The sequence below is a fragment of the Pseudomonas sp. 210_17 TE3656 genome (assembly GCF_054821965.1).
Map to the genome: position 1 here is coordinate 4,036,089 of NZ_JBTRBC010000001.1, position 112,163 is coordinate 4,148,251.

108 protein-coding genes, 1 tRNA gene and 2 pseudogenes (1 of these 111 only partly in view) are annotated in these 112,163 nt (G+C 58.8%); 72 read left to right on the forward strand and 39 right to left on the reverse strand.

The window, feature by feature from the left end; translation table 11 throughout:
- The 7 genes from ACVI9W_RS18930 to minC all read right to left on the reverse strand — a co-directional run.
- Positions 1-494 carry the start of a mechanosensitive ion channel domain-containing protein gene (locus tag ACVI9W_RS18930; protein WP_461530810.1) on the reverse strand. Its footprint begins 1,663 nt before the window's first position, so the window shows 494 of its 2,157 coding nt (coding positions 1-494); the start codon lies at positions 492-494; the stop codon falls past the left edge of the window.
- Between the two features lie 48 nt (positions 495-542).
- A complete protein-coding gene (locus tag ACVI9W_RS18935) occupies positions 543-707 on the reverse strand; it encodes a hypothetical protein (protein WP_191832886.1) in 165 nt (54 codons plus the stop codon).
- Between the two features lie 175 nt (positions 708-882).
- The gene (locus ACVI9W_RS18940) at positions 883-2,172 is read right to left on the reverse strand and encodes a M18 family aminopeptidase (protein WP_461530811.1); all 1,290 of its coding nucleotides are present in this window, start codon (positions 2,170-2,172) and stop codon (positions 883-885) included.
- Between the two features lie 137 nt (positions 2,173-2,309).
- Complete coding sequence (locus tag ACVI9W_RS18945; RefSeq protein ID WP_038608228.1) at positions 2,310-2,945, reverse strand: RluA family pseudouridine synthase; 636 nt, start codon at positions 2,943-2,945, stop codon at positions 2,310-2,312.
- A gap of 95 nt (positions 2,946-3,040) precedes the next feature.
- Positions 3,041-3,295: a cell division topological specificity factor MinE gene (gene minE, locus ACVI9W_RS18950; RefSeq protein WP_010224188.1), complete on the reverse strand. Its 255-nt coding sequence runs from the start codon at positions 3,293-3,295 to the stop codon at positions 3,041-3,043.
- A 3-nt stretch (positions 3,296-3,298) separates the two neighbouring features.
- Complete coding sequence (minD, locus tag ACVI9W_RS18955) at positions 3,299-4,111, reverse strand: septum site-determining protein MinD (RefSeq protein ID WP_038608231.1); 813 nt, start codon at positions 4,109-4,111, stop codon at positions 3,299-3,301.
- Between the two features lie 98 nt (positions 4,112-4,209).
- Positions 4,210-4,968: a septum site-determining protein MinC gene (gene minC / locus ACVI9W_RS18960; protein ID WP_410457966.1), complete on the reverse strand. Its 759-nt coding sequence runs from the start codon at positions 4,966-4,968 to the stop codon at positions 4,210-4,212.
- A gap of 111 nt (positions 4,969-5,079) precedes the next feature.
- Here minC and ACVI9W_RS18965 point away from each other — a divergent pair, with 111 nt between their 5' ends.
- A complete protein-coding gene (locus tag ACVI9W_RS18965) occupies positions 5,080-6,012 on the forward strand; it encodes a lipid A biosynthesis lauroyl acyltransferase (RefSeq protein ID WP_461530812.1) in 933 nt (310 codons plus the stop codon).
- A gap of 99 nt (positions 6,013-6,111) precedes the next feature.
- Entirely contained in the window at positions 6,112-7,272 is a 1,161-nt protein-coding gene (locus ACVI9W_RS18970) for a patatin-like phospholipase family protein (protein ID WP_461530813.1), read from the forward strand.
- 6 nt (positions 7,273-7,278) lie between these two features.
- Here ACVI9W_RS18970 and ACVI9W_RS18975 read toward each other — a convergent pair whose 3' ends face one another.
- Positions 7,279-8,064: an MlaA family lipoprotein gene (locus tag ACVI9W_RS18975; RefSeq protein WP_461530814.1), complete on the reverse strand. Its 786-nt coding sequence runs from the start codon at positions 8,062-8,064 to the stop codon at positions 7,279-7,281.
- Positions 8,057-9,355 (reverse strand): serine/threonine protein kinase, encoded by a 1,299-nt coding sequence (locus tag ACVI9W_RS18980; protein WP_461530815.1) that lies wholly within the window; start codon positions 9,353-9,355, stop codon positions 8,057-8,059. Before ACVI9W_RS18980 ends, ACVI9W_RS18975 begins: the two co-directional genes overlap by 8 nt.
- A gap of 242 nt (positions 9,356-9,597) precedes the next feature.
- Here ACVI9W_RS18980 and ACVI9W_RS18985 point away from each other — a divergent pair, with 242 nt between their 5' ends.
- Positions 9,598-9,960 (forward strand): hypothetical protein, encoded by a 363-nt coding sequence (locus ACVI9W_RS18985; RefSeq protein ID WP_461530816.1) that lies wholly within the window; start codon positions 9,598-9,600, stop codon positions 9,958-9,960.
- 85 nt (positions 9,961-10,045) lie between these two features.
- Here ACVI9W_RS18985 and ACVI9W_RS18990 read toward each other — a convergent pair whose 3' ends face one another.
- The gene (locus tag ACVI9W_RS18990; RefSeq protein WP_461530817.1) at positions 10,046-11,602 is read right to left on the reverse strand and encodes a glycoside hydrolase family 17 protein; all 1,557 of its coding nucleotides are present in this window, start codon (positions 11,600-11,602) and stop codon (positions 10,046-10,048) included.
- Positions 11,603-11,826: 224 nt separating this feature from the next.
- On the opposite strand from ACVI9W_RS18990, the gene ACVI9W_RS18995 reads away from it, so the two are divergent.
- From ACVI9W_RS18995 to ACVI9W_RS19035, 9 genes are all read left to right on the forward strand, one after another.
- Positions 11,827-12,675 (forward strand): glycine betaine ABC transporter substrate-binding protein, encoded by an 849-nt coding sequence (locus tag ACVI9W_RS18995; protein ID WP_461530818.1) that lies wholly within the window; start codon positions 11,827-11,829, stop codon positions 12,673-12,675.
- 192 nt (positions 12,676-12,867) lie between these two features.
- A complete protein-coding gene (locus ACVI9W_RS19000; RefSeq protein WP_038608249.1) occupies positions 12,868-13,179 on the forward strand; it encodes a DUF485 domain-containing protein in 312 nt (103 codons plus the stop codon).
- On the forward strand, positions 13,176-14,834 hold the full coding sequence (locus ACVI9W_RS19005; protein WP_461530819.1) for a cation acetate symporter: 1,659 nt from the start codon (positions 13,176-13,178) through the stop codon (positions 14,832-14,834). Before ACVI9W_RS19000 ends, ACVI9W_RS19005 begins: the two co-directional genes overlap by 4 nt.
- Before the next feature lie 236 nt (positions 14,835-15,070).
- Positions 15,071-15,547, forward strand: coding sequence for a CS1 type fimbrial major subunit (locus ACVI9W_RS19010; RefSeq protein WP_038608253.1), 477 nt, complete (start codon positions 15,071-15,073; stop codon positions 15,545-15,547).
- Positions 15,548-15,640: 93 nt separating this feature from the next.
- The gene (locus ACVI9W_RS19015; RefSeq protein ID WP_461530820.1) at positions 15,641-18,139 is read left to right on the forward strand and encodes a CS1-pili formation C-terminal domain-containing protein; all 2,499 of its coding nucleotides are present in this window, start codon (positions 15,641-15,643) and stop codon (positions 18,137-18,139) included.
- Positions 18,140-18,266: 127 nt separating this feature from the next.
- The gene (locus ACVI9W_RS19020) at positions 18,267-19,001 is read left to right on the forward strand and encodes a fimbrial biogenesis chaperone (protein WP_461530821.1); all 735 of its coding nucleotides are present in this window, start codon (positions 18,267-18,269) and stop codon (positions 18,999-19,001) included.
- Between the two features lie 5 nt (positions 19,002-19,006).
- Positions 19,007-20,188, forward strand: a complete 1,182-nt coding sequence (locus ACVI9W_RS19025) for a hypothetical protein (protein WP_461530822.1) — start codon at positions 19,007-19,009, stop codon at positions 20,186-20,188.
- Positions 20,189-20,205: 17 nt separating this feature from the next.
- On the forward strand, positions 20,206-20,832 hold the full coding sequence (locus ACVI9W_RS19030) for a response regulator (RefSeq protein ID WP_461530823.1): 627 nt from the start codon (positions 20,206-20,208) through the stop codon (positions 20,830-20,832).
- Positions 20,833-20,845: 13 nt separating this feature from the next.
- Positions 20,846-24,055: a transporter substrate-binding domain-containing protein gene (locus ACVI9W_RS19035; protein ID WP_461530824.1), complete on the forward strand. Its 3,210-nt coding sequence runs from the start codon at positions 20,846-20,848 to the stop codon at positions 24,053-24,055.
- Here ACVI9W_RS19035 and ACVI9W_RS19040 read toward each other — a convergent pair.
- Complete coding sequence (locus ACVI9W_RS19040; protein WP_038608265.1) at positions 24,041-24,193, reverse strand: DUF3309 family protein; 153 nt, start codon at positions 24,191-24,193, stop codon at positions 24,041-24,043. The two genes, ACVI9W_RS19035 and ACVI9W_RS19040, sit on opposite strands and share 15 nt — an antisense overlap.
- A 311-nt stretch (positions 24,194-24,504) precedes the next feature.
- Between ACVI9W_RS19040 and ACVI9W_RS19045 the strand changes: the two genes are divergently transcribed.
- The 3 genes from ACVI9W_RS19045 (at position 24,505) to csrA (ending at position 26,037) form a co-directional block, all read left to right on the forward strand.
- Entirely contained in the window at positions 24,505-25,320 is an 816-nt protein-coding gene (locus ACVI9W_RS19045) for an SDR family oxidoreductase (protein ID WP_038608267.1), read from the forward strand.
- Positions 25,321-25,386: 66 nt separating this feature from the next.
- Positions 25,387-25,719, forward strand: a complete 333-nt coding sequence (locus tag ACVI9W_RS19050; protein ID WP_038608269.1) for a YnfA family protein — start codon at positions 25,387-25,389, stop codon at positions 25,717-25,719.
- 135 nt (positions 25,720-25,854) lie between these two features.
- Entirely contained in the window at positions 25,855-26,037 is a 183-nt protein-coding gene (gene csrA / locus ACVI9W_RS19055) for a carbon storage regulator CsrA (protein WP_038608271.1), read from the forward strand.
- Here the strand turns inward: csrA and ACVI9W_RS19060 are convergent, their stop codons facing one another.
- Together ACVI9W_RS19060 and mnmC are read right to left on the reverse strand one after the other, a co-directional pair.
- Positions 26,038-26,265: a YheU family protein gene (locus tag ACVI9W_RS19060; protein ID WP_028943652.1), complete on the reverse strand. Its 228-nt coding sequence runs from the start codon at positions 26,263-26,265 to the stop codon at positions 26,038-26,040.
- Positions 26,266-26,339: 74 nt separating this feature from the next.
- Positions 26,340-28,331 (reverse strand): bifunctional tRNA (5-methylaminomethyl-2-thiouridine)(34)-methyltransferase MnmC2/FAD-dependent 5-carboxymethylaminomethyl-2-thiouridine(34) oxidoreductase MnmC1, encoded by a 1,992-nt coding sequence (gene mnmC / locus ACVI9W_RS19065; protein ID WP_461530825.1) that lies wholly within the window; start codon positions 28,329-28,331, stop codon positions 26,340-26,342.
- Between the two features lie 95 nt (positions 28,332-28,426).
- Between mnmC and pap the strand changes: the two genes are divergently transcribed.
- On the forward strand, positions 28,427-29,920 hold the full coding sequence (pap, locus tag ACVI9W_RS19070) for a polyphosphate:AMP phosphotransferase (RefSeq protein WP_461530826.1): 1,494 nt from the start codon (positions 28,427-28,429) through the stop codon (positions 29,918-29,920).
- A 177-nt stretch (positions 29,921-30,097) separates the two neighbouring features.
- Positions 30,098-31,054, forward strand: a complete 957-nt coding sequence (locus ACVI9W_RS19075) for a DMT family transporter (RefSeq protein WP_461530827.1) — start codon at positions 30,098-30,100, stop codon at positions 31,052-31,054.
- Between the two features lies 1 nt (position 31,055).
- Here the strand turns inward: ACVI9W_RS19075 and ACVI9W_RS19080 are convergent, their stop codons facing one another.
- On the reverse strand, positions 31,056-32,450 hold the full coding sequence (locus ACVI9W_RS19080; protein ID WP_038608279.1) for a class II fumarate hydratase: 1,395 nt from the start codon (positions 32,448-32,450) through the stop codon (positions 31,056-31,058).
- A 156-nt stretch (positions 32,451-32,606) separates the two neighbouring features.
- Between ACVI9W_RS19080 and ACVI9W_RS19085 the strand changes: the two genes are divergently transcribed.
- The 7 genes from ACVI9W_RS19085 (at position 32,607) to ACVI9W_RS19115 (ending at position 40,345) form a co-directional block, all read left to right on the forward strand.
- Complete coding sequence (locus ACVI9W_RS19085; protein ID WP_128325869.1) at positions 32,607-33,131, forward strand: DUF2059 domain-containing protein; 525 nt, start codon at positions 32,607-32,609, stop codon at positions 33,129-33,131.
- A gap of 15 nt (positions 33,132-33,146) precedes the next feature.
- Positions 33,147-33,446: a BolA family protein gene (locus tag ACVI9W_RS19090; protein ID WP_038608283.1), complete on the forward strand. Its 300-nt coding sequence runs from the start codon at positions 33,147-33,149 to the stop codon at positions 33,444-33,446.
- 108 nt (positions 33,447-33,554) lie between these two features.
- Entirely contained in the window at positions 33,555-34,493 is a 939-nt protein-coding gene (gene trhO, locus ACVI9W_RS19095) for an oxygen-dependent tRNA uridine(34) hydroxylase TrhO (RefSeq protein WP_461530828.1), read from the forward strand.
- A gap of 3 nt (positions 34,494-34,496) precedes the next feature.
- Positions 34,497-35,129: a DsbA family protein gene (locus ACVI9W_RS19100; protein ID WP_461530829.1), complete on the forward strand. Its 633-nt coding sequence runs from the start codon at positions 34,497-34,499 to the stop codon at positions 35,127-35,129.
- Positions 35,122-36,954 carry an ABC transporter ATP-binding protein gene (locus tag ACVI9W_RS19105; protein ID WP_461530830.1) on the forward strand — a complete coding sequence of 611 codons (1,833 nt, stop codon included), beginning with the start codon at positions 35,122-35,124 and terminating at the stop codon, positions 36,952-36,954. The genes ACVI9W_RS19100 and ACVI9W_RS19105 overlap by 8 nt, the downstream gene beginning before the upstream one ends.
- A 110-nt stretch (positions 36,955-37,064) precedes the next feature.
- A complete protein-coding gene (locus tag ACVI9W_RS19110) occupies positions 37,065-39,521 on the forward strand; it encodes an EAL domain-containing protein (RefSeq protein WP_461530831.1) in 2,457 nt (818 codons plus the stop codon).
- 71 nt (positions 39,522-39,592) lie between these two features.
- The gene (locus tag ACVI9W_RS19115; RefSeq protein WP_408635420.1) at positions 39,593-40,345 is read left to right on the forward strand and encodes a TenA family transcriptional regulator; all 753 of its coding nucleotides are present in this window, start codon (positions 39,593-39,595) and stop codon (positions 40,343-40,345) included.
- A gap of 2 nt (positions 40,346-40,347) precedes the next feature.
- Here the strand turns inward: ACVI9W_RS19115 and ACVI9W_RS19120 are convergent, their stop codons facing one another.
- The 4 genes from ACVI9W_RS19120 to ACVI9W_RS19135 all read right to left on the reverse strand — a co-directional run bounded on the left by ACVI9W_RS19120 (position 40,348) and on the right by ACVI9W_RS19135 (position 43,964).
- Entirely contained in the window at positions 40,348-41,088 is a 741-nt protein-coding gene (locus ACVI9W_RS19120; protein WP_461530832.1) for a YciK family oxidoreductase, read from the reverse strand.
- Between the two features lie 108 nt (positions 41,089-41,196).
- Positions 41,197-41,868: an N-acetylmuramic acid 6-phosphate phosphatase MupP gene (gene mupP, locus ACVI9W_RS19125; RefSeq protein WP_038608295.1), complete on the reverse strand. Its 672-nt coding sequence runs from the start codon at positions 41,866-41,868 to the stop codon at positions 41,197-41,199.
- Between the two features lie 2 nt (positions 41,869-41,870).
- Entirely contained in the window at positions 41,871-42,569 is a 699-nt protein-coding gene (gene ubiG / locus ACVI9W_RS19130) for a bifunctional 2-polyprenyl-6-hydroxyphenol methylase/3-demethylubiquinol 3-O-methyltransferase UbiG (RefSeq protein ID WP_038608297.1), read from the reverse strand.
- A 63-nt stretch (positions 42,570-42,632) separates the two neighbouring features.
- Positions 42,633-43,964, reverse strand: coding sequence for a TRZ/ATZ family hydrolase (locus ACVI9W_RS19135; protein WP_461530833.1), 1,332 nt, complete (start codon positions 43,962-43,964; stop codon positions 42,633-42,635).
- 109 nt (positions 43,965-44,073) lie between these two features.
- Between ACVI9W_RS19135 and mtnA the strand changes: the two genes are divergently transcribed.
- The 25 genes and pseudogenes from mtnA to ACVI9W_RS19260 all read left to right on the forward strand — a co-directional run bounded on the left by mtnA (position 44,074) and on the right by ACVI9W_RS19260 (position 74,201).
- A complete protein-coding gene (gene mtnA / locus ACVI9W_RS19140; protein WP_461530834.1) occupies positions 44,074-45,150 on the forward strand; it encodes an S-methyl-5-thioribose-1-phosphate isomerase in 1,077 nt (358 codons plus the stop codon).
- A gap of 279 nt (positions 45,151-45,429) precedes the next feature.
- Positions 45,430-48,057, forward strand: a complete 2,628-nt coding sequence (gene gyrA, locus ACVI9W_RS19145; RefSeq protein WP_038608303.1) for a DNA gyrase subunit A — start codon at positions 45,430-45,432, stop codon at positions 48,055-48,057.
- Between the two features lie 99 nt (positions 48,058-48,156).
- A complete protein-coding gene (gene serC / locus ACVI9W_RS19150) occupies positions 48,157-49,242 on the forward strand; it encodes a 3-phosphoserine/phosphohydroxythreonine transaminase (protein WP_461530835.1) in 1,086 nt (361 codons plus the stop codon).
- On the forward strand, positions 49,242-50,336 hold the full coding sequence (gene pheA, locus ACVI9W_RS19155; RefSeq protein WP_038608305.1) for a prephenate dehydratase: 1,095 nt from the start codon (positions 49,242-49,244) through the stop codon (positions 50,334-50,336). The genes serC and pheA overlap by 1 nt, the downstream gene beginning before the upstream one ends.
- A gap of 44 nt (positions 50,337-50,380) precedes the next feature.
- On the forward strand, positions 50,381-52,621 hold the full coding sequence (locus ACVI9W_RS19160; RefSeq protein ID WP_461530836.1) for a bifunctional prephenate dehydrogenase/3-phosphoshikimate 1-carboxyvinyltransferase: 2,241 nt from the start codon (positions 50,381-50,383) through the stop codon (positions 52,619-52,621).
- Complete coding sequence (gene cmk, locus ACVI9W_RS19165; RefSeq protein WP_461530837.1) at positions 52,618-53,304, forward strand: (d)CMP kinase; 687 nt, start codon at positions 52,618-52,620, stop codon at positions 53,302-53,304. Before ACVI9W_RS19160 ends, cmk begins: the two co-directional genes overlap by 4 nt.
- Positions 53,305-53,429: 125 nt before the next feature.
- Positions 53,430-55,106, forward strand: a complete 1,677-nt coding sequence (rpsA, locus tag ACVI9W_RS19170; protein ID WP_045180061.1) for a 30S ribosomal protein S1 — start codon at positions 53,430-53,432, stop codon at positions 55,104-55,106.
- A gap of 261 nt (positions 55,107-55,367) precedes the next feature.
- Entirely contained in the window at positions 55,368-55,670 is a 303-nt protein-coding gene (ihfB, locus tag ACVI9W_RS19175; RefSeq protein WP_461530838.1) for an integration host factor subunit beta, read from the forward strand.
- A 20-nt stretch (positions 55,671-55,690) separates the two neighbouring features.
- A complete protein-coding gene (locus ACVI9W_RS19180; RefSeq protein WP_461530839.1) occupies positions 55,691-55,933 on the forward strand; it encodes a lipopolysaccharide assembly protein LapA domain-containing protein in 243 nt (80 codons plus the stop codon).
- A gap of 135 nt (positions 55,934-56,068) precedes the next feature.
- Positions 56,069-57,505 carry an MBL fold metallo-hydrolase RNA specificity domain-containing protein gene (locus ACVI9W_RS19185; RefSeq protein ID WP_461530840.1) on the forward strand — a complete coding sequence of 479 codons (1,437 nt, stop codon included), beginning with the start codon at positions 56,069-56,071 and terminating at the stop codon, positions 57,503-57,505.
- 63 nt (positions 57,506-57,568) lie between these two features.
- Positions 57,569-57,715: pseudogene (locus tag ACVI9W_RS19190) on the forward strand (glucose-1-phosphate thymidylyltransferase); the annotation flags it as partial.
- 56 nt (positions 57,716-57,771) lie between these two features.
- Positions 57,772-58,695, forward strand: coding sequence for a glycosyltransferase (locus ACVI9W_RS19195; RefSeq protein WP_461530841.1), 924 nt, complete (start codon positions 57,772-57,774; stop codon positions 58,693-58,695).
- A gap of 238 nt (positions 58,696-58,933) precedes the next feature.
- On the forward strand, positions 58,934-59,926 hold the full coding sequence (locus tag ACVI9W_RS19200) for a glycosyltransferase family 2 protein (protein WP_461530842.1): 993 nt from the start codon (positions 58,934-58,936) through the stop codon (positions 59,924-59,926).
- A 247-nt stretch (positions 59,927-60,173) separates the two neighbouring features.
- Complete coding sequence (locus ACVI9W_RS19205) at positions 60,174-61,046, forward strand: ABC transporter permease (RefSeq protein ID WP_461530843.1); 873 nt, start codon at positions 60,174-60,176, stop codon at positions 61,044-61,046.
- Positions 61,036-62,448, forward strand: a complete 1,413-nt coding sequence (locus ACVI9W_RS19210) for an ABC transporter ATP-binding protein (protein ID WP_461530844.1) — start codon at positions 61,036-61,038, stop codon at positions 62,446-62,448. Before ACVI9W_RS19205 ends, ACVI9W_RS19210 begins: the two co-directional genes overlap by 11 nt.
- Complete coding sequence (locus ACVI9W_RS19215; protein ID WP_461530845.1) at positions 62,442-64,859, forward strand: methyltransferase domain-containing protein; 2,418 nt, start codon at positions 62,442-62,444, stop codon at positions 64,857-64,859. The genes ACVI9W_RS19210 and ACVI9W_RS19215 overlap by 7 nt, the downstream gene beginning before the upstream one ends.
- Positions 64,860-64,942: 83 nt before the next feature.
- The gene (locus ACVI9W_RS19220; protein ID WP_461530846.1) at positions 64,943-65,878 is read left to right on the forward strand and encodes a GDP-L-fucose synthase family protein; all 936 of its coding nucleotides are present in this window, start codon (positions 64,943-64,945) and stop codon (positions 65,876-65,878) included.
- Entirely contained in the window at positions 65,875-67,902 is a 2,028-nt protein-coding gene (locus ACVI9W_RS19225) for a glycosyltransferase family protein (protein WP_461530847.1), read from the forward strand. Before ACVI9W_RS19220 ends, ACVI9W_RS19225 begins: the two co-directional genes overlap by 4 nt.
- Entirely contained in the window at positions 67,902-69,011 is a 1,110-nt protein-coding gene (locus ACVI9W_RS19230) for an acyltransferase family protein (protein ID WP_461530848.1), read from the forward strand. Before ACVI9W_RS19225 ends, ACVI9W_RS19230 begins: the two co-directional genes overlap by 1 nt.
- Positions 69,008-70,141 (forward strand): glycosyltransferase family 4 protein, encoded by a 1,134-nt coding sequence (locus ACVI9W_RS19235; RefSeq protein WP_461530849.1) that lies wholly within the window; start codon positions 69,008-69,010, stop codon positions 70,139-70,141. The genes ACVI9W_RS19230 and ACVI9W_RS19235 overlap by 4 nt, the downstream gene beginning before the upstream one ends.
- Positions 70,142-70,217: 76 nt before the next feature.
- Positions 70,218-71,249 (forward strand): GDP-mannose 4,6-dehydratase, encoded by a 1,032-nt coding sequence (locus tag ACVI9W_RS19240; RefSeq protein ID WP_461530850.1) that lies wholly within the window; start codon positions 70,218-70,220, stop codon positions 71,247-71,249.
- A gap of 72 nt (positions 71,250-71,321) precedes the next feature.
- Positions 71,322-72,326, forward strand: a complete 1,005-nt coding sequence (locus tag ACVI9W_RS19245; RefSeq protein ID WP_461530851.1) for a GHMP family kinase ATP-binding protein — start codon at positions 71,322-71,324, stop codon at positions 72,324-72,326.
- Between the two features lie 38 nt (positions 72,327-72,364).
- Positions 72,365-72,949 carry a D-sedoheptulose 7-phosphate isomerase gene (locus ACVI9W_RS19250; RefSeq protein WP_461530852.1) on the forward strand — a complete coding sequence of 195 codons (585 nt, stop codon included), beginning with the start codon at positions 72,365-72,367 and terminating at the stop codon, positions 72,947-72,949.
- Complete coding sequence (locus ACVI9W_RS19255) at positions 72,949-73,635, forward strand: nucleotidyltransferase family protein (protein ID WP_461530853.1); 687 nt, start codon at positions 72,949-72,951, stop codon at positions 73,633-73,635. Before ACVI9W_RS19250 ends, ACVI9W_RS19255 begins: the two co-directional genes overlap by 1 nt.
- Before the next feature lie 2 nt (positions 73,636-73,637).
- Entirely contained in the window at positions 73,638-74,201 is a 564-nt protein-coding gene (locus ACVI9W_RS19260; RefSeq protein ID WP_461530854.1) for a D-glycero-alpha-D-manno-heptose-1,7-bisphosphate 7-phosphatase, read from the forward strand.
- A 111-nt stretch (positions 74,202-74,312) separates the two neighbouring features.
- On the opposite strand, the gene ACVI9W_RS19265 is transcribed toward ACVI9W_RS19260, so the two are convergent.
- Complete coding sequence (locus ACVI9W_RS19265) at positions 74,313-75,287, reverse strand: NAD-dependent epimerase/dehydratase family protein (RefSeq protein WP_461530855.1); 975 nt, start codon at positions 75,285-75,287, stop codon at positions 74,313-74,315.
- A gap of 544 nt (positions 75,288-75,831) precedes the next feature.
- Here ACVI9W_RS19265 and ACVI9W_RS19270 point away from each other — a divergent pair.
- From ACVI9W_RS19270 to ACVI9W_RS19285, 4 genes are all read left to right on the forward strand, one after another.
- On the forward strand, positions 75,832-76,845 hold the full coding sequence (locus ACVI9W_RS19270) for an MraY family glycosyltransferase (RefSeq protein WP_461530856.1): 1,014 nt from the start codon (positions 75,832-75,834) through the stop codon (positions 76,843-76,845).
- A 111-nt stretch (positions 76,846-76,956) separates the two neighbouring features.
- Positions 76,957-78,951, forward strand: coding sequence for a polysaccharide biosynthesis protein (locus ACVI9W_RS19275; protein ID WP_461530857.1), 1,995 nt, complete (start codon positions 76,957-76,959; stop codon positions 78,949-78,951).
- A gap of 185 nt (positions 78,952-79,136) precedes the next feature.
- Entirely contained in the window at positions 79,137-79,463 is a 327-nt protein-coding gene (locus ACVI9W_RS19280) for a ComEA family DNA-binding protein (protein ID WP_461530858.1), read from the forward strand.
- 142 nt (positions 79,464-79,605) lie between these two features.
- Positions 79,606-80,400 carry an SDR family NAD(P)-dependent oxidoreductase gene (locus ACVI9W_RS19285; RefSeq protein ID WP_461530859.1) on the forward strand — a complete coding sequence of 265 codons (795 nt, stop codon included), beginning with the start codon at positions 79,606-79,608 and terminating at the stop codon, positions 80,398-80,400.
- 30 nt (positions 80,401-80,430) lie between these two features.
- Here the strand turns inward: ACVI9W_RS19285 and ACVI9W_RS19290 are convergent, their stop codons facing one another.
- Positions 80,431-80,598 (reverse strand): DUF2897 family protein, encoded by a 168-nt coding sequence (locus ACVI9W_RS19290; RefSeq protein ID WP_010224101.1) that lies wholly within the window; start codon positions 80,596-80,598, stop codon positions 80,431-80,433.
- 179 nt (positions 80,599-80,777) lie between these two features.
- Here ACVI9W_RS19290 and pyrF point away from each other — a divergent pair, with 179 nt between their 5' ends.
- Complete coding sequence (gene pyrF / locus ACVI9W_RS19295) at positions 80,778-81,479, forward strand: orotidine-5'-phosphate decarboxylase (RefSeq protein WP_038608358.1); 702 nt, start codon at positions 80,778-80,780, stop codon at positions 81,477-81,479.
- Here pyrF and ACVI9W_RS19300 read toward each other — a convergent pair.
- Positions 81,469-82,473 (reverse strand): NADP-dependent oxidoreductase, encoded by a 1,005-nt coding sequence (locus tag ACVI9W_RS19300; protein WP_461530860.1) that lies wholly within the window; start codon positions 82,471-82,473, stop codon positions 81,469-81,471. The genes pyrF and ACVI9W_RS19300 overlap by 11 nt on opposite strands.
- A gap of 229 nt (positions 82,474-82,702) precedes the next feature.
- Here ACVI9W_RS19300 and ACVI9W_RS19305 point away from each other — a divergent pair, with 229 nt between their 5' ends.
- Complete coding sequence (locus tag ACVI9W_RS19305; RefSeq protein ID WP_038608364.1) at positions 82,703-83,464, forward strand: SDR family oxidoreductase; 762 nt, start codon at positions 82,703-82,705, stop codon at positions 83,462-83,464.
- 4 nt (positions 83,465-83,468) lie between these two features.
- Here ACVI9W_RS19305 and ACVI9W_RS19310 read toward each other — a convergent pair whose 3' ends face one another.
- Positions 83,469-84,308, reverse strand: a complete 840-nt coding sequence (locus ACVI9W_RS19310) for a lipopolysaccharide kinase InaA family protein (RefSeq protein ID WP_461530861.1) — start codon at positions 84,306-84,308, stop codon at positions 83,469-83,471.
- A 106-nt stretch (positions 84,309-84,414) separates the two neighbouring features.
- On the reverse strand, positions 84,415-85,578 hold the full coding sequence (locus ACVI9W_RS19315) for an MFS transporter (RefSeq protein WP_461530862.1): 1,164 nt from the start codon (positions 85,576-85,578) through the stop codon (positions 84,415-84,417).
- 113 nt (positions 85,579-85,691) lie between these two features.
- Between ACVI9W_RS19315 and ACVI9W_RS19320 the strand changes: the two genes are divergently transcribed.
- Entirely contained in the window at positions 85,692-87,092 is a 1,401-nt protein-coding gene (locus tag ACVI9W_RS19320; RefSeq protein WP_461530863.1) for an aminotransferase-like domain-containing protein, read from the forward strand.
- Here the strand turns inward: ACVI9W_RS19320 and ACVI9W_RS19325 are convergent.
- Positions 87,089-88,282, reverse strand: a complete 1,194-nt coding sequence (locus ACVI9W_RS19325; protein ID WP_461530864.1) for a benzoate/H(+) symporter BenE family transporter — start codon at positions 88,280-88,282, stop codon at positions 87,089-87,091. The two genes, ACVI9W_RS19320 and ACVI9W_RS19325, sit on opposite strands and share 4 nt — an antisense overlap.
- 145 nt (positions 88,283-88,427) lie before the next feature.
- Between ACVI9W_RS19325 and ACVI9W_RS19330 the strand changes: the two genes are divergently transcribed.
- The gene (locus ACVI9W_RS19330; protein ID WP_038608379.1) at positions 88,428-89,030 is read left to right on the forward strand and encodes a glutathione S-transferase family protein; all 603 of its coding nucleotides are present in this window, start codon (positions 88,428-88,430) and stop codon (positions 89,028-89,030) included.
- Positions 89,031-89,034: 4 nt separating this feature from the next.
- Here ACVI9W_RS19330 and ACVI9W_RS19335 read toward each other — a convergent pair whose 3' ends face one another.
- Complete coding sequence (locus ACVI9W_RS19335) at positions 89,035-89,403, reverse strand: glutathione S-transferase N-terminal domain-containing protein (protein ID WP_461530865.1); 369 nt, start codon at positions 89,401-89,403, stop codon at positions 89,035-89,037.
- A gap of 59 nt (positions 89,404-89,462) precedes the next feature.
- Positions 89,463-90,008 (reverse strand): GTP cyclohydrolase I FolE, encoded by a 546-nt coding sequence (gene folE, locus ACVI9W_RS19340; protein WP_400173584.1) that lies wholly within the window; start codon positions 90,006-90,008, stop codon positions 89,463-89,465.
- Between the two features lie 379 nt (positions 90,009-90,387).
- On the opposite strand from folE, the gene ACVI9W_RS19345 reads away from it, so the two are divergent.
- A complete protein-coding gene (locus ACVI9W_RS19345; RefSeq protein WP_461530866.1) occupies positions 90,388-90,894 on the forward strand; it encodes a hypothetical protein in 507 nt (168 codons plus the stop codon).
- Between the two features lie 154 nt (positions 90,895-91,048).
- On the opposite strand, the gene ACVI9W_RS19350 is transcribed toward ACVI9W_RS19345, so the two are convergent.
- Positions 91,049-92,212, reverse strand: a complete 1,164-nt coding sequence (locus ACVI9W_RS19350; RefSeq protein WP_461530867.1) for an acyltransferase family protein — start codon at positions 92,210-92,212, stop codon at positions 91,049-91,051.
- An 89-nt stretch (positions 92,213-92,301) separates the two neighbouring features.
- On the opposite strand from ACVI9W_RS19350, the pseudogene ACVI9W_RS19355 reads away from it, so the two are divergent.
- A pseudogene (locus ACVI9W_RS19355) lies at positions 92,302-92,532 on the forward strand (glycoside hydrolase family 19 protein); the annotation flags it as partial.
- A gap of 112 nt (positions 92,533-92,644) precedes the next feature.
- Here the strand turns inward: ACVI9W_RS19355 and ACVI9W_RS19360 are convergent.
- The 3 genes from ACVI9W_RS19360 to ACVI9W_RS19370 all read right to left on the reverse strand — a co-directional run bounded on the left by ACVI9W_RS19360 (position 92,645) and on the right by ACVI9W_RS19370 (position 94,242).
- Positions 92,645-93,202 (reverse strand): Smr/MutS family protein, encoded by a 558-nt coding sequence (locus ACVI9W_RS19360; RefSeq protein ID WP_461530868.1) that lies wholly within the window; start codon positions 93,200-93,202, stop codon positions 92,645-92,647.
- A 52-nt stretch (positions 93,203-93,254) separates the two neighbouring features.
- Complete coding sequence (locus ACVI9W_RS19365) at positions 93,255-93,575, reverse strand: hypothetical protein (protein ID WP_038608388.1); 321 nt, start codon at positions 93,573-93,575, stop codon at positions 93,255-93,257.
- A 76-nt stretch (positions 93,576-93,651) separates the two neighbouring features.
- Positions 93,652-94,242, reverse strand: coding sequence for a cysteine hydrolase family protein (locus ACVI9W_RS19370; protein WP_461530869.1), 591 nt, complete (start codon positions 94,240-94,242; stop codon positions 93,652-93,654).
- A 190-nt stretch (positions 94,243-94,432) separates the two neighbouring features.
- On the opposite strand from ACVI9W_RS19370, the gene prmB reads away from it, so the two are divergent.
- Positions 94,433-95,341, forward strand: a complete 909-nt coding sequence (prmB, locus tag ACVI9W_RS19375; protein WP_461530870.1) for a 50S ribosomal protein L3 N(5)-glutamine methyltransferase — start codon at positions 94,433-94,435, stop codon at positions 95,339-95,341.
- Positions 95,342-95,422: 81 nt separating this feature from the next.
- On the opposite strand, the gene ACVI9W_RS19380 is transcribed toward prmB, so the two are convergent.
- Positions 95,423-96,211, reverse strand: a complete 789-nt coding sequence (locus tag ACVI9W_RS19380) for a hypothetical protein (protein ID WP_461530871.1) — start codon at positions 96,209-96,211, stop codon at positions 95,423-95,425.
- A gap of 106 nt (positions 96,212-96,317) precedes the next feature.
- Positions 96,318-97,280 carry an alpha/beta hydrolase gene (locus ACVI9W_RS19385; protein WP_461530872.1) on the reverse strand — a complete coding sequence of 321 codons (963 nt, stop codon included), beginning with the start codon at positions 97,278-97,280 and terminating at the stop codon, positions 96,318-96,320.
- A gap of 133 nt (positions 97,281-97,413) precedes the next feature.
- Between ACVI9W_RS19385 and aroC the strand changes: the two genes are divergently transcribed.
- Genes aroC through ACVI9W_RS19400 form a run of 3 tightly spaced genes read left to right on the forward strand, consistent with a single transcriptional unit; the run spans position 97,414 to position 100,229 of the window.
- A complete protein-coding gene (aroC, locus tag ACVI9W_RS19390; protein ID WP_461530873.1) occupies positions 97,414-98,505 on the forward strand; it encodes a chorismate synthase in 1,092 nt (363 codons plus the stop codon).
- A 38-nt stretch (positions 98,506-98,543) separates the two neighbouring features.
- The gene (locus tag ACVI9W_RS19395) at positions 98,544-99,689 is read left to right on the forward strand and encodes an MFS transporter (RefSeq protein ID WP_461530874.1); all 1,146 of its coding nucleotides are present in this window, start codon (positions 98,544-98,546) and stop codon (positions 99,687-99,689) included.
- Between the two features lie 12 nt (positions 99,690-99,701).
- Positions 99,702-100,229, forward strand: coding sequence for an acireductone dioxygenase (locus ACVI9W_RS19400; RefSeq protein ID WP_461530875.1), 528 nt, complete (start codon positions 99,702-99,704; stop codon positions 100,227-100,229).
- 66 nt (positions 100,230-100,295) lie between these two features.
- Here ACVI9W_RS19400 and ACVI9W_RS19405 read toward each other — a convergent pair whose 3' ends face one another.
- Positions 100,296-100,568 (reverse strand): DUF3509 domain-containing protein, encoded by a 273-nt coding sequence (locus ACVI9W_RS19405; RefSeq protein ID WP_038608413.1) that lies wholly within the window; start codon positions 100,566-100,568, stop codon positions 100,296-100,298.
- Between the two features lie 273 nt (positions 100,569-100,841).
- Here ACVI9W_RS19405 and ACVI9W_RS19410 point away from each other — a divergent pair, with 273 nt between their 5' ends.
- Positions 100,842-101,366, forward strand: a complete 525-nt coding sequence (locus ACVI9W_RS19410) for an ankyrin repeat domain-containing protein (RefSeq protein ID WP_461530876.1) — start codon at positions 100,842-100,844, stop codon at positions 101,364-101,366.
- A gap of 60 nt (positions 101,367-101,426) precedes the next feature.
- A complete protein-coding gene (locus tag ACVI9W_RS19415) occupies positions 101,427-101,957 on the forward strand; it encodes a hypothetical protein (RefSeq protein WP_461530877.1) in 531 nt (176 codons plus the stop codon).
- Here ACVI9W_RS19415 and ACVI9W_RS19420 read toward each other — a convergent pair.
- Entirely contained in the window at positions 101,954-102,895 is a 942-nt protein-coding gene (locus ACVI9W_RS19420; protein ID WP_461530878.1) for a ZIP family metal transporter, read from the reverse strand. The genes ACVI9W_RS19415 and ACVI9W_RS19420 overlap by 4 nt on opposite strands.
- 128 nt (positions 102,896-103,023) lie before the next feature.
- Here ACVI9W_RS19420 and ACVI9W_RS19425 point away from each other — a divergent pair, with 128 nt between their 5' ends.
- The gene (locus ACVI9W_RS19425; RefSeq protein WP_038608424.1) at positions 103,024-103,227 is read left to right on the forward strand and encodes a PLDc N-terminal domain-containing protein; all 204 of its coding nucleotides are present in this window, start codon (positions 103,024-103,026) and stop codon (positions 103,225-103,227) included.
- A 10-nt stretch (positions 103,228-103,237) separates the two neighbouring features.
- Here the strand turns inward: ACVI9W_RS19425 and ACVI9W_RS19430 are convergent, their stop codons facing one another.
- Positions 103,238-103,711 (reverse strand): methylated-DNA--[protein]-cysteine S-methyltransferase, encoded by a 474-nt coding sequence (locus ACVI9W_RS19430; RefSeq protein ID WP_461530879.1) that lies wholly within the window; start codon positions 103,709-103,711, stop codon positions 103,238-103,240.
- Here ACVI9W_RS19430 and ACVI9W_RS19435 point away from each other — a divergent pair.
- The 4 genes from ACVI9W_RS19435 to ACVI9W_RS19450 all read left to right on the forward strand — a co-directional run bounded on the left by ACVI9W_RS19435 (position 103,710) and on the right by ACVI9W_RS19450 (position 106,905).
- Positions 103,710-103,910, forward strand: a complete 201-nt coding sequence (locus ACVI9W_RS19435; protein WP_157687007.1) for a hypothetical protein — start codon at positions 103,710-103,712, stop codon at positions 103,908-103,910. The two genes, ACVI9W_RS19430 and ACVI9W_RS19435, sit on opposite strands and share 2 nt — an antisense overlap.
- Positions 103,911-103,924: 14 nt before the next feature.
- Entirely contained in the window at positions 103,925-106,009 is a 2,085-nt protein-coding gene (locus ACVI9W_RS19440; protein ID WP_461530880.1) for an LTA synthase family protein, read from the forward strand.
- A gap of 140 nt (positions 106,010-106,149) precedes the next feature.
- Entirely contained in the window at positions 106,150-106,386 is a 237-nt protein-coding gene (locus ACVI9W_RS19445; protein ID WP_461530881.1) for a hypothetical protein, read from the forward strand.
- A 186-nt stretch (positions 106,387-106,572) separates the two neighbouring features.
- On the forward strand, positions 106,573-106,905 hold the full coding sequence (locus ACVI9W_RS19450) for a ribonuclease E inhibitor RraB (RefSeq protein ID WP_461530882.1): 333 nt from the start codon (positions 106,573-106,575) through the stop codon (positions 106,903-106,905).
- 110 nt (positions 106,906-107,015) lie between these two features.
- On the opposite strand, the gene ACVI9W_RS19455 is transcribed toward ACVI9W_RS19450, so the two are convergent.
- Entirely contained in the window at positions 107,016-107,819 is an 804-nt protein-coding gene (locus ACVI9W_RS19455) for a c-type cytochrome (protein WP_461530883.1), read from the reverse strand.
- A 528-nt stretch (positions 107,820-108,347) separates the two neighbouring features.
- On the opposite strand from ACVI9W_RS19455, the gene ACVI9W_RS19460 reads away from it, so the two are divergent.
- On the forward strand, positions 108,348-109,076 hold the full coding sequence (locus ACVI9W_RS19460) for an amidotransferase (protein ID WP_038608442.1): 729 nt from the start codon (positions 108,348-108,350) through the stop codon (positions 109,074-109,076).
- A gap of 9 nt (positions 109,077-109,085) precedes the next feature.
- On the opposite strand, the gene ACVI9W_RS19465 is transcribed toward ACVI9W_RS19460, so the two are convergent.
- The 3 genes from ACVI9W_RS19465 to ACVI9W_RS19475 all read right to left on the reverse strand — a co-directional run bounded on the left by ACVI9W_RS19465 (position 109,086) and on the right by ACVI9W_RS19475 (position 111,655).
- Positions 109,086-110,057 carry a magnesium and cobalt transport protein CorA gene (locus ACVI9W_RS19465; RefSeq protein WP_461530884.1) on the reverse strand — a complete coding sequence of 324 codons (972 nt, stop codon included), beginning with the start codon at positions 110,055-110,057 and terminating at the stop codon, positions 109,086-109,088.
- Positions 110,058-110,122: 65 nt separating this feature from the next.
- A complete protein-coding gene (locus ACVI9W_RS19470; protein WP_038616303.1) occupies positions 110,123-110,845 on the reverse strand; it encodes a lysophospholipid acyltransferase family protein in 723 nt (240 codons plus the stop codon).
- 120 nt (positions 110,846-110,965) lie between these two features.
- Positions 110,966-111,655 carry a crotonase/enoyl-CoA hydratase family protein gene (locus ACVI9W_RS19475; RefSeq protein ID WP_038608447.1) on the reverse strand — a complete coding sequence of 230 codons (690 nt, stop codon included), beginning with the start codon at positions 111,653-111,655 and terminating at the stop codon, positions 110,966-110,968.
- Between the two features lie 289 nt (positions 111,656-111,944).
- Between ACVI9W_RS19475 and ACVI9W_RS19480 the strand changes: the two genes are divergently transcribed.
- A tRNA-Ser gene (locus ACVI9W_RS19480) sits at positions 111,945-112,034 on the forward strand.
- Positions 112,035-112,163: the final 129 nt, after the last annotated feature.

Sequence of the window (112,163 nt, forward strand, 5' to 3'; positions counted from 1 at the left end):
GTCAGACCGAAGCGCAGGCGCAGCCGATGGCTGACCCAGTTCAGGGCATAGGCCAGCAGGCTCCAGAGCGCAATGATGGTGGCGAAGCCAAACAGGATGGGGGGCCATTCCTGGAGTGGAACCAGGCGAGCGTTGAATTCGATCTGGGCCAGTTCCAGCTCGCGGGTCCAGCGCGTGAGCGGGCTGGCGTCTCCACTGAACTGCTTTTCCAGCTCGGCGAACGTGCTGCCGATCAGGCCCAGTACGCCTTGCTCGGCAGCCGGTTGCGCCTGCTTGGTGCTGTCGCGCAGCTTCTTCAGGTCGGCCAGCAGCTTGCTGCGTTGCTGATCGTTTTCCAGGTTCTTGATGACTTCGTCCAGGGACTGGGCCAGCGGCTCGCTGGCCTCGGGCTGGGCTTTACTACCGCCAAGCAGGCTCGGCAGGCCGGCAGCGTGGGCCGGGGCCAGGAAGAATAACGCCAGGAATACAGCTAGAACGCGGAAAAAAGCGGGCACCGGACAATCAACCTCAAAACGATCAATCGCCCGAGTGTAGTGTATTTGTCAGTTGAGTTTCTCGAGGATCTTCCAGCACATGATGCCGATCATGCCGAGGGTGCCGATCCACATCATGAACACACCGATGTTGCGTTCGCGCATGCTGAAGCCAATCGTCAACAAGAGCAGGCCGGCAATGACCGGGAGGAACAGGGATTGGAAAGCTGACATGCGGCAAGGTCCTTGGGTTCGGATTTATGCTGCAAGGATAGCGGGTAACGCTGGAAGGGGGTGTGATCGAGGTCAGGCTGTCTGCTTATCCTGGCCTCATCGCCGGCAAGGCCGGCTCCCACAAAGTGATCCTGTGGGAGCTGGCCTTGCCAGCGATGCAGGCGCCGCCGCGCAGTTACGGCAGATCGCGACTGCGATAGAACGCTGTCAGCACCTTGACCAGATGCGCCAGGTCGTGGCTGCCGCACAGCTCGCGGATCGAGTGCATGGCGAAGGTCGGCAGGCCGATGTCCACGGTACGCACACCCAGGTGGCTGGCGGTGATCGGGCCGATGGTCGAGCCGCAACCCATGTCGCTGCGCACCACGAAGCTTTGCACCGGCACTTCCTCGGCCATGCACAGATGGCGGAAGAACCCGGCCGTCTCGCTGTTGGTGGCATAGCGCTGGTTGTTGTTGACCTTGATCACCGGGCCGGCATTGAGCTTGGGACCATGGTTGCCGTCATGCTTGTCGGCATAGTTGGGGTGCACGCCATGGGCGTTGTCCGCCGAGACCAGCAGCGAGCGCTGGATCACGCGGACGAAGTCGTCACCCTCGGGCATCAGGCGGCGCAGGGTCTGTTCGAGCATCGGGCCATCGGCGCCGCAGGCCGAGCAGGAGCCGACTTCTTCGTGGTCGTTGCACACCAGTACACAGGTTTCTTCGCTGTCGGCAGTCAGCAAGGCCTGCAGGCCGGCGTAACAGGACAGCAGATTGTCCAGGCGTGCACCGGCAATGAACTCACCGTTAAGGCCGATCAGCGCGGCGCTTTGGGTATCGTAGAAGCTCAGTTCGTAGTCCAGCACCACATCGGCGTTCAGGCCATGCTCGCGCGCCAGCTGGTCGGTGAGCAGGGCACGGAAATCGACACGCTCGTCACCGGCGACCTGGGCCAGGATCGGTGGCAGTTCGGTCTGCGGGTTGATCGTCCAGCCTTCGTTGGCGGTGCGGTTGAGATGGATCGCCAGGTTGGGGATGACCGCGATCGGCAGCTTGAAGTCGACCAGCTGGCTTTCGACCTTGCCGTCACGGCGGAAGGTCACCCGTCCGGCCAGCGACAGGTCACGGTCGAACCACGGGGCGAGCAGGGCGCCGCCGTAGACTTCAACGCCCAGTTGCCAGAAGCCCTGGCGCTGCAGCTCCGGTTGCGGCTTGACCCGCAGGCACGGGCTGTCGGTATGCGCACCGACCAGGCGGATGCCGTCGAGCAGCGGTGAATGACGACCGAGCTTGAAGGCGATGATCGAGGAGTCGTTGCGGGTCAGGTAATAGCGACCGCCGGCCACGGTGGCCCAGCTGTCGCGCTCGTCCAGGCGCTGGTAACCGGCGGCTTCCAGGCGTTGGGCCAGGGCAGCGGTGGCGTGGAACGGCGTGGGGGAAGCCTTGAGAAAGTCGATCAGGCCTTGGTTCAGTGCATCGCGCATAGGTCACTCCAGACAGCAGTGGCGCGAGTTTAGCGTACTTGGCGGGGGATTTGTGGCGTGCCTATCGCGGGGCAAGTCCGCTCCCACAGGCTACTTTTGATCTCGGTGGGAGCGGGCTTGCCCCGCGATGCGGTGAATCAGAACGGCGCCGGACACTCAAAGCGCAGCCGCTCCCCGGACACCGGGTGAGTAAAGCTGAGCATGCTCGCATGCAGGCACAGGCGCTCATGGGCGGCGAGGGCTTCAGGGTAGGCATACAAACGATCACCCAGCAGTGGATGGCCGATCGACAGCATATGCACGCGCAACTGGTGCGAGCGCCCGGTAATCGGCGTCAGCTCCACCCGGCAGTGATCGCCACAGCGCTCCAGAATGCGCCAGAAGGTCAGCGCATGCTTGCCCTGCTCGTGGTCGACGACATGACGCGGCTTGGTCGGCGGATCGTAGCGCAGGGGCAGGTCAATGCTGCCGCTGTCGAGTTCCGGCTGGCCCCAGCACAGGGCGGTGTAGGCCTTCTCGGTTTCACGGTCATGGAACTGTCGGGACAGCTCGCGGTGACTGTCGGCATCGCGGGCCAGCAGGATAATCCCCGAGGTTTCCCAGTCCAGGCGATGGACGATCAGGGCGTCGGGATAGCCGTTTTCCTGCAGGCGGGTAATCAGGCAATCCTTGTTGTCGTCGGCGCGCCCGGGCACAGACAGCAGCAGAGTCGGTTTGTTGATCACCAGGATCGCGTCATCCTCATAGAGGACGTGAACATTGGACAGCGGCATTACGTGTTCTCTGCAAACGCCAACGGCGACGGCCGGTCCCAGGCTGTAAAGCCCGGGCCCGGCCGTCGCCGTGGCAGGTTACCCGTAGGCGCCGATCAACGATCGGGCAGGGTGATGTTGAGTTCCAGGATCGAGCAGCTGCCCTGGTTTTCCAGAGCGACCTGCACATCATCGGAGCCGATGTTGACGTACTTGCGGATCACCTCCACCAGTTCCTTCTGCAGGGCTGGCAGGTAGTCCGGAGTACTGCGCTGACCGCGCTCGTGCGCCACGATGATCTGTAGACGCTCTTTCGCGACCGAGGCGGTGCTTACTTTTTTGCTGGCACGAAAGAAGTCAAAAAGGTTCATTGGTTAGTTGCCTCCAAACAGGCGCTCGAAGAATCCCTTCTTCTTCACATCAAGGAACCGATGTTCCACATTTTTGCCCAACAGGCGATCGACGGTGTCGCTGTAGGCCTGACCGGCATCGCTCTGGTCGTCGAGAATCACCGGTACGCCCTGGTTCGATGCCTTGAGCACCGCCTGGGATTCCGGGATCACGCCCAGCAGGGCGACCGAGAGGATTTCCTTGACGTCTTCGACGCCAAGCATTTCGCCCTGGCTCACGCGCTCTGGATGGTAGCGGGTGATCAGCAGGTGTTCTTTGATCGGGTCTTCGTTGCGTTCGGCGCGGCGCGATTTGCTTGCCAGCAGGCCGAGCATGCGGTCCGAGTCACGTACCGAGGAGACTTCCGGGTTGGTCACGACGATGGCCTCGTCGGCGAAGTACATCGCCAGGTGGGCACCTTTCTCGATACCGGCCGGGGAGTCGCAGACCACGTATTCGAAGTCTTCCTTGAGCTGCATCAGGACCTTTTCCACGCCTTCCTGGGTCAGCGCGTCCTTGTCACGGGTCTGGCTGGCGGCCAGCACGAAGAGGTTCTCAAGGCGTTTGTCCTTGATCAGCGCCTGCTGCAGGTTGGCTTCGCCGTTGACCACGTTGACGAAGTCATACACTACGCGGCGTTCACAGCCCATGATCAGGTCGAGGTTACGCAGGCCGACGTCGAAGTCGACGATGACCGTCTTGTGACCGCGCAGTGCGAGGCCGGTACCAATAGCGGCGCTGGTGGTGGTCTTACCCACACCACCCTTGCCGGATGTAACCACGAGAATCTTGGCCAAGGTGTTTCACCCCTAATGAAAAAGGACGTTGAGTCCCAAAAAATACAAAAAACGGCAACATCGAAATAAGTTGCGCAGAAAATGGCGGCAAGTATCCGTTAAAGACGGGTGATGTTCAACACGTCACCAGACAGGCTGATCTGCACGCCGGTGCCCCACAACGGATCACGGCGCAGGTCTTCGGAGACCTTGTACTGGCCGGCGATCGAGACCATTTCGGCAGTCAGTTGCTGGCAGAAAATGCGTGCCCGGGTATTGCCCTTGATTCCGGCCAGCGCCCGCCCACGCATTGCACCGTACACATGGATGTTGCCATCGGCGAGAAGTTCCGCGCCCGGACTGACCGACGACACCACGACCAGATCGCCACCCTGGGCGTAGATCTGCTGGCCACCGCGTACTGGCGTCGTGATGATCTTGGTCGGTTTGATCGCCGGTTCCGGCGGCGGAACCGGGGCCGGTGGCGGCTCTGGCTTCTTCACCTCAGGCTCGGGCTCGACCGGCCGCTCGCGCGCGCCGGACGGTGGCAGCACCGGCAGGTCGATGGCGATGGCCGCGGCGATGTCTTCGATGCGGCTGGCACGAATGGCCAGGGTGCGCAGGCCGTGATGGCGGCAGACGCGCATCAGCCCGGGCAGATCGATCGGACCTTCACCCGCCGGCAGCTTGTCCAGGGCCAGCACCAGCGGCGTGTTGCTGAAAAAATTCGGTGCCTGGGCAACCTTGGCCGCCAACTGCCGGTCGAGGCCTTCGAGGTTGTTCCGGGCGAGCTCGAGCACGGTGATGGCGAGCATGCTGCCCTTGAGCTGGAACACAGGGTCTTGGTCTGGCGTTTGGGTTTGGCTCATGGTCTGCATAGGGCGGCTTGTTACGAAAAAGTGCCCAGACTTATAACGAGAACGCCGGTTAGCCGCAACCCGTGCCGAACCGTTGTAGAATGCCCGGCCATTGTCTTTCCGGAATCTTTAATGGATCGCCCGCGTTTTCGTCGTTACTTTCTGCACCCGCGCTTCTGGCCGCTGTGGCTGGGCCTGGGGCTGTTGTGGCTGATCGTGCAGCTGCCATACCGGGTATTGCTGGTGATCGGCCGTGTGCTCGGGGCCTTGATGTACCGGGTAGCCGGTGAGCGCCGCTATATTGCGGGGCGCAACCTGGAACTGTGCTTCCCGGAGCTACCGTCCGTCGAGCGGAAGCGTCTGCTCAAGGAAAACTTCGCCTCCACCGGCATCGCCTTCTTCGAAATGGCCATGAGCTGGTGGTGGCCAAAGGCCCGTTTGGCGCGCCTGGCGCACATCGAAGGCCTGGAACACCTGCAAGCCGCTCAGCGTGATGGCCAGGGGGCCATCCTGATGGCATTGCACTTCACTACCCTGGAAATTGGCGCGGCCCTGCTCGGTCAGGAGCACACCATCGACGGCATGTACCGTGAGCACGGCAACCCGGTGTTCGACTACATTCAGCGCCGCGGCCGCGAGCGGCACAACCTTGACTCGCTGGCCATCGAGCGTGAGGACGTGCGCGGCATGCTCAAGCTGCTGCGCGCCGGGCGTGCGATCTGGTATGCACCGGATCAGGACTACGGCGCCAAGCAGAGCCTGTTCGTGCCGCTGTTCGGCATCCAGGCCGCGACAGTCACCGCCACCACCAAGTTTGCCCGGCTGGGCAAGGCGCGGGTGATTCCCTTCACCCAGCAGCGCCTGGCGGACGGCAGCGGCTATCGGCTGGTGATTCATCCGCCGCTGGAGGATTTCCCGGGTGAGACCGAAGAAGCCGATTGCCTGCGTATCAACCAATGGATTGAAGTGGCGTTGCGCGAGTGCCCGGAGCAGTATCTGTGGGCGCATCGGCGCTTCAAGTCGCGTCCGCCGGGGGCGCCGAAGCTCTACAAAAAACGGCGTTGAGGCGATCGCGGGGCAAGCCCGCTCCCACAGGCAGGAAAAATCCTGGTGGGAGCGGGCTTGCCCCGCGATGAATTCACCACAATCTCCCAGGAAGGCAGTATGTCAGCACCGATCACAGGATTGATCCTCTCCGGCGGTGGCGCCCGCGCCGCCTACCAGGTCGGTGTGCTGGCCGGGATTGCCGACCTGCTGCCGCCTGGCGCGGCCAATCCGTTTCCGGTGATCGTCGGTACCTCCGCGGGTGCCATCAACGCCGTGACCCTGGCCAGCGGCGCGACGCACTTTGCCGATGCGATCCGGCGCCTGACCAGTTTCTGGCAGGGCTTTCGCAGCCATCAGGTACTGCGCAGCGACTGGCCGGGGGTGATTCGCCAGGCCAGCCGCTTCGTCGGTCACAGTTTGCTCGGTCTTGGATCGCCGGTACCGGTGGCCTTGCTCGACAGTTCGCCGTTGCGTCATCTACTTAACCAGAACCTGGACATGAGCGGCATCGGCCATGCCCTCGAACAACAGCACCTGCACGCAGTGGCGGTGACCGCTTTCGGCTACGAGTCCGGCCAGGCGGTAACCTTCTATCAAGGCCGCGGCGCCATTGATCCCTGGTTGCGCCACCGGCGCATCGGTCTGCCTACCCGTTTGAGTGTCGAGCACTTGCTGGCCAGCTCAGCCATTCCGCTGCTGTTCGCGCCGGTCAAGCTGGGCGAGGAGTACTTCGGTGACGGCGCGGTGCGCCAGTCGGCACCGATCAGCCCGGCCCTGCACCTGGGGGCCAGCCGGGTGCTGGTGGTCGGTGTCAGCGGTAACCCGCAGCGTCCGGTCGAGGGCGAGCCGCGTCCGCGGATTTTCAGTGGCCAGCAGCCGAGCCTGGCACAGATCGGTGGGCATATGCTCAACAGCACCTTCATCGACAGCCTGGAAGACGACATCGAGTTGCTGCAGCGCCTCAACCATCTCAGCCACCTGATGCCCGAGCATCTGGAACGCCGGCGCCTGGGCCTGGCGCCGGTAGACGTGCTGGTGGTTGCGCCAAGCCAGCCACTGGATGAAATCGCCGCCCGCCATCGGCGTGAGCTGCCCGCGGCTTTGCGCCTGTTCCTGCGCGGTCCGGGCGCGACCAAAACCAGCGGTGCCGGGGTGCTCAGCTACCTGCTGTTCGAAGCCGGTTATTGCAGCGAACTGATCGAGCTGGGACGGCGCGATGCCCTGGCCAAGCGTCGGGAGTTGTGCAACTTCCTCGGCTTGCCCCAGGTGACAGGCTGAATCGAACTACTCGGCGATCTGCAGCTTGCGCGCTTCGGTGTAGACGTAGCGGACCTTCTCGTATTCGAACGGTGAGTTCAGCTGACCGTAGCGGAAACGGGTGGTGTAACGCTTGTCGACCGCCCGCAGCACCACCACTTCCGGATGATTGCTGCTGACTTCGGCAACGTTGAGGAAGTTGATCTGGTTCTCGGCGGCGAAGTCCACTGCCAATCCACCGGTATCGCGCAGGTTCGACGGTCCGAGAATCGGCAGCATCAGGTACGGGCCGTCCGGCACGCCATAGAAGCCCAGGGTCTGGCCGAAGTCTTCGCTCTGGTGCGGCAGGCCCATCTTGCTTGCCGGGTCCCACAGGCCGGCGACGCCAATGGTGGTGTTGAGCAACAGGCGTGCGGTGATTTCCATCGAACGCTGGCCCTTGAGCTGTAGCAGGCTATTGAGCAGGTTGGGGACATCGCCCAGGTTGCTGAAGAAGTTGCTCACGCCGCTACGGACAAAGCCCGGGGTGATGTAGCGGTAGCCATCGACCACCGGCAGGAATACCCATTGGTCAAAGCGGTAGTTGAAGTGGTAGATCCGCCGGTTCATCGACTCCAGGGGGTCATAGACATTCAGCGCGGCGAGCGTCGAACGTTCGAACTCACGCTGGTTCAGTCCCGGGTTGAATTTGAGTTCTTTGAGTGGCTGGGTGAAGCCATCGGCTTCGACAACACTGGCACGCGGAGCGGGTTCTTCGGCCTGGGCCAGTCCACTGGCAAGGAGTGCAGTCGCAATCAGTAGGCGTTTAACCACGGAAAAACTCCAGCATGGCGTCGCTGTTGACGCGGTAGTTGAGGTTGCCGCAATGGCCGCCGTGGGGGTAAAGGGTCAAGCGTTCGCCAAAGGTTTTGCGCAGAAAGCCGATGTCGCCGGGGCCGAGGATCACATCGTCGGCGTTGTGCATCACGGCCACTTTCGGGCTCTGCTGCAGGTAATCCTTGAGGGCATACAGGCTGACCTGGTCAACCAGTTGCAGCAGGCTGCCACCGTCGGTACGGGCGCGCCACATGGGAATGACCTGCTCGGTGATGTAGCAATCGAAGTCGCACTGCAGCGCCCGTTTGAAAAACGGCGTGAGGCTGCTGCTTTCGGTGATCGGGTATTTGGGCGGGATAATCAGCCCGCGGCGGTTGATCAGGTCGGAAGTGAACGCGATGTCGGCGGCCGAGAAACGGAACGAAGTGCCGATGACCATGGCCATCTGCTCGTTGCTCAGGTGCTGGCGCGACTGCTGGAAGTCATAGAGCAGGGCATCGTTGAGGTCGATGTAGCCTTTTTGCTGGAAGTAGCGGGTCAGCTTGTTCAGGACCAGCTCGTAGAACGTGGTGCTGCTGTTGACGCCCTTGACCTCGGTTTGCACCAGTTTGTCGAGGTTGGTGATCGAGGTGTAGAGATTGACCGGCGGGTTGAGCAGCAGTACGCGCTTGAAGTTGAAGCTGCGCCGGGTTTCGTCCAGATGGCTGACGAACGCCGCATCCAGGGCGCCGAGGCTATAGCCGCTGAGGTAGTACTCGGTGACTGGCAGGCGCGGATGTTGCGCACGCACGCCCTGCATGACCCGGTACAAGTCTTCGGCGTCATCACTGGTGACGCCGGGGGTGGCGAAGCGTGAAGCCGAGGTGATGAAGTCGAAACTGGTCGGCGAGGACAGTTGCACCACGTGGTAACCGGCTTTGTAAAACAGCTTTTTGAGGTATTCGTTGATGCTGCTGGAGTAGGGCGCACCGGTACCGGCAATGAGAAAGATCAGCGGTGCCGGGTGGTCCTGCTTGGCCAGGCGGTACTTGAGCTGTTTCACCGCCCAGAAATTGTCGGGGAGTGTGAAAGCGCGCTCCGGGCGCATGTTCAGGCTGTAGTCGGACTGGGTGATGTCATCGTCGCTGGGCAACTCCGGGCGCAAGTCCGGCGGCGTGGTGGCGATGGTCGCCTCGAACGGGTTGGTCAGCGGGTAGCCGTAACTGGCGGCATCGATATCTTGCGCCGAAGCGGACGCACTCAGGATTAGGCCGCCCAGGAGGGCGGTGAGGCGTATTGATCGAAGCATGACGGATCCCCAAAAAAGCTGCAGCAAAGTGCGTTACGCAGGCTAGGACCATCGTGTCCCTGGCAAAGTTGCCTGGCGCTCCGGCATTTATCGTTCCTGATGTTGCCGTTTTCACCGGTAGCGCGGCAACAATTGGTTCCATTTATCTTCTGTTCAAAGTAGTCGAGGCTGGCGCTTTTGCCTTGCATAGACAGCCCGGAGCTTTATGCTGGGCGCCGATTTCGATGATTCCGGAGCGTTCCATGTCCCGCCGTTTGCCACTGATCACCTTGTTGCTGTTCCTGCCCCTGTGGCTGGCGGTCAGTTACGGGGTGCGTTATGTCCTGATGGAAGACGCACAGTGGGTGGGTGTCTGCGCCGAACAGGCGCAAGTGTGGCAATGCCAGGCACGTTCGGTACTGGGGTTGATGATTCACTTCAGGGTTATTGCCTGGACCGCGCTGGGCCTGGCATTGCTGGCCCAGTTGCTGCCGGCGCGAGCGGGCTGGCGTCTGGCCGTGCTGGCGCTGCTGTTCGCGATTCCGGCGCTGGTGTTGTATAGCGCCAGTATCGCGGTGTTTGCCGTGGTGTTGGCCGGGTTGCGTCTGGTGCGGCGGTCTAGCTGATATCGAGTGGACCTAATCGCGGGGCAAGCCCGCTCCCACAGACTCACCATCCCACAGTGGGAGCGGGCTTGCCCCGCGATGGCCATCACTGCTGCGCGCGAACCCTCAGGCTACGCCACAACGCCCCCACCATCAGCACACTGACCCCGGCCCAGACCAGCGCCTGCTGGTTGCTCAGGCCCTCACGGAACAGCTGCGGGGCGATACCGGCGCCGACGATGAACGCCAGCAGACCGATCTCGGCGCGCGGGCCGCGTACCGGACGCAGCAGGTAGACCACCGCAGGCAGCAGCAGTGCGGCGCTCGGGAAGCTGCGATAACGCGGATCGAACACCAGCGCCAGCATGCTCACCGCTGCGGCAAAACCCGCCGCCAGCAACCACCAGCCCGCCCGAGCCTCAAGCCAGGCGAAGACCCGCTCGCGCCAGCCGTCACGTTGCGCCAGCGCCAGGGCACCGTGGGCCAGGACGATCAGGTTCAATCCGCCCAGCAGCACCGCCCAGATCCACTCACCGGCAAAGCGGCTGTTGATCCGCACCAACTCGCCCCACAAGCCCAGGCTCGCAGCACCCAAGGCAGCCAGCAGCGGCAACAGCAAGGCAGACCGCGTACCGCGTACGCGGCCGGCAAGCACCAGGGTGGCAACAAACAGCAGACCACAGGCAATCAACCATTGCGGCCAGAGCGCCAGGTTGCTGACTGGCCCTTCAAGAATGCCTTTGTCTTCACGGTCGGCGTCGTACAAGCCCCAGTAACCGCCGACCGCGCCTTCGCTGGCACGCTTCCACGGCTGGTCGAATGCTTCGATCAGGTTGTAGTGCCAGCCGTGCTGTTCGGCCATGGCGACAAAGCCGCGAATGAAGCGTGCTTCATTGACCCGGCTGGGCAGGGCGGTTTCGCGCTGACGGCCTTCGCTGGGCCAGCCGGTTTCACCGATGACGATGTCCTTGGGCGCAAAGCGGTTGCCGAACACCTGACGGATCTCGCCAACATGCACCAGGGCGTCGTCGATACTTTTGGGATCATCTTCCCAGTAAGGCAGCAGGTGAATGGTCAGGAAGTCCACGGTCGGGGCGATTTCCGGGTGCTGCAGCCAGAACTCCCAGACATCGGCGTAGGTCACCGGCACGCTGACCTGGCTTTTCACCTGGTTGATCAACGCCGCCAGTTGCGGGCCGGTGACCTCTTTGCGCAGCAGCGTCTCGTTGCCGACGATTACCGCTTTGACCACGTCAGGGTTGGCGTTGGCCGAGGCGATCAGGGCCTTGACCTCTTTTTGCGTGTCCACCGGGTTGGCGTTGATCCAGGCGCCGAGCATGACTTTCAAACCATGCTTGCGTGCAAGCTCCGGGATCATCTCCAGCCCGGTCATCGAATAGGTACGGATGCATTCGAAGCGCTGGGCCAGCAGGGCCAGGTCGGCGTCGATGCGCGCCGGACGCAGCTGGAACGGCTGGTCGAACGGCGACTGGTCCTTGTCGAACGGCGTGTAGGAAGCGCACTGCAGTTTATGCGAGGCACTGGCCGCATCCGGCAGGACCACCGGCTTGCCCAGCCCGTACCAGAGCCCTCCCAGCGCAAACAGGCCGAGCAGGCAGGCGAACAGATAGGGCAGCAGCGGAAAGCGGGCAGTCGGGGACATGGATCGGACCGTCAGGGAGCAAAGCCGCCAATAGTACCTGCAAATGGCACGGGCTAAAGCCTCGGCAGGCAAAGTTACCCCGGTTGGATGTTGCTTCATGTAACTGCACAGCGGGCTGGCGATGTGATGTCGCTTGTCGCTGCCTGGAGGTCGTTGCCAGAGCAGGTCAGCGGGCATCAGCGGTTGATGATGCAGGTTCCGTGACGTGACGAGGGGAAGCTTTGATGAAAATGCGACGACTCCTGGGGGTGGGCACCGCCCTGGTAATGGCCATCGGCGCTGCGCAGGCGATGGCCAAGGAAGTAAGCATCGGCTACGTCGATGGTTGGTCCGACAGTGTGGCGACCACCAACGTGGCGGCCGAAGTGATCAGGCAGAAGCTCGGCTACGACGTCAAGCTGCAGGCCGTGGCCACCGGGATCATGTGGCAGGGGGTGGCGACCGGCAAGCTCGACGCGATGATGTCGGCCTGGTTGCCGGTAACCCATGGCGATTACTGGAACAAGAACAAAGATAACGTCGTCGATTACGGCCCTAACTTCAAAGACGCCAAGATCGGCCTGATCGTCCCCGACTACGTCAAGGCCAGTTCCCTGGCCGACCTCAAGAGCGACGACAGCTTCAAGCACAAGATCGTCGGCATCGACGCCGGCTCCGGGGTCATGCTCAAGACCGATCAGGCCATCAAGGACTACGACCTCAGCGGCTACAAACTCCAGGCCAGTTCCGGCGCGGCGATGACCGCCGAACTGGGTCGCGCCTATGCCAAGCAACAATCGATCGCCGTCACCGGCTGGGTGCCGCACTGGATGTTCGCCAAGTGGAAACTCAAGTTCCTTGAAGACCCCAAAGGCGTGTATGGCGCAGCAGAAACCGTCAACAGCATCGGCAGCAAGGAACTGGCAAGCAAGGCACCGGAAGTGGCGGACTTTCTGAAGAAGTTCCAGTGGCAGTCCAAGGACGAAATCGGTGAGGTCATGTTGGCCATTCAAGAGGGCGCAAAACCCGAAGCCGCAGCCAAGGACTGGGTAGCCAAACACCCTGAACGCGTCGCCGAGTGGACCGCTAAATAATGGCCTAAGGCTTCTATCTGGCACCTTCCAGGGCCGCAGCACCAGAAACGGTGCTGCGGCCCTTGTCGTTTCTGGCTGTTACCGAATCGGTAAAACAGTTTTGCATCTAAGACTAAGGTCGTCTGGAGTGCGTCCAAAGGCAGCATAAAGTGGAGTCCGTACTACCTAATCTGTGCTGCGAGGACAAAAACAATGAACGACAGCATTTATCTCTCGATACAAAACAGCCCGCGGTTCAAGGAGCTGGTGTCAAAACGCGAACGTTTCGCCTGGATTCTCTCGGCGATCATGCTCGGTCTCTACTCCGCTTTCATCCTGTTGATCGCCTATGGTCCGCATGTATTGGGTACCAGGCTCAGCCCTGACTCGTCGATTACCTGGGGGATTCCCCTCGGTGTCGGTCTGATCCTTTCGGCGTTCGTGCTGACTGCGATCTACGTGCGTCGCGCCAACGGTGAGTTCGATGAGATGAACAAAGCGATTCTCAAGGAGGCACAGCAATGATCCGGCGTCTTCTGGCAACCCTGGCCTTCGGCATCTTCGCACCTGCCGTGTGGGCCGCCGACGCCCTCACCGGCGAGGTGCACAAACAACCGTTGAACGTCGCGGCGATCCTCATGTTCGTCGCCTTCGTCGGTGCCACCCTGTGCATCACCTACTGGGCGTCCAAACGTAACAACTCCGCCTCCGACTACTATGCCGCCGGCGGGCGTATCACCGGTTTTCAGAACGGTCTGGCGATTGCCGGTGACTACATGTCGGCAGCTTCCTTCCTGGGTATTTCCGCCCTGGTGTTCACCTCCGGCTACGACGGCCTGATCTACTCGATCGGCTTCCTGGTCGGCTGGCCGATCATTCTCTTCCTGATCGCCGAACGCCTGCGCAACCTGGGTAAATACACCTTTGCCGACGTTGCCTCGTACCGTCTCGGGCAAAAAGAAATCCGCACCCTGTCGGCCTCCGGCTCCTTGGTGGTGGTGGCGTTCTACCTGATCGCGCAAATGGTCGGCGCCGGTAAGCTGATCCAGCTGCTGTTCGGTCTGGACTACCACGTCGCGGTGATCCTGGTCGGTATCCTGATGTGCCTGTACGTGCTGTTCGGCGGCATGCTGGCGACTACCTGGGTACAGATCATCAAGGCCGTGCTGCTGCTCTCCGGTGCCAGCTTCATGGCGCTGATGGTGATGAAACACGTCAACTTCGACTTCAACGCGCTGTTCTCCCAGGCCATCGATGTTCACCCTAAAGGTGAAGCGATCATGAGCCCGGGCGGTCTGGTCAAAGACCCGATCTCGGCCTTCTCCCTGGGTCTGGCGCTGATGTTCGGTACCGCTGGCCTGCCGCACATCCTGATGCGCTTCTTCACCGTCAGCGACGCCAAGGAAGCCCGCAAGAGCGTGCTGTATGCGACCGGTTTCATCGGCTACTTCTACATCCTGACCTTCATCATCGGCTTCGGCGCAATCCTGCTGGTCAGCACCAACCCTGAATTCAAGGACGCCGCTGGCGCCCTGATCGGCGGCAACAACATGGCTGCGGTGCACCTGGCCGACGCCGTCGGTGGCAGTGTGTTCCTCGGCTTCATCTCGGCGGTAGCCTTTGCGACCATTCTGGCAGTAGTGGCCGGCCTGACCCTGGCCGGTGCTTCGGCGGTGTCCCACGACCTGTACGCCAGCGTGATCAAGAAAGGCAAGGCCAACGAGAAGGATGAAATCCGCGTCTCGAAGATCACCACCATTGCCCTGGCGGTACTGGCGATCGGTCTGGGTATCCTGTTCGAAAGCCAGAACATCGCCTTCATGGTCGGCCTGGCGTTCTCGATTGCCGCCAGCTGCAACTTCCCGGTACTGCTGCTTTCGATGTACTGGAAAAAGCTGACCACCCGTGGCGCCATGATCGGCGGCTGGATGGGCCTGATCAGTGCGGTAGCGCTGATGGTGCTCGGCCCGACCATCTGGGTACAGATCCTCGGTCACGAAAAAGCCATCTACCCGTACGAGTACCCGGCGCTGTTCTCGATGCTGATTGCCTTCGCAGGGATCTGGTTCTTCTCGATCACTGACAAGTCCCAGGCAGCTGATAAAGAACGTGCGCTGTTCTTCCCGCAATTCGTTCGCTCGCAGACCGGTCTGGGGGCCAGTGGCGCAGTCTCGCACTGATAGCTGAGTACAAATCGCGGGGCAAGCCCGCTCCCACCGGTCCCGGTGGGAGCGGGCTTGCCCCGCGATCGTTTTCCAGTTGATCACACCAGCTAATGGCCCTCTGCTGTCGCTGGGAAATTTCCGAAGATCGCTCGGACCGGTCTTACTCTTCGAAGCGAGCCAACCCCGAATAATTCTCCTCACTGACCGGGCAACACCGGTCAGGTATCGACCCCTTCAAGGAGAATTCATTCGTGAAACGTACGTTACTTGCCCTTCCCCTGACTGTGCTGTGCGCAGCTTCGGCCTATGCCATCGACCCGATCGAGAAACAGGTGCAGGTCACCGCCCAGGTGCCGACCGATGCCTTCTTCGTCGAGCCGGTAGGCGGCAACTGGATGAACGACCCGCAGGAGATGGCCTGGAACTCGTATCAGGCCAAACTCGATCCGATCCGCAAGGAACTGCAGGTCAAGAGCACCGTCGGCCCGATCACCGCCTACCTGGTGTCGCCTGCGGTCATCGCCAGCGGTACCCACAACATCGGCCTGAACGTCAAGGTTGGCGATACCGTGCTCAGCACCACCAGTGCCGAAGTCGTCAGTGCTGCCCAGGCCGCGCCCGGCGCGACCATCGGCTTCCAGGTGGAGGCCCAGGCGGCACCCGGCACCGGCTATGAGCCCGGTAGCTATCAGGGGCTGGTCAGCATGATCTTCGAAACCGCGCCTTGATAGGCGTCGCCCTCAGCTAGCCCATCCGTTGTTGCCTGCCCTTGCCCCTGGCGCTTGCCGGGGGTGGGTGGGTATCCCATGCAAGCGACGCTCATGTTGAACAATCACACCATCACCGCTTCGTTGCGCCGTTGGCTGTCGGCGGCTGCCTGCCTGGCCGCGCTGCCCGTGCTGGCCAACCCCGTGCCAGGCACCCTGGGACGGATCGAGGGGCTGCCGCGGGATTTCGAAGCGCATTTTTTCGACGTGCCGCTGGCGGTACGAGTCGACCTGGACGGTCGCTACCTGGGCGATGCCATGGTCGTGCTGAGCCGCGATCAGCGCGTGCAGTTACTCGAATTCACCGAGACCCAGGAAAGCCTCGAACCCGAAAGCCTGCGCCGCCGCTGGCGCGAACGCCTGCTCGCCGGGCGGCCACTGGGCGATTGCCTGCAGGATTGCCCGGACGGCCTGCGCGCCGTGCACTACAGCCTGGTCAATTCACAGCTGTCGCTGTTGACCGACAGCGCCGAGGCCGGTGGCCTGGGCGAGCGCTTTCATCGCCTGCCCGAGCAGGGCAGCTACGGCCTGCTGCTGCGCAACCAGCTCAACCTGGTCAGCGACGAACGCGGCACCAGTGGCCGCTACGCCCTGCAAGGCCAAGGCAGCCTGGGCAACTGGACAACCCTGGCCGACGGCCAGCTCGACCGTGGCAGCGACAGCCAGCAAGACACCCGTTACCACCTCGACCAGCTGTACACCGAGCGTCTGGTCGAAGAACATTTCTATCGTCTCGGCTACTTCACCCCCAGCGCCCAGGGCCTGACCCGTCAGCCGCGCTTGATGGGGGCGAGCGCCGACACCACCCTGGGCGTGATGTTCGGCAGCAGCGACAGCCTGATGGTCGACAGCGGCGCGCCCAGCGCCACGCCGATCTACGTCACCCCCGATCGCCCGGCCGTGGCCGAGATCTACCGCAATGGCGTGCTGATCAACAGCCAGGCGGTGCAGCCGGGTCTGCAGACCCTGGATACCACGGTGCTACCCGGCGGCATCTATGAAGTCGAGATCCGCCTGGTCGAGGACAGCCAGGTGACTTCGCGCAGCCAGGCCTTCATCTACAAACCCAGCAACTGGCGCAGTACTGATGCGCCCTGGCGCTACAACCTGTTCTTTGGCCGCCAGAGCAGCTTGCTGAGCAACTGGGACCGCGACCATGACGACAGCCTCAGCGCTGGCGTGCTGGCCAACTACCTGGTGCACCCGCGGGCGATTCTCGGCCTGTCCGCCCAGCGCATCGATGAAGCGATGCAGTACGGCACCTCGCTGGACTGGGACGTGCGTGACCGCTTCAAGCTCTACGCCAACCTGTTCCAGGCTCAAGGCCATGGCAACGGCTATGACCTGCAGGCCATCCACAGCTACGACAACGGCTCGCTGGTGGCCAGCCACAGCCGTTCCTGGCTGGCACCCTCGCGCACGGCGCAGGATGCATCATTCCAGCAGCGCCTGAGCCAGTCATCGCTGTCGCTCAATCACCGCCTCGACCCGCGCAACAGCGCGTCCTTGCGCCTGTCCCACAGCAGCGGCGCCAGCGAGGGCACGGGTATCGACCTGGGCTGGTCGTACTACGGCCGCCTGCTCGGCTCGGACGCTAACTGGCGCCTGTCGCTGTTCGACCGCCCGGGCACTTCTGGCACCGGCGACGCGCGCAGTCGTGGGGTCAACCTGAGTATGAGCATGAGCCTCGGCGGCGGCAGCGGGCGACGGCTTTCCGCCAGTCTCGGCAGCCGCACCTCGCGTGACGGCGGGCGCGACCTCAATGCCTCGCTGGCCTACCAGCAGGATGTCGACCTCGGGCCGCTGCGCAACGTCGGCATGAGCGCCAGTGCCGACCGCTATGGCGTCGGCCTGGGCGGCGACACCCAGTTCGAGAGCCAGGTGCTGCATGGCGATGCCTATGTGCAGCGCTCGTCCTACAACGGCGCGTTCAACGGCGGCGTGAACCTTGAAAGCCTGCTTGCGGTGGGGGCTGGCAAGGCGGCGCTGAGTGGGCAGTACCTGCCGCACCAGGCCGGGCTGATCGTCGACGTCGAGACTGATCTGGACGACCTCAAGCTGCGCGCCGACAGCACCGGTGGCAGCTCTGCGACCTTGCACCCGGGGCGCAATGTCATCCCCGTTGGCGCCTACAAGGCCGGCCACGTGCAGTTCGATTTCGACGGCAGCGAGGCCACTGCGGCGGTGATCCAGCCCTCCAGCGTGGACTATCACCTCAACCGCGGCGGCATCGAGTACCGCCAGCTGCGCGTGTTGCGCACGGTGACCGTGATCGGCCGCCTGTTTGACAGCCAGGGCCGGCCCATGCGCGGTGCCCAGGTGATCAACCACGCCAGCCGCACGGTCAGCGAAGCCGATGGCTTTTTCGCGGTGGAGATGAGCGAGTCGACGCCGACCCTGGAGATCCGCCAGCAAGGTGCGCCGGTCTGCCTGCTGGCGCTGGACCCGCAGCGGCTCGAACGCGAGGACGACGTGCTGCTGGCCGGGGAGCAGATCTGCAATGCAAACAGCCTGGCAAGGGCAGAGGGGGACCTGGCCAAAGGTCGAGGCTGAGTCCGGCAGCGGCAAAAAAACTTAGGAAAAATCCTCTTCTGTTTTAGGAAAGATCCCGCGACTGCAGGCATAGCCACAGACCGCGCCGTGTCACTACTCTCGTTGTGTCTGTAAGGAGACTGACAAGATGAACATCCTTCGCCTGATTGCCCTGGCGTTACTGACCGCTCCTCTGGCCCTGCATGCGGCGCCGGAGCTCAATGTCGGCGCGTTGCATGACTACCTGGACGGCGGCAAAAGCACCCTGCTCAAACGGGTGCGCAACGGCGGTAACAGCACGGCCTTCGTCAAGGTCAGCGTCGCCGAGCTGGTCTACGACGCCAACGGCGTGGCCCGCGAAGTCGACACCGACGGCCTGCCCCTGGAACAGCGTGGCCTGATTGCCAGCCCGGCGCGCCTGATCGTCCCGGCCCAGGGCATGCAGGCGGTGCGCCTGCTGTATCGCGGCCCGCGTGACAGCGAGCGCTACTTTCGCTTGCGCTTTATACCGGTGCTGCCGGAAACCGGCGATGGCTTTGCCGTCAATGAGCAGGAAGCCGAGCAGTACCGCGACAGCCTCAAGGCCGGGGTCAACCTGCTGGCGGGCTATGGCACCTTGTTGTTCGTACGGCCCGCCGAGAGCCGCTTCCAGACCCCGGTGCGCCGCCAGGGTGGCCAGCTGACGGTGGTCAACGAAGGCAACAGCACCGTGGTGCTCGACCATTTCCGCCAGTGCCAGGCGCCGGCCCAAGGCTGTGAGCCGGCGACCAAGCACCATCTGCTGCCGGGGCGCAGCCGGCAGTTCGAAGGGCAGGTGGGCAAGGTGCATCAGTTCGAGCTGCATGAGGGCGGCGAGCGCAAGGATATGGTGGTGGAAGGATGAGTTCGATGAACCGCTTCAAACAGTTCTGGTCCACGTATTGGTTAGCTGGAATGCTTGTGTTGAATGTGCCTGTCGCTGAAGCGCTGGAGGTCACTATTTCAGCGCAGTATGTAGGGGGGGCTTCAGCACAATTCGAAAACACCACGCCCCCAGCGGCCTTCTGTGACCGGTGGGCGAACTATTGCAGGAATCGTGAAGTGATCGACTTGTCTATCACTTACGTCAAGGAAGTGATTGAAGCGGATATACGGGACCAGTATTACATCAAGATGCCCGGTGGACGTAAGGTCGATGTCTTTAACGATCAAACCGGGGAGTCTCATACCCTGGATTTTGAATTCACTGCGGTGGGTCAGAGAACGAGCGGTCCACACTGGATGGAGAGCCCGCTGTACAATTCAGTGTTGTCAGGAGGCTGCACTAGTGGCCAACGTACTGCGAACCCGCCATGGGTGCTTTTTTTATGGGAGGTGCAAAACCCTCGATCTCCCGTCGCCTGTTACTCAAGATACAGCCGTGCCCAGCCGGATTATCACGCCGTTGTCAGTGCTGGTGAAATGGGGGTGTTGTATAGCCTGATCATGCCGGCACCTTATCGAATGAAGCCTGGCATCTACCGAGGCAGTGCAATTTATACCATCGGCCCCGGCGGCGATTTCGATTTCGGCAATGGCGTTACTCAGCTCAGCGACAACAGCCTGACCATAAATTTCGTGCTTGACGTTCAGCACGCCTTTTTCTTTGACTTTCCACCAGGATCGGACCGTGCCGTGCTGGAGCCACGTGGTGGATGGCAGAACTGGTTGACGGGGGGCGCAGTCCCACAACGTTTGTATCGCGACCTGCCGTTCAAGCTGTCGTCGACCGGGCCGTTCAAGGTCTACAAATTATGCCAGTACGACGTGGGCATGCTGTGTGGGTTACGGACGGACAATGGCGATCAAGTACCGGTACAGCTCGCCCTGAGCCTGCCCGCAGGTATTCAGTATCAAGGCAGGCCGGTCGAACGCTTGCCTCTGCCCACCGGACGCGTACAGGCGCTGCAGTTCGACGCGCTGACAACTACCCTCAACCGCCCCGGCCAACTGCATTTCGAAGTCGGCAAGGACGACGTGCGCGCCATGCTCGCCCACGCCGGCAGCACCTACACCGGCCAGGTCACGGTGGTGTTCGATGCCGAGCTCTAGTCCACACGAGGCCAGCCATGTATAGAACCCTGGTGGTCGACGACCACCCCTTCATCCGTTCCACGGTCTGCATGCTGCTGCGCCAGGAGCAACTGGAGGTGGTCGGCCAGGCCGCCAACGGCATCGATGCGTTGCGCCTGGCGCGTGAGCAGGCCCCGGACCTGATCATCCTCGACATCGCCATGCCCGGGCTGGACGGCCTCGAGGTGATCGCCAGGATCAGGGCCATGCCACGTCCGGCCAAGGCCCTGGTGCTGACTTCACAACTGGCCGAAGCCTATTCACTGCGCTGCATGCAGGCCGGTGCCGTGGGCTACGTGTCGAAAACCGACGACCTCGGCGAGCTGTGCAAGGCGGTGCATGCGGTGATGTCCGGCTACACCTACTTTCCCGAGGTGGCCCTGAGTTCGGTGCATCACCAGGACCTGCGCGCCAGCGAGGCGCATTGCATTGCCCGTCTCAGCGACCGCGAGCTGATGGTCCTGCAGCACCTGGCACGCGGCCTGAGCAATAAAGCCATCGGCGAAATCATGCTGCTGAGCAACAAGACCATCAGTACCTACAAGAGCCGCCTGCTGGAAAAACTCAGGGTAAGTTCGTTGATCGACCTGGCTGACCTCGCTCGCCGCAACCTGCTCATATAAGCCGCGTCGGCTCGTGTTGACGCGTGTCCTGCTGCTGGCACTGTTGTGCGGCCTGGTGCCGGCGCCAGGCCAGGCTGCGCCGATCCTGCACTCACGGGCTACGCTCGATAGCCCTCGGCCGGAGCCGGACGGCGCCGAACTGCGCTGGTTATGGGAGCGGCGGCAACTGCGCCTGGGGGTGATCGAGCGGGACAACCCGCCGTTCGACATCCTCGGCACCGGCCAGGTGTTCGAGGGGCTGACGGCCGACTATGCCGGGCTGATCGCCGATCAATTGCACCTGCAGGTCGAGGTGCATGCCTACGCCTCTTTCGCCGAGGCGGTAGCGGCCTTGCGCGCGGGGGCGATCGACCTGCTCGGCTCGGTGTCGGCACAACAGGCGCTGGAGGCGGGTTTGCACCTGTCGCGGGCCTACGCCGAAGATCGTCCGTTGCTGATTGCCCAGGAGGAAGGGGGCACGCTTATTGGGCGCGAGGACGAATTCAGGTTGGCGATGGTCGAAGGCTACCGTTCCCCTGAGCAGCTGCGCGAGCAGTTCCCGCTGGCCCGCCTGCAACTGCATCCGTCACGCTTCAGCGCCCTGGCTGCCGTGTCGCTTGGCCATGCCGATGTCTTTCTCGGCAATGCCCTGGGCAGTCGCTACGTGCTGGGCCGCAGCCAGTTGGCGGCTGTCGAGGAGATCGGCGATGCCGCCTTGCCAAGCCAAGGCATAGGCTTTGCCATGCTTGAAGACGGCGGGCCGCTGCCACGCCTGGTGGACGCGGCGCTGGCCAGCCTCAGCGAGCGCCAGCAGGCGCGGATCGGCGAGCGCTGGAGCCCGATGGCTGGCACCGGGCACAAGCCCGAGCCGCTGCAGTTCAGTGCCGCCGAGCAACGCTGGCTGCGCAACAATCCGACGGTGACGGTGCTGGTCGACGAACAGTTGCTGCCGCTGAGCTTTCGCGATGGCAAGGGCCAGTTGCGCGGCTTGAGCCTGGATGTCCTGCAATTGATTGCCCGGCGCACCGGCCTGCAGTTCGAGGTGCGGACCGGTGGCAGTGTCGAGCGGATGATCGCGCAACTGCACCAAGGCAAGGCGCAGGTGATCGCCGGCCTGCCTCACAGTCCGCTGCGTGAGCAGCAACTGGTGTTCAGCCGTGCTTACCTCAGCGCCTCGAGAGTGCTGGTCAGCCGCGATGAAGTTCAGGCGCCGACCAGCCTGGAGCAGTTGCAGGGCCGCACGCTGGCGCTGGTCAACGGCAGTGCCCTGGCCGAGCTTGTGCGCCAGCGCTATCCACAGATCCAGCAATTGCCCGTGGCTGGCCCGGTGGCCGCTCTCAAGGCGGTGGCCCGCGGTGAGGCGGCAGCCACCGTGTTGAGCCTCGACGCCGCCCGCCCGCTGATCGCCCGCTGGTACCCTGGGCGTTTGCAGGTCAGTGCCAGCCTGGCCCTGCCACCGGCGCACTTCGCCCTGGCCAGCAACAGTGGAGCGATCGAGCTGCAGTCGATCCTCAACAAGGCCCTGCTCAGCCTCACGCCGCGTGAGACCGATGTGCTGATGCGGCGTTGGCGCAATCCGCTGATCGTTGCCGATGGCGACTGGCAGCGCTACCGCCAGCGGATCCTGCTGGGGTTCGCTGTGGTGCTGGTTCTGCTGCTCCTGGCCTCGCTGTGGATCCGCTACCTGCGCCGTCTGCAGGTCGAGTTGCGGCGCACCAAGGCTGAGGCTGATGCGGCCAACCAGGCCAAGACGCAGTTTCTCACCACCATGAGCCACGAGATCCGCACTCCCTTGCATGCCGTGCTGGGTATGCTTGAACTGGCTCAGCGCAAGGCCGAGCAGGGCGTGCTCGATCGCCTGGCGATCGAGGTCGCGGCCGATGCGGCGGGTGGCCTGCTGGAGTTGATCGGCGATGTGCTCGACATCACCCGCATCGAGGCCGGGCAGTTGCAGCTGGCACCCCAGCGGGTGCGTCTGCGTGAGCAAGTGGCGCGGGTGGTGCAGCTGTTCGAGCAGCAGGCGCGCAGCAAAGGCCTGGCGCTGCGTCTGGAGGCCGACGGCGCGGTGGATGCCGAGGTGATGCTCGACCCTGTGCGCTTCAAGCAGGTGCTGGCCAACTTGCTGAGCAATGCCATCAAGTTCACCCCCCAGGGCCATGTTCGCGTCAGTCTGCACGCGCAGGCGGTGGGCGAGCGATTGGCCGTCGAGCTACAGGTCGAGGACACCGGCATCGGCATCGCCGAGGCCGAGCTGGCCGGGCTTGGCCAGCCGTTTCGCCAGGCCAGTAACCAGCGTCAGTCGCCGCGCTGCAGCACCGGGCTGGGCCTGGGTATCAGCCGCAGCCTGTGCGAGATGATGGGCGGGCGGATGGCGCTGCACAGTGTGCTGGGGCAGGGCACACGGGTGGAGATCCTGTTCGACCTCGCGCGCCCGCCCGCCGGACACCAGGGGCAGGCGCTGCCAGCGGCGCAAGTGGCTACGGCGGGCGTGCGCCTGCGGGTGCTGGTGGTCGATGATTACCCGCCCAATCGCCTGTTGCTGGCGCAGCAGCTGGAGTACCTGGGGCACCAGGCACGGGTCGCCGAAGATGGTGCCCAGGCCTTGCGGCTGTGGCTCAAGGAACACATTGATGTGGTGATCAGTGACTGCAACATGCCGCGCCTGAACGGCCATGCCCTGGCCCGGGCGATCCGCTTGCATGAGCGACGCAACCGCAGGCCGGCGTGCCGGCTCATCGGCCTGACCGCAAATGCGCTGGAGAGCGAACGGCAGCGCTGCCTTGCGGTCGGCATGGACGACTGCCTGTTCAAGCCGCTCGGGCTGGATGAGCTGGTGCGGGCGCTGGCGCTGTACCAGCCTGAAACTAAGCCCCAGGACGCTATGCAGCTCCTGGATCTGCGCCATCTTCTGCGTCTGGTCGGCAGTGACCAGGCGGCGTTCAAGGCGCTGCTTGCCGATTTGCGCAGCAGCAACCAGCAAGACCTGCGGCGTCTGGAAGCACTGGTCAATGATCCACCAGCACTTGCGCAGCTGGCGCACCGGATCAAGGGTGGGGCGAGGATTGCCCGTGCCGAAGGCGTGATCAGGGCTTGTCAGCAAGTGGAACTTACCTGCGAATCCAGACCACTGGAGGCCTCGCACCTGCGCCGCGACGTCCAGGCGTTGCGGGTAGCCCTGCAACGCCTGGAAACGCAGCTGGCCGAGCGGATCGCAACCGATCCGCCGGGTTCATATCATCCCTAGCAGGAGCAACACCAGCAGGACCACCAGTACCACGCCGATAATGCCGGACGGGCCATAGCCCCAGCTGCGCGAGTGAGGGAAGACCGGTAAGCCACCGACCAGCAGCAGGATCAGAATGATGATGAGGATCGTGGTCATGGTTGAATCCTTGAGTGGTTCGAGGATAAGGGCCTCAATGCTGGCCGCTTACAGTTGCGACCAATGCAGCGGTGCAAAGATTCAATTTCATCGCTGTGCGGCCGGGCTCCGTGAGCAGTTGTCTTCACTTGGTGGGAGCGGGCTTGCCCCGCGATGCGATGTAACTGACAAAACGCAATCGCGGGGCAAGCCCGCTCCCACTGAAGCCTGTGCGCATGCCTGCCCATTCAGCGCCTTGATCGTTGCTCAGGGTGGCCGTCGGCTCGGCTATTCTGCCGCTCATATCCACTGGCAGAACAAGGCGTGCCACCATGCACAACCGCATCATGATTACCGGAGCCGGCTCGGGTCTGGGCCGCGAGATCGCCCTGCGCTGGGCGCGCGAGGGCTGGCGCCTGGCCCTGGCTGATGTCAACGAGGCAGGCCTGCGCGAAACCCTGGCGCTGGTGCGCGAGGCTGGCGGCGAAGGTTTCGTGCAGCGTTGCGACGTGCGCGACTACAGCCAGCTGACCGCCCTGGCCCAGGCCTGCGAAGAGAAGTTCGGCGGCATCGATGTGATCGTCAACAATGCCGGAGTGGCCTCTGGCGGCTTCTTTGGTGAACTGTCGCTGGAGGACTGGGAGTGGCAGTTGTCGATCAACCTGATGGGCGTGGTCAAGGGCTGCAAGGCGTTCCTGCCGATGCTTGAACGCAGCAAGGGGCGGATCATCAACATCGCTTCGATGGCGGCCTTGATGCAGGGGCCGGCGATGAGCAATTACAACGTCGCCAAGGCGGGTGTCCTGGCCCTCTCGGAAAGCCTGTTGATCGAATTGCGCCAACAGCAAGTGGCGGTGCACGTGGTGTGCCCATCGTTCTTCCAGACCAACCTGCTGGACTCGTTCCGTGGCCCGACGCCGGCGATGAAAGCCCAGGTCGGCAAGCTGCTGGAAAGCTCGCCGATCAGCGCCGCCGATATTGCCGGCTATATCTACCAGCAGGTCGCAGAAGGTCAGTTCCTGATCCTGCCCCATGAGCAGGGCCGTGAAGCCTGGCAGCTCAAGCAACGCAACCCGCAGCTGATCTACGACGAGATGGCCAGCATGGCCGAGAAAATGCGGGCCAAGGCGAAACCGGCGCAGGCTTAAGCTGATTTGCACTGCCCACAGATCCGCTATCCTAGGCCCCTTTTCATGTGAAGCGGGCTCCCTGGCGTGATCAATTACCTGTGGTTTTTCCTCGCGGCGGTCTTCGAGATCGCCGGTTGCTATGCCTTTTACATGTGGTTGCGGCTGGGCAAGAGCGGCTGGTGGATTGCCCCGGCGCTGCTCAGTCTGACCCTGTTCGCGCTGATCCTGACCCGTGTCGAGGCCGCCTATGCCGGGCGCGCCTACGCCGCCTATGGCGGCATCTACATCGTCACCTCGTTGCTGTGGCTGGCGCTGGTCGAACGGGCGCGACCGCTGGGCAGCGACTGGATCGGCGCGCTGCTCTGTGTGTTGGGGGCCAGCATCATTGTCTTGGGACCGCGCTTGCAGAGCGCCTGAGCATGTGAAAACGACGAAAATCTGTAGGCAAATTCGTCGGCTTTAGTGGGATCGGTCTATTTGACTGGCGGAGCATTGCTGCGCTCTGACACCCCGTGCAGTCTCCGGATTCTCAGCGTTGTGGAGGATCGGAGCATGTTGGTAATCGGACGCGAAGTAGGCGAAGTCATCGCCATTGATGAGCACATCAAGGTCAAGGTGCTCTCGGTGGAGGGCAATGTGGTGCGCTTTGGCATCAGCGCACCTCGTGAAATCGAAGTGCACCGGGCAGAAATCTATCGGCGCATCGTCGAGCAGTTGGCCAAGGATGCGGGCTGATCAGTCGAACAGTTCTTTCGGTACGTCGTGCTTGGCCAGCAGTTGGCACTGCTGGCTTTCGAGGTCGAAAAGAATGAACGCCTGCTTTTTCGCCAGGGCCTGGCGCACGCGTAGCACGCGGGTTTCCAGCGGGGTGTCGTCGCCGTTGTCGGTGCCGTCGCGGGTGACGAAATCCTCGATCAGGCGGGTGAGGGTTTCGGCTTCCAGTTGCTCGTAGGGGATCAGCATATGCAGGACAGGTTCGGTGAAGTGTGCAGCTATGTTACGCGAAACCTGTCCTGGCCGAGTGGGATAGTTCGGGGTCAGCTTCGGCCTTTCTTGCCCCTGATCAGTTCGCGCAGCATGAAGCGATTCGGGTGACAGGCTTCAGCGACACTGCGCGGTACCGGCAGTGGTGCGTTGTCGACCCAGGCGGCGATCAATTCGCCCGACAACGGCGCGGTGATCAACCCGCGTGAGCCATGGCCGCTATTGATGTACAGGCCTTCAAGCCAGGGGCAGGGCGTGTCGGGCACCTGGCGGGCGTCCTTGGCCAGCACTGCGTAGTGCTGATTGAATGCCTGCTGGTCGGCGAGCGGGCCGACGATGGGCAGGTAATCGGGACTGGTGCAGCGAAAGGCTGCCCGCCCCTCCAGGGTGTGCGGGTCGATGCGGTGGGTGTCGAGACGCTCCGCCAGGTCGCTGGAGATCTCTTCGAGCAGGCGCAGGTTGCCGATGTGCTCACCGGCGGTAGGGGTCAGATCGATACTGTGAAAGTCGAAACTGGCGCCCAGGGTGTGTTCGCCGCCACGCATCGGCGCGACGTAACCGTCGGCGCATACCACGGTATTGAGTGACTGGCTTTGCGCGGTCGCGGGCAGGCGGGTGATCTGCCCGCGTATGCGCTTGAGCGGCAGGTTCGCGCAGGGCTCGAAACGCTGGATCTCGGCAGCGGTGGCGAGCACCACCAGCGGCGCACTGGCGAGGAATTTCTCGCTTTCCCAGGCCTGCCAAAGACCATCGACCTTGCGCAGCTGCAGCACCTGATGATGCGTCAGCAAGGTAATGTTCGGGTGTTGCAGTTGCGCCTGGCATAACGCTGGCGGATGCACCCAGCCGGCTTCCGGGTAGAACAAACCGCCGCTGGCCAGTGCGACGCCGGCCAGCGCTTGCGCCTGTTCGCGGTCCAGCGGCGTCAGCAGCTGCGGGTTGAAGGCATTGGCCAGCAGCGCCTGGCGCTGTTCTTCCTTGGCGTCGAAGGCCAGCTGCAAAACGCCGCATCCGTCCCAGTCACGGCCGCGTTGCAGGGTTTCGAGCAGCCGTCGGGTGTAGCCAAAACCGCTGAGGATCAGCCGCGACAAGGCTGTGCCATGGGCCGAAAGCTTGAGGTAGAGCACCCCTTGCGGGTTACCCGAAGCCTCGGCCGCCGGCGTCGCATGGCGTTCCAGCACACTGACCTGCCAGCCGCGGGCGGCAAGGCTTGCGGCAGTGGCGCAACCGGCCAGGCCAGCGCCGATTACCAGGGCCTGGCGCGGGCCGGGCAGGGCGGCGGGGCGGGCGAACCAGGGCGCGGTCGGAGCCGGTGCGGCAAGCGCTTCGGGTGTGCCACGAAAGACCCCGCGCAACACCTCCCATTTTTTGCCGATGCCGGGAATGCGCTTCATCTCGAAGCCCACGGCGATCAGTCCGCGGCGCACCCAGCCGGTGCTGGTGAAGGTGCCCAGGGTGGCATCGGCGGCCGACAGGCGACCGATCTGGGTGAACAGTTCCGGGGTCCACATCTGCGGGTTCTTCGCCGGGGCGAAACCGTCGAGGAACCAGGCGTCGATGTGGGCGTCGAGTTGCGGCAATTGCTCGAGAACATCACCGATCATCAGGGTCAGGCGTACCCGGCCCTGCTCGAAGACAAAGCTCTGGAAACCTTCATGTACCGCCACGTATTGCGCCAGCAGCTGGGTGCTGAACGGCGCCAGTTCCGGCCACAGGGCCAGGGCACGGCTGAGGTCGGTGTGGCTGAGCGGGTACTTTTCGACACTGACGAAATGCAGGCGGGCGCCGGGATCGGCGCATTCGCTGAACAGCTGCCAGGCACAGAAAAAGTTCAGCCCGGTGCCGAAGCCGGTTTCACCGATCACCAGGCACTGGTCGGGCAGCATCGCGCTGAAGCGCTGGCGCAGGTCATTCTGGTCGATGAACACATGACGGGTTTCTTCCAGGCTCTGGTCCTTGGAGAAATAGATGTCATCGAACTGGCGTGAGTGGGGGCGGCCCTGGTCGTCCCAGTCGATCTGGGCGTAGTGGGTAACTTCGGTCATGGTCGGCTCAGGCATGTCTAGAGCGGCATTTTAGCTTACCCGGACAAAGTCTACCCGGATCCGCTAGTCTTGCTTATCCAAGTAGGGAGCCTGGTATGTTTGAATCCGCTGAAATTGGTCACGCCATCGACAAAGAAACCTATGACGCTGAAGTTCCAGCGCTACGTGAGGCCTTGCTCGAGGCGCAGTTCGAGCTCAAGCAGCAGGCGCGTTTCCCGGTGATTGTGCTGATCAACGGCATTGAAGGCGCCGGCAAGGGCGAGACGGTAAAGCTGCTCAACGAGTGGATGGATCCGCGCTTGATCGAAGTGCGCACCTTCGACCAGCAGACCGATGAGGAGCTTGCCCGGCCACCGGCCTGGCGCTACTGGCGCGCACTGCCGGCCAAGGGGCGCATTGGTGTGTTTTTCGGCAACTGGTACAGCCAGATGCTTCAAGGCCGGGTACATGGCCAGTTCAAGGATGCCGTACTCGACCAGGCCATTCGCGGCGCCGAGCGCCTGGAAGAGATGCTCTGTGACGAAGGCGCGCTGATTTTCAAGTTCTGGTTCCACCTGTCCAAGAAGCAGATGAAGGCCCGGCTCAAGGCGCTCAAGGACGATCCGTTGCACAGCTGGCGTATCAGCCCGCTGGACTGGCAGCAGTCGGAAACCTACGACCGTTTCGTGCGCTTCGGCGAACGGGTACTGCGCCAGACCAGCCGCGACTACGCGCCCTGGCATGTAATCGAAGGGATGGATCCGCATTACCGCAGCCTGGCGGTCGGACGCATTTTGCTTGAGGGCCTGCAGGCGGCGCTCAAGGTCCAGCATGCGCCGGTTCACCAGGCCAATATTGCACCGTTGGGCCAGAGCATCGACCAGCGCAGCCTGTTGGGCAGCCTGGACATGACCCTGCGCCTGGACAAGAACGACTACCAGGAGCAACTGATCACCGAGCAAGCACGTCTGGCCGGCTTGCTGCGTGACAAACGCATGCGTCGTCATGCCCTGGTGGCGGTGTTCGAAGGCAATGATGCCGCGGGCAAGGGCGGCGCCATCCGCCGCGTGGCCGCGGCGCTGGACCCACGTCAATACCGCATCGTACCGATTGCCGCGCCCACTGAAGAAGAGCGTGCGCAACCGTACCTGTGGCGGTTTTGGCGGCATGTTCCGGCGCGGGGCAAGTTCACCGTGTTTGACCGCTCCTGGTATGGTCGGGTGCTGGTCGAACGGGTCGAGGGTTTCTGCAGTCAGGCTGACTGGATGCGTGCCTATGGCGAGATCAACGACTTCGAAGAACAGCTGACCGATGCCGGGGTGGTGCTGGTCAAGTTCTGGTTGTCGATCGATGAGCAAACCCAGCTCGAGCGCTTCAAGGAGCGCGAGCAGATCCCGTTCAAGCGCTTCAAAATCACCGAAGAAGACTGGCGCAATCGCGAAAAATGGGGGCTGTACGCCGAAGCGGTGGGCGACATGGTCGACCGTACCAGTACCGAGATCGCGCCTTGGACGCTGGTTGAAGCCAACGACAAGCGCTGGGCCCGGGTCAAGGTGCTGCGGACCATCAATGATGCGCTGGAGGCGGCGTTCAAGAAGGACAAGAAGTAAGGTCCGATCGCGGGGCAAGCCCGCTCCCACCGGAGGGGTGAGATCCCGGTGGGAGCGGGCTTGCCCCGCGAAAAAGGAATGAAATACCGAAATCTTTTCCGCAATTGTACCTGTCAGCCTTGGCCGCCCAGCCCGTAGAATCCAGTCTCCCCCCACCACAGGGCATTTGAGGCTGGTATGCACATTTCTTCCGGACGCTGGGTCTATGGCCTTTCTCTTTCGCTGTTGACCGCGTTGCTCTGGGGCATCCTGCCGATCAAGCTCAAACAGGTGCTGCAGGTGATGGACCCGATCACCGTGACCTGGTTTCGTCTGTCGGTCTCTGGTGGCCTGCTGCTGGCCTGGCTGGCGGCAAGCAAGCGCTTGCCGTCGTTCAACAAGCTCGGGCGCAAGGGCTGGGCCCTGGTGGCATTGGCCACCGGCGGTCTGGTCGGCAACTATGTGCTGTACCTGATGGGCCTGAACCTGCTCAGCCCCGGCACGGCGCAACTGGTCGTGCAGCTGGGGCCGGTACTGCTGCTGGTGGCCAGCGTGTTCCTGTTCAAGGAGCGCTTCAGCCTCGGCCAAGGGGTAGGCCTGGTCATCCTGCTGCTGGGCTTCGGCCTGTTTTTCAACCAGCGCCTGGACGAGCTGTTGACCTCTCTGAGCGTCTACACCACGGGGGTGCTGACCATTGTCCTGGCAACCACCATCTGGGTGTTTTACGCCCTGAGCCAGAAGCAGTTGCTGACGGTGTGGAATTCGATGCAGGTGATGATGGTCATCTACCTGTGCTGTGCCGTGCTCCTGACGCCCTGGGTGCATCCGCTGGAAGCGCTGCAGTTGACGCCGTTGCAAGGCTGGCTGTTGCTCGCCTGCTGCCTCAATACCCTGGTGGCCTATGGCGCCTTCGCCGAAGCGCTGGCCCACTGGGAAGCCTCCAAGGTCAGCGCCACCCTGGCGATCACGCCCTTGATCACCTTCGTTGCTGTCGCCCTGTCAGCCTGGTTCTGGCCTGACTTCGTGCACGCCGAACAGATCAATACCCTGGGTTACATCGGCGCGCTGGTGGTGGTGCTGGGCTCGGCGCTGACCGCGCTGGGCCCGTCGATCATGGCCGGCTGGCGGGCCAGGCGCATACGCCTGGCCCGGTGACTCAGCCTTTCTTGCCGGGTTCGAGCATGTCTTGCGGACGTACCCACTGGTCGAACTCTTCGTTGGTCAGGTAACCCAGGGTCAGGGCCGCCTCGCGTAACGTGCGGCCTTCGCTGTAGGCCTTCTTGGCGATTTCCGCGGCTTTGTCGTAGCCGATGTGCGGGTTCAGCGCGGTAACCAGCATCAGCCCGCGTTCCAGGTGCGCCGCCATCTGTTCGGCATCCGCTTCAATGCCCGCCACGCAGTGCTGCTGGAAGTTGCTGCAGCCGTCGGCCAGCAGCTCGATGGACTGCAGCAGGTTGTGGATGATCACCGGCTTGAACACGTTCAACTGCAGGTGACCCTGGCTGGCGGCAAAGCCTATAGCGGTGTCATTGCCCAGTACCTGGCAGGCCAGCATCGACAGTGCCTCGCACTGGGTCGGATTGACCTTGCCGGGCATGATCGAGCTGCCCGGCTCGTTGGCCGGCAGGCGCACTTCGGCAATCCCGGCGCGGGGGCCGGAACCGAGCAGGCGCAGGTCATTGGCCAGCTTCATCAGGGCCACTGCCAGAGTCTTCAGACCGCCCGCCAGGGTCGTCAGCGGCTCATGCCCGGCAAGGGCGGCGAACTTGTTTGGCGCAGTAACAAAGGGCAAGCCGGAGAGGGCGGCCAGCTCTGCGGCGATGGCCTCGGCAAAACCGTGCGGGGCATTCAGCCCTGTACCGACCGCGGTACCGCCCTGGGCCAGCTCGCACACCGCCGGCAAGGCCGAGCGGATGGCGCGCTGGGCGTAGTCAAGTTGCGCCACGTAGGCCGAAAGTTCCTGGCCAAAGGTGATCGGCGTGGCATCCATCATGTGGGTGCGGCCGGTCTTGACCAGGTGCTGGTGACGCACCGAAAGCTCCGCCAGCCCCGACGACAGCTCGGCGATGGCCGGCAGCAGCTTGTGCTGGACCGCCTGGACGGCAGCGATGTGCATGGCGGTCGGGAAGCAGTCGTTGGAACTCTGCGAGCGGTTGACATGATCGTTGGGGTGCACCGGACTCTTGCCGCCCCGGCCTTTGCCCGCCAGCTCGTTGGCGCGCCCGGCGATCACTTCATTGACGTTCATGTTGCTCTGGGTGCCACTGCCGGTTTGCCAGACGACGAGTGGAAATTGATCATCCAGCTGGCCATCGAGCACCTCGTCGGCGGCCTGTTCGATCAGCCGGGCGATGTCCGCCGGCAGGTCTCCGTTGCGGTTGTTGACCCGTGCAGCGGCTTTTTTGATCATCGCCAGTGCGTGCAGGACAGCCAGTGGCATGCGCTCCTTGCCGATGGCAAAGTTGATCAGTGAGCGTTGCGTCTGGGCACCCCAGTAGGCCTGGTCAGGAACTTCGACCTGCCCCAGGCTGTCAGTTTCGATACGGCTCATGCTGTGAACACTCCCTTGTGGTCTGAATTCGCAGTTTAGGTCCCTTTTTGTCGCAGCGGTTCCAACGCTCGTCGACCCACTTGAGTGCTGTGCCCGAGTCGGCGCAGAATGCTCTACTCTGGGGTACTACCTCGTCTGTCTAATGAAGGAATTACGATGACCCGTCTTCGCGCCCTTTGCACTGCTGTTGCGCTGGTCTGCGCCAGCGGCCAGGTGCTTGCCGATACCGCCAGCCACAACGCCAGTGCTGAAAAATTCCTCATGATGGCGCACGCTGACAAGCTTGGCACCCCGGTCTACATGCAGGTGCAACAGATGTTTGCCCAGCGTTTCGAGCAGACCAAGGCCCCGGCCTCGAAAAAATCCGTGCTCGACAGCTACCAGGCCAAGGCCAACGCGGCCCTCGACCAGGCCATCGGCTGGAACAAGCTCAAGCCCGACATGGTCAAGCTCTACACCAGTACCTTCACCGAAAGCGAGCTCAAGGACCTGGTAGCCTTCTATCAGTCGCCACTGGGCAAGAAAGTCCTGGAAAAAATGCCGCAGGTTACCCAGCAGTCGGCCCAGCTGACCCAGCAGAAGCTGGAAAGCGCGGTACCGGTGGTCAACAAGCTGCTGGCTGACATGACCAAGGAACTCGACCCGAACGCTGGCAAGGCCGCCGCGCCAGCGAAGAAGTAATACGCGGAGCCGTCCATGTCCATGCAGCAAAAGATTGAACAGAGCCTGGCCGCGCTGGCGCCGCAGCACCTCTCGGTGCTCGACGAAAGCCACATGCACAGCCGTGGGCAAGAAACCCACTACAAGGCCGTGCTGGTCAGCGAACAGTTCGAAGGCCTGAACAGCGTCAAGCGTCACCAGAAGGTCTACGCCACCCTGGGTGAGCTGATGGGGCAGTTCCATGCCCTGGCCCTGCACACCTATACCCCCGAAGAGTGGCAGAAGGTCGGCGCAGCGCCAGCCTCACCCACCTGCGCAGGTGGCAGCAAACACTGATTTCATCGTCAGGTTTTTGTTAGAATGTGCAACGCGCCGCTCGTCGGCGCGTTTTTTATTGTCATCCGGTCCGCCCTTTACGAGGGTGACCACCTGGAGATTTACTGCATGACCCAAGCTATCGTCGTGGCGGCGCTGTACAAATTCGTCACCCTGAAAGATTACGTCGAGCTGCGCGAGCCGCTGCTCGAAAGCATGATGGCCAACGGTATCAAAGGCACTTTGTTGCTGGCCGAAGAGGGCATCAACGGCACCGTGTCCGGTACCCGTGAAGGTATCGACGGCCTGCTGGTCTGGCTGCGCAGTGATGCCCGCCTGGTGGATATCGACCACAAGGAATCCTACTGCGACGAACAGCCGTTCTATCGCACCAAGGTCAAGCTCAAGAAAGAGATCGTCACCCTCGGCGTGCCGGGCGTGGACCCGAACCACAAGGTCGGGACCTACGTCGAGCCGCAGGACTGGAACGCGCTGATCAGCGATCCCGAGGTGCTGCTGATCGACACCCGCAACGACTACGAAGTGGCGATTGGCACCTTCGAAGGCGCGATCGACCCGAAAACCACGACGTTCCGTGAGTTCCCCGAGTACATCAAGGCCAACTTCGACCCGGCGCGGCACAAGAAAGTCGCGATGTTCTGCACCGGCGGCATCCGTTGCGAAAAAGCCTCCAGCTACATGCTCGGTGAAGGTTTCGAAGAGGTCTATCATCTTAAAGGCGGGATCCTGAAATACCTCGAAGAGGTACCGCAGGACGAAAGCCGCTGGCAGGGCGACTGCTTCGTGTTCGACAACCGGGTTACCGTGCGTCACGACCTGACCGAAGGCGACTACGACCAGTGCCATGCCTGCCGTACCCCGATCAGCGTCGAAGACCGTGCGTCCGAGCACTATTCGCCTGGTATCAGCTGCCCGCATTGCTGGGACAGCCTGAGCGAAAAGACCCGGCGCAGTGCCATCGACCGGCAGAAGCAGATCGAGCTGGCCAAGGCCCGCAACATGCCGCACCCGATCGGCCACAACTACCGCAAAGCTGCCGAGGCCTGATAGATGTCCGCACGCCTGCTCTATGTGATGGACCCGATGTGCTCCTGGTGCTGGGGCTTTGCACCCGTGGCCCAGGCCCTGATCGCCCAGGCGCGCGAAGCCGGGATCGACACCCAGCTGGTGCCTGGTGGCTTGCGCACCGGCAGCACGGCGCTGGATGCCTCGACCCGCGGCTACATCCTTGAGCACTGGCAAGCGGTCAACCAGGCCACTGGCCAGCCCTTTACCCTTGAAGGGGCGATGCCGGACGGTTTTGTCTATGACACCGAGCCTGCCTGCCGCGCCCTGGTAGCGGCCCGTGGACTTGACCGGCAGCGCACCTGGGCATTGCTCGCAGCGATCCAGCAGGCGTTCTACCAGGGCGGTGAAGATGTCACCCGCGCGCCTAAACTGGTGGAGCTGGCCGAGCAGGTCGGCTTTGAACGAGCGGCGTTTGCCGAGCGTTTTGCCAGTGCCGAGGTGCGCGCGGCCACGGCCTCCGATTTCACCTGGGTGCAGGATCTGGGGATTGCCGGGTTTCCGACCTTGCTGGCCGAACGTAACGGCCAGCTGGCGTTGCTGACCAACGGCTACCAGTCGCTCGATGCGCTAAGCCCGCTGCTCGGCCGCTGGCTGCAGCAGGCCGCCTGTGCTTGATCTGCCTGGGTCACCCGACCCTGTGCCGGGGCCTGCCCCGGTTGTTGCCGATCGCCTGAGCTGGGCGGAAATCCGCCGCCTGGCCCTGCACCATAAAAAAGCCCTGTGGATCGCCAACGGCGTTGCGGTGCTGGCGGCGCTGTGCAGCGTGCCGATCCCCTTGTTGCTGCCGTTGCTGGTCGATGAAGTCTTGCTCGGGCACGGCGATGCCGCGCTCAAGTGGATGAATCAGCTGCTGCCGGGCAACTGGCAGGTGGCGGCCGGTTACATTGGCCTGATGCTGGTGCTGACCCTGTGCCTGCGCTGCGCCGCGCTGGCCTTCAACGTGGTGCAGGCCAAGCTGTTCGCAGGCCTCGCCAAGGACATCGTCTATCGCCTGCGTATCCGCCTGATCGAGCGGCTCAAGCGCATCTCCCTGAAGGAATACGAAAGCCTCGGCAGCGGCACGGTGACCACGCATCTGGTTACCGACCTGGACACCCTGGACAAGTTCGTCGGCGAGACCCTGAGCCGGTTCCTGGTAGCCATGCTGACCCTGACCGGGACAGCGGCGATCCTGATGTGGATGCACTGGAAGCTGGCGTTGCTGATCCTGTTGTTCAACCCCGTTGTGGTCTTTGCCACGGTGCAGTTGGGCAAGCGGGTCAAACACCTGAAAAAGCTGGAAAACGACAGCACCTCGCGCTTTACCCAGGCGCTGACCGAAACTCTCGATGCGATCCAGGAAATTCGTGCCAGCAATCGCCAGGGGTATTTCCTCGGCCGCCTCGGTTTACGTGCCCAGGAAGTGCGCAACTACGCGGTGGCGTCGCAGTGGAAGAGCGATGCCAGTGGTCGTGCCAGTGGTCTGTTGTTCCAGTTCGGCATCGATATCTTCCGCGCTGCGGCGATGCTGACCGTGCTGTTCTCCGACCTGTCGATCGGCCAGATGCTGGCGGTGTTCAGCTACCTGTGGTTCATGATCGGCCCGGTCGAGCAACTGTTGAACCTGCAGTACGCCTACTACGCTGCAGGCGGTGCGCTGAGCCGGCTCAACGAATTGCTCGCGCGTGCCGACGAGCCGCAGTACCCCGGTGGCGTCGATCCGTTCAAAGGGCGTGACACAGTGGGCCTCGAAGTGCAGGGATTGCGCTTTGCCTATGCCGACGAGCCGGTGCTCGATCAGTTGAACCTGTCCATCGCGCCGGGCGAAAAAGTCGCCATCGTCGGCGCCAGCGGTGGTGGCAAGAGCACCCTGGTGCAGTTGCTGCTCGGGCTCTACAGCGCGCAGGCCGGCACCATCCGCTTCGGTGGTTCGACCTTGCAGGAGATCGGCCTGGAAACCCTGCGCGAGCATGTCGCGGTGGTGCTGCAGCATCCGTCACTGTTCAACGACACGGTACGCGCCAACCTGACCATGGGCCGCGACTGCAGCGACGAAGCCTGCTGGCAGGCGCTGGGCATTGCCCAGCTCGAAAGCACGATTGCAGCATTGCCGCGCGGCCTGGACACCGTGGTCGGTCGCTCGGGCGTACGCCTGTCCGGAGGCCAGCGCCAGCGTCTGGCGATTGCGCGGATGGTGCTGGCCGAGCCCAAGGTGGTGATTCTCGACGAGGCCACCTCGGCGCTGGACGCGGCCACTGAATACAACCTGCATCAGGCCCTTGCGCGTTTCCTCAGTGCGCGTACCACCTTGATCATTGCCCACCGTCTGTCTGCAGTGAAGCAGGCCGACCGGGTGCTGGTGTTCGATGGCGGGCATGTGGCCGAGGATGGCGACCATCAGCAACTGATTGCCGATGGCGGTTTGTACGCCAAGCTGTATGGTCATTTGCAACAGAGTTGAAGGCAAAGTGCTGAGTAATTGAGAAAAGCTCTCCAGTATTGAGAGCAAATAGCCTAGGCTGTGCGTTTATAAGAATAGAGATTCATTCGGCTCTGTGTGCAAGGGACCTCATGAAGCGAAAACGGACTCTCGAAGCCCCGAACCTGTTGGGCATCATCTGGCCATTTGTGGCCGTGGTGTTGTTTCAGGCGTTGTTGGGGGGGATCAGCCTGTACGCCTTGTCGGCGGTGCGTGGTTATGTGGCGGGGGAGAGCCTCTGGTCCAAGGGACAGAAAGACGCGATCTACTACCTCAACCTGTACGCCGATAGCCGCGACCAGGCCGTCTTCCAGAAGTATCAGAAGGCCTTTGCCGTACCGCAGGGCGGGCATGAATTGCGCGCGGCCCTGGATTTGCCTGTCCCGGACCTGGAGGCTGCGCGACGGGGCATTCTTCAGGGCGGCAACCACCCTGACGACGTTTCCAGCCTCATCTGGCTGTACCTGAACTTTCGCCAGGTCAGCTACCTGGAAAAAGCCATTGAGCTGTGGGCGGTGGGCGATGGTTTTCTCAGCCAGCTCGACGAGGTCGCCCGGCAGATGCACGCAGGCTTTCGCTCGGGCACCGCTGATGCTGATGACGTAGCCGAATGGAAAGCGCGCATTGCCACCATCAACGACGGTGTAACACCGGCCGCCCGGGCGTTCAGCGACGCATTGGGAGAAGGTTCGCGGATGCTGTTGCGGGTGCTTTTGGTGACCAACCTGGCCACTGCACTGTTCCTGATTGCCCTGGCCTGGATGCGTTCCAGCAAGTTGCTGGCCCAGCGCCAGGCCTTTGCCAACGCCCTGGAGGTGGAAAAGGAGCGGGCGCAAATTACCCTGGAGTCGATTGGCGACGGCGTCATCACCACCGACGTCGAAGGCTGCATCGCCTACATGAACCCGGCAGCCGAACAGCTGACCCACTGGCACGCCGCCCAGGCCCATGGCTTGCCGCTGGCGGCGCTGTTCAGCCTGCTTGACGAGAATGCCGAGAAAGACAGCCTGACCCTGGTCGAGCGCATCCTCAGCGGTGGCCTCAAAGGCGGCAGTGAACACACCAAGCTGATCCAGCGCCTGGATGGCAGTACCGTGTCGGTGACCCTGGTGGGTGCGCCGATCATGGCTGAAGGGCAGGTCAGCGGTATCGTCCTGGTCCTGCATGACATGACCCAGGAGCGTCAGTACATCGCCAACCTGTCCTGGCAGGCGACCCATGATGCGCTCACTGGCCTGGCCAACCGCCGCGAGTTCGAGTATCGCCTGGAGCTGGCACTCAATGCTCTGGCACGTAAACCGGCGCGGCATGCCTTGATGTTCCTCGATCTCGATCAATTCAAACTGGTCAATGACACCTGCGGGCATGCGGCCGGTGATGAGCTGCTCCGCCACATCTGTGCCGTGCTCCAGGCCGGGCTGCGCGAAGGTGACACCCTGGCGCGGCTGGGCGGTGACGAGTTCGGCATCCTGCTGGAGAATTGCCCGCAAGAACAGGCCGAGCGTATCGCTGAAAACCTGCGTCAGGCGGTTCAGAGCCTGCATTTCGTCTGGAAAGGGCGGCCGTTCATGACCACCGTGAGCCTGGGGCTGGTGCACATCGCTCAGGCGCCCACCACCCTTGAAGCCTCGTTGCGGGCCGCCGACATGGCCTGCTACATGGCCAAGGAGAAGGGCCGTAATCGCGTGCAGGTGTACCATGCCGACGACAGCGAGTTGTCCATGCGCTTTGGCGAGATGGCCTGGATTCAGCGCCTGCACGTGGCCCTGGAAGAAAACCGCTTCTGTCTGTACGCCCAGGAAATCGCCGCCCTCGGGCCCGATGACGGTGCCGGCCACATCGAGATCCTTCTGCGCCTGCAGGATGAAAACGGGCGGATCATCCTCCCGGACAGTTTCATTCCTGCCGCCGAGCGCTATGGCTTGATGACCGCGCTGGACCGTTGGGTGGTGCGCAGCGTGTTCACGGTCATTCGTCAGTGCCTGGACGAGCAGCGTGACGGCCCGCTGGCCATGTGCGCGATCAATCTGTCTGGCAGCAGCATCGGTGACGACAAGTTCCTTGATTACCTGCGGCGGCTGTTTGGTGAGTTTGCCATTCCGCCACAGATGATCTGTTTCGAGATCACCGAAACCAGTGCAATTGCCAATCTCGGCAGCGCCATACGCTTCATCAATGAACTCAAAAGCCTGGGTTGCCGGTTTTCGCTGGATGACTTCTGTGCCGGGATGTCGTCGTTCGCGTATTTGAAACATTTACCCGTAGATTTCCTGAAAATCGACGGAAGTTTCGTCAAGGATATGCTCGACGACCCGGTTAACCGGGCTATGGTTGAAGTCATCAACCACATCGGCCATGTCATGGGCAAACGCACCATTGCCGAGTTTGTCGAAACGCCGTTGATCGAACAGGCCCTGCAGGAAATCGGCGTCGATTACGCCCAGGGGTACCTGATCGAGCGGCCGCAGGTGTTTACTTGCGACAGCTTGCAACGCCAACGGATTGCGGCCAGGCCCCTGCTGTTCAAGGCACCCGGGACCTTTCGCTGACGATCCGCACGATAATCACAAGGAACAAGGAGCTGACAGTGATTGACGCGTTTATCCGTACCGGTCCATTGATGGACCCCACCAGTTACCCGCTCTGGGCCCAGCAGCTGATCAAGGATTGCCATGAGAGCAAGCGCCGGGTAGTCGAACACGAGCTCTATCAGCGCATGCGCGATGGTCGGCTCAGTGCTCGTACCATGCGCCAGTACCTGATTGGCGGCTGGCCGGTGGTCGAGCAGTTCTCCCTGTATATGGCCAAGAACCTGACCAAGACCCGCTACGCACGCCATCCCGGCGAAGACATGGCGCGGCGCTGGTTGATGCGCAACATCCGTGTCGAACTCAATCATGCCGACTACTGGCTGTACTGGAGCCAGGCCCATGGCGTCAGCCTCGAGGACCTGCAGGCCCAGGACGTACCGACCGAACTCAACGCCCTGAGCGACTGGTGCTGGCATACCTGTGCAGCGGATTCACTGGTGGTGGCTGTCGCAGCGACCAACTACGCAATCGAAGGGGCGACCGGTGAATGGTCGGCGGTGGTGTGCTCGACGGGCGTCTATGCCCAGGGCTTTCCAGAGGAAGGTCGCAAGCGCGCCATGAAGTGGCTGAAGATGCATGCCCAGTACGACGACGCCCACCCGTGGGAGGCGCTGGAAATCGTCTGTACCCTGGCCGGTAACAACCCGTCGCAGGCGTTGCAGGCTGAGCTGCGCCGGGCTGTGTGCAAGAGCTACGACTACATGTACCTGTTCCTTGAGCGCTGCATGCAGCTGGAACAGCGCCAGCCCGCCCGTGCCCAGGCGGAACTGGTCGAGGGCTGAGCTTACTGGGCGTTGAACGCCTGGCCGTTGATGCCAGTGCTGTCCGGGCCCATCAGGTACAGGTACACCGGCATGATCTGCTCGGGCAGCGGGTTGTTTTCCGGGTTTTCGCCCGGATAGGCCTGGGCGCGCATGCTGGTGCGGGTGGCGCCCGGGTTGATGCTGTTGGAGCGCACCGGCGCCACACCTTCGAGCTCGTCGGCGAGGGTTTGCATCAGGCCCTCGGTAGCGAACTTCGACACCCCATAAGCACCCCAGTAGGCCCGGCCTTTGCGTCCGACGCTGCTGGAGGTGAAGATCACCGACGCATCCTGGGACAGCTTGAGCAGCGGCAGCAGGGTGCTGGTAAGCATGAACATGGCATTGACGTTGATCTGCATCACACGCATGAAGTTGTCGCCGGACAACTGCTCCAGCGGTGTGCGCGGGCCGATGATCGAGGCATTGTGCAGCAGGCCGTCGATGTGGCCGAATTCGGTTTCGATCATTGCCGCCAGCTCGTCGTACTGGTGCGGCAGGGCGGTTTCCAGGTTGAACGGGATGACCGCAGGCTTTGGATGGCCGGCCGCTTCGATCTCGTCGTAGACCTGGCTCAGGTTGGCTTCGGTCTTGCCCAGCAGCAGCACGGTCGCGCCATGGGCGGCGTAGGCCTTGGCGGCCGCTGCGCCGATTCCGCGACCAGCGCCGGTGACCATGATGGTCCGGCCTTTGAGCAGGTCGGGGCGGGCGGAGTAATCGAACATGGGGTTACCTCGTGAAAATAGGGTGACTTTTTTCGCGGGGCAAGCCCGCTCCCACAGGTTCTACATGACCTCGGTGGGGGCGGGCTTGCCCCGCGATCCTTGTCGAAATCAGCAGCCGCAAAGCGCGCTATCAAGCACCTTGCGCAGCTCCAGCGGATGATCGACCACCACATCCGCGCCCCAGTTGTTGGGGTTGTCATCCGGATGAATATAGCCGTAGCGCACCGCTGCAGTGCGGGTGCCGGCATCGCGGCCAGACTCGATGTCGCGCAGGTCGTCACCGACGAACAGGACGCTGGCCGGATCCAGGTTCAAGGTTTTGCAGGCGAGGATCAGCGGCTCGGGGTCCGGCTTGCTGTTCTTCACATGATCCGGGCAGATCAACAGAGCGGAGCGCTCGGCCAGGCCCAGTTGCTGCATGATCGGTTCGGCGAAACGCACCGGCTTGTTGGTCACCACGCCCCAGATCAGGTTGCCTTTCTCGATATCGGCCAGCAGCTCGGCCATGCCGTCGTAGAGCTTGCTGTGTACCGCGCAGCCCTGCTGATAGCGCTCAAGGAACTCCAGGCGCAAGGCTTCGAACTCCGCAGCCTCGGGATCGAGGTTGAAAGTGACCGAAACCATCGCCTTGGCACCGCCGGACACCACGTCGCGGATGCGCTGGTCGTCGACGGCAGGCAGGCCACGCTCGGCGAGCATCGCCTGGCAGATGGCAATGAAGTCCGGCGCCGTGTCGAGCAGGGTGCCGTCCATGTCGAAAAGTACTGCTCTCAGGCGCATGCTCATTCCTCGCGCAGGGTCTGGATCATGTAGTTGACGTCGACGTCGTTGGCCAGCTTGTAGTGCTTGGTCAGCGGGTTGTAGGTCAGGCCGATGATGTCCTTGACGTTCAGGCCGGCCTCGCGGCTCCAGGCACCCAGCTCGGAAGGGCGGATGAACTTCTTGAAGTCATGGGTGCCGCGCGGCAGCAGCTTCATGATGTATTCGGCGCCGATGATCGCGAACAGGTAAGCCTTGGGGTTGCGGTTGATGGTCGAGAAGAACACCTGGCCGCCCGGCTTGACCATGCGGTAGCAGGCGCGGATCACCGACGAAGGGTCAGGCACGTGTTCGAGCATTTCCAGGCAGGTGACCACGTCGAATTGCTCGGGCATTTCTTCGGCCAGGGCTTCGGCGGTGATCTGCCGGTACTCGACTTCTACCCCGGATTCGAGCTGGTGCAGCTGGGCCACGGCCAGCGGTGCTTCGCCCATGTCGATGCCCGTCACGGTGGCGCCGCGCTGGGCCATGGCTTCGCTGAGGATGCCGCCGCCACAGCCGACGTCGAGTACCTTTTTGCCGGCCAGTTTGACTCGTTCGTCGATCCAGTTGACCCGCAGCGGGTTGATGTCGTGCAGCGGCTTGAACTCGCTTTCACGGTCCCACCAACGGTGGGCCAGGGCTTCGAACTTGGCGATTTCGGCGTGGTCGACGTTGCTCATGGAACGGTCCTCTGAAACTTTGATTAAAGGTGTCACGGGCCGGCAGCCGCGGCTGCCGGCCGGTTATTCGCTGCGCTCGCCGATCCGCTGGCCCCAGGCGCAGGCGGCGGCATGCAGTGCCTGTTCGTCCATGCGGGTCAGGCGGCGCTCGTCGAGCAGTTGCTTGCCGGCGACCCAGACGTGCTTGACGCAGTCGCGGCCGCTGGCATAGATCAGTTGTGAAACCGGGTCGTAAATCGGTTGCTGGGCCAGGCCGGAAAGGTCGAAGGCGACCAGGTCGGCGGCCTTGCCCACTTCCAGCGAACCGGTCAGCGTCTCCAGGCCCAGCGCCCGGGCACCGTTGAGGGTGGCCATGCGCAGTGCCCGGTGGGCATCCAGCGCGGCGGCCGAGCCGGCCACAGCCTTGGCCAGCAGGGCGGCTGTGCGGGTTTCGCCAAGCAGGTCGAGGTCGTTGTTGCTGGCTGCACCATCGGTACCCACCGCCACATTGACCCCGGCCTGCCACAGGCGTTCGACCGGGCAGAAGCCGCTGGCCAGCTTGAGATTGGATTCCGGGCAATGCACCACGCTGGTGTTGCTTTCTACCAGCAGTGCCAGGTCTTCGTCGCTGACCTGGGTCATGTGCACCGCCTGCAGGCGCGGGCCGAGCAGGCCCAGGCGGGCGATGCGGGCCAGCGGGCGTTCACCGCGGGTGGCCAGCGATTGCTCGACCTCGAAGGCGGTTTCATGCAGGTGCATGTGAATCGGTGCGTCGAGCTCTTCGGCAATGACCCGGATCTTCTCCAGGTTCTCGTCGCTCACCGTGTAGGGCGCATGCGGGCCCATGGCCACGGTGATGCGCGGGTGATGACGCAGGTCGCTGAACAGTTCGATACCCAGGTGCAAGGCTTCTTCGGTGTTGCGCGCGCCCGGGATCGGGAAATCCAGCAGCGGCACGGCGATTTGTGCGCGGATGCCGCTGTTGTGCACCCGTTCACTGGCAATCTTGGGGAAGAAGTACATGTCGGCAAAACAGGTGATGCCGCCTTTGATCTGCTCGGCAATGGCCAGGTCGGTGCCGTCGCGAACAAAATCTTCATCGACCCAGCGACCTTCTGCAGGCCAGATGTGCTCTTCCAGCCAGGTCATCAGCGGCAGGTCGTCGGCCAGGCCGCGGAACAGGGTCATCGCCGCGTGGCCGTGGGCGTTGATCAGCCCGGGGCTGAGCAGGCAGCCTGGCAGCTCGCGGGTTTCGGTGGCGACGAAGCGCTCGGCCTCGGCCCTGGGGCCGATGAAAACAATCTGCCCGTCGCGAATGCCCAGGCCATGATCCTTCAATACCACCCCGGCAGGTTCGACAGGCACCAGCCAGGCAGGCAGGAGCAGCAGGTCGAGCGGCGTAGCGGGTTTGGGCATGACGGGATTTCCCTGAGACACTTGGGCTGAGGGCGAAGTATACCCGAGCGTCTACGCCAGGGGCTCGCTATAATCGTACGCTTTTGATGTCCGAATGATGGGGTGAGGCATGCGCGATCAACTGCTGGCAGCAGAGAAGGTGAAAGCCATCGATTGGCGTGATGGCATCCTGTACCTGCTTGATCAGCGTGTTCTGCCGTTCGAACAGACCTGGCAAGCCTGCACCGATGTCGCCGAAGTGGCCCAAGCTATTCGCTCGATGGTGGTGCGCGGTGCGCCGGCCATTGGTATCAGTGCTGCCTATGGCCTGGCCATGGCGGTGCGTCAGCGCCTGGCCGAAGGCGACGACTGGGAAATGGCCCTGGAAGAGGACTTCGAGCTGCTGTTCAACTCCCGCCCGACCGGCGCCAACCTGTTCTGGGCGCTCAATCGCATGCGTGAGCGTCTGTTGCGGCTCAAAGCGGGCGATGACGTTGCGGCAATCATGGCCGCTGAAGCGGTTGCCATCCATGACAGTGATCGCGAGGCCAACCTGACCATGGCCCAGCTGGGCGTTGAACTGATTCGCAAACACCAGGGCAACGAGCAGGCCTTGCTGACCCACTGCAACACCGGCGCCCTGGCCACCGGCGGTTTCGGCACTGCCCTGGGGGTGATCCGCGCCGCCTATCTGGAAGGCATGGTCGAACGGGTCTATGTCGACGAAACCCGACCATGGCTGCAGGGTTCGCGCCTGACCGCCTGGGAGTTGGCCGAGGCAGGCATCCCGGTAACCGTCAATGCCGACGCCGCCGCTGCCCATCTGATGAAGACCAAGGGCATTACCTGGGTCATCGTCGGTGCGGACCGGATCACTGCCAATGGCGACGTGGCCAACAAGATCGGTACTTACCAGCTGGCCGTCAATGCCATGCACCACGGCGTGCGCTTCATGGTGGTGGCGTCGAGTTCGAGCATCGACATGAATCTGGAAAGCGGCGAAGACATCCAGCTCGAAGAGCGGGGCGTCAGCGAGCTGCTGGAGGTTGACGGCAAGCCGCTGGGTGCCGGGGTCGAGGCGGTCAATCCGGCATTCGACGTGACGCCGGCCGATCTGATCGATGTGATCGTGACCGAGAAAGGCATCGTCGAGCGCCCGGATACGGTGAAGATGGCACAATTGATGTGTCGCAAGCGTTTGCATTGAGTCATTGTGTCGCGCTTGCGGCCTGCTGGAGCGGCTAGCGGGCGTTACTGACGAGCAGTAGGGTAGTAGTGCCGCAGCCCACTCCCACCGTCTGGGCGATTGTGGTAACATCCGACGGTTTCCAAGGTAGCCCCGTAGGGCTATCTTTACTGCGCAGATCCATGGCTTAACTCGTTGATTTGTCGTAAGTCGTTGCAAGGAGTCACTTTGCAGCGGCGAGCTTCGTTCGTCCCATATGGATGTGACGAGGTTTCACCAGAAAAAGGAATCAGGCTTCTCATGGGCGAACTGGCCAAAGAAATCCTCCCGGTCAATATCGAAGACGAACTGAGACAGTCCTACCTCGACTACGCGATGAGCGTCATTGTCGGGCGTGCACTGCCCGATGCGCGTGATGGCTTGAAGCCCGTGCATCGCCGCGTTCTGTATGCGATGAGCGAACTGGGTAACGACTGGAACAAACCGTACAAGAAATCCGCCCGTGTGGTCGGTGACGTGATCGGTAAGTACCACCCGCACGGTGATACTGCGGTCTACGACACCATCGTCCGTATGGCACAGCCGTTCTCGCTGCGTTACCTGCTGGTCGACGGCCAGGGCAACTTCGGTTCGGTGGACGGCGACAACGCCGCGGCCATGCGATACACCGAAGTGCGCATGACCAAGCTGGCTCATGAGCTGCTGGCGGACCTGCACAAGGAAACCGTCGACTGGGTGCCCAACTACGACGGCACCGAGCAGATCCCGGCGGTCATGCCGACCAAGATCCCCAACCTGCTGGTCAACGGTTCCAGCGGTATCGCCGTGGGCATGGCGACCAACATTCCGCCGCACAACCTCGGTGAAGTCATCGACGGTTGCCTGGCGCTGATCGACAACGCCGACATTACGGTCGATGAACTGATGGAGTTCATCCCGGGCCCGGATTTCCCGACCGCCGCGATCATCAACGGCCGCCAGGGCATCATCGAAGCCTACCGTACCGGCCGTGGCCGCATTTATATGCGTGCCCGCTCCACCATCGAAGACATCGACAAGGTCGGTGGCCGCCAGCAGATCGTCGTTACCGAGCTGCCTTACCAGCTGAACAAGGCGCGCTTGATCGAGAAGATCGCCGAGCTGGTCAAGGAAAAGAAACTCGAAGGCATCACCGAGCTGCGCGACGAGTCCGACAAGGACGGTATGCGTATCGTCATCGAGCTGCGTCGTGGCGAGGTACCTGAGGTCATCCTCAACAACCTCTACGCCCAGACCCAGCTGCAGGCGGTTTTCGGCATCAACATCGTTGCCCTGATCGACGGTCGTCCGCGGGTCCTGAACCTCAAGGACCTGCTCGAGGCGTTCGTACGCCACCGTCGCGAAGTGGTTACCCGGCGTACCGTGTTTGAGCTGCGCAAGGCCCGTGAGCGTGGTCACATCCTTGAAGGTCAGGCGGTAGCCCTGTCCAACATTGACCCGGTCATCGCCCTGATCAAGGCTTCGCCGACCCCGTCGGAAGCCAAGGAAGCGCTGATCAGCACGCCGTGGGAATCCAGTGCCGTGCAGGTCATGGTCGAGCGCGCCGGTGCCGACTCCTGCCGTCCGGAAAACCTCGACGAGCAGTACGGCCTGCGTGATGGCAAGTACTTCCTGTCGCCGGAACAGGCCCAGGCCATTCTCGATCTGCGTCTGCACCGCCTGACCGGTCTTGAGCACGAGAAGCTGCTGGCCGAGTACCAGGAGATCCTCAACCAGATCGGTGAGCTGATCCGCATCCTCAACAGCGCCGAGCGCCTGATGGAAGTGATCCGCGAAGAGCTGGAACTGATTCGCGCCGAATACGGCGACGTGCGCCGCACCGAGATCCTCGACGCGCGCCTGGACCTGACCCTGGGTGACATGATTCCGGAAGAAGACCGGGTTGTGACCATCTCCCACGGCGGCTACGCCAAGACCCAGCCGCTGGCCGCCTATCAGGCTCAGCGTCGCGGCGGTAAAGGCAAGTCGGCTACCGGCGTCAAGGACGAGGACTACATTTCGCACCTGCTGGTCGCCAACAGCCACACCACGCTGCTGCTGTTCTCCAGCAAGGGCAAGGTGTACTGGCTCAAGACCTACGAAATTCCCGAAGCCTCGCGTGCCGCGCGTGGTCGACCGCTGGTCAACCTGCTACCGCTGGACGAAGGCGAGTATATCTCGACCATGTTGCCGGTCGAGGAGTACACCGAAGGTCACTTCATCTTCATGGCTACCGCCAACGGTACCGTGAAGAAGACCCCGCTGGAGTCCTTCAGTCGTCAGCGCAGCGTCGGCTTGATCGCGCTGGAGCTGGACGAAGGCGACGTGCTGATTTCCGCAGCCATCACCGATGGCGAGCGTGAGGTCATGCTGTTCTCCGACGCCGGCAAGGTCACCCGATTCAAAGAGTCCGACGTCCGTGCCATGGGCCGTACCGCCCGCGGTGTACGCGGCATGCGTCTGGCCGAAGGGCAGAAGCTGATCTCGATGATCATTCCGGAGGAGGGCAGCCAGATCCTCACCGCCTCCGAGCGTGGTTATGGCAAGCGTACCGAAATCGGCGAGTTCCCCGAGTACAAGCGTGGCGGCCAGGGCGTTATCGCCATGGTCAGCAACGAGCGTAACGGTCGCCTGGTCGGTGCCGTGCAGGTGCAGGACGGCGAGGAAATCATGCTGATTTCCGACCAGGGCACCCTGGTCCGTACCCGTGTCGGCGAGGTCTCCAGCCTGGGTCGTAATACCCAGGGCGTGACCCTGATCAAGCTGGCCAGCGACGAGACCCTGGTGGGTCTGGAGCGGGTCCAGGAGCCATCCGAAGAGGAAGGCGACGAGGACTACGAGGCCGATGCTGACGCCGTTGAATCACCAGAGGCCCAGGCCGCTGGCGACGAAGAGGCGCCGCAGGAATAACCTATACAGTAGCGTAACCCTGGTGGGGTAGCCGGCGTGGTGCAGTCTTCGCGCCGCCCGGCTGGCCCCACGGACATCATGAGCAGAGCGAGAGTGGATGTGAGCAAACGAGCCTTTAACTTCTGCGCAGGCCCTGCTGCGCTTCCCGACGCTGTCCTGCAGCGCGCCCAGGCCGAAATGCTGGACTGGAATGGCAAGGGTTTGTCCGTGATGGAGATGAGTCACCGTAGCGACGACTACGTGGCCATTGCCGAGAAGGCCGAGCAGGACCTGCGCGACCTGATGTCCATTCCCGCCAACTACAAGGTGCTGTTCCTGCAGGGTGGTGCGAGCCAGCAGTTCGCCGAAATTCCGCTGAACCTGCTGCCTGAGAATGGTACTGCCGACTATATCGAAACCGGTATCTGGTCGAAGAAAGCCATTGAAGAAGCTCGTCGCTTTGGCAACATCAACGTTGCTGCCAACGCCAAATCTTCCGATTACCTGAGCATTCCTGGTCAAAACGAGTGGAACCTGACGCCGGGCGCCGCCTATGTGCACTATGCCTCGAACGAGACCATCGGTGGTCTGCAGTTCGACTGGGTGCCGCAGACCGGTGACGTGCCGCTGGTGGTCGACATGTCTTCGGACATTCTTTCGCGTCCGGTCGACGTCTCCGACTTCGGCCTGATCTATGCCGGCGCCCAGAAAAACATCGGCCCGAGCGGCCTGGTGGTGGTGATCGTGCGTGAAGACCTGATCGGTCGTGCCCGCAGCAGCTGCCCGACCATGCTCGACTACAAGGTCGCGGCCGACAACGGTTCGATGTACAACACGCCGGCTACCTACTCCTGGTATCTCTCGGGCCTGGTCTTCGAGTGGCTCAAGGAGCAGGGCGGTGTTGATGCGATGGAGAAGCGCAACCGCGCCAAGAAAGATCGCCTGTACGGCTTCATCGACAGCAGTGACTTCTACAGCAACCCGATCAGCCTCGACGCCCGTTCGTGGATGAACGTGCCGTTCCGTCTGGCCGACGAGCGCCTGGACAAGGCCTTCCTCGCCGGTGCTGATGCCCGTGGCCTGCTCAACCTCAAAGGCCACCGTTCGGTGGGCGGCATGCGTGCCTCGATCTACAACGCTCTGGGCCTGGACGCCGTGGAAGCGCTGGTAGCCTACATGGCGGAATTCGAGAAGGAGCACGGCTGATGTCGGAGCAGGAACTCAAGGCGCTGCGGGTGCGCATTGACAGCCTCGACGAGAAAATCCTCGAGCTGATCAGTGACCGTGCCCGCTGCGCGCAGGAAGTGGCGCGGGTCAAGACCGCGACCCTGGCTGAAGGCGAGGCGCCGGTGTTCTACCGGCCAGAGCGCGAGGCACAGGTGCTCAAGCGCGTGATGCAGCGCAACCAGGGGCCGTTGGGCAACGAAGAAATGGCCCGCCTGTTCCGCGAAATCATGTCCTCTTGCCTGGCCCTTGAGCAGCCGCTCAAGATCGCCTACCTGGGGCCTGAGGGTACCTTTACCCAGGCCGCAGCGATGAAGCACTTCGGTCACGCAGTGATCAGCAAGCCGATGGCGGCCATCGACGAGGTGTTCCGCGAAGTGGCGGCCGGTGCCGTCAACTTCGGCGTGGTGCCGGTGGAAAACTCCACCGAAGGTGCGGTCAACCACACCCTCGACAGCTTCCTCGAACACGACATGGTCATTTGTGGCGAAGTCGAGCTGCGTATTCACCACCACCTGCTGGTGGGTGAAAACACCAAGACCGACAGCATCAGCCGCATTTACTCCCACGCCCAGTCCCTTGCGCAATGCCGCAAATGGCTGGACGCCCACTACCCGAATGTCGAGCGCGTTGCGGTGTCGAGCAATGCCGAGGCGGCCAAGCGGGTCAAGGGTGAGTGGAACTCGGCGGCTATCGCCGGTGACATGGCCGCAGGTCTGTATGGCCTGACGCGTCTGGCCGAGAAGATCGAAGACCGTCCGGACAACTCCACGCGCTTCCTGATGATCGGTAACCAGGAAGTGCCGCCGACCGGCGACGACAAGACCTCGATCATCGTCTCCATGAGCAACAAGCCGGGCGCCTTGCACGAGTTGCTGGTGCCGTTCCACGAGAACGGTATCGACCTGACCCGTATCGAGACCCGTCCGTCGCGCAGCGGTAAATGGACCTACGTGTTCTTCATCGATTTCATCGGCCATCATCGCGATCCGCTGATCAAGGCCGTGCTGGAGCAAATCAGTCAGGAAGCCGTGGCCCTCAAGGTGTTGGGTTCCTATCCCAAAGCGGTACTCTGAGGCAATGAATGGCGTGCATGCAGATTTGAATAGGGTCCTGCTCCGTGGTTGAAGTCGTGGTAAACAAGGTCGAGCCGCTTATCGGTCGCCTGGTGGTGGTCGGTCTCGGGCTCATTGGTGGCTCGTTCGCCAAGGGCCTGCGCGAAAGCGGCTTGTGCCGCGAGGTGGTCGGTGTCGACCTGGATCCGCAGTCGCGCAAGCTGGCGGTGGAGCTGGGGGTGGTCGACCGCTGCGAAGAGGACCTGGCTGCTGCCTGTGTTGGCGCTGATGTCATTCAGCTGGCCGTACCGATCCTGGCCATGGAGAAGCTCCTCGCTCGCCTGGCGCAACTTGATCTTGGGCGTGCGGTGCTCACCGACGTCGGCAGCGCCAAGGGCAATGTGGTGCGTGCTGCGCGTGAGGCGTTTGCCGAGCAGCTGGCGCACTTCGTGCCCGGGCACCCGATTGCCGGTTCCGAGCAGAGCGGGGTGGAAGCCTCCAATGCTGCCTTGTTCCGACGCCATAAAGTAATTCTCACGCCATTGGCTGAAACCGACCCAGAAGCTCTGGCGCTGGTCGATCGGCTCTGGCGTGCGCTGGAGGCCGATGTCGAGCACATGCAGGTCGAACGCCATGACGAAGTCCTGGCCGCGACCAGCCACCTGCCGCATTTGCTGGCCTTTGGTCTGGTCGATTCCCTGGCCAAACGCAATGAAAACCTGGATATCTTCCGTTACGCTGCCGGAGGTTTCCGCGATTTCACAAGAATCGCCGGAAGCGATCCGGTCATGTGGCACGACATATTTCTCGCCAACCGCGAAGCTGTTCTGCGCACACTCGATACATTTCGCAGCGATCTCGACGCCTTGCGTGACGCGGTCGATGCAGGGGATGGGCATCAATTGCTGGGCGTTTTCACTCGCGCCCGGGTTGCCCGCGAGCATTTCAGTAAAATCCTGGCCCGCCGGGCCTATGTGGACGCTATGAACTCCAACGACCTGATTTTCCTGGCAAATCCTGGTGGCCAACTGTCTGGCCGAATTCGCGTACCAGGCGACAAATCGATTTCCCATCGCTCGATCATGCTGGGCTCCCTGGCCGAAGGCACCACTGAAGTCGAAGGCTTCCTTGAAGGTGAAGACGCACTGGCGACCCTGCAGGCTTTCCGCGACATGGGTGTGGTCATCGAAGGCCCGCACCATGGTCGGGTGACCATTCACGGCGTTGGCCTTAATGGTCTGCAGCCGCCGCCGGGTCCGATCTACCTGGGTAACTCCGGTACTTCCATGCGCCTGCTGTCCGGCCTGCTCGCTGCGCAGCCGTTCGACACCGTGCTGACCGGCGATGCCTCGCTGTCCAAGCGTCCAATGAACCGTGTCGCCAATCCTCTGCGGGAAATGGGCGCGGTGATCGAGACTGCCGCTGAAGGTCGTCCACCGATGACCATTCGTGGTGGCCACGTGCTCAAGGCGCTGACCTACACCCTGCCGATGGCCAGTGCCCAGGTTAAGTCCTGCCTGCTGCTGGCCGGTCTGTATGCCGAAGGCAAGACCACGGTTACCGAGCCTGCGCCAACCCGTGACCATACCGAGCGCATGCTGCGTGGTTTCGGCTACAGCGTTAACGTTGATGGCCCGACTGCCTCCCTGGAGTCCGGCGGCAAGCTGACCGCGACCCATATCGAAGTGCCAGCCGACATCTCCTCGGCGGCGTTCTTCCTGGTTGCGGCTTCGATTGCCGAGGGTTCGGAGCTGGTGCTCGAGCATGTCGGGATCAACCCGACCCGTACCGGCGTGATTGACATCCTCAAACTGATGGGCGGCGATATCACTCTGGAAAACCAGCGTGAAGTCGGCGGTGAGCCTGTAGCGGACCTGCGCGTGCGTGGCGCCAAGCTCAAGGGTATCGAGATCCCGGAACACCTGGTGCCACTGGCTATCGACGAGTTCCCGGTGCTGTTCGTTGCCGCGGCCTGTGCCGAAGGCCGTACCGTACTGCGTGGCGCCGAAGAGCTGCGGGTCAAGGAATCCGACCGCATCCAGGTCATGGCCGATGGCCTGCTGACCCTGGGTGTGAAGTGCGAACCGACCCCGGACGGCATCATCATCGACGGCGGCCCAATCGGTGGTGGTGAAGTGCACGGGCATGGCGACCATCGCATCGCCATGGCGTTCAGCGTCGCCTCGCTGCGCGCTTCGGCACCGATCCGTATTCACGACTGCGCCAACGTTGCCACATCTTTCCCGAACTTCCTGGCGCTGTGCGCCGAAGTCGGGATTCGTGTTGCCGAAGAGGGCAAGTCGTGAACGTGAATGCACCGGTCATCACCATCGACGGCCCAAGCGGTTCGGGTAAAGGCACCGTTGCTGGTATTTTGGCGCGTGAGCTGGGCTGGAGGCTGCTGGATTCAGGCGCGCTGTATCGCCTGCTGGCCTTCGCTGCCAGCAATCACGGCGTTGACCTGACCAACGAAGAGCTGCTGGTCAAGCTGGCTGCGCACCTGGATGTGCAGTTCATCGCCGCCGAGCCGGGCAAGCTGCAACAGACTATTCTTGAAGGTGAGGATGTCAGTAATGTCATCCGTACTGAGACGGTAGGCGCCGGGGCTTCCATGGTTGCTTCGCTGCCCGCAGTGCGTGACGCATTGTTGCAACGCCAGCGGGCGTTTCAGGAAGCACCGGGGCTGATTGCCGATGGTCGCGACATGGGTACGGTGGTGTTCCCTGACGCACCTTTGAAGGTTTTTCTGACCGCCAGTGCCGAGGAACGGGCGCGCCGTCGTTACTTGCAGTTGAAGGCGAAAGGCGAAGATGTTAGTCTGTCGAGTCTGCTAGATGAGATTCGTGCGCGTGATGAGCGCGACACCCAGCGCACAGTGGCCCCGCTCAAACCGGCGGCCGATGCGATTCAGCTGGATTCCACGGAGTTGTCCATCGAGCAGGTGTTGGAACGCATCAAGAGCGAGCTCGCCCTGCGCGATATCGCCTGATGATCAGGGAAGCAGGCAGGGGCACCAGTCAACGTCCTGTCGGCTTTCCTTTATATGAACGAAACCCACATTGTCTGGAATGTGGCTGATGGGCGTATGTTTCGCCCTTATTTACAGGAATTAAAATGAGCGAAAGCTTTGCAGAACTCTTTGAAGAAAGCCTGAAAACCCTCAATCTTCAGCCGGGTGCGATCATCACCGGTATCGTTGTCGACATCGACGGCGACTGGGTTACCGTACACGCTGGCCTGAAGTCCGAGGGCGTCATCCCGCTCGAGCAGTTCTACAACGAAGCTGGCGAGCTGACCATCAAGGTCGGTGACGAAGTTCACGTTGCGCTGGACGCGGTCGAAGACGGCTTTGGCGAAACCAAACTGTCCCGTGAAAAAGCCAAGCGCGCCGAGTGCTGGATTGTTCTGGAAGCAGCTTTCGCCGCCGAAGAAGTGGTCAAGGGCGTTATCAACGGTAAGGTTAAAGGCGGCTTCACTGTCGACGTTAACGGTATCCGTGCGTTCCTGCCGGGCTCCCTGGTTGATGTCCGCCCAGTGCGCGACACCACCCACCTGGAAGGCAAAGAGCTGGAATTCAAGGTCATCAAGCTGGACCAGAAGCGCAACAACGTTGTCGTTTCCCGTCGCAGCGTCCTGGAAGCCGAAAACAGCGCCGAGCGCGAAGCTCTGCTGGAATCGCTGCAGGAAGGCCAGCAGGTCAAAGGTATCGTCAAGAACCTCACCGACTACGGCGCATTCGTTGACCTGGGCGGCGTTGATGGCTTGCTGCACATCACCGACATGGCCTGGAAGCGTATCAAGCACCCATCGGAAATCGTCAACGTTGGCGACGAGATCGATGTCAAGGTTCTGAAGTACGATCGCGAGCGTAACCGTGTATCCCTGGGCCTGAAGCAACTGGGTGAAGACCCATGGGTTGCTATCAAAGCTCGTTACCCAGAAAGCACCCGCGTCATGGCGCGTGTTACCAACCTGACCGACTACGGCTGCTTCGCAGAGCTGGAAGAAGGCGTGGAAGGCCTGGTACACGTTTCCGAAATGGACTGGACCAACAAGAACATCCACCCTTCGAAAGTCGTACAAGTCGGCGACGAAGTGGAAGTCATGGTTCTGGACATCGACGAAGAGCGTCGTCGTATCTCCCTGGGCATCAAACAGTGCAAGTCGAACCCATGGGAAGACTTCTCTGGCCAGTTCAACAAGGGCGACAAGATCTCCGGCACCATCAAGTCGATCACCGATTTCGGTATCTTCATTGGTCTGGACGGCGGCATCGACGGTCTGGTTCACCTGTCCGACATCTCCTGGAACGAAGTGGGCGAAGAAGCCGTACGTCGCTTCAAGAAGGGCGACGAGCTGGACACCGTGATCCTGTCCGTAGATCCAGAGCGTGAGCGTATCTCCCTGGGCATCAAGCAACTGGAAGACGATCCGTTCTCCAACTACGTTGCTGTCAACGACAAAGGCGCTATCGTCAAAGGTACCGTTAAAGAAGTTGACGCCAAGGGCGCTATCATCACCCTGGCCGACGATATCGAAGCCACTCTGAAAGCTTCCGAAATCAGCCGTGACCGCGTTGAAGATGCGCGTAACGTCCTGAAGGAAGGCGAAGAGATCGAAGCTAAGATCATCAGCGTTGACCGTAAGAGCCGTGTCATCAGCCTCTCCATCAAGTCGAAAGACGACGCTGAAGAGAAAGAAGCTATCCAGAGCCTGAAAGAAACTGCTCCGGAAGCTGCTGATACCACCATGGCCGCGCTGCTGCGTCAGGCAATGGCCAAACAGAACTAAGTTCTGCTTGGATCTAAAAAAGGGCGACTTCGGTCGCCCTTTTTTGTGCCTGCGATTTGCTCCTGTGCCAGGTTGCGTTTAGCGCTGTAACCCTTGTGCTGGCTGGCTTTGGCAAGGCTACAGGCAAAGTGCCATGATTTTTCCTTGAAGAGGCAATTCAAGAAACCTTGATTAAGTCAATAACCACCCTGTTCAAAACCCTCAGGTCATGCTAAAAACAATGAAGCAATGATCTAGCTGCTTGATAAAGAAGGGAAAAATATGACGAAGTCGGAGCTGATCGAACGTATTGTCACCCATCAAGGGCTGCTCTCATCCAAGGATGTCGAGCTGGCCATCAAGACTATGCTTGAACAGATGTCTCAGTGCCTGGCGACTGGGGATCGCATCGAGATCCGTGGCTTTGGCAGCTTTTCCTTGCACTACCGTGCGCCGCGGGTAGGGCGCAACCCCAAGACCGGCCAGTCGGTCAGTCTCGATGGCAAGTTCGTGCCGCATTTCAAGCCGGGTAAAGAGCTGCGCGACCGCGTCAATGAAGATGAGCAGAATGAACATGCCGGCTAATCATCGCCGGGGAGCGAGTTATGCGTAATCTCAAGCGCGCCTTGGTGGTGCTGTTCATTCTGGCATTGGCGACGCTGGTGCTGTTTTTTGTGCTGGAAAACCAACAGGTCGTTGCCTTGGTCATGTTCGGCTGGTCCGCGCCGGCATTGCCGTTGTCTGTTGTTGTGCTAGCCGCGCTGTTGCTAGGTTTGGTGGTTGGTCCATTAATGGGTGTTTACGTCGGGCTCCGTGCCAAGGGGCGGGCGCGTCGCATCAGCGGCTAATCTGTATTCTTCGGGTAAATCGTCTGCGCTGATATGTAGAAGTCACCTACAGCCGCTGACCTCATGTGTCAGGTGGCAGTACCGTGGATTTGTGGGGTAATGGCGCTCCATAAAACAACCATGGAGCGGGCTCGCATGACATACCCTGCCATCACCCATCATGGCGCCTTCGTCGGCGTTACTGGCTCTTGTCACCAGCTGCATCTTAATGCTGTCAGTAGCCTGCTCATCGATTGTGGGCTTTTCCAGGGCGAGGACACCGGTCGATCTCCGGGGCCGGCCATCGACTTCCCGATAAGCGGGATTGAAGCGCTACTGGTTACCCACATCCATCTGGACCATGTCGGTCGCATTCCCGGGCTGTTGGCAGCCGGATTCAAGGGGCCGATCATCTGCAGTCAGCCTTCTGCCAGGCTGCTGCCGTTGGTGCTCGAAGATGCCTTGCGGCTGGGCGTCACGCAAGAAAAAGCCACGATAGAGCGCTATATAGAGCTCGTCGAGCTGCAAGTCGTAGCGCTACCGTACGAGCAGTGGTACGAAGTGCTCTGCAGCGACGCGCTGACCTGCCGCATTCGCCTGCAGCGAGCGGGTCATGTGCTGGGGTCGGCTTATGTCGAATGCGATATTCACTACCTCCCCAGCGGTACCCGTAAGCGAGTGGTTTTTTCTGGCGATCTTGGTGCGAGCCATACCCCGTTGTTGCGTCCGCCGGTGTCGCCCGGGCGCGCAGACATCCTTGTCCTGGAAAGCACCTATGGTGATCGCCTGCACGATCAACGCAGCAACCGCCAGCAGCGGCTTGAGCGGATGATCGACCAGGCATTGGCCGACCATGGCACTTTGCTGATACCTGCGTTCAGCGCGGGGCGTACCCAGGAATTGCTGTATGAGATCGAGGACATTCTTCACCGCAAGGCGCTGGGCACAAGCGCGCCGCGCTCGGCAGAAGGGCTGCCAGTTGATTGGCCGCAGTTGCCGGTCATACTCGATTCGCCGTTGGCCAGCCGTTTCACCCAGGCCTACCGCGAGCTGAGTGACTTCTGGAATGACGAGGCGCGCCGGCGCCTGGAGGAGGGTAGACGTCCACTGCGCTTTCGTCAGTTGATCTCGATTGACAGCCATGATCAGCACGTCAAAACCGTCAACTACCTGGCCAGTACCGGCAGGCCGGCGATTGTCATATCGGGCAGTGGCATGTGTACCGGTGGGCGTATCGTTAACTACCTCAAGGCTATGCTCGGCGACCCGCGCCACCAACTGCTGTTTGTCGGCTATCAAGCCACGGGTACGCCGGGCGCAGTGATCCAGGCCAGTGAAGGTGCGCAAGGATTTGTCGCGCTGGATCTGGACGGTGAGATGTATGAGATCAAGGCCAGGGTGGCGACCTTGGGTGGGTACTCGGCGCACGCAGATCAGCAGGGGTTGGTGGAGTTTGTGAGCGGGATGCGGGAGTGGCCTGAGAAGATAGTGCTTGTGCATGGCGAGAGGCGCGCCAAGGCAGCGTTGGCGCAAGCGCTGCAGAGACGCTATGACGAAGAGGGTCGGGTGCTTTTGGTAGAAATGCCTGGATGAAGGCTCGATGCGATTAAGTGGTGATCGGGTGTTCTGGTCGATTGCCGTGCCATTGAATAACACCAGGGATTGAAAGTGGCTTGCCTGGAAGAGATTGCTTACAATCACGGATTGATTACCGCGAAGCGGTTGCACGCTCAAGTTGGTGTTCTGTACAAGGCCGGTTGCGCCCGGTGCCTGCAAAAGTTGCTGGACTTGAGCTCCCACTGAATTGAGTATTTCATCCTTTCGAGCAGTAGCGTTCAGTTGGGGCAAGCAGAAAAGACATGCCAGTAAAACATCCCAAGATTGCGGTTTTGCTGGCTGCTTATAATGGCATGCAGTGGATCGAGGAGCAGTTGACCTCTATTCTCGGTCAGTCAGCAGTCGATGTATCCGTCTATATCAGTATTGATCCTTCCACTGACGGCACAGAAGCCTGGTGCGTGGCTTATGCGGCTGAACATCCCGGGGTTGTTGTGCTGCCGGCCGCTGGCCGCTTTGGCGGTGCTTCGCGTAATTTCTTCAGACTGATCCGCGATGTTGACTTCGACGGATACGATTTCATCGCCTTTGCCGATCAGGATGATGTCTGGCACTCGGACAAACTGCAGCGTGCAACCCGAACGCTTCAGACCCTTCACATGGATGCCTACTCCAGTAACGTCACAGCCTTCTGGCCAGACGGTAGAACCCATCTGTTGGACAAGGCGCAACCCCAGGTTGCCTGGGATTTCCTGTTCGAAGCAGCCGGCCCCGGCTGTACTTACGTGCTAAGCAAAAAACTGGCGGACTCGCTGAAGGCGTCGATGCTTGCCAACTGGCAGACACTGCAAGGCGTCAGCCTGCATGACTGGTACTGCTATGCCTTTGCCCGTAGCCACGGCTACCGTTGGTTCATCGATCTCGTGCCGTCCATGGATTATCGCCAGCATGAGCGTAATCAGTTCGGTGCCAACACCGGATTGAGTCCATTGATAGCTCGCTACAAAACCATTCATGACGGTTGGTGGTTCAATCAGGTGCAGCTGATAGCTCGTCTGGTGGGGCAGGGTGTCGACCCGTTCGTGAAGACCTGGGTGCAGTTGCGACGTTGGCAACTGCTTCGGCTGTCCTTCAGCGCCTGGCAATGTCGGCGCCGGGTGCGCGACAAGGTATTTTTCTTTTTTGTTTGCTGGGCCACTGCCTTGACAGGGAATAAGGCTGAATGAAAGCCCCGGCGGTGCGGTAACCATTGGTCGCTGCATATAGGCCGCCGTTTAATTGCCCGTCAGCGAGCCAGCTAGTCAGCCAGGTTGCAGGTGCTGTTGCCATGAAAAGAGTTATGATTTATGGTACTTTTGCGCGAAAGTGAGCAGAATGTTGCGGGCCTTGCGCCTGACGGCGACAGTTCGTCCAAGTCTACTTTGTTGGGATGACGCGCCTGTCCTAAGCTAGGGGAAATTTTTCGTGTCCGTATGCACTCCAGTCCACCTCTCTGCTGCCGATCTCGATGGCAAGTCGCCACATTCTTCTATCAAAAGCCCGCATGTTGCGATACTGATGTGTAGTTACAATGGTGAGCGCTTCTTGACCGGGCAAATCGACTCAATTGAGCGGCAAACCCATCGTAACTGGAGTCTGGTAGTTTCTGATGATGGGTCTCAAGATGGGACAATAAAGATTTTACAGGCATACATGGATAGTTGGGGCCCAGAGCGCCTTAAGATTGTTCAAGGGCCAAAGCGAGGCTTTGTTAAAAACTTCCTTTCTCTGACCTGTCGCACAGATATAGATGCGGAATTTTTTTCTTGGGCAGACCAGGACGATATCTGGTCCGAAGATAAGCTACAGGTGGCGCTAACTTGGTTGCAGACCATACCCCAGCATGTTCCTGCACTTTATTGCGGTCGCACCAAGCTGATAGATGAGTCAGGTACGCCTATTGGATCCTCTCCAAGGTTTCGCTTGCCACCGTGTTTTTCAAATGCCCTGGTCCAAAATATCGGTGGTGGTAACACCATGGTTTTTAACAAGGCTGCACGTGATCTTATACAAGAAGCCGGTGGCAATCTTGATGTTCCAGCCCACGATTGGTGGGCTTATCAGCTGATTTCAGGTGCGGGCGGAAAAATCTACTACGATCCATTGCCCAAAGTTCTTTATCGTCAGCATGCTGAGAATCTGATTGGCAGTAACTCCGGCTGGTCCGCCCGCTTGCGGCGTTTACGCATGGCTTTAAATGGTCGCTTTTATGAGTGGAATACTCAAAATATACAAGCGCTTGAAACCATGCAACACCGTCTTAGCATAGATGGTCAAACGACCTTAGATCACTTCAAGGCTGCGCGGAATAAAAAGCTATTTCAAAGGGTCTCAGGAGTCCTGCGCGCTGGTGTTTATCGGCAAACCCTGTTTGGAAATCTGGGGCTAATCCTGGCGACTTTAATTAAAAAGATTTAGGGCGACAGCAAAAAAAACTGAGTGGAGCGCCAGAATTGCGCTGGTGGGTCATTTATGGGAGAATTGTCATTTTTTTAGTACAAAGAGTATTGCTTGGCGCACGTCCGATGACGCTGGCTAGATTTTATTTTGGTCAGAAGCACCAAATGTCTAAGCAAGAACAAAAAAACGAGCCCTCAGGCGCCACCGCTTGCGGGGTGCACCATTTCATAGGTTCATCGTTATTAGCAGCAGCGGAGTGTGTTGCATGACCCAGTCGTCAATTTCATCTGGTCACACTCCAGTGCCCGTCAATCCTCATGCGGCTCTGCCAACTTCTTTAGTATCGCTGGCAAAGAGTATATGGAATAACCATCAACTAATCTTTCAGATGACCAAGCGTGAAGTAGTGGGGCGCTACAAAGGCTCCGCAATGGGGTTGGCTTGGTCTTTTTTCAACCCGGTCTTCATGTTGGTTGTGTACACTTTTGTATTTTCGGTTATTTTCAAATCCCGCTGGGGTGTTGGGGCCGAAGACAGCAAGACGCAATTTGCCGTAGTCCTGTTTGCTGGCATGATTGTTAATAATTTGTTTTCTGAAGTATTGAACCGTGCGCCAGGGTTGATTCTATCAAATGCGAATTATGTAAAAAAGGTGGTGTTTCCGTTGGAAGTGCTCCCTGTGATCACTATGGGCGGGGCGCTATTCCATGCTTTTGCTAGCTTAGTGGTCTTGCTGGTGGCGTTTACCATCTTTAATGGATATTTACATTGGACAGCGGTTTTTTTACCGTTGATTATTTTGCCTTTGGTTATTATGACTCTCGGCATAGCCTGGGTTCTCGCCTCGTTGGGTATTTTCCTGCGCGATGTAGGGCAAACTATCGGTATTGTTACAACGGTAATGATGTTTCTGGCTCCGGTTTTTTATCCTATTACGGCCATACCTGAAGGGTTGCGTCCTTGGCTTATGCTTAATCCGCTTACGTTAATTATAGAGCAAGCGCGAGAAGTCCTGATATGGGGGCGGATGCCAAATTGGCTGTACTTAGGGGTTTACACCTTAGTTGCATTAATCGTGGCCTGGATTGGGTACGCCTGGTTCCAAAAAACAAGAAAGGGCTTTGCTGATGTCCTCTGACACTAGCATTATTAGCGTAAATAATATTAGTAAGCGTTATGAAATATATGACGCCCCTCGTGATCGTCTGAAACAGTTTGTTTTGCCTCGATTGCACAATTTGGTTGGCGGTGAGCCGAAACAATATTTTAATGAGTTTTGGGCGCTGAGAGATGTTTCTTTTGATGTAAAAAAGGGCGAGTCGGTAGGTATTGTAGGTCGTAACGGTAGTGGCAAAAGCACGCTCCTGCAAATTATTACTGGTACGCTTTCTCCAACATCTGGAGTTGTAACCACACAGGGGCGCATTGCAGCGTTGCTGGAGCTGGGTTCTGGATTCAATCCGGACTTTTCCGGTAGAGAGAACGTGTACCTGAACGGCGCGCTACTAGGATTTACTAAAGAACAGATTGATAATAAGTTTGATGCTATTGCATCTTTTGCAGACATTGGTCGATATATTGATCAGCCTGTAAAAACATACTCCAGTGGTATGATGCTAAGGCTTGCGTTTGCTGTACAAGTTCAGGTTGAACCTGAAATACTTATTGTGGACGAAGCGTTGGCGGTTGGCGACGCACTGTTTCAGAAGCGTTGCTTTCAGCGTATTGAGAAGATGGTTTCTGACGGCACGACAGTGTTATTTGTCTCCCATGACCAAGAAAGCATTAGAACCCTGACAAGTCGAGCGTTGCTTTTGAATAAAGGCAGAGCTGCTTCTTGGGGGCTGTCTTCAGAGGTGGTGCTTGAATATCGTCGACTGCTTCACGAAGAGGAAGCAGCTTACTTTTCCAGTCTCACTAAAGACATGGCCGAGCGGGCACAGCTTTCGAAAGAGAGTACGTTGCCAAGTACCGTAGAGAATGTAGTCGATGAATCACCTGCTTCTGACGTGGGCGGTGTAGAGGCAAAAACCGTTACCACAAGATCCGATCGCCTTTCTTTCGGTGATGGAGAGGTGAAAATCATTCAGGTGGAAGTCCTGGATGATGAAGGTGATTCATGTTCGGTGTATTATCCGGGAGATCGGCTGCGCATCAGGGTTACCTGTGAGTCCAGAGCGGATATTGATAGGTTGAACATTGCTGTGCGCCTTAGAAATAAAGAAGGGGTAAAGGTATACTCCTGGGGAACACTTAACCAAGATATGGGTGTTCGCGCTGGTAATGGTGACGAACCCATTTTTTGGGCGCAACAGTTCAAAGCGGGCGATCGGTTTCAGGTAATGCTTGAATGTGACTGTAATCTAGGGGTTAACCTTTACGAGGTTCAGGCCTCCGCTTCTTTTGAGGAAACCCCAGACTACTTGTCTCAGCGCATGTTGCACTGGGTCGATGAGGCGGCTTTTTTTCATGTGGCGATGAAACGAGATGAATATTTCTTCGGTGGCGTGGTCGATTTGAGGATGAGTGCAGCATGGTAAATTCTTTCTCATCCGTGGGTACACAAGCGGATAGCTCAACGCGAAACGGGCAGCCTTCTGCCACCAATGCACAGGTCGATGCGTTAAATCGCGAAATCGGCCTGGTTGCTAGTCAGGTCGTCACGACTTGTGGCATGGGGCGGGTGCTGGACATTGGTTCGGGTGATGGTGGCTTGGTTGCGTCTCTCTTGACGTTCGGAGTAGATGCCTATGGTCTCGATGCCTCTGAGCTTAATGTCTCGCGCGGTAATCAACGCGCAGCTAACCGATTTACTCAAGGCTCTGTACTGTCCCTCCCCTTCGAGGACGAGTCTTTTGATACTGTCGTGTCTACAAACTTTATTGAAGATTTGGCGCCAGAAGATGTAGCTGCAGCGCTAAAAGAAATCTATCGTGTTTCCCGTCGCGCAGTGTTTTTTAAAATAGCGACTAATAAAAAATTAGATGCTAGCCAGAACTCGATAGTTCAGGGGCGTGCCTGGTGGGAAACGAAGTGCTTCGAGGCCGGTTTTCGTAAACACCCAGCGTATTACAAAGTTAATACCTATGAGTCCTTGAATGTAGACAATGGGCAAATTCGAATTCTACTCGAAAAGATACCAGCGTTTGCAGCTTTAAAATATCCGCTTAGCGCGCTTGAAGAAGAGCGTGGCTTGCACATGGATATGACAAGGGATTCCGGTGAACGCTCGGATGCACATATCATTCGATATCAGTGGGCGTGCCAGTATATAAAGCCAGGTGACCGGGTATTAGACGCGGCCTGTGGGCTTGGCTATGGAAGCCATGTAATAAGCAATCTTACACGTGCATCCAAGATGGTTGGAATCGATGGAAGCGACTACGCCATTGAGTACGCCAGGCATAATTTTGCTAAAGATGATGGTCGAGTAGAATATAATGTTGGAATGTTGCCGGAATTCTTGGCCAACTATCCAGATGGTTCATTTGATGCAATCATTTCTTTTGAAACACTTGAACACGTAGAGTCACCCAAAGCGCTATTGTCGGAGTTTGATCGCCTACTTGCACCAGGCGGTCGAGTAATTGTTAGCGTACCGAATGATTGGAGTGATGAGACTGGGGAAGACCCTAACCCCTTTCATTTTCACGTTTATGACTGGTCACGGTTAAAGTCAGAGCTTTCTACTCATTTCATTCTTGAAAATGCGTATGCGCAGACAGCCAGCCAATGCAAAGTCAGGGAGAAAGGTAATACCTGGGAGGTGCGCCCGCGTTCGCTTCATTCTGTCCAATGGGGCGAAAACTCCCCAGTAGACTGCGAATGGTGGCTGATGACGGCCATGAAGTCTCCCCTTACTTCTAAAGCTCCTTATGTTGAACGGATGTTTGCTAATCTTTCAACCACGGATCACCCATCTATTCGTTATGCGCAGTACTTCAGCAATCCATGGCTGATGCATTCCATGGTTAATTCTGAATATAGATTGAAAGATTCAGCTGCCTTGGACGGGCTGGCCGTTGAAGTTATGCGTTTGTATCCTTCCACGTCTAATGACTATAAGGCTGCTTTGTGTGTCCGCGCATACTGCGCGCTTCAGTTTGGCGATCATGACCTTAGAAAGCTATTGATAGACGCGATTGACACAGTCGTCAGCTTAGAACCTTCCAATCCAATGGATCTTCGCTGGATAGTCTCTCTATTGTATGTGAAGGCTAAAATTCACGAAGCTTCTGGCGAGTTGTCAAAGGCTAAAGACGCGTTTCTTAAGTGTAGCCGCATTGACGTGCGTGAGTTTGGTGTTCATCTTGCCACCAAAACGATAGAAGCCGCGTACCTTGCGGGAAGACTCGCCTATACGCTTGGCGATAGCTCCGAGGCAAAAGAATATTGGCAGTCTGGTGTCAGGCTCGGTACGGGCTTGCTTAGCGCCAGTCTTGACGATGTTTTAGTTAATGTAGATTTCCCTAATCTATTTAACCATGGCGATGGCGCTCGTGAGTACTCCGTTGCGTGGGATAATATTGCGCGTTGTGCGAATGGTATCCATTTGCTTAATCTTGCTGCGCCAATTGATTATTCAACCTTGAATAATTGCCATCAGGCTGAGTATTCCGGCGTTACTGCAGATTTGATTGCTACTCGAAAAGTATTGGTGGAGCGCACTGAGATGTTGCAGGCGTTTGCTGCCAAGTTTGATCAGGCTCGACGGGAGCTGGTTGAGCGTACTGACGAGCTTGTTCAAGTACGGGAAACAGTGATTGAGCGTACTGAGGAGCTTGTCCAGACCCGGCAGGCGTTGAGCGAACGTACCGGAATGTTGGAGCGCGCGATTAGTGACTTGAATCTTGCTACCCAGGAAAGGGAGTCGGGCTCACAGAGTTCACAGGGCTCTTCGGCTCTGCCGGTCTCGTGGTTCAAGAGAATGTTTTCCAGAAAAACTAAATAACCTATTTTAAGTAATGTTTATGTGGCGCTCATTGAACATGCGCTCATAAATGAAAGTTTATGAATTTACGGACGGAGCATGTTATGAATAAGCAGGATAAAATTTTGGTAACAGGTGCGAGAGGCTTGGTAGGCTCCGCTCTTGTCGAGCACCTTAAAAGTGAAGGTTATGTAAATGTAATTGAGGTTGGTCGCCAGGAGTGTGACCTGGTTAACGCGGAGTCAACCAGAGCTTTTTTTGAAAAAGTCAGACCAGATTATGTTTTTCATGCCGCTGCCCGCGTTTATGGAATCATGGGCAATATGCAAAACAAGGCATTGTCATTTTATGATAACGTCATGATCAATACGAACGTGGTGGACGCCTCCCAAAAAGTGGGTGTTAAAAAGATCACGGTTATGGGGACTGGCGCAGTTTATCCTTTCCCGTCTCCAGGTCTTCCGCTGCGCGAGGATATGATTTTCCTTGGTGTGCCTCACCCTGCTGAAGACTCTTACGGTCATGCCAAGCGTGCGATGCTGGCGATGCTTCGTGCTTACGAAGAAAGCTATGGTTTAGAGTGGGCTTATGTGGTTTCGTGCAACCTTTTTGGTCCGCGTGACAAGTTCGACACAGAGTTCGGCCATGTAGTGCCTTCGCTGATTAAAAAGTTTTACGACGCAAAACAAAAAGGCGAGAAGGTCGTTGTTTGGGGAGATGGCTCCGCACAACGAGACTTCATGTATGTTAAGGACACCGCGCGTGTTGGCCTGGCCATCATGAACGATATTTCAGGCGCGTCCAACATCGGCAGTGGCGTAGTCTATAAAATTCGCGACATCGTTGACATGATCACCGAAATTTCGGGTATGCAAGGCCAGGTTGTCTGGGACTCGGAAAAACCGAACGGTCAGGACTACCGGGCTTATGACCTGACGAATATCAAGTCAATAGGTTTTGAATGTAAGTACACTATCCGTCAAGGACTAGAGGAAACCTGGGCTTGGTATTCTGAGCAGGCGGCGGAGATGCAGGAATGATGGAGCGTGTATCGCCCAGGATTCTTCTGATTTCTCAATGGCCGAATGTTAAGAACGGCGAGTATGAGCTCATTGAGAAAATCAAGCAAACGGCCTACGTAATAGCAGTAGTCGATTACTTTGGTTTCAATGTTGATACTGGCGAATGCTTGAATCAGGCGTCACTTTCTCGTGACTTTGATTTTGCAATTTCATTTCATTACGACACACCCAAGTTTTTGAATATTCCGACCTTTCTTTGGGTCGCGAATCCCCTGGAGTTCATGCACCTTCGAGGTGACTATTCTTCAGTACTTATGCACCATCTTCGTGCATATGACGAGTATCTGTATAACGGCTCGGATACGTTAAAGGGGCACATTCGAAATGTTGTCGGTAGTGAGTGGAAGGACTCTGGTCTGGAGATGTTCCCCTCATTCTCGAATAAGGTAATGATCCCACCAAAGTCGCTTGATAGTCTGACGGCCGCGACGGCACAGAAGGTTTTCTACTGTGGTGTGAACTGGGAGCGTGGCATTGATCGCGCGGGACGTGCTCAAGGTCTGCTGGATATCCTCCAAAAGAAGGATGCTGCTGACTTTTACGGACCGGAAAAACTCGAGGGTATCAGTTCGTGGGAAGGGTTTACATCTTATAAAGGTGAAATCCCTTTCGATGGCGTGAGCATGGCTCGGGTAATGCAAGATTACGGTGCAGTGCTGGCTGTTTCCTCGCCCGCACATATCAAATCCAGGACGTCGTCAAGCCGCGTATTTGAGGGGCTCGCAGCTGGGGTTCCTGTTATTTCTGATGAAAACGCACATGTAAAGAAACTCTTTGGTGACCTGGTATACTATTTCCGTGGGGATACTGAAGAAGAGCGTGCGCAATCTATTCTGGATGCACTGCAGCGTATCAATCAGAATCCGGCTGAGGCGCGTGAGCGTGTTCTGCAAGCTCAACTATTGTTAGCACAACGTTACTGCTTCGAACCTTGCTTCGAAGCTGCAATGGAATATGTTGAACAAAGTAGAAAAGCGCTTAGTCTGGATGAGGCTACGCCAGCTGCTCGCATTGATGTCTTTCTAATTCAGCATGATCCAGATCCTTCGCAGCTCGTTGGCGGTCAGTCTTTCGAGAATGCGGCTCATGTACTAGAAGCCGCAGGTTACGCCGCCAAAAAGTTTGGGTTCGAAGTTAATATTACTTGTGTCGGTGAGTCACTAACCTCTTTCCCGGAAAATAAACTGCCGCAGGGTGTCAGTTGGCATCAATGCCAACCACAGGAACTGACAGATTTTCCTTGGGATGGCCTTCGTCTTGGCGAAAAGGTGGGACTACTTGCGCAAAGAAATAAAGGTGATTTCGCAACGTTCCTGACGCAGTTTGATTTCCCACACTACGACAGCTTTGCCAAAGCACTGGAATGGTTTATTGCGGACCCTTCCACCCGTAAGAGAGGGCTGCACGTCGGCGGATTCTTTGTCAACGATCTAGCGCAGAAGGCGCCGCAGGGCACTCTGGGGATATTGCGTAATAATACTTCTGTAAGTATGTATCGGTGGAGTCAGAATAGCCTGGCAGAACACCAGATGGGCTCGCTATTCTTTAGTAAAGACGCCCTTGAATTACTGGATTCTGAATCTGTCAGTCGTTTTGATGCCATTTTGCCTGTGAGCGTTATTGCTGCCGCGGTTGCTAGTAACGCTTCAATTTGCCGTTCGCGGCATATATTGATGCGAGTGCAATATGGGCATTTCCATCGTCATTATGAAGCTTATCGAAAGGCCACTGAACGAGGTTTTTGGGCACAGCATTATGATTTGGTCACCAACTATAATCATGAACTGAATGCTCTCTATGATATTCACCATGAGTCAGTTGCTGCGCGTGAAATAGCAGACCAGGTGTCGGGCCGCTCGCTTTCTCCTGCTCCGGTAGTTGATCCAGCGGTTCATGTGGTCAACCAGTTCATCAGCCGTCTGCGTCCAATATATCGTACGTTTAGGGATACGAAGCGTACTATCATGTTTTGGAGGCGTTGATGAAAAATCGATTTGCTTACCTCGACGTTTTAAGAATCATAGCTGTCGTATTGGTTATGTACGGTCATTATGTTTCGGTTGGGGGAGGTGCGACTGTAATTCCGGGGATTATTAACGCTGATTTCCCGTTGCCGTTGATTGATAGCACTAGCTGGTCGATGTGGAAGTTTGAAATCTTCTTGATTGAGGCGTTTTCAACTCAAACAGCAATTCTAGGTGTAACGTTATTTTTTATCATCACTGGCTACTTGATGCCTATGATGTTGGAGCGTTATACGCGGCGTGGCTTTTTGATAAACCGGTTCTTCAGAATATTTCCGGTTCTGCTTGTTGCGCTAGTCGTTATCGGGGTGTTCGCCTGGGCGTCTCAAGGTATTGTATTTAATGCGTCTAGTTATTTTGCTAGCTTGACGCTTACTTACTTGATTTTTGGCGTGGTTCCGGTAGCTGGTGTTCTTTGGACATTGTTTATCGAAGTAGCGTTTTATATTTTCTCAGCGGTAATAGGTAGATTTTCAGTCTACAAGCTTTATGCTTTTCAGATTCTGTTGCTTGTGTTGATTATTTGCAGTGTCAAGTGGCCAAATTATTACTATTTGACGGTGGTCGCTAGTCAGTTTAAGTATATGCTTATGATTTGCATGGGGTCTGCTATATATTTGGCTGAGAGAGAAGAATGCTGGTATCGGCGAGTTTCTCTGGTTTTAGGGGCGTTGGTGTTGACTTATCTCGGGTTTCAGTATTTCCGAGTGGGTCACGAGGATATTAGTACCTATAATAACTTTGGTACGCAGTTGTTGGCGCTAAGTTTGTTTTTGTTTTTTTATCTGATATCAAAGCTCGGCTACTGCAACCGCTCTGTATCCTTACTGGCAGACCTGGTCTATCCAATCTATTTGCTTCATACCGCTCTCGGTTTGGGGACGATGGCGTTGGTGCGAGGCGTGACGACGAATCCTTATATCCTTTTGGTGTCTGCGATTCTAGTCACTGTTATAGCGTCGTGGTTATTACATAAGTTTGTTGAGGTGCCAAGCATTTCTGCGGGTCGACGTTTTGCGGTGCGGCCGGTATCGGTAACGCAACCCGTATCAGTATCGCAACCATGAGTAAAAGCAATTTACTTGTGAGCTTTTATGCTCCTAGCAGAGGGCACGCAGGTGGATTGCGCTTACTTGATCTCTATCGTGAGCTTCGCGTACTTTCACCGCAGCGTAAGTTTGTCTTGGTGACGGTTGATCGAGGTGTTGACGATTGGGGGGTTGAAGCTTCCGCAGAGATTTTTGACGAGATACATCGAATACCGCCCGAGAAGTTCAATGCTGATTATATATTGAGCATAGATTTTATAAATGCTGAATTTGATTTCATTGACCTTCAGTATCACCAGTGCGGTGTGTTGATTAATAGTTTTAAAAAGGCCTGGCCTAATGCAACCGTCGCTTTCAGCCCGATGGAGTCGATGCTCAGATCCTTTCGTTCAATGCTGACAGAAGGGCCGATTGCGGCCTTGCAACTAAAAGAGATGGCGGCCAATTTATGGCACTGTTTCCAGGAAGTCTGTTATGTAAGGGCGTCACATAGAGTCATCACTGTGTCGGATCCTGACCGGGATGTGATTACATGGTTCAAACCCAGAGACAAGGTCTTCTGTGTCCCAACGGGTTTATCGGCAACCGAATTCCCTGACGAGAACCTGGCCCAGCCTGTGGGCGGCAGCTCCACAGTTGTATTTTTTGCCTTTTTTGGCTCAAAAACAAACCGTGAGGGGCTCATATGGTATTGTCAGAATGTGCACCCATTAGTAAGAATTCAGGTTCCGGGCTATAGCGTTCGAGTTGTGGGGCGCGGCCTGGAGCCGGAATTGATGGAACTGTGTGCTTGCGATGGGGTCGAATTTCTCGGAGAGGTCAATTCTATTTCAGATGGCTTGAATGGGGCGGATGTCGGTATTGCACCTGCGCTTGGAGGTGCAGGGGTCCGAGGGAAAATTCATCAATACTCGACCATCGGGATTCCATGTGTTGCTTCACCGCTTGCTTGTGAGGGGCTTGACTATCGCCATGGTGAAAGTATTTTAGTGGCAGGTAACGCCTCAGCTTTTGCGAGTGCTTGCGCCAGGCTTCTAAAAGAACCTGCATTGCGCCATCAGATCGGTAGTCGTGCGAGGGAGGTGTGCCATGAACAATACAGTTGGCCATCCATGAGGCAGCACATTGCATCGGCATACAATGTTTGAAGAAATTATGACTGACTAGCGGATTGCGTAGTTCAGCGTAGTTGGATCTTAACACGGACTTAGAAAGTAGAGAGAAATGAACAAAAAAATCCTGATTACCGGCATTACTGGTCAAGTTGGATCGCAGTTAGCTGATTATGTATTGGCCAATACCGATTATGATGTGGTCGGGATGATGCGTTGGCAGGAGCCGATGGATAATCTGTACCATCTGACCACTCGTATCAACAATAAAGATCGTATCAGCCTCTATTATGCTGATCTCAATGATTCCGCATCGCTGTCAAGAATGCTGCGTGATGTAAGACCAGAGTTGATCTCTCACCTGGCGGCACAATCGTATCCCAAAACATCTTTTAATATTCCGATTGAAACGCTTCAGACCAATATCATCGGTACCGCAAACCTGCTTGAAAACATTCGGCAGTTGAAAGAGCAGGACGGTTACAACCCTGTTGTACATGTATGTTCTTCGAGCGAAGTGTACGGGAAAGCGAAGCCTGGTGTCCCGTTGGCTGAAGACACTGCTTTTCATGGTGCTAGCCCGTACAGTATCAGCAAGATCGGTACGGATTACCTGGGGCAGTTTTACGGGGAAGCCTACGGGTTACGCACCTTCGTTACCCGAATGGGCACCCATTCCGGTCCACGACGCAGTGATGTGTTCTTCGAAAGTACTGTTGCAAAGCAGATCGCTTTGATCGAAGCAGGGCACCAAGCGCCTGTTATTAAAGTTGGAAACCTGTCTAGCACACGGACCTTCCAAGATACTCGTGATGCCGTAAGAGCCTACTTTTTGCTTCTTGAGGCGAGCGAAAAAGACAAGATTCGCTGTGGTGAGTACTTTAACATTGCAGGCGAAGAAGTTTTCAAACTGCCTGAGGTTATCGAACTGCTCATTAGCATGAGTACTCGTAACGATATCAAGGTTGAGACTGATCAAGATCGACTGCGTCCAATTGATGCCGATTATCAAATGTTTGATAACACCAAAATCAGGGCGGCAATTGACTGGAAACCTGAAATTACAGCTCGCCAAATGTTTAGCGATTTGCTTGATCATTGGAGAGACGAAATTTCGAAAGGCAAGATTCCGCTGAATCGATAAGATCCATTATATTTTATGAACGTTTTTAACTGATTCAGAGTTGAGCCTATGATAATTAGAGCGCGAGCCCCATTGCGGCTGGGTTTAGCAGGTGGTGGCACAGATGTTTCTCCTTACTGTGATGTTCACGGTGGATATGTTCTGAATGCTACTATCGATCGCTATGCGTATGCTGTAATCAAGACGCTTGACGAGCCAGTTGTCCGGTTTAAGGCCACGGATCAGCAGACGGAGAAAGTCACTGCCATTGATGAGCCGCTGAAGCTCAACGGCCACCTTGATCTGCACAAGGCCGTTTACAATTATATGGTTCAGCACTACAACGGTGGTAAGGCCATTCCCATGGAACTTAGCACCTTTTGTGATGCTCCGGCTGGGTCGGGTTTAGGATCCTCTTCCACCTTGGTGGTCGTTATGATCCGAGCTTTTGCGGAGCTGCTAAATTTACCACTTGACGACTATGCTATTGCTCAACTGGCTTATAAGCTCGAGCGTGTCGATTGTGGTTTACAAGGTGGCAGGCAAGATCAGTATTCTGCCACATTCGGCGGTTTCAACTTCATGGAGTTTTATGCGGACGAGCGGACTATTATCAATCCGCTGCGCATAAAAAACTGGGTAATTTGTGAGCTTGAAGCGTCGCTGGTGTTGTTCTTCACGGGTGTTTCGCGTGAGTCTGCCAAAATTATTGCTGACCAGAGCGCTAACGTTAACTCCGGTTCCTTCGATGCCTTGAATGCAATGCATGGCATTAAGAAAGAAGCGCTGGTAATGAAAGAATGCCTGTTGCGAGGCGATTTCAAGGGCGTTGTGGACTCGATGCTGTTGGGTTGGGAAAACAAGAAGCGCTCGGCTAAGACAGTGTCAAACCCCCATATTGACCAGATCTATGACGCTGCAATCAACGCCGGTGCATTGGCTGGAAAGGTTTCTGGCGCTGGTGGCGGTGGATTTATGCTTTTCTTCGTACCGACCGAAAAGCGCATGGACGTTATTCGAGTCTTGAATGGTTTTGAAGGGCAAGTTAGCAATTGTCACTTTACCAAGCACGGAACTCAAGCTTGGCGAATCTGCTAAGTTAACGCTAATTTAAATTGCCTAGAATGGAATATCTAATGCGAAACTATATTGCTGAAAAAATAGAAGAAGCCCAGCAGGTCATGCACGCTATGTTAGCGGATGGCCCATTGCAGGCTAAACTAGAGAAGTCTGCTGAAGCCTGTATAGAGTCACTTCGCGCGGGCGGAAAAATTCTCCTTGCCGGTAACGGTGGTAGTGCCGCCGATGCTCAGCATATCGCTGGAGAGTTTGTCAGTCGTTTTGCATTTGATCGTCCAGGACTACCCGCAATTGCGTTAACTACGGATACTTCTATTCTTACTGCCATCGGCAATGATTATGGCTATGAGAAATTGTTTGCTCGACAAGTGCAAGCTCTTGGAAACAAGGGCGACGTATTTATCGGCTACTCAACTTCGGGTAAGTCCCCCAATGTGCTTTTAGCATTTGAGGAGGCACGTGCTCGCGGGCTTCTGTGTATTGGCCTGACGGGTAACCGCGGTGGGCCTATGCACGATCTATGTGACTACGTTCTGGACGTGCCAAGCGCAGACACTCCTAAGATCCAGGAAGGGCATCTGGTGCTTGGGCACATTCTGTGCGGGCTGGTGGAGAACGCCATTTTCAAGGCGGGTAATTGATGGAAGCGATTGTATTGGCGGGAGGATTTGGTACACGCCTTCGTCAAGTGGTACCGGATTTGCCGAAGCCCATGGCACCTATTGCCGGACGACCATTTCTAGAGATTCTATTGACGGCTTTGGCCCGAAAGGGCTTTACCCGTGTTGTGCTTTCTCTGGGTTTTATGTCTGAAAAGATCATTGGTCATTTCGGCGATAGCTATGCCGGAATTGAATTGGTCTATGAGGTTGAATCTCAACCTTTGGGCACTGGCGGAGCGATTCGGGCGTCACTATCTCGCTGCTTGGCTGATCATGTCTTTATTTTCAATGGCGATACCTACCTGGATATCGAGGCTGATGAAATAGATCGACTGTGGCAAGCCCGGCGTAACCCGATAATAGTGGTGCGTGAAGTTCCCGATGCTTCGCGCTTTGGTCGGGTGGAAATGCGAGATGGTCAGATTCATAGCTTTCTTGAGAAAGGCATGCCTGGCCCCGGCTTGATAAACGCTGGTTGCTACGTACTACCTGTAGATGTTTTGAATGACTTTTCTCTAGGACAGCCTTTTTCTCTAGAAACGGAGTTTTTCTCTACATATCTACAGCGCTTGCCATTCGATGGCTATGTGACGAAGGGGCGTTTTATCGATATCGGGGTTCCTGATGATTATGAACTTGCGCAAACTGAATTAGCTGGGTTGTGATGATGGCTAAGACACGTGCTCTATTTCTAGATCGGGACGGCGTTATCAATCACGACGCAGGGTATACGTCCAGCAAAGAAAACTTTCATTTCATCGATGGTATTTTCGATCTTTGTCGTGCGGCTCGGCAATCAGGCTATTTGCTGATTGTGGTAACTAACCAAGCGGGTATTGGTCGCGGCTATTATACGGAGCAAGACTTTTTATTGCTGTCGGACTGGATGTGCAAACGGTTCGAGGAAGAAGGTGCGCCGATAACTGAAGTTTTCTATTGCCCCTACCATCCTGAGCATGGTGTTGGTCACTATAAGATGGACTCGGTTGATCGTAAACCGAATCCTGGGCTGTTGTTGAAGGCTTCAGAAAAGTACGATTTGGATATGCTCGGCTCTCTAATGATTGGTGACAAAGCTTCGGATATGGAAGCTGCCTTACGATCCGGGGTTGGTACGAGATGTCATTATCGTTTGAGCGACGATGAAGAGAGTGTTTCCGACGCTGCAACGCATCACATACTTTCGTTGAGAGATTGTATTGCGTTGTTGAAAGATCAAGCTGCTATATAGCTGAAACGTTACACTTTGTTCGATATGGCCGTGAGCCGAGCGCAAGAGCTTTAATTGCGCCGGTTCGCGGTTTTTTGCAATCGCGGTTGCAGGCATCAAATGCTGCACTGTTTATTGTTTCTTGCCTTTTAACCTTCTAAAGTCTTGCCCGGCTTTCACCAGCGCTTGGTCTGCAGCAATAGGCGGATTCCACCCCAGAAGAGTTCGTGCCTTGCTTGAGTCAATAAGCAGAGACCCGCATAGTTGTTGAAAGGCAGTTTGCATGCCAAGTAAGTTTGCGCCAAAAAATATTAATCCAGGCGGTACGGGTAGAAGCTTGGCTTCCCGGTTTAAACCCTTTGATATTTGCTTTATTATCTGTGGCGTCGAAAAATCCATACCGTCAGAAATTAAAAATGTCTCATTGCCAGCTGCAGGGTGCTCAATGCATAGCGAAATAAAGTCGACGAGGTTTTCTAACGCTATCATGCTGCGAGAGTTTTTAACTGAGCCGAAGGGAAGCGGTAGTCCTGTGTCGATAATTTTTATCAAACGATGAAAGTTTCCAGGTGCATGCCCGGCATAGACAAGTGGAGGGCGAATAATTGTCAGCTCCATTGTAGAGCCTTCTACAAGCGCTTTGAGGCTCAATTCGGCCTCCCATTTAGATATTGCGTAATCCTGCTGCGGTGCAGCTTCCGAAAGCTCACTGAATGGCGTTTCGTTAGTGCTTGATCCATTAACCCCAATCGAGCTAATAAAAATAAAGCGCTTTGCACCAGCGCGCAGTGCTTGTTCCGCAAGTTTTAGCGTGTTGCTTACGTTGTCGGCTCGGTAAAGATCGAGTGGGTTTTCAGAGGTCTCTTTTAAAATGTGAGCGCGGCCTGCCAGGTGAATGACAGTGTCAACCCCCTCGAGTTGGATGTTGCCTGTGTCTGATTTTTCTTCTTTTAATGCTGTTCTTTCTTTTTTCTCGGGTGCGCCGGCTTTTTGGGGGCGGCTTAGCGTCGTTATTCTTAGATTCTTTTTAGATATCAGATTTTTCAGTAGTGACTGCCCAATAAAACCTGTTGCGCCTGTGATTAATACGTTGATCGGTGGCGTCAATTTAGTTTCTCCGGGGTCCAGGGGAAGATTGGCATTGTCGCATTGAATCGGGTTGCTATCGTTGATTAAGGCCTGATTTAGGTGGCGTAATCAATGTGGAAGTTGAGCAGGGTTGTCAATAGCGTGCCGTAGCTCACCCTGCTGAGCGAGAGGCTGGCCACATCGTCCGCTGTACCATGGATACGATGAGCAACGTAGGTTGTGCAAATTGACGCAAGTAGGTAGTTTCATCAAGTGCTTTCCATGGCTAGCTCAGGGTGAACCCATTCTGCAATAAGCGGACGCATAGCACGGTGTATAGTCGGTCAGGTGTTAACCGCCGCTTGCCTTTGGTAGTGCATCGACTGTTCAATCTTGGCCATGAATCGCTCTCGCTGGGTCTTCTTGTGCTTGTCAACATGCATGACGTCGGAAAAGTCATCTATCTCGACGAGGGGTTCAGACGAGCGGTGGCGGCTGATTTTACGCGAGAGGCAAGCTGGGTCGGAGCCTTTTTAGCTGTGGTTGAGTGTGTAATGAATTTTTGGGCGGAATCACATAAAACATGGAATACGGGTTGCTTGCTCTCGTTATTTTTACAATTTCTTTTGTTCTAACGGCTGTTTTACGACGCTATGCGCTCGCAAACAGCCTGATGGATATCCCCAACGCTCGCAGCTCTCACTCGCAGGCGACTCCTCGGGGGGGAGGGGTAGCGATTGTAATCGCTTTCTTGCTCGCTCTTGGGGTCCTTTGGATTGAAGACGCTTCTCGCTCGATGTATGCAGGAGCAATCGGGGCCGGAGCCCTCATTGCGTTGATTGGCTTTATGGATGACCACGGGCACATTGCCGCACGTTGGCGCTTGTTGGGTCATTTTTTAGCCGCTGCCTGGGTGTTGTTCTGGATAGGTGGATTACCGCCGATTTCTTTTTGGGGCACGCCGATAGATCTGGGGTGGCTCGGGCACTTCCTCGCGCTTTTCTATCTGGTCTGGATGCTCAACCTCTACAACTTCATGGACGGTATCGACGGTATCGCCAGTGTCGAAGCAATTTGTGCCTGTCTGGGGGGCGCCTTGCTTTATTGGCTCACCGGAAATGGGGAGCTGGCCTGGGCGCCAATCTTGCTGGCTTGTGCAGTGGCGGGTTTTTTGTTTTGGAACTTTCCTCCCGCCAGGATTTTTATGGGAGACGCGGGCAGCGGATTTCTTGGAATAATCCTTGGCGTGCTCTCACTGCAGGCGGCATGGGTTGACGCTTCGCTGTTGTGGGGATGGCTCATTCTGATGGGGGTGTTTGTGGTCGATGCGACTTTTACATTGATTCGCCGCTTATTACGGGGTGACAAGGTGTATGAAGCCCACCGCAGCCATGCTTATCAATTCGCTTCGCGTCGTTATGGCAGGCATCTCCCGGTTACCCTTGCTGTGGGGGGGATCAACCTGTTTTGGTTACTGCCGATGGCAATTGCTGTTGTGTATTACGGGCTGGAGGGAATACTGGGGGTGATTGTGGCATATGTGCCACTGTTGGTTTTGGCTGTCAGCTTTCATGCTGGGGAGCTGGAAGCCCGCTGAGTGAACTATATGCGGTACCGCAGCCTAACTATTTCACTGACGGCACGGCAAAGCTACGTACAATAGGGCGTGATGGTCTAGTAGGGAGCAAGCCTAGCAGGCAATGGTACTATGGATAACATTCGATCGTTTCTACTGGGGATGCCCAGACGTCAAAAGAGATTACTTCAGGTCTTGACTGATGTTCTCTTGGTTTGGGTTTCGCTTTGGCTGGCGTTCATTGTCCGCCTGGGTATCGATGACCTGTACGGACCGTTCAGGGAGCACACTTGGTTATTTGTTTGTGCTCCTGTGATTGCTATCCCTCTGTTCATTCGCTTGGGCCTATACCGGGCAGTCATGCGCTATTTCGGCAATGATGCCTTGGTGGCTATTGTCAAAGCAGTCAGTTTGTCTGCCTTGATTCTGGCTGTGGTGGTGTTCTGGTACAGCAATCATCAGGCTGTGGTGCCTCGTTCGATTGTCTTCAATTACTGGTGGCTGAGCCTTGTAATCATCGGCGGTTTACGCATGGGTATGCGCCAGTACTTTATGGGCGACTGGTTCTTTGGCGCAGGGCATGTCCCCTTTATCAATCGTGATGATGGCCTTACAAAGGTGGCGGTTTATGGCGCCGGTACAGCAGGAAATCAATTGGTTGCCGCTCTACGGATGGGGCGAGCGATGCGCCCTGTGGCTTTCATAGATGATGACAGCGATATTGCTGACCGGATGATCTCTGGCTTGCAAGTGTACAAACCCAGCCGCATTCAACAGATGATCAACGACACGGGCGCCCAGGAAATATTGCTGGCAATACCTTCGACAACACGAGCCCGGCGTCGTGAAATTCTCGGGTGTCTCGAGGGATTCCCATTGCACGTACGCAGTGTCCCGGCATTCATGGACCTTGCCAGTGGCCGGGTGAAGGTCGACGACATTCAGGAAGTGGATATCGCCGACTTGTTAGGGCGTGACCCTGTAGCTGCCCAAGAGGACCTGCTTCAGCATTGCATCACCAAACGTTCGGTAATGGTGACTGGGGCAGGCGGCTCGATCGGTTCGGAACTATGCCGGCAGATCATCATGTTGCGTCCTACCACGTTGCTGTTATTCGAGCACAGCGAGTTCAATCTCTACAGCATTCTCAACGAGCTCGAACAACGTATTTCGCGCGAATCCTTGCCTATACGCGTGTTGCCGATATTGGGCTCGATACGCAATCAGTCGCAGTTGCTCGACGTCATGAAAACCTGGCATGTCGATACGGTCTATCACGCGGCGGCGTATAAACATGTTCCGATGGTCGAGCACAACATCGCCGAAGGAGTGCTGAATAATGCGATCGGCACCCTCAATGCTGCTCAGGCGGCGGTGCAAGCCGGAGTGGCTAATTTCGTACTGATTTCGACTGACAAGGCAGTGCGTCCAACGAATGTAATGGGCGGTACCAAGCGATTGGCAGAAATGACCTTGCAGGCACTGAGTCGCGAGTTGGCGCCAGTGCTGTTCGGTGATGCCAGTAACGTATCGCAGGTCAATAAAACCCGTTTCACAATGGTGCGTTTTGGTAATGTGCTGGGGTCCTCTGGGTCGGTGATCCCGCTGTTCCACAAGCAGATCAAGTCTGGTGGCCCATTGACCGTTACCCACCCGAAGATTACGCGTTACTTCATGACAATCCCTGAGGCGGCCCAACTGGTGATCCAGGCAGGGTCCATGGGGTTGGGCGGTGACGTTTTCGTGCTGGATATGGGCGAGCCGGTAAGGATCGTAGAGTTGGCCGAGAAAATGATTCATTTATCCGGTTTGACCGTGCGCTCAGATAAGAACCCGCAGGGGGATATCTCCATTGAGTTCACTGGTTTGCGACCGGGCGAGAAGCTTTACGAAGAGTTGTTGATTGGCAATAGTGTAGTGGCCACCCAGCACCCAATGATCATGAGCGCCCATGAGGATCATCTGCCCTGGGATGTTCTCAAAGAAAAGCTCACTGAATTGTTAACTGCGATTACTGCCGATGATTACAGTCGTGTTCGCCAGATTTTGCGTGAAACAGTCAGTGGTTACACACCTGACGGGGAAATTGTTGACTGGATCTATCAGCAGCGCCGTTTGGATCCCTGAACGCCATTAATCTGACAAGCGGACGATATCGTCCAGATTACAAAGGCCGCACAGGAGAGCTGCCTTTGTCGGATTTGGTAATGATTCCTCCTGGCCTCTTGGTTTGACTCTCCCTCATCCCGTTCTACGTTTCAAAGGCAGCCAAGGAAAAGCTGCTATTGCAATCACCCCAGGAGTCTCAAACCATGCGCAACACTGTTCTGTCCTACCTTCTGCTCCCCCTGTTCGCCAGCGCTTCCTTTTCATTGAGTGCGGCGCCAGCCACTGAGCCCGTGACAAACCCGGTACCAGTGGTCGCCACGCAACACCCCATCGCTCGCCTGGACTTGAACACTGCCGACGCTCTATCCCTCCAAACCACCCTGGCCGGCATCGGCAAAACCAAGGCCGAAGCGATCGTCGCATACCGCGAAGAACACGGTGCCTTCACAACGGTGGATGAGCTGCTGGAGATCAAGGGCATCGGTAAGGCCCTGCTCGATCGCAACCGCGACAAGCTCACAGTCAACTAGCGCTCCCAGAAAGGCCGGTCAATGACCGGCCTTCTTGTTTCGGTATGCCTTTGGTCGGTCGAATTTGTATAAATATTACGATGGTAATATTTTGTTTTAAACAGATTCATCCTTCCCTAGGCAGTCCCAGGAGATCATCGATATGTCAGCTTCCTCGGTAACACCTACCGCGCTTGTCACTGGCGCATCTTCCGGAATCGGTGCGGTTTATGCAGAACGTCTGGCTGCTCGTGGTTACGATCTGTTGTTGGTCGCGCGGGACCAACAGCGGCTTGAAGCCTTGGCTGCTGATCTACAGGCCCGGCATGGCATCAATGTCGAGGTATTGTCGGCAGATCTTGCACAAGGGGCAGATCTGGCCCGCGTCGAACAGCGTTTACGCGATGACCAGAGCATTGGTGTATTGGTCAATAATGCCGGTATCGCCATGAATGGCAGCTTGGCCGACGCCACTGCAGCGCAGACCGATTCGTTGGTGGCGCTCAACATTGTCGCGGTAACACGTCTGGCATCGGCCGCAGCCGCCCAGTTTGGTAAAGCCGGCCGCGGCACCATCATCAACATCGCCTCGGTCGTTGCCCTGGCGCCGGAGATGTTCAACGCGGTGTACAGCGCGAGCAAGGCCTATGTATTGAGCCTGACCCAGACGCTGCAAGGTGAGTTGAAAGAGAAGAATGTACAGGTTCAGGCGGTGTTGCCGGGTGTGACCCGTACCGAAATCTGGGAGCGCTCGGGTCTGGATGTCGCGCAGATCGATCCGCAGATGGTTATGGAAGCAGGAGAGATGGTCGACGCGGCGCTGGCGGGGTTGGACAGCGGAGAGTTGGTGACCATTCCGTCGCTGCCGGATGCCGCGCACTGGCAGGCTTTTATCAAGGCACGCGATGCACTGAGGCCAAATCTGTCGCGCAGCTCTGCCGCAGCACGTTACAAGTGATGCTGTGAGCCAGCCAGATAGCAGGAGGGCTCAACGATCCTGCGCATCCTTGGCATCCATTTCAGCATTGCGTTCATGCACGCGCTTGAGCTGCTCTTCAGTCAGGGGCAGCTTTTTCGCGGTATCACGCAGCAGCATCAGGCCACCGACGATGGAGCCTATCGCGAGCACCAGAATCAACCAAGCATACCAGGGCATGTAATTCTCCTTCAGAGCGGCGAAAGATGTCGCTCCTGTTAAGTTGGAGCCAATGCATCATTCATTGGTTCAATTATAGGGGCGCCGCCGCTGGTGGGCCAATTCGCGATCATTGGCCCCCATAAACCGCGACTTCGTTTACAATGCGCGCCGTTCAAGACTTGCCAAGAGACCCGCCCATGTCCGCCTGCCAGACGCCCATCATCGTCGCCCTGGATTTCCCTACCCGTGACGCCGCCCTGAAACTGGCGGATCAGCTCGATCCGTCCCTGTGCCGGGTCAAGGTCGGCAAGGAGCTGTTCACCAGCAGCGCATCGGGCATTGTCGAAACCCTGGTCGAGAAGGGCTTCGAGGTGTTCCTCGATCTGAAATTCCACGACATTCCCAACACCACTGCCATGGCTGTTAAAGCCGCTGCGGAGATGGGCGTATGGATGGTTAACGTCCACTGCTCCGGTGGCCTGCGCATGATGTCGGCCTGCCGCGAGGTGTTGGCCAAGCGCAGTGGCCCACAACCGCTGCTGATCGGTGTGACTGTGCTGACCAGCATGGAGCGTGAAGACCTGGCCGGCATTGGCCTGGATATCGAACCGCAGGAGCAGGTGCTGCGCCTGGCGGCACTGGCCGAAAAGGCTGGCATGGACGGTCTGGTGTGCTCTGCCCTGGAAGCACCGGCGCTGAAGGCCGCGCATCCGTCGCTGCAGCTGGTTACCCCGGGTATTCGTCCGGCGGGCAGCGCCCAGGATGACCAGCGCCGTATCCTGACCCCGCGTCAGGCGCTGGACGCTGGTTCCGATTACCTGGTGATCGGTCGCCCGATCAGCCAGGCTGCCGATCCGGCGCAGGCGCTGGCCGCGGTGGTCGCTGAAATCAGAGCTTAAGTATCAGCTTGCCGAAATTTTCCCCGCTGAACAGCTTCAACAGCGTCTCGGGGAAGGTTTCCAGCCCTTCGACCACATCTTCCTTGCTCTTCAGTTTGCCGGTTGCCAGCCAGCCGGCAATTTCCTGTGCGGCCTTGCTGTAATTGGCGGCATGGTCCATCACCACGAAGCCTTCCATTCGCGCCCGGTTGACCAGCAGTGACAGGTAATTGGCCGGACCTTTGACCGCCTGCTTGTTGTTGTACTGGCTGATGGCGCCGCAGATCACCACCCGGGCCTTGAAATTCAAGCGGCTGAGCACGGCATCAAGAATGTCGCCGCCGACATTGTCGAAGTAGACGTCGACCCCTTTCGGGCATTCACGCTTGAGGCCTTCGAGGACATCCTCGGCCTTGTAGTCAATGACGCCGTCAAAGCCCAGTTCGTCTATCAGGTACTGGCATTTCTCTTTGCCCCCGGCGATCCCGACCACCCGGCAACCTTTGATCTTGGCAATCTGTCCGGCAATGCTGCCTACTGCACCGGCGGCTCCAGAGAGCACCACGGTTTCACCTTCCTTGGGAGCGCCGACGTCGAGCAGGGCGAAGTAGGCGGTCATGCCGGTCATGCCCAGGGCGGACAGGTAGCGCGGCAGCGGTGCCAGTTTCGGATCGATCTTGTAGAAGCCCTGCGGCTCGCCGACGAAGTAGTCCTGCACGCCGAGGGCACCATTGATGTGGTCGCCGACGGCGAAGCCGGGGTGTTTCGAGGCGATTACTTCGCCGACGCCCAAGGCGCGCATGACCTGGCCAAGAGCCACTGGCGGGATGTAAGACTTGCCCTCGTTCATCCAGCCGCGCATGGCCGGGTCCAGGGACAGGTAGAGGTTTTTCACCTGTACCTGGCCTTCGCCGGGTTCTCCGAGTGGTATCTGTTCGAAGTTGAAGTCGTCACGGCTGACTGCCCCGATCGGGCGTTTGGCGAGCAGGAAGCGGCGGTTGGTCTGGGCGGTCATGACAGGGCTCTCGCATGAAGGGCAAAGTGTGTTGATAGACCCTCACAGGCATTCCGGCAAGGTTTACCCGCTTGGCGAATGCATCACGATCCACTCGCGTGATTCAGCATTATTCAGATAATCACCCGAACCGATATCGCTTCAACCGGCACCCTGATGATGCTGCCAATCCGTGCTGCCGGCCGCCTAGACTCCAGGCACTGACCTCACTTTGTTGCAGGAGCTAGCGATGAGCATGACTTTTTCCGGCCAGGTTGCCCTGGTCACTGGCGGCGCGGCGGGTATCGGCCGGGCGACGGCCTTGGCATTTGCCGCCGAAGGTTTGAAGGTGGTGGTTGCCGATCTGGACGCTGCAGGCGGCCAGGGGACGGTCGATCTGATCCGCGCCGCAGGGGGAGAGGCGCTGTTCGTAACTTGTAACGTTACCCGCGAAGCCGATGTGCAGCAGCTGCTCGCTTGCACTGTCGAGGCTTATGGGCGTCTCGACTATGCCTTCAACAATGCCGGCATCGAAATCGAGCAAGGCCGCTTGGCCGAAGGCAGCGAAGCCGAGTTCGACGCAATCATGGGCGTCAACGTCAAGGGTGTGTGGTTGTGCATGAAGTACCAGCTACCGCTGTTGCTGGCCCAGGGCGGCGGTGCGATTGTCAACACCGCGTCGGTGGCCGGGCTCGGCGCGGCGCCGAAAATGAGTATCTACAGCGCCTCCAAGCATGCAGTGATCGGTCTGACCAAGTCGGCGGCGATCGAATACGCCAAGAAGAAAATCCGCGTCAACGCGGTCTGCCCGGCGGTGATCGATACCGATATGTTCCGCCGTGCCTATGAGGCCGATCCGCGCAAGGCCGAGTTTGCTGCAGCCATGCACCCCGTAGGGCGTATCGGCAAGGTCGAAGAGATCGCCAGCGCTGTGCTGTACCTGTGCAGTGATGGCGCCGCGTTCACCACCGGCCATGCCTTGGCAGTGGATGGTGGGGCGACTGCGATCTGACGTGCTAGCCTGCTTTTAGCTGGCCGGTGAGAAACACCGTACGTCGGTCTTTGCGGCCGACGTGTTGATGTTTGCTGAGCTCATAGCAGGGTGTGAAGCGCTCTCGGTCGATATCGGGATAATCAGCCAGCGCAGCATTGACCAGTTCGTCGTAGCGGGCCTCGGTGATAAAGCGATAGATCTCGCGGAAGTAGAAGAAGCCGAACTGAAAGCCGAGGGTCTCGCTGAGGAATTTGGTTGGCCGACAGAAACAGTTCTCCAGGTCGATGGCCTGGGCCGGTGCCGACAGTTTGTCGGGCAACATCACATTGGCAGCCCACAGGTCCATATGGCTGACACCTTGCTGGTGCAGTGAGTGCAGCAGTTCGAAGGCGCTGACAATCAACGTTTCAACCTGCTTCGGGTTGGCGCTGACCCACTTCCAGCCATCGGTATGACCCGCCAGCAAGCCCGTGATAATGATGAAGTCATCCATCAGGCCAAGACGGTCCCTGGAGTAACCAAAGCCAATCAGCGGCGCAACCCGGGCGCCGCGTTTGTGCGCTTCGGCGGTATTGACCAGCTCTTCGATCACCCAGTCATTCAGGCCTTGGCGTTTGCTGCCACCAAAGGCCACCCGCAGCTTTTTTTTCAGCGAGTCCAGGGGCTGGCGTTTGGTGAACAGCGCGCTTCGGCTACAGTCCAGCGGCGCGCTGATGCGCTTGGTCGAGCCCTGCTGTTCTACCAGACGCTGCAACGCATGAGCGGTGAAGGTGGCGGGAGGTGCTTTGAAGTGTAGTGTGGAACGACGGTGGTTGAGTGTGTAGGAAAACTCATCCACCAAATCCTTGCATCCGCGTGTCACTGCTACACATTCCTATGTCAAAATGCCATCATCGGCTAAGTGTAACATTTCCTACAAATTTTACATTTTTTTCACGTTTTGTTCACCGTTGTAAGTGCCTGGTTTTTCACTGGGCGGATGGGTGACTTTGCAGGCGTGGGGAGTGCCAAAACAGGCGAGCAGCGACCACTAGGCAACCAATCAGCAAGCCGGCGCCAAATGCCAACAGGGCAACCCTGGAACCCAGACGGTCAGCCAATAGCCCGGTAAAGATCACCGGCAAGCTGAAGCCCAGGTAAGCAAGAAGAAAGAAGCCTGCGCTGGCGCGAGTTTTTTCGGCACCTGCCAGCATGTTTACCGCTGACAATCCACCCAGATAGACAAAGCCATAGCAGGCACTGCTGGTGGCCACCGTGCCGAGCAGCACGGCGATCAGTTGACCGCGATCGGCACCCCAGGCCAGCAACGCATAGCTGCAGGGCAATACCATCAAGCCGAGCAAGGTCGCTTTGCCAGGCGCCATCCGCCGGGCCAGCGGCTGGAACAACAGGCCGCAGCTGATCACACAGAAGGTTGAGAAGCCCGACCAATTGGCCAGGCCGTGTTGCTTGAGGATCGACGGTAGCAAGGCGATGACCAGACCGACGCAGGCCCACGCCAGCAGAATCGCCAGTCCATAAGGCAGGCTGCCTGCGGGGTAGCAGGGCAGGCGTAGCCACGCGCCCCGGGCATCGCGACGTTGATCGGGAAGACGCCACACCGCCAGCAAGGCCAGGCCGGCCAGCAGTAGATGCAAGTAGAAGCTTTCAGGTGCCAGGCTCGGCCCACGCAACAGGAACAGGCTGGTCAACGCAGCGCCAAGGCCAAAGCCCAGTGAGGTACTGGCAGTGACCCACGTGGCCGCACGCTGATGGTCGCCGTTGTGCATCAGTTCACTCATGTAGGCGGTGCCCGTCGCCGAGGCCAGCGCTGTGCCGACGCCCAGTAGCAAGCGTGCCAGCCCCAGTGCTTCCAGGGTTGGCGCCAGCAGCATCAGCAGGGTGGCCAGCATCGACAAGCCCAGGGCAATGATGATCAGGGGCCGCCGCCCGATCCGGTCCGCCAGGCCACCGAGCAGCAACAGGACCGGCACCACGCCGACGACATACGCTGAAAAAGCCACCGCCGTGGCTGCGGCACCAGTTCCGGAACGTTCGGCATAGGCAGTGTAGAGCGGAGCCTGCAGGTTGACCGCAAAGGTGATCAGGCACAGGGCAAAGGCCAGCAGGGCAGGGGGACGCTGGGTAGGCATAGAGAGCTCCTTGTCGATGCCGAGACTATCCGGTGCTGACCAAGGGCACTCAAGGCACACTGGCCGAGGATTTGTGATTAACTGTTCGGACAAAACTACCGAACACTTTGCCCATGAACCTGACACTTCACCGTCAATCTTCCACACCACTGGTCCAGCAGGTCACGGATCAGTTGCAGGGCTGGATCGAACAGCAGCGCCTGCGTCCCGGCAGCCGCCTGCCATCGATTCGCCAGTTGGCGCGCGAGCAGGGCATCAGCCAGTCCTGTGTGATCGAAGCCTATGACCGGCTGGTGGCAATGGGATTGCTGGAGGCTCGGCATGGTGCCGGCTTTTTTGTCGCTGAACAGCGGCTAAGTGCTCCGCTGGTTGATCAACCATTTCGCGATGAAACCTTTGCCAATCGCTGGCAACAATTCAGCGATGCCCCGGTCGACCTGCTCAATCTGTGTTGTGGCTGGGTGCCGTCCAGCTGGCGCGCCACCGAAGCGATCGCCCAGGCTGTGCGTCACGTCAGCCGTGGGCCGGTGGAAGATTTGCTCGACTACTGTCCACCGTTGGGGCTGGCCAATTTGCGTGCTCAACTACACAAGGTCCTGGGGCTGATCGGTATCCAGGTCAGCCCCCAGCAGATCCTTACGACCCAGGGTGCCAGCCATGCTCTCGACCTGTTGGTGCGAACCCTGCTCAAGCCTGGCGACAAGGTCGTGGTGGAAAGTCCGGGGTACTACAACCTGTACAACCTGCTGCGCCAGCATCAGATCGAGATGCTGCTGGTGCCGCGTACCGCCGCAGGCCCGGACCTGCAAGTACTGGAAGACCTGCTCAAGCGCCATCGGCCGCGTTGCCTGTACATCAACAGTCTGTATCACAACCCCACCGGCAGCAGCCTGACCCCAAAGGTGGCTTACCGCTTGCTGGAGCTCGCTCGTGAGCATGATGTACAGATCATCGAAGACGATATCTATGCCGACTTCCAGGACGGTGCGGTAACGCGTCTGGCCACCCTGGACGCCGAGCAGCGGGTAATTTACCTCGCGAGCTTTTCCAAGACCCTGAGCAGCTCGTTACGCGTCGGTTACCTGGTGGCGGAACCTGCACTGGTCGCCCGCCTGGCTGAGCTGAAGATGGTTGCCGGGCTTGGTACTTGCCGCTTCAGCGAGCAGGTGGTGGCACAGATGCTCGCCAGTGGTTCGTACCGCAAAAGCGTGGCGCGCCTGCGTCCGCGGCTGGCGCAGCACATGGCCAAGGCGCTGGGGCAGCTGGAAGCCAGCGGCTGGCAGGTATTTACCGAGCCTTATGGCGGGATGTTTGTCTGGGCGCGTTGCCCTGGTTGGGATTTCGCCGCACTCAATCGAGAAGCATTGGCTTGTTCGGTGCTGCTGGCGCCGGGCAGTGCATTTGATCCGCAGGGGGCAGCCAGTGACTGGTTGCGGATCAATGTCGCCTATGTTCAGGACCAGCGCGCCCAGGCGTTCCTGCAGCGCACCGAGCGGCCCCAAAGGCAGAGTTAGCCGTTCTTGCGCCAGTTGAGAATCATCAGCGTCAACACCCCGGCGACGATCCCCCAGAACGCTGAGCCGATCGAGAACAGGGTAAAGCCCGACGCGGTGACCATGAAGGTGATCAATGCCGCTTCGCGCTCTTTGGCTTCATTCATGGCAACCGTCAGGCCGTTCATGATCGAACCGAACAGTGCCAGGGCAGCAATCGACAGCACCAGCTCTTTCGGCAAGGCAGCGAAGAGGGCGGCCAGGGTGGCGCCGAAAACGCCGGCGATGCCATAGAAAATCCCGCACCAGACCGCTGCTGTATAGCGTTTGTTCGGGTCTTCATGGGCGTGCGGTCCGGTACAGATCGCCGCGCTGATCGCCGCCAGGTTGATGCCATGGGAGCCGAAGGGCGCCAATACCAGCGAGGCCAGGCCGGTCACCGAGATCAGGGGTGAGGCCGGCACCTGATAACCGTCGGCCCGCAACACGGCAACGCCCGGCATGTTCTGGGAGGTCATGGCGACCACGAACAGTGGAATGCCGATGCTGATGGTGGCAGCCAGGGAGAAGCTTGGGGTGGTCCACACCGGGGTTGCCACCTCCAGGCTGAAACCACTGAAATCCAGCAGGCCCATGGCACCGGACAAGGCGGTGCCCACCAGCAATGCGGCGAGCACGGCATAACGTGGCGACAGGCGCTTGATAATCAGGTAACTGAAGAACATCCCCAGCACCAGCGCGGTGCGGTGCTGGGCGGCAATGAAGATTTCGCTGCCGATCTTGAACAGGATACCGGCCAGCAACGCCGATGCCAGTGAGGCTGGAATGCGTTTGACCAGGCGTTCGAAACTGCCGGTCAGGCCGCAGATCACCACCAGCACGGCGCAGGTGATGTAGGCGCCGATGGCTTCACCATAGCTGACGCCGCCAAGGCTGGTGATCAACAGCGCCGCCCCCGGGGTCGACCAGGCCACAGTCACCGGTGTGCGATAGCGTAATGACAGGCCGATGCTGCACACTGCCATGCCGATCGACAGGGCCCAGATCCACGATGAGATTTGCGCGCTGGTCAAGCCGGCCGCCTGGCCGGCCTGGAACATCAGCACCAGGGAGCTGGTGTAGCCGGTCAGCATGGCAATAAAGCCTGCGACCACGGCCGAAGGGGAGGAGTCAGCCAAAGGGCGCAGTTGCGCGGAAGTGGCATCGGGCATGGGGCAATCCTTGTTCTAGGTGTAAGCAGATTTTGCAGACTAACGCGCAGGCTTGCCTTTCTTGCCATACAGCAGGCATTGCATTTAGCCGTACAGTCGCCAACTATGGGGGCGGGTACGATTCAGCCATTGAGTGGGGGGAGAGATGTACAAGGTTTACGGTGATTACCAGTCGGGTAACTGCTACAAGGTCAAGCTGATGCTGCACTTGCTTGGTCTGCCTTATGAATGGCATTCGGTGGATATCCTCAAGGGCGAGACGGAAACCCCGGCGTTTCTGGCTATGAACCCCAATGGCAAGGTGCCAGTGCTGGAGCTTGAAGACGGCACCTACCTGTGGGAATCCAACGCGATCCTGAACTTTCTCGCCGATGGCACCGAATTCCTGCCCAGCGAGCCGCGCTTGCGCACCCAGGTGCTGCAGTGGCAGTTCTTCGAACAATACAGCCATGAGCCGTACATAGCCGTGGCGCGCTTCATCCAGTTTTATCTGGGCCTGCCGCAAGAGCGCCTGGAGGAATACAAGACCCTGCACAAAGGCGGCTACAAGGCTTTGCGGGTGATGGAGAAGCAGCTGCAGCTAACGCCTTATCTGGTCGGCGACCGCTACTCGATTGCCGATGTTGCGCTGTACGCCTACACCCATGTCGCCCAGCAGGGTGGTTTTGACCTGGACGCCTATCCGGGCATTCAGGCATGGCTGGATCGGGTCGCCAGCCATCCCCGTCATGTGACCATGATCGGCTGAGCGATCAGGCGGCAAAACGCTTGTTGAGGTAATCGATGATCACCTTGGATTCGTACATCCAGGTGGTCTTGCCGTCTTCTTCAATACGCAGGCACGGCACTTTGATCTTGCCACCTTCATTGAGCAGTGCCTGGCGATCCTGTTCGTTATTCTTCGCATCGCGCAGGGTCACTGGCACGTTCAGACGGTGCAGGGTGCGGCGGGTTTTCACGCAGAACGGGCAGGCGTGGAACTGGTACAGGCTCAAGCCCTTGGCCTGTTGCTCGACCAGCGCCTGGGTGGCCGGTTCGCGTTTGAGTTTGGCCGGGCGGCTGATCCAGTCACCGAAGACAATCAACTGACCTAAGCCGACACGCAGTGCTTTGACGATCATGGCAACTCCTAAGAATAAAAAAAGCCGACCACGGAAGGTCGGCTTGCAGTCAGGCCCGATTACTTGATCAGGCTGAGAAACTCGCTGCGGGTCGCGGCATTTTCACGGAATTCGCCGAGCATCACCGAGGTGATCATGGTCGAGTTCTGTTTTTCCACACCGCGCATCATCATGCACATGTGCTTGGCTTCGATGACCACCGCCACGCCCAGGGCGCCGGTGACCTTCTGGATCGCCTCGGCCACCTGGCGGCTGAGGTTTTCCTGGATCTGCAGGCGACGTGCGTACATGTCGACGATCCGCGCAACCTTGGACAGGCCCAGGACCTTGCCATCGGGGATGTAGGCGACGTGAGCCTTGCCGATGAACGGCAGCATATGGTGTTCGCACAGCGAGTACAGCTCGATGTCCTTGACCAGGACCATTTCGCTGTTATCGGAGCTGAACAGTGCGCCGTTGGTCACTTCTTCCAGGGTTTGTTCATAACCGCGGCAAAGGTACTGCATGGCCTTCGCAGCCCGCTTGGGCGTGTCGAGCAGGCCCTCGCGGGAGACGTCCTCGCCGAGCTGGCCGAGGATAGCGGTGTAGTTCTGTTCCAGTGTCACAGGGGCTGATTCCATAAGGGTTTCAGAGGGGTACTGTTTCAGTCTGTACCGATTTTGTACCAATCAGCTTGCTTTCAAGCTTTCCCGAGCTCGCTCCAGTCTGTACTGGAGTTGATCCATCGGGCGTAGGTCGGCAAGAGCATCTGCACGCTATGACCCAACTGATTGGCTATAAACGCAGGGTTCATACCCGCCATGAGGCACATAGTAGCGTATGTATGTCGGCAGTTGTATGGCCGACGAGCGCGAATGTTCAGTTCCCCCGGCGCGACCAGGGAGTGTTTCTAGGTCACGCTGGCCTGCTGGATGCACTCAAAATTCCTGGTCGGTGGGAGCGCGAAGGCTGACTGAGGGGCTTTCTGCGGCCCGGTCGGTTGCGTTGGCAGACCACCTTTTCGGCTTCTTCAATGGCGTGCAAGGCTGGGCTGTTGTGGGCCACTTGCCGGGCCTCCTTGGTCTTGGTGCGCTCCTCGACCTGGTAATCCACCACCATGCGACTGACGTCGTCCACGCGCTTGGCCTGGTCGACCACCTCTCAGCGGAGTACCGCAATCCTGCTCGGGCGCATGCCAGTATAAAAGGCGAACTCAAAGTATGCGGCATAGCTGTGGCAGGCGGCGCAGGGGCGTACGTGTTTAGTCGTTTCACCTTGGGTTTCTCTGGGGTGGATATCACGCTGATGTTTAACTCGGAGATGATTTTGGTTGGTGTTAAGGAAGTTATTCATCAGCCTTCGGAAGGGGGAACTGCAATGCCAGATGAGTGCGGAGTGACTTGTTCTGGAAGAAGCGAACTTGGCGACCAGCGGTATGGTGAATACCTTTGTCGCAGGCCTACTCAGCGAGCAATACGCAGCGTACAAGCTGAGCCTGAACAAAATCCATAAACAAGCCGGATTTCCGCAATCCATCAATTGGCCTGACCACCCACAAGCGCATTGATTTCGATCCAGTTGCTGCGTCTTTCAAAGCGCTCGTTCGCTGTCGGCATGAATCGTGCCGACAGCTTAAGTGTCGGCGCTTTGTATCGCGTTATGTTTATCAGTATGACGCATTGGTCTGTATGGTGCGGGCTGGCCTTGGTCGCATAAATCTTAACTCTATATAGCGATACGAAAGAAAGCCGAGTATTGCTGTCGCCAGTAGTGAGGCCGAAAATGAAATAATTAGTTGATCTGTAGGGGAGCCGATGTGCTCTCTGGCTGAGATTGCAATCATTGGGTATAGCGGCAAGTGCCAGATGTACAAGCTGTAGCTTGAGCGGCCGACTGCTGAAAATGGTTTGCTTTCAAGTGTTCGTATTATTGCCGACGATTGACTTGAGTTTATTATGGAATAAATAATCATGGCTACCGACACGGCTATTGCTGTGTAGCCGTAGACCTGAACCCAGGTAATGGCTTTAAATTGCAGGTCGCTTTCCGCTATCCTGTATAAAACCCACAATAAAACTAAGAGTCCTGTCAGCCCGATGAGACGTGGGAGCTTTGATCCTTTGTATTCATTCATGGTTGCCAGGAAAACACCACAGGCCAGCGCGTCACCTCTGCATGTCGTGAACGCGTATATGGCATTGTCGAAATTTTCATGCCCTATATAGATAAGGATTACTCTCGATACGATAGCTATGATGATTGCAAGAATCGCAATTTTGCGAACGGACCTTATTAGGATCATTGCAATGGGGAAGGTTATGTAGAAGTGCCACTCTACTGCCAGCGACCAAAAGTGAACCAGCGTGAAGCCTGGTCCGCCCAGCGGTGATCGCTCACCCCAGATTGTTGGTATGTTTGATGATAGAGTCCATATCGAATACTGGTTCTCTACTATTTTGCTTTCTGGATAGAAGGCTAACGACAGGCCTAAGAATATTGCAGCGCATGCGGTATACGCTGGCATTAGTCTGAGAAATCTCTTTTTTATGAACTTTGCATAATCGGCTGTTGAGCTTATTGGGTTTTTGATTAGTATTGTTGCTATTAGGTAGCCGGATATAACAAAGAAAATATCAACCCCTATCCAGCCAATGGAAAGAATTTTCCCTAAGGACTTTCCGATAAGCCCGGACGAACTAAATACGTCCGGGAAAAACGATGCGTAGTGAAAGAGTATAACAAGCGCTACGGATATTGCTCTTACGCCATCTAGGCCGGGTATGTAGTTTATTTTTTTGGATTCCCAAGAACTCTCACTACTCGTGCCCATGGACTGCATTCTCAGATTCAGATAATCAAAACAGAGATTCTATCTAAAACCCGCCACTGAGCGGGTTTATTTTTGCCTGGAGACAAGCAATGTCCATCATCGCGCAGCAGTTGCTGCAGATCCTCCGAAACGCCGGTCGCCAAACCGGCGCTTTTGTTCCTGCTCCGAATGCCAGCATGGGTAAGCACGCCATCATCACCCGCTTGCGCATCGCCGCCTTCATCGCGCAGATCGGTCACGAATCAGGGCAGCTCCGCTATGTCCACGAGCTGGGTGGCGATGCCTGCTTGGCAAAGTACGGCACCGGTAAGCTTGCCCAGTGCTACCCCGCCGAAATCGCGGTGTAGTTCTGGTCCGGGGACATGGATCTACCTGTGGGATTTATCGCAAACGCCAAGGGCAGGCGGCTGTGGCGGCGCTGCAAGTACGGCGTTACTCGTCACGGCCTTCGAGCATGGTTCGTTTGAGCATCACGTACACTGCACCGGTGCCGCCATGACGGGCCTGGCACGAGGTAAACCCCAGTACCTGCGGGTGTTGGCGCAGCCAGGTGTTGACGTGACTCTTGATCATCGGCTTCTTGCCATCCAGGCGTACGGCCTTGCCATGGGTGACGCGCACGCAGCGTACTTCGAAGCGGGTAGCCTCGGCGAGGAACGCCCAGAGGGTTTCGCGGGCTTTTTCCACGTTCATGCCGTGCAGGTCAAGGCTGCCTTCGAAACCGATCTGGCCGAGCTTGAGTTTGCGCATCTGGCTTTCCTGGACGCCGTCACGGCTCCAGTGCAGGTCGTCTTCGGGCCCCACATCGATGACAAACTGGTCCGACAAGCCATCGACCACATTCTGGTCGCTGCGTACCGTCGCGGCCTGACGCAGGCCGGCCAGTTGCTTGCGGTCGGCCTTGGGTTTGCCGACTTCGGCGCGATCATGTTTGATCGGCTTGACGCCGCGCATCTCGCTTTTGAACAGGGAAAAATCGTTGTCTTGCATGTAAGCCTCCGCCTGGGCGGCGTAGTTTACGCGACTCCCCCGCAGGTTGCAGTCAATCGTGCTTTTTCATCAGGTGCGGCGACAGGTTCAGCTCACGGCTGCGGCGCAGGCGCAGACGGCTGCGGCGCCAGAACCAGATACCCAGGTACAGCAGCACCAGGCCGCCTGCGAGTACGACTGCGGCACCCGCGCGGTTGGCGTTGAGCTCGGCCAGTGCTTCAAGGTTGCCGAGCAGGCTGGCGGCGCCGGCCATGACCAGCAGCACGCCAAGGGTCGCCAGCAGCGCCGAAAAGGCAGCTGCCAGGCGTGCGCCCCAATTGCGTGGCTCACGCTGGCGCAAGCGCTTGGCATCGAAACCGTCGGACAACTTCATGCCGATTTCCTCTGTGGATATCCGGATGTTGACCGAAATAGCGCAAGGTGGTTCCGCCAGCCCGTCGGATGACCGATCAGATCAGGCTGCTGGTCGGTGCCACGCAAGCGAAGTTGTCGGCCATGATCGCCATTTCGCTTTGCTGGATCTGTGCGGCGGCAATGATCCCTCCCTTGAACGGCAGGTCGCGGGTAGCGCAGGCATCCTCGATCAGGGTGCAACGGTAACCATAGTCCTTGGCCCGGCGCACGGTGGTGCTGACGCTGGAATGGCTCATGAAACCGCAGACGATCAGGTCCAGGTGCCCGTACTTCTGCAGGGTTTCATGCAGGGTCGTGTTCTTGAAGGCGTTGGGCATGCGCTTTTCGATGATCATTTCATCGCCTTGCGGTTCAAGGCCCGGAATGAACTCGCCGCGTGGCCCCTGTGGGTCGAACAGGCCACCGACGGTGCCGAGGTGGCGCACATGGATGATCGGGCGGCCGGCCTTGCGCGCCGCTTCGAGCATTTTAGCGATGTTCGCCACAGCCTCGTCCATGCCCGACAGCGCCAGAGGACCGCTCAGGTACTCTTTTTGCGCGTCGATAATGACCAGGCTGGCATTGCTGAGCTTGGCGGGTGGATAGCCACGGCCGCTAAGGTGGAACATCGTCGTTGGAACAGACATCAAGGGCTCCTTTGGATAGGGCTTTTCAACCTATTGTCCCCTGCCTGAGCACTTATGTGAATGGCTTCGCGTACAAGCAGCGTCGTTAGTGGCCTGCAGCCATGTCGGCGAAACACTTACAGGCGGTTTTGACGAACCTTTTCTGTGATCGGGCTGTTAGAATTGCAGGTCGTCTTTCAAGGAGTCTGTTGTGATCACTTCTCGCCTGCGCACCCTGCGCGATCATATCCGTTGGGCTGTCAGCCGTTTCCATGAGCATGGCCTGTTTTTTGGACATGGTGCCGACAACGCCTGGGACGAAGCACGGCTGCTGGTGCTCGGCTCGGTGCATTTGCCTTGGGAGGTTGCCGACAGCTATCTGGACTGCCAGCTGGAAGACGACGAACTGGTGCATCTGCAGCGCCTGCTCAAGCGCCGTATCGAAGACCGCGTGCCGACTGCCTACTTGTTGGGCGAGGCGTGGTTCTGCGGCCTGGCCTTTATCGTTGACGAGCGCGTGCTGATTCCGCGTTCGCCCATCGGCGAGCTGATCGAAAAACGTTTCGAGCCGTGGCTGGCCAGCGAACCTGCGCGCATTCTCGATCTGTGTACCGGTTCAGGTTGCATCGGTATCGTCAGTGCCGAGGTGTTCCCTGAGGCCGAAGTGGTGCTGGCCGACCTGTCGTTCGAAGCGCTGGAGGTGGCCAACCAGAACATCGAGCGTCATGGCCTGGAAGAGCGCGTCTATACCGTTCAGGGCGATGGCTTCGACGGTTTGCCAGGGCAGCGCTTCGATCTGATCCTGTCCAACCCGCCGTATGTCGATGCCGAGGATTTCGCCGACATGCCGGATGAGTACCACCATGAGCCGGAACTGGGCCTGGCCTGTGGCAACGACGGCCTGGACCTGGTGCGGCGCATGCTGGCCGAAGCGGCGGATCACCTGACCGAGAAGGGCTTGTTGATCGTCGAAGTCGGCAATAGCCAGGTGCACGTCGAAGCGCTGTACCCGGAAGTGGATTTTGCCTGGCTGGAATTCGAGCGCGGTGGGCACGGCGTATTCATGTTGACGGCGGAGCAGTGCCGGCAACATCAGGGGGTGTTTGCTTCAAGGGTGTAAGGGCTGAATCAATCGCGGGGCAAGCCCGCTCCCACAGGGATGAATTAAACCCTGTGGGAGCGGGCTTGCCCCGCGATGCTTTTAGTGGGTCGCAATCCAGATCAACAACCCGGCCTGGAATACCGCAAAGGCCACCAGGCAAGTGATGGTGAAGCGCAAGCCACTGTCTTCGCGACGGTACTTGCTGACCCGTTCGTCACGCTCGCGCAGTTGCGCTTCCTTTTCCTGCAGATTCTGTTCGGCCTGCTGGAGCATCTGCGCGGCATCGAGGATTTCCACGCGCTGCACCTTGTCAGCATTCCAGCCGCCCTTGAGCTCGCCGACCTGTGCATCGACGTAGCGACCCTTGAGGTGCTGGGCATCGGCGTATTCGACTTCCAGGCCATGGCTGTGCAACAGATGGTCACGGCGCAGGCGGGTGTCCTCGTTGAGGGCGTCCTTGTTCGCCAGCGCGGCACCCTCGACCCGGTAGTGCGACCACTTGCGTTGCGCCCAGTTTACGGCCTGGGCCAGCAGGAAGCGCCCCAGTCCACGGTTCAAAGGCTCGATCTGCAGGCCGCTATCAGGGCCGATTCGCACGTGTTTTTGCTGATGATCGACCCAGATGTCCAGATGGTTCTGTTCCTTGCGCACCTTTTGCCCGGGCAACTGGATGCTCATGCGCAACAGGCTGATGTCTTTGTTGTGGCGCTCGGCATAGCCGTACTGGACGAAGCGCAGTGGTCGTGCACCACTGTTGCGGTCAGTCGGCAGCGGCGCCAGGCGCAGCATCTGGAAATGTTCCGCAGTCACCTCGGCCCATGGCAGCGGCGCGGGTTCCGGCGCGGCCTCTGGGGTTTCGGGGGCATCCTGGGGGGCGGCTTCAGTCATCACGGCAATCCTCTTGTGCACAGCAAGCTGGACACAATCACGATGCCAGCATCGGCTTATCGGCAGAATCGTCCGGGACTGGAGGCTGAATTTCGCTGAAATTCGCTCAGGCTGCGGGCAGCCTGTGGATAAACTCGACGACGCGCTCGCCCAGTTCGGCAGCTTGCGGCAATTTCGGATTCAGGTAACTGTCGCGCTGCTGGCTTGCTGCCTGCGGGGCAATCCTCAGCATGTGGTTCATGCCCTGGATCAATGCCAGGTCGGCATCGGGTTTGGCGGCCTTGAGCCGTTCGGCATTGCTGACATCGACCTGGATATCGTGGGTACCCTGGATGATCAGGGCCGGCACCTTCACCCTGGCGAACGCCGCTGCCGGGTCCTGGCGAAACAATGAGATCAGGTACGGCTGGACCGACGGGCGCAGCACATCCTGCAGAGGCCGAGGGATGTTTGACGCGGTGCGTCCGGCCTTGAGGGTATCCAGTATCTGCATCACCTGCTCGCTGTAGCGGGCCGGTACGCGGCCAGCGAGCTGTGCACGAAAGACCTCATCGATCGGCCGGCCGCTGCCGGCCACACTGATTACGGCGCTGGCGCCACTCGGTTCTGCGGCCAGGCTGGCAATCAGCGCGCCTTCACTGTGCCCCAGCAGGATCAACTGACCGAAACGTGGATCGGCCTTGAGTTTATGGCTCCAGGCCACGGTATCGGCGACATAGCGTTCAACGGTCAGGTCGCGTTCATCCGGTGTCGCTGCCTGGCTGGCGGCAACGCCGCGCTTGTCATAACGCACGCTGGCAATGCGGTTCTTGGCCAGCACCAGGGCCAGTTGCCGGAGGTTGTCGGTGTGGGCGCCGTCCGGGCTGTTGCCGTTGCGGTCAGTGGGGCCGGAGCCGGGGATGATCAGCACCACCGGTGGCGGTTGTTCAGTGCGTGGCAACAGCAGGCTGCCGTACAGCGTGCCGCTACCGGTATCGAGACTGATTGGGCGTTGCAATACAGTAGGGGCGCCAGCGTCCACCAGACCGCTGAACAGCAGGGCGATTACCACGAAAACGCGCAACATCATCAGGCCACTATCGAGGAGTTGGCTTTTTGACCGGCGCCTGGGCAGAAGGTTCGCTGTCAGGGATGAACTGAATGGTTAGCCTGCGTATACTGGCGGCCTTGTTCAAATCAGGCTGATTCGCGGAGCGTCCTGCATGTCCGGCAATACCTACGGCAAGCTGTTCACTGTCACCACCGCTGGCGAAAGCCATGGTCCGGCGTTGGTCGCCATTGTCGACGGCTGTCCGCCGGGCCTGGAAATTTCCCTGGCCGACCTGCAGCACGACCTCGACCGGCGCAAGCCCGGCACCAGCCGGCACACCACCCAGCGTCAGGAAGCCGATGAAGTCGAAATCCTTTCCGGGGTTTTCGAAGGCCGTACCACCGGTTGCTCAATCGGCCTGCTGATCCGCAACACCGACCAGAAGTCCAAAGACTACTCGGCGATCAAGGACCTGTTCCGCCCGGCCCATGCCGACTACACCTACCACCACAAGTACGGTGAGCGTGACTACCGCGGCGGTGGCCGCAGCTCGGCGCGGGAAACCGCCATGCGTGTGGCTGCAGGCGCGATTGCCAAGAAGTACCTGGCCAGCCAGGGGATTCGCATTCGCGGCTACATGAGCCAGCTGGGCCCGATCGAGATTCCGTTCAAGACCTGGGAGTCGGTGGAGCAGAACGCGTTTTTCAGCCCGGATCCTGACAAGGTGCCGGAGCTGGAGGCTTACATGGACCAGCTGCGCCGTGACCAGGATTCGGTCGGGGCGAAGATCACCGTGGTCGCCGAAGGCGTCATGCCGGGCCTGGGCGAGCCGATCTTCGACCGCCTGGATGCCGAGCTGGCGCATGCCTTGATGAGCATCAACGCGGTCAAGGGCGTGGAGATTGGCGCAGGTTTCGCCAGCGTGGCGCAACGCGGCACCGAGCACCGCGACGAAATGACTCCCGAAGGTTTCCTCAGCAACAACGCCGGCGGCATTCTCGGCGGGATTTCTTCCGGTCAGCCGATTGTTGCCCACCTGGCCCTTAAGCCGACTTCGAGCATCACCACCCCGGGTCGTTCGATCGATGTGCACGGCAACCCGGTTGAAGTGATCACCAAGGGCCGTCACGATCCGTGCGTGGGCATCCGCGCCACGCCGATCGCCGAAGCGATGATGGCAATCGTGCTGATGGACCACCTGCTGCGTCATCGTGGCCAGAACGCCGATGTACGCGTGAGCACACCGGTGCTGGGCCAGTTGTAATGCCTTCACCTGGCAAACGCGCCGCGGCCTGCTGAGCCGTGGCGCCCATTCCCTACTGGCGGCTGTCCAGCTTCTACCTGTTCTACTTCGCCTTGCTCGGTTCTACAGCGCCTTTCCTGGCGCTGTACTTCCATCACCTGGGGTTTTCCAGCGCGCGGATCGGCGAGCTGGTGGCCATCCCCATGCTCATGCGTTGTGTCGCGCCCAATCTGTGGGGCTGGCTCGGTGACCGCAGTGGTCAGCGCCTGCTGATCGTACGCCTGGGAGCGCTGGCGACCCTGCTGAGCTTCTCGCTGATCTTCTTCGCCAAGAGCTATGCCTGGCTGGCGCTGGTCATGGCCTTGCACGCGTTCTTCTGGCATGCGGTGTTGCCGCAGTTCGAAGTCATCACCCTGGCGCATTTACAGGGCCAGACCGCACGCTACAGCCAGATCCGCCTATGGGGCTCGATCGGCTTTATCCTCACTGTGGTTGGCCTGGGGCGGCTGTTCGATGGGCTGAGCCTGGATGTGTATCCGCTGGCGCTGGTGATCATCATGGCCGGCATCGTCCTTGCCAGCCTCTGGGTGCCCAACGCCCAGCCACCCGGGCAGAACGAGCGCAGCCAGGGTGGGTTTCTCAGGCAATTGAGCAGCCCCGGCGTGGCTGCGTTCTATGTCTGTGTGGCGCTGATGCAGCTCAGTCACGGGCCTTACTACACCTTTCTGACCCTGCATCTGGAACATCTGGGCTACAGCCGCGGTGTCATCGGTATGCTCTGGGCCCTGGGCGTGGTCGCCGAGGTGTTGATGTTCCTCGGCATGAGCTGGATTCTGGCGCGGGTCTCGTTGCGCCGGGTGCTGATGGCCAGTTTCGTCCTGGCTGCCCTGCGTTGGCTGCTGCTGGGCAATTTTGCCGAACACCTGACGGTGCTGTTGTTTGCCCAGGTCTTGCACGCCGCTACGTTCGGCAGCTTCCATGCCGCAGCCATTGCTTTCGTGCAACGTAGTTTTGGCGCCCGTCAGCAGGGCCAGGGGCAGGCTCTGTATGCTGCCCTGGCGGGAACCGGCGGCGCTTTGGGCGCCCTGTATTCCGGCTACAGCTGGAATCTGCTGGGCGCAGCTACCACCTTTAGTATTGCCAGCGTCGCAGCGCTGGCTGCAGCCGTTATCATTGCGACCCGAATGAAAGAAGCCGAGAAATAGGAATTTCCTCTGATGAGCAGCCTGTCCGTTTACCACCTGTCCACCCCGGACATCCCGAACAAGGTACTGACCCACCTTGAGGACATCGCTTCGACCCTGGCGGAGCACAGCGTGCGTTTCGAGCGCTGGCAGGCCAGTGCGTCGATTCCGGCGGGCGCTAGTGATCAGGAGCTGATCGGCGCTTATCAACGCAGTATCGATGCCCTGAAGGTCGAGAAGGGTTATGCCGGTGTTGAAGTAACCCGCGAATCGGATGCCAGCTTGCTTGCCGAACATACTTGCGAAGAAGATCAACTGTGCTTTTTCGCCGCCGGACGCGGGCTGTTCAGCCTGCATATCGCGGATTACATCTACGCGGTGTTGTGCGAGAAAGGCGACCTGATCGGTGTGCCGGCAGGGGTTCGGCATTGGATCGATATGGGCGCGGAGCCGCGGTTTGTGGCAATTCGGTTGTTCAACAAAACACCGGCAGCGGTTGCCCATTTCACCGGCGCAAAAATTGCCGAGCAATTCCCGGGTCTTGAAGACTGTGAGATGTAACGAACAAGGCCAGCTCCTGTGGGAGCTGGCTTTGCCAGCGATGGGGAACGAAGCGGCCCTGGCTGTTTAGCGATAGGTCGGCAAAGCAAAACGCTGCTGGCTCTGCAGCCGGGAAATCACTGGCAGTTCACTGGCTTGCTCAGCCAGGTCGCGACGAATCGCACTGATCGCCCAGGTCAGCTGATCGGCGCTGTGCAATTGCCCGTAGGAAATCGAGCGTTTGACCTGTTTGCCATCTGCTGCGCGCAAGGTCAGCAGAATTCCACCATCGGGCCGCGCCTGGGTGGTGACGGCATAGGCGGAGAATACCGAGGCGAATTTTTCCTGGATGAGGTCCATATCAACTCCTGGCTGTGGGTGGCAGACATGGAGTGATAGGTGCAGTGACTGTGCCAGTTTCGATTTATTAAAAAATCATTAAATATCAACTTGTTAGGTTTGCTTCTCAGTTGCGTGGACGTGCATTCTGCAAGGCCAGGCAAATTACACCGTGCATTTTGCAAGGTGCGCTGGCCAATAGAAATGTTCTGTTGGCACCATGGGTTATCCACAATGGACCTGAAGGCTTGCCTGGCAAATACTTGGGTCTTCAAACCCGCCAGGAGGTTCCCCATGTCCGACCAACGCAGCTCCACGCCCATGAATGACGACGAAGCCGCCGCGTTCGCTGAAGAAGTCTTCGAGCGGGCTCGCCAGGGCGATGCAGTCATGCTTGCGCGTTTGCTGGAGAAGGGCCTGCCGGCCAACCTGCGTAACCATAAAGGCGACACTTTGCTGATGCTCGCCAGTTACCACGGTCATCTCGACGCGGTAAAAACCCTGCTGCTGCATGGCGCCGATCCACTGATTGCCAACGATAACGGCCAGTTGCCAATGGCCGGCGCTGCGTTCAAGGGTGATCTGGCGATGGTCCGGTTGCTGGTGGAGCAGGGCGTGGCGGTCGATTCGGCTGCGGCCGACGGACGTACTGCGTTGATGATGGCGGCCATGTTCAACCGCACTGCGATTGTCGAGTACCTGCTCGGCAAAGGCGCTGATGCACAGCGTCAGGAAGCCAAGGGTATCACCGCGCTGGGCGCCGCCCAGGCCATGGGTGCCACCGATACCGCTGCGCAGTTGCAAGCACTGCGCGGCTAACCCCCAGGGGCCTTTTGCGGCTATCCTTGGCGACTTTTTTCAGTGTCGCAGGGCCCCTTCATGAAATCCCAACTGGTCGAACTCATCGGCAAAATCAGCGCCGGCTGCATGCGCGAAGAAGACATCGAGCGCATCGCCGACGAGGCCGCCCAGGCCTATGCCGACCCGCAAGCCTTCCTGGCTGCCAATCCTGACATCAACTACGACGACAGCTTCCCGATCCCTTTGGGTGAGTGGATCGTCGTCGGCAGCTTGCCTGACACCGTGCTGTTCCAGGCCGATACCTACCAGGACCTGTTCGCGCAGATCGTCGATTCCTTCGACAAGAGCGTGGCCTTCAACCTCAAGCCCAAGCAATTGGCCAAGGTCGAGCCGTTGACCGCACTCAACCGCATCCAGGTGCAGATGGGCGCGATGAACAAAGAGGCCGGTGGCTATGTGCTGGTGAACTTCAGCCAGCTGCTCGATGACGAGCTGCAGATGGTCATGGTTGGCGGTAACGACCTGGCGCGGGTGCTGGAGCTGTGTGCCGAGGTGGGGATTGCCGCAGCGCCTGCTCTGGAAGCGCTGCGGGTAGCGGTGCACGTTTAACCAAGGGCGGTGTCGAGGAACATCATCACCGCAAAACCGCCCATCAGGCCGAGGGTTGCCGAGGTCTGGTGACCATTACGGTGGGTTTCCGGAATCACCTCGTGAGACACCACGAAGATCATTGCGCCGGCCGCCAGACCCATGCTCACCGGGTAGGCGATGGCAAAGCCGGTGGAAATCCCCAGGCCGATCACCGCGCCGATCGGCTCCATCATGCCGGAGCCGATCGCCACCAGCGCCGCCTTCAGGGTTGAAAGCCCGGTGGCGCGCAACGCCAGGGCCACGGCCAGGCCTTCGGGAATGTCCTGGATGGCGATGGCGCTGGTCAACGGCAGGCCGACATTCAGGTCGCCATTGGCAAAGCTGACACCGATGGCCATACCTTCGGGCAGGTTATGCAGGGTGATGGCCAGCACGAACAGCCACACCCGGTTGATCCGTTCGGCCTGCGGTCCGCAGGGGCCGGTACTTTCATGTTCGTGCGGGGTGAAACGATCGAGGCCAAGCATCAGCAGCACCCCAAGGCCCATACCGATGACCACGGTCATTGCCGCATAGGGGCCATTGCCAGTGATTTCACGGGCAGCATCCAGGCCCGGCAGAATCAGTGAGAACGAGCTGGCGGCGAGCATCATCCCGGCGGCAAAGCCGAGCATCACATCCTGGCTGCGCGCGCTGACTTCGCGCAGGACCACAGCCATGACGGCGCCGAGCGCCGTCGCGGCAAACCCGGCCAGGCCACCGAGCATTGCCATGTGCAGGTTTTCCTGATGATCACCGTGCACGGCGTTCCAGGCGCTGGCGATCAACAGGCCAATGACTGCCAGCAGGCTCACGCCCAGTCCGGCACTCAGCCAGGGCGTGGTTTGTGCCTGCTGCAACCAGGCGCTCCAGAGTGTCGCCGGAGCAGGGCTGCTGGAGCTTTGGGCGGGGGGCATAGGAACCTCACTGAACCATATCGATGAGCCGAGTGTAACCAGCGTCGTTGCGCCGCAGCCAGGCATTAACATCTATAGGGCTCATAGCCAGCTATCCTGTGGGCACACGTGTTCAAGGGAGCGACAGCATGGGTTCCACATTTAATGGCCTGGTAGGCCTGATCATCCTCGTGCTGGATATCTGGGCGATCATCAATGTGCTTAAAAGCGGCGTGGGGTTGGGGCCGAAAATCCTCTGGATCCTGTTGATCCTGCTGCTGCCGGTGCTCGGGCTGATTATCTGGGCGATTGCCGGGCCGCGCGGCGGTGGCAGCGGGTTTGCTCCGCGATAGGTCTGGTGAGTCAGATCAACCACGCGCCCTCAAGCTCCAGCAACATCTGCTTGCGCTCCACGCCCCCGGCATAGCCGGTCAAGGTGCCGTTGCTGCCGATCACCCGATGGCAGGGGACGATGATCGCGATCGGGTTGGCGCCGTTGGCAGTACCGACCGCACGAACGGCGCGAGGACGGTTGATTTGCCCGGCCAGGTCGCTGTAGCTGCAGGTGGTGCCGTAGGGAATACGCTGCAAGGCTTGCCAGACTTCCCGTTGAAAAGGCGTACCCAGCGGCGCCAGGCTGACGTCGAATATCTCGCGTTTGCCAGCGAAGTACTCGTCCAGTTGGCGCGCCACTTCATCCAGTCGATGCTGCGCAGGCAGCCATTCGCCCGGCAGTTCCCAGGGCTGTGCGGCATCCATGTGCAGCAGGTGCAGGCCCTGATCGTCGCCGGCCAACAACAGTGGGCCAAGCGGACTGGGCTGGTAGCGGAAATACATGGTGCTGCGCCTGATTGATGAAGGAATGAGCACAATATTGCAAGTCGTTGCCGGGCGTGTCTATCAACGAAATTTTCACATTCGATTATGGAAAATCCGCGCGCGCAATTATCCGTTCGCCGAATGGCCGTGCATTGCCCTCGGGTTTAGTGCACATTTGCCGATTCGTTTTTTCGCCTTTCTTGAATCTGAATCCTAGGGATCTACCAATCCATGGCTAACACGGACGCCTTGAGTGATCAGCGGGCTGCGTCGCGCCCGCTGCAACCGACGCTAAAATCGCACCTGGCCTACACCCTGCTGTGTGGCCTGGTAATCATGCTGATGCTCAGCCTGGTACGTTTGGGGCTGCTGATCTACAACAGCGACATGATCGGTGACACACCGATGTCGACGGTGGCTGAGGGTTTCCTCAATGGCCTGCGTTTTGACTTGCGTGTCGTTGTCTACCTGAGCATACCGCTGCTGCTGGCCACCCTCAGCGCCCGTGCCATGGCTGCCCGCGGCCTGTTCCGGGTGTGGCTGACCATTGCTTCGAGCGTCGTCATGTTCCTTGGCCTGATGGAACTGGACTTCTACCGTGAGTTCCACCAGCGCCTCAACGGTCTGGTATTCCAGTACGTCAAGGAAGATCCCAAGACCGTCCTGAGCATGCTCTGGTACGGCTTTCCGGTGGTGCGATACCTGTTGGCGTGGCTCTTTGGCACCTGGTTGCTGAGCCTGTTGTTCAAGGGCATCGACCGCCTGACCCGTCCCCGTGGCGCTTACCAGAACCAGACGGCCGGCAGCCGTGCGGTGGCCCCGTGGTACGTGCGTGGCGTGGTGTTCTTCATGATTCTGCTGGTGGCTGTCATCGCCGCCCGCGGTACCCTGCGTCAGGGTCCACCGATGCGCTGGGGTGATGCCTTTACCACCGACTCGAATTTCGTCAACCAACTGGGCCTCAACGGCACCCTGACCTTGATCGACGCGGCCAAGAGCCGTTACGGTGAAGACCGCGCCAATGTCTGGAAGTCGACCATCGAGCAAACCCTGGCCACCCAGACCGTGCGTGACATGCTGCTGACCGGCAATGACAAACTGGTCGATGCCGACAGCGCTGCCGTGCGCCGTGACTTCACGCCGCCGGCCGACAACACCCTGCCGATCAAGAACGTCGTGGTGATCCTCATGGAGAGCTTCGCCGGTCACTCGGTCGGCGCCCTGGGCAGCCCGAACAACATCACCCCGTACTTCGACAAACTGGCCAAAGAAGGTCTGCTGTTCGACCGCTTCTTCTCCAATGGCACCCATACCCACCAGGGCATGTTCGCCACTATGGCCTGCTACCCGAACCTGCCAGGTTTCGAATACCTGATGCAGACACCGGAAGGTGGTCACAAGCTGTCCGGTCTGCCAGCGCTGCTTAGCGCCCGTGACTACGACGACGTTTATGTCTACAACGGCGACTTCGCCTGGGACAACCAGTCGGGCTTCTTCGGCAACCAGGGCATGACCACCTTCATTGGCCGTAATGACTTCGTCAATCCGGTGTTCTCCGATCCTACCTGGGGTGTGTCCGATCAGGACATGTTCGACCGTGGCGCCGAAGAGCTGGCCAAGAACTATGGCAAGAAGCCGTTCTATGCACTGCTGCAGACCCTGTCCAACCACACGCCGTACGCCTTGCCTGCCGAGCTGCCAGTGGAGCCGGTAACCGGCCAGGGCCGTCTTGATCAGCACCTGACCGCGATGCGCTACTCCGACTGGGCACTGGGCCAGTTCTTCGAGAAGGCGCGCAAAGAGCCGTACTTCAAGGAAACCCTGTTCGTCATCGTCGGTGACCACGGCTTTGGTAACCAGCAACAAATAACCGAGCTGGACCTGGGCCGCTTCAACGTACCGCTGCTGCTGATTGCCCCGGGCATCCAGGAGAAGTTCGGTGCGGTCAATCACACTGTCGGTACCCAGATCGACATCGTTCCGACCATCATGGGCCGTCTGGGCGGCGAAACCCGCCACCAGTGCTGGGGACGCGACCTGCTCAACCTGCCGGCTGGCGATCCTGGCTTTGGCATGATCAAGCCGTCGGGCAGCGAGCAGATCGTTGGTCTGATCAAGGGTGATCGCATCCTGATCGAGTCCAAGGACATGTCGCCGCGCATGTACCGCTACGAGCTGGGAAGCACCTTCAAGGCCGAGCTGATCGAAAGCCCGGACCAGAAGGACCTGACCCACAAGCTTGAGTCGTTCATCCAGACCGCGACCAAAAGCTTGCTGGATAACACCGCGGGTGTTGTCCATGGTGTGCCGAAGTAACGCGTTGCGTTGAACAGAAAGAGGCCTTCGGGCCTCTTTTTTTTTTACTTTTGGAACAGTGCGGCTGAACATTCGCCGGCTGTATGGGTCAACGGAAAGTAGGTCGATTCACCCTGAGCATCCGTACAGAGGAGAATCCAATGAAAGCGTGGGTCATTACCTTTATTGATCAGAAAGGCGAGCGTACCTCGCTGCCGTTCACCTCGGAGCAAGCGCCCAGCATCGAGGAGGCCGCACGGCTGATTCGTACCCACCTGTTCCCAGTCATGGACGAACTGGACCTCAATGATTTCCAGGATCGCGCCAGCATGCCCACAGCCAAATGGTTGAAGGAGCAGAATGGCGTGGAGATCACTGCCATTGCCGAGGCGCCCTGAGCCGGCTGGTTGGCGCACTCGACAACTTGGCACTACGCTGCAATCAAGGTCGGGCCGATTTTTGCGATCGCCCGGGCTTGCCGATCCACGTCATGCATCAGCTCGAATTGCCCCCGCACAGCTTGTGTGGCGGGCAGGTGCGTTTTGCACTGAAAGTCTATCCATCGGTAGTTAGGAGGACGATTCATGAGCAGCCAATACGAGGACATCAGCAGCACGGTATTACGTCAGATGAAAGAGGGCGGCTTCAATTTTGCCCAGATTCATCCCATAGAGTTCTATGCGGTTTTCCCTGATGAGGCGCGGGCAAGACGGGCAGCGGGACAGTTTCGCGGAGAATCGTTAAGCGCCCAGGTACATGAGCGTGATGATGGCGCCTGGAACCTGGAATTGAGCAAGGTGATGTATGCCACCTACGGCGGCATCGATGAATTCGAGCAGGATTTCGAAGCCGTAATAGCCCCGTTGGGCGGTGAAATCGAAGGCTGGGGCGTGAAACAGGAACGCCCGCTGGCCTGAGCCACGCTTCGCAATGAAGCGTTGAGCGCAAAGCAGCCGCAGCGGTTGTACACATTGGGTGCAACCGCGCGTCTTTGAAATGACCACTCATTGAAATAAAACTATGCAGATCAAGGCTGCTTGCGAGTCGCCATGTGCGCGAGGTAAGCGAGCAGGGCGTCGAGTTCCGGATCGCTGAGCACGGCGCTGGTGAAACCGGGCATCTTTGCCTGCGGCCACTGGCGCAGGCTCTGTGGATTGCGAATGTAGCTGCGCAGGAACGCCGGCTGAAAATACTCGGTGGGGTTGTGCGGCAGGTTCAGATCCGGACCGAACTGAGCGTCACCCGCGCCGTTGAGACGATGACAGGCCAGGCAGTTTTTCTGGAACAGCGCGAAGCCGAGGTTGACCGGGTCGTCACTGGCCAGCTGCGCATCCGGGAGTAGCGCCGGAAAACGCGTGGCGACCGGTGCCAGGCGCCGAATGCTGGCGACCTGGAAAGGCCACTGTTCCGGGCTGATCCCTCCGGCCTTGGGGTCTGTCCAGACCAGGTAAAACGGCCCGGCGCTGTGTTTACCGGCCCCCAGCGCAGGCCAGGGCCTGGCTGGATCTTCGACGGCCAGCCAGGCGCGTGCCGGGCCGTCCTTGAGCAGCGGGGCAGCCGGCATCTCGGCGGCAAAGCCATCGTCGGCCACGGCTTGCAGGTGATCCTCTGGTCCAACACCTTCAAGCAACGCCGCCAATGGCACGGCGCGGTAGTGCATGGTTTTCTTGTAGGAGACGTCGTTGTCGATGCGAATATCCCGGGCCTGGGGGTGAGCCAGCAGTTCGGCGCTTTGCCAGTGGCGGCTGCTACTACCCAGTTCCAGGGTCAGCTGCGCCGCCTGCAGGGGCAGGCAGAGCAGGGTCGACAACAGGACGAGGCAACGGCGCATAGACAATCTCCAGCGAATCAAGGCTGGCAGAGTACCTGCGCAGGGCCGTAGAGGGCCATAGTGAGGTTCAGCCGAACAGGCGTGACAGGTTCGGCAGGATCAACAGCAATGTCGTGGCGAAGAGAATGAGCCCGGCTTGACGTACTTTGGATTGTTTGAACATGGCTGACCGCCTTTTTGTTGTTATTCCTGAGTGCCCAATGGCTTCCTTGTCGTCGATCCGGCAAACATGGGTAACGCGGTTTGACGTCCAGACGCGAACCTTTGCTAATGGGTATACAACTAACCTTAGGGTCAACGTCAGCTGTGTTTTAGAACGCTTTCGTATTTATATTGTTTTTAATCTGCTTTCTGGTTATGAGGCCTTATGCCATCTGGCAACTATTCCCCTTGCTAGACGCTTGCAATGGTTCTGTACCTGGATCCACTTGGGGTGACCGTTCGTCAGTGCATCATACTTGCCTGCAAGCCTTATTCGGGGCAGGCTCTAGGGGGCAATCCCGCCTTTTGTCGTTCAGGACTATTTTTATGTCGTTACGCATCTGCATCCTGGAAACCGACGTCCTGCGACCCGAGCTGATCGGGCAGTATCAGGGCTACGGACGGATGTTCGAGCAGTTGTTCACCCGGCAACCGATCGCCGCCGAGTTTGACGTATACAACGTGATGAACGGCGAATACCCCGCTGATGACCAGGTATTCGATGCCTACCTGGTGACTGGCAGCAAGGCCGACTCGTTCGGCGATGATCCTTGGATCGAAACCCTCAAAGCGTTTCTGCTGGCACGCTATCAGCGTGGCGACAAGTTGCTGGGTGTGTGTTTCGGTCATCAGCTGCTGGCGCTGCTGCTCGGTGGCAAGAGCGAGCGAGCCAGCCAGGGCTGGGGGGTGGGTACCCATCGCTATGTAATGAATGCCAAGGCACCGTGGATGAGCCCGCAGGTCGAGGAGCTGACCCTGTTGATCAGCCACCAGGACCAGGTCACCCGCCTGCCGGAAAACGCCACGGTGATTGCCTCAAGCGATTTCTGCCCAAACGCCGCTTACCACATTGGTGATCAGGTGCTGTGCTTCCAGGGGCACCCGGAGTTTATCCACGACTATTCGCGAGCGCTGCTTGAGCTGCGCCAGGACAAGCTGGGTCAAGAGGTCTACCGCAAAGGCATCGACAGCCTGGCGCATGAGCACCAGGGCAGCACGGTTGCCGAATGGATGATGCGTTTCGTCGCACACAAACCCCAGGGCACCCCGACCTGAGGTTGCGGCTCAAAGCCAGCCTGAGCGCTTGAAGCTGGCAAACAGCGCCGCGCAACCCACGGTGATGCCACCGAGCACGGCGAAGTAGCCGTAATGCCAGCTCAGCTCCGGCATGTTCTGAAAGTTCATCCCGTAGATGCCCGCCACTGCGGTGGGAAACGCCAGGATCGCCGCCCAGGCGGCGAACTTGCGTTGCACGATGCTCTGGCGTGATGACTCCAGCAACATGCCGATCTCGATGGTCTGGCTGGCGATGTCACGGATCCCGGCGAGGTCTTCCATCTGCCGGGTCACGTGAATCTGCACATCGCGAAAGTACGGGCGCATGGTCTTGTCAATGAACGGGAAGGTCAGACGCTGCAGTTCTTCGCTGACTTCGACCATCGGCGCTACGTAGCGGCGCAAGCGCAGAATGTCGCGGCGCAGGCTGTGCAGGCGGCGGATGTCTTCTTCATGGAGCGAGCTGCTGAGCACGCTCTGTTCCAGTTCTTCGATCTCGCCGTGGATGGCTTCGCCGATGGGTTGATAGTTTTCGGTGACGAAGTCGAGCAGGGCGTAGAGCACGAAGTCCTCGCCATGCTCCAGCAGCAATGGCCGTGCTTCGCAGCGCTGGCGGACCAGGGCGTAGGACTTGGAGTGGCCGTTGCGGCAGGTGATGATGTAGCCGTTGCCGGCGAAGATGTGGGTTTCGATGAACTCCAGTTTGCCTTCATGGCGCACCGGCGAATAAGTCACGATGAACAGCGCGTCACCGAAGGTTTCCAGCTTCGGCCGGCTGTGTTTTTCCAGGGCATCTTCAATGGCCAGTTCATGCAGATTGAACTGGCTTTGCAGGTTGGCCAGCTCCTGGGCATTGGGCTCTTCCAGGCCGATCCAGACGAAGTGCCCGGGTTTACTGGCCCACTGACTGCCTTCATCGATACTGATGTTGGTGACTTTTCTGCCGGCGCTGTACACCGCCGCCGCAACGACTCGTCCCATGGTGATTCGCTTCTTCTGATGACCGTGCCAGTAGCTTGGTCTGCCACACAGAATTGAGCAACCATTCAGGCCTGCTGCAGTTCGGTTTCCATCAGGTCGATGCAGCGCTGCATCTGTATCCGGCATTGTTCAGCCAGGGCCGGAACGTCCTGCTGGGTCAGGCCGCTGGTCGCAATCGGCGGCAGGGAGCGGATGATCACCTTGCTGCGGCGCCAGCTGTTCAGGCGCAGGCGCTGGGTATAACGGCTGACACACACGGGCACGATCGGTACACCGGCTTCGATTGCCATGTGGAAAGCGCCTTTCTTGAAGGGCGCCAACTGCTCTGCGGCGTTGCGTGTGCCTTCGGGGAATACCCAGATCGATGTGTCGTCTTCACGCAAGGTGCGCGTGGTGGTCTGCATGGCACGGCGAGCATGGTAGGAGTTGCCACGGTCAATCAGCACATTGCCGCCCAGCCAGAACAGCTGGCCGAACAGCGGTATCCATTTCAGGCTTTTTTTGCCGATGCATACAGTACGCGGTGGGACCACGTGCCCCAGGACAAACAGGTCATGGTTGGACTGGTGGTTGGCAATGATCACGCAGCCAGGCGGCTGATCGAACAGCGGCCCGACCTCGGCCTTGACCTCCAGGCGCATCAGCCAGGTGGCGGGCAGTCCGTACAGGCGGGCATAAATGCGGCTGTTATCCGGGTTGAAGGGCCGGCACAGGCCGATCAATACACCGACAATACCGATCAGAACAAAATGCAGTCCCAACAGGAACATGCGTGTAAGAAAAAGCATCATACGACTCACATAGGCAAACGCGGCGCAGTGTACGGGTGTGCACTTGTGCGGGCAAACGCTCAATGCGGTCGTAGCGGCCTGATTGTGTAAGTAAACGCAATCAGGCCTTGGTAGGGGTCAGGCCAGGTGTTCCTGATCGCGGATGATCGCGTCGTCGAGGGCGTCGAGCAGCGCCTTGCGGACCTTGAGTTTGGTGTGTTTGTGCGCATTCATGTTGATCTTCTTCAACTGACGCGCAGCGGCCAACGCTGTTTCCTGCAGTTGTTCGACCGGTACAACCTTGTCGAGGAAGCCGGCATCCACGGCGCTGACCGGGTCGAACATTTCGGCGTTGATCACCGAGCGGTGGAAGGCCGAGCGGCGCAGGCGGTCACGGGCCAGTTCGATACCGGCGTGGTGCATGGTCATGCCGATCTGCACTTCGTTCAGGCCAATGCTGAAAGGGCCTTCGACGCCGATGCGATAGTCGGCCGACAGCAGCAGGAACGCGCCTTTGGCCACGGCATGGCCGGGGCAGGCGACAATGATCGGGAACGGGTGCGAGAGCATGCGCCGGGCCAGGGTAGAGCCGGCGGTGACCAGGCTGACCGCTTCTTTCGGGCCGGCGGTCATCACCTTGAGGTCGTAGCCGCCGGAGAGAATGCCCGGCTGGCCAGTGACGATGACTACGGCACGATCCGTCACCGCCTGATCCAGGGCAGCATTGAACGCGGCAATGACGTCTGGCGAGATGGCGTTGACCTTGCCGTTGTTCAGGGTCAGGGTCGCGATGCCGTCTTCGAGGTGGTAGGTAATCAGCTCACTCATGACACAGTTCCTAAAGGGAGAGTGGAGCAGACGTTACTCAGGCTGGGCAGTGAGGTAAAGCGCTGTGACTGACTGGCCGGTCAGCCTCGGGCGGCTTTTCCGTGCAGGTTGGGGGTGGCGGGTCAGGGGCTGCCGAAGCACTCCAGAGATTGGCGACTTTGCCCTGCGTGCTGCGGTTTTTTCACGGACTGGCTTAAGCGCATGAAAATTCTGAAAAAAACCTTTGCCATCAGAACCTGTTTCGACTACATTAGCGCGCCTCGACAGGCTGAACAGCTTGAAGAGAAACGGTGAAGTGTCCGAGTGGCTGAAGGAGCACGCCTGGAAAGTGTGTATACAGGAAACTGTATCAAGGGTTCGAATCCCTTCTTCACCGCCACATTTAGAAAAGCCCCCGACTTGAAAAAGTCGGGGGCTTTTTGCATTTCAAGCGCTGTAGGAGCGGATTTATCCGCGATGGGCCGCAACGCGGCCCCAAAAGATGGGCCTGCTACGCAGTCCATCGCGG

Bases quoted from the DNA above. Each gene is read 5' to 3' on its own strand.
- ACVI9W_RS19360 (WP_461530868.1), bottom strand. From the start codon at position 93,202: ATGCAAGACAACGATTTTTCCCTGTTCAAAAGCGAGATGCGCGGCGTC.
- csrA (WP_038608271.1), top strand. From the start codon at position 25,855: ATGTTGGTAATCGGACGCGAAGTAGGCGAAGTCATCGCCATTGATGAG.
- ACVI9W_RS19380 (WP_461530871.1), bottom strand. From the start codon at position 96,211: ATGACTGAAGCCGCCCCCCAGGATGCCCCCGAAACCCCAGAGGCCGCG.
- ACVI9W_RS18965 (WP_461530812.1), top strand. From the start codon at position 5,080: ATGGATCGCCCGCGTTTTCGTCGTTACTTTCTGCACCCGCGCTTCTGG.
- ACVI9W_RS19460 (WP_038608442.1), top strand. From the start codon at position 108,348: ATGTCGTTACGCATCTGCATCCTGGAAACCGACGTCCTGCGACCCGAG.
- ACVI9W_RS19250 (WP_461530852.1), top strand. From the start codon at position 72,365: ATGCGAAACTATATTGCTGAAAAAATAGAAGAAGCCCAGCAGGTCATG.
- ACVI9W_RS18985 (WP_461530816.1), top strand. From the start codon at position 9,598: ATGTCCCGCCGTTTGCCACTGATCACCTTGTTGCTGTTCCTGCCCCTG.
- ACVI9W_RS19205 (WP_461530843.1), top strand. From the start codon at position 60,174: ATGACCCAGTCGTCAATTTCATCTGGTCACACTCCAGTGCCCGTCAAT.
- ACVI9W_RS19255 (WP_461530853.1), top strand. From the start codon at position 72,949: ATGGAAGCGATTGTATTGGCGGGAGGATTTGGTACACGCCTTCGTCAA.
- mupP (WP_038608295.1), bottom strand. From the start codon at position 41,868: ATGCGCCTGAGAGCAGTACTTTTCGACATGGACGGCACCCTGCTCGAC.
- ACVI9W_RS19135 (WP_461530833.1), bottom strand. From the start codon at position 43,964: ATGCCCAAACCCGCTACGCCGCTCGACCTGCTGCTCCTGCCTGCCTGG.
- ACVI9W_RS19005 (WP_461530819.1), top strand. From the start codon at position 13,176: ATGATCCGGCGTCTTCTGGCAACCCTGGCCTTCGGCATCTTCGCACCT.
- ACVI9W_RS19080 (WP_038608279.1), bottom strand. From the start codon at position 32,450: ATGAGCCGTATCGAAACTGACAGCCTGGGGCAGGTCGAAGTTCCTGAC.
- ACVI9W_RS19115 (WP_408635420.1), top strand. From the start codon at position 39,593: ATGGACCCCACCAGTTACCCGCTCTGGGCCCAGCAGCTGATCAAGGAT.
- ACVI9W_RS19030 (WP_461530823.1), top strand. From the start codon at position 20,206: ATGTATAGAACCCTGGTGGTCGACGACCACCCCTTCATCCGTTCCACG.
- trhO (WP_461530828.1), top strand. From the start codon at position 33,555: ATGACCCAAGCTATCGTCGTGGCGGCGCTGTACAAATTCGTCACCCTG.
- ACVI9W_RS19195 (WP_461530841.1), top strand. From the start codon at position 57,772: ATGCCAGTAAAACATCCCAAGATTGCGGTTTTGCTGGCTGCTTATAAT.
- ACVI9W_RS19440 (WP_461530880.1), top strand. From the start codon at position 103,925: ATGGCTAACACGGACGCCTTGAGTGATCAGCGGGCTGCGTCGCGCCCG.
- ACVI9W_RS19330 (WP_038608379.1), top strand. From the start codon at position 88,428: ATGTACAAGGTTTACGGTGATTACCAGTCGGGTAACTGCTACAAGGTC.
- ACVI9W_RS19335 (WP_461530865.1), bottom strand. From the start codon at position 89,403: ATGATCGTCAAAGCACTGCGTGTCGGCTTAGGTCAGTTGATTGTCTTC.
- ACVI9W_RS19060 (WP_028943652.1), bottom strand. From the start codon at position 26,265: ATGCTGATCCCCTACGAGCAACTGGAAGCCGAAACCCTCACCCGCCTG.
- ACVI9W_RS19215 (WP_461530845.1), top strand. From the start codon at position 62,442: ATGGTAAATTCTTTCTCATCCGTGGGTACACAAGCGGATAGCTCAACG.
- ACVI9W_RS19000 (WP_038608249.1), top strand. From the start codon at position 12,868: ATGAACGACAGCATTTATCTCTCGATACAAAACAGCCCGCGGTTCAAG.
- ACVI9W_RS19465 (WP_461530884.1), bottom strand. From the start codon at position 110,057: ATGGGACGAGTCGTTGCGGCGGCGGTGTACAGCGCCGGCAGAAAAGTC.
- mnmC (WP_461530825.1), bottom strand. From the start codon at position 28,331: ATGACCGAAGTTACCCACTACGCCCAGATCGACTGGGACGACCAGGGC.
- ACVI9W_RS19475 (WP_038608447.1), bottom strand. From the start codon at position 111,655: ATGAGTGAGCTGATTACCTACCACCTCGAAGACGGCATCGCGACCCTG.
- ACVI9W_RS19450 (WP_461530882.1), top strand. From the start codon at position 106,573: ATGAGCAGCCAATACGAGGACATCAGCAGCACGGTATTACGTCAGATG.
- ACVI9W_RS19385 (WP_461530872.1), bottom strand. From the start codon at position 97,280: ATGATGTTGCGCGTTTTCGTGGTAATCGCCCTGCTGTTCAGCGGTCTG.
- ACVI9W_RS19400 (WP_461530875.1), top strand. From the start codon at position 99,702: ATGAGCAGCCTGTCCGTTTACCACCTGTCCACCCCGGACATCCCGAAC.
- ACVI9W_RS19435 (WP_157687007.1), top strand. From the start codon at position 103,710: ATGGTGCTGCGCCTGATTGATGAAGGAATGAGCACAATATTGCAAGTC.
- ACVI9W_RS19210 (WP_461530844.1), top strand. From the start codon at position 61,036: ATGTCCTCTGACACTAGCATTATTAGCGTAAATAATATTAGTAAGCGT.
- ACVI9W_RS19085 (WP_128325869.1), top strand. From the start codon at position 32,607: ATGACCCGTCTTCGCGCCCTTTGCACTGCTGTTGCGCTGGTCTGCGCC.
- pheA (WP_038608305.1), top strand. From the start codon at position 49,242: ATGTCGGAGCAGGAACTCAAGGCGCTGCGGGTGCGCATTGACAGCCTC.
- mtnA (WP_461530834.1), top strand. From the start codon at position 44,074: ATGCGCGATCAACTGCTGGCAGCAGAGAAGGTGAAAGCCATCGATTGG.
- ACVI9W_RS19350 (WP_461530867.1), bottom strand. From the start codon at position 92,212: ATGGGCACGAGTAGTGAGAGTTCTTGGGAATCCAAAAAAATAAACTAC.
- ACVI9W_RS19120 (WP_461530832.1), bottom strand. From the start codon at position 41,088: ATGTTCGATTACTCCGCCCGCCCCGACCTGCTCAAAGGCCGGACCATC.
- ACVI9W_RS19230 (WP_461530848.1), top strand. From the start codon at position 67,902: ATGAAAAATCGATTTGCTTACCTCGACGTTTTAAGAATCATAGCTGTC.
- ACVI9W_RS19015 (WP_461530820.1), top strand. From the start codon at position 15,641: ATGTTGAACAATCACACCATCACCGCTTCGTTGCGCCGTTGGCTGTCG.
- ACVI9W_RS19025 (WP_461530822.1), top strand. From the start codon at position 19,007: ATGAACCGCTTCAAACAGTTCTGGTCCACGTATTGGTTAGCTGGAATG.
- ACVI9W_RS18990 (WP_461530817.1), bottom strand. From the start codon at position 11,602: ATGTCCCCGACTGCCCGCTTTCCGCTGCTGCCCTATCTGTTCGCCTGC.
- ACVI9W_RS19425 (WP_038608424.1), top strand. From the start codon at position 103,024: ATGGGTTCCACATTTAATGGCCTGGTAGGCCTGATCATCCTCGTGCTG.
- ACVI9W_RS19240 (WP_461530850.1), top strand. From the start codon at position 70,218: ATGAACAAAAAAATCCTGATTACCGGCATTACTGGTCAAGTTGGATCG.
- ACVI9W_RS19260 (WP_461530854.1), top strand. From the start codon at position 73,638: ATGGCTAAGACACGTGCTCTATTTCTAGATCGGGACGGCGTTATCAAT.
- ACVI9W_RS19455 (WP_461530883.1), bottom strand. From the start codon at position 107,819: ATGCGCCGTTGCCTCGTCCTGTTGTCGACCCTGCTCTGCCTGCCCCTG.
- ACVI9W_RS19315 (WP_461530862.1), bottom strand. From the start codon at position 85,578: ATGCCTACCCAGCGTCCCCCTGCCCTGCTGGCCTTTGCCCTGTGCCTG.
- ACVI9W_RS19100 (WP_461530829.1), top strand. From the start codon at position 34,497: ATGTCCGCACGCCTGCTCTATGTGATGGACCCGATGTGCTCCTGGTGC.
- ACVI9W_RS19185 (WP_461530840.1), top strand. From the start codon at position 56,069: ATGACATACCCTGCCATCACCCATCATGGCGCCTTCGTCGGCGTTACT.
- gyrA (WP_038608303.1), top strand. From the start codon at position 45,430: ATGGGCGAACTGGCCAAAGAAATCCTCCCGGTCAATATCGAAGACGAA.
- minC (WP_410457966.1), bottom strand. From the start codon at position 4,968: ATGCAGACCATGAGCCAAACCCAAACGCCAGACCAAGACCCTGTGTTC.
- ACVI9W_RS19090 (WP_038608283.1), top strand. From the start codon at position 33,147: ATGTCCATGCAGCAAAAGATTGAACAGAGCCTGGCCGCGCTGGCGCCG.
- ACVI9W_RS19445 (WP_461530881.1), top strand. From the start codon at position 106,150: ATGAAAGCGTGGGTCATTACCTTTATTGATCAGAAAGGCGAGCGTACC.
- ACVI9W_RS19305 (WP_038608364.1), top strand. From the start codon at position 82,703: ATGAGCATGACTTTTTCCGGCCAGGTTGCCCTGGTCACTGGCGGCGCG.
- ACVI9W_RS19430 (WP_461530879.1), bottom strand. From the start codon at position 103,711: ATGTATTTCCGCTACCAGCCCAGTCCGCTTGGCCCACTGTTGTTGGCC.
- ACVI9W_RS19110 (WP_461530831.1), top strand. From the start codon at position 37,065: ATGAAGCGAAAACGGACTCTCGAAGCCCCGAACCTGTTGGGCATCATC.
- minE (WP_010224188.1), bottom strand. From the start codon at position 3,295: ATGAACCTTTTTGACTTCTTTCGTGCCAGCAAAAAAGTAAGCACCGCC.
- ACVI9W_RS19405 (WP_038608413.1), bottom strand. From the start codon at position 100,568: ATGGACCTCATCCAGGAAAAATTCGCCTCGGTATTCTCCGCCTATGCC.
- ACVI9W_RS19370 (WP_461530869.1), bottom strand. From the start codon at position 94,242: ATGTCTGTTCCAACGACGATGTTCCACCTTAGCGGCCGTGGCTATCCA.
- pyrF (WP_038608358.1), top strand. From the start codon at position 80,778: ATGTCCGCCTGCCAGACGCCCATCATCGTCGCCCTGGATTTCCCTACC.
- ACVI9W_RS19325 (WP_461530864.1), bottom strand. From the start codon at position 88,282: ATGCCCGATGCCACTTCCGCGCAACTGCGCCCTTTGGCTGACTCCTCC.
- ACVI9W_RS19420 (WP_461530878.1), bottom strand. From the start codon at position 102,895: ATGCCCCCCGCCCAAAGCTCCAGCAGCCCTGCTCCGGCGACACTCTGG.
- ACVI9W_RS19075 (WP_461530827.1), top strand. From the start codon at position 30,098: ATGCACATTTCTTCCGGACGCTGGGTCTATGGCCTTTCTCTTTCGCTG.
- ACVI9W_RS19045 (WP_038608267.1), top strand. From the start codon at position 24,505: ATGCACAACCGCATCATGATTACCGGAGCCGGCTCGGGTCTGGGCCGC.
- ubiG (WP_038608297.1), bottom strand. From the start codon at position 42,569: ATGAGCAACGTCGACCACGCCGAAATCGCCAAGTTCGAAGCCCTGGCC.
- ACVI9W_RS19415 (WP_461530877.1), top strand. From the start codon at position 101,427: ATGAAATCCCAACTGGTCGAACTCATCGGCAAAATCAGCGCCGGCTGC.
- ACVI9W_RS19470 (WP_038616303.1), bottom strand. From the start codon at position 110,845: ATGCTTTTTCTTACACGCATGTTCCTGTTGGGACTGCATTTTGTTCTG.
- ACVI9W_RS19320 (WP_461530863.1), top strand. From the start codon at position 85,692: ATGAACCTGACACTTCACCGTCAATCTTCCACACCACTGGTCCAGCAG.
- ACVI9W_RS19365 (WP_038608388.1), bottom strand. From the start codon at position 93,575: ATGAAGTTGTCCGACGGTTTCGATGCCAAGCGCTTGCGCCAGCGTGAG.
- ACVI9W_RS19180 (WP_461530839.1), top strand. From the start codon at position 55,691: ATGCGTAATCTCAAGCGCGCCTTGGTGGTGCTGTTCATTCTGGCATTG.
- ACVI9W_RS19410 (WP_461530876.1), top strand. From the start codon at position 100,842: ATGTCCGACCAACGCAGCTCCACGCCCATGAATGACGACGAAGCCGCC.
- ihfB (WP_461530838.1), top strand. From the start codon at position 55,368: ATGACGAAGTCGGAGCTGATCGAACGTATTGTCACCCATCAAGGGCTG.
- ACVI9W_RS19285 (WP_461530859.1), top strand. From the start codon at position 79,606: ATGTCAGCTTCCTCGGTAACACCTACCGCGCTTGTCACTGGCGCATCT.
- ACVI9W_RS19290 (WP_010224101.1), bottom strand. From the start codon at position 80,598: ATGCCCTGGTATGCTTGGTTGATTCTGGTGCTCGCGATAGGCTCCATC.
- ACVI9W_RS19300 (WP_461530860.1), bottom strand. From the start codon at position 82,473: ATGACCGCCCAGACCAACCGCCGCTTCCTGCTCGCCAAACGCCCGATC.
- ACVI9W_RS19280 (WP_461530858.1), top strand. From the start codon at position 79,137: ATGCGCAACACTGTTCTGTCCTACCTTCTGCTCCCCCTGTTCGCCAGC.
- ACVI9W_RS19020 (WP_461530821.1), top strand. From the start codon at position 18,267: ATGAACATCCTTCGCCTGATTGCCCTGGCGTTACTGACCGCTCCTCTG.
- ACVI9W_RS19270 (WP_461530856.1), top strand. From the start codon at position 75,832: ATGGAATACGGGTTGCTTGCTCTCGTTATTTTTACAATTTCTTTTGTT.
- rpsA (WP_045180061.1), top strand. From the start codon at position 53,430: ATGAGCGAAAGCTTTGCAGAACTCTTTGAAGAAAGCCTGAAAACCCTC.
- ACVI9W_RS18980 (WP_461530815.1), bottom strand. From the start codon at position 9,355: ATGCTTCGATCAATACGCCTCACCGCCCTCCTGGGCGGCCTAATCCTG.
- ACVI9W_RS19235 (WP_461530849.1), top strand. From the start codon at position 69,008: ATGAGTAAAAGCAATTTACTTGTGAGCTTTTATGCTCCTAGCAGAGGG.
- ACVI9W_RS18945 (WP_038608228.1), bottom strand. From the start codon at position 2,945: ATGCCGCTGTCCAATGTTCACGTCCTCTATGAGGATGACGCGATCCTG.
- ACVI9W_RS19040 (WP_038608265.1), bottom strand. From the start codon at position 24,193: ATGACCACGATCCTCATCATCATTCTGATCCTGCTGCTGGTCGGTGGC.
- aroC (WP_461530873.1), top strand. From the start codon at position 97,414: ATGTCCGGCAATACCTACGGCAAGCTGTTCACTGTCACCACCGCTGGC.
- ACVI9W_RS18935 (WP_191832886.1), bottom strand. From the start codon at position 707: ATGTCAGCTTTCCAATCCCTGTTCCTCCCGGTCATTGCCGGCCTGCTC.
- ACVI9W_RS19220 (WP_461530846.1), top strand. From the start codon at position 64,943: ATGAATAAGCAGGATAAAATTTTGGTAACAGGTGCGAGAGGCTTGGTA.
- ACVI9W_RS18970 (WP_461530813.1), top strand. From the start codon at position 6,112: ATGTCAGCACCGATCACAGGATTGATCCTCTCCGGCGGTGGCGCCCGC.
- ACVI9W_RS19275 (WP_461530857.1), top strand. From the start codon at position 76,957: ATGGATAACATTCGATCGTTTCTACTGGGGATGCCCAGACGTCAAAAG.
- ACVI9W_RS19225 (WP_461530847.1), top strand. From the start codon at position 65,875: ATGATGGAGCGTGTATCGCCCAGGATTCTTCTGATTTCTCAATGGCCG.
- ACVI9W_RS18940 (WP_461530811.1), bottom strand. From the start codon at position 2,172: ATGCGCGATGCACTGAACCAAGGCCTGATCGACTTTCTCAAGGCTTCC.
- ACVI9W_RS18995 (WP_461530818.1), top strand. From the start codon at position 11,827: ATGAAAATGCGACGACTCCTGGGGGTGGGCACCGCCCTGGTAATGGCC.
- pap (WP_461530826.1), top strand. From the start codon at position 28,427: ATGTTTGAATCCGCTGAAATTGGTCACGCCATCGACAAAGAAACCTAT.